Below are 115343 nucleotides of genomic sequence, written 5' to 3'. Positions count from 1 at the left end.
ACTGCACAGAATCCATATACGTTCCTGAATACCAAGGTATCTGTATATTCCTACGAGGAATTGTGTTACTACCTGTATAATAATATGGTGCTGGTTGGGGAAGAAGATGTGACGGCGAGATTGTCGGCATGGATCAGGAGAGAGCTTGCTCTCACAGAACTTGCAGACAAGATTGATACATTACTTGACAAGCATGCATTTGTTCAGGATATCATGGTGGAGATTCTTGTGTATGGCGGATATTACAGCAGTGAAGAAGTACGGCAGTTTATGGCGGAATGTCAGAAGCTTCGTACGTTAAAATCATACGAAGTCGAGAAGCTGCGGGCGGATGGATATCTGCGGTACAAGCATTATATAAAAGCGGGTGCGATCTATGATGAGGTTATCTGCTATCTGGAAAAAGAAAAACAGGAGGATGAATTCCTCGGAAATGTATATCATAATAAAGCAGTTGCTCTGGCCGGAAATCTTCAGCTTGATGAAGCAAAGAGCTATTTTATTAAGGCATATTCGTTAAATAAGAATGAGGAATCCCTAATCGAATATTTCTGTGTGCTGGCAGTTACAGTGGATACTGCGACACTTGAAAAAGAGATTAAGAAACGAGGACTTCCTGCGAACTTTTTAGAGGATCTGATGAGTGAAGTCGGAGATTCTAAAGAAGATGTGCGGGAGCTTCCAATCTACAATAAAGTCCAGAAAGCGGTTTATAACCGGCTGCATGGGCATATTGAAGATTATGACAGACGGATGGATACGATCCTGTCAGAATTAAAAGACGAATTCCGGGATCAGCTTGTCTGATAAATGAAAGGTAAGGTTGTGTATGGAGTATGATGTGATTATTATCGGTGCAGGACCGGGAGGAATCTTTGCGGCATATGAACTGATGAAGAAGAAACCGGAGTGTAAGATCGCTGTATTCGAAGAAGGATATACTTTAAAAAAGAGAAAATGTCCGATTGATGGCGATAAGATCAAGAATTGTATTAACTGTAAGCATTGCTCGATCATGTGTGGATTTGGCGGAGCAGGTGCATTCTCAGATGGAAAATACAATATCACAAATGATTTTGGTGGAACACTGTATGAATATATCGGTAAGCAGAAAGCTGTTGACCTGATGAAGTATGTAGATGAGATTAACATGGAAAATGGTGGCGATGGAACAAAGCTTTATTCAACCGCCGGAACGAAGTTCAAGAAGCTCTGTCTTCAGAACAAGCTGAAGCTTTTAGATGCGTCGGTTCGCCATCTGGGAACTGATATCAACTATGTTGTTCTTCAGAATCTGTATGATCAGATGAAGGATCATATGGACTTTTATTTTGATACACCGGTTGATACAGTACAGGTCATTGATGGTGGTTATCGTATCATCTGTGATAAGGGTGAATTCGACTGTGAGAAATGTATTGTATCCGTTGGACGAAGCGGAAGCAAATGGATGGAAAAGGTATGTAAGGAGCTTGAGATCCCTACAAAATCCAACCGTGTCGATATCGGAGTCCGTGTGGAGCTTCCGGCAGTTATTTTCTCACATCTGACGGATGAATTATATGAAAGCAAGATTGTATATCGTACAGAGAAATTCGAAGATAATGTCAGAACCTTCTGTATGAATCCAAATGGAATTGTGGTAAATGAGAATACGAATGGGATCATCACTGTAAACGGACATAGCTATGAAGGTGATGAGAAGAAGACAGAGAATACAAACTTTGCACTTCTGGTTTCCAAGCATTTCTCAGAGCCATTTAAGGACAGTAACGGATATGGTGAAAGTATCGCAAGATTATCAAACATGCTGGGCGGTGGTGTCATTGTACAGCGGTTTGGCGATCTGGTCCGTGGAAGAAGAAGTACCGTGAAGCGTATTGAAGAAGGGCTGGTAACACCGACCTTAACGGCAACACCGGGTGATCTGAGTCTTGTCCTTCCAAAGCGTATCTTAGATGGAATCATGGAAATGATCTATGCACTGGATAAGGTAGCACCGGGAACAGCCAATGATGATACTTTGTTATATGGTGTAGAGGTCAAGTTCTACAATATGGAAGTGGAGTTGGATGAGAATCTGGAAAGCTGTCATAAGGGTTTATATGTGATCGGAGATGGCAGTGGCGTAACGCATTCGTTGTCCCATGCCTCCGCCAGCGGTGTCTATGTTGCCCGCCATATCATTGGAGAAGAATAGGATTGAATAAAAGCTGGAGCTGTCCTAATGGCATCCGCTAACATATAATACGAATCCCCCTATACATGACATTGACGGATTTTCGTTATGAACTGCACGTTGCCAGTAAATACGAGTGCTTGTCTGAGCCGAAGGCGAGTTAGCACAGGAGTATTTACGAATCAGGCATGTGCAGAGAATAGAAAATCCGGCACGTCATTATAGAGGGGTTCGTATTGTATGTGGACGAAGGCATTAAGACAGCTCCAGCTTTTCAATAATAAATCCAGCATTCTCCATATGATATTCGTTGCCACAGTAAGGGCAGATGCGCTGGCGTACGGAATCGAAGCTTGCGCCACAGGCAGGGCAGTGGACGGAGGTAATGGAGAAACCGGGCGGTTCCATGTAGGCGGTATTACGGCGGAGTGATACGTCGATACAGTCGCCCCGACGGTTTATGGCGCCATCATGTTCACTGTAATTGATCCACCAGGTACGAAGATTCAGGCACAGCTCACTTCCCTCCATGTGGATATCATTGACAGTTAAAGCCTGCATGTAGGTCATCTCGATGATATCCTGAAAATATGGATCAAAAGAAGAACCACGATAGAAAGCAAGGTTTTCCGGGTGGTCTGCCAGAACGGTCATGCGGATCAGGGCGATGATCTGGCCTTCAAATTTCTCAAAAGAAAAAACAGGATCATAAGGCGCAAATGCTCGTGAGATCTTTCCCTTTGCTGTCACATAAGACCAGAATGGAATACGTTTTCGACCGTCACGATTGAACTGCTTAATGATCAAAAGAACGGATGAAAGCATAAGTCCGGTGATGCCGCCGAAGATCAGTGTGACAAAATAGGACATGATCAGGCTGGCAGGAATCGGATTCTCCCGGTCTGAAAGAAAGGAAATAAAAGTAAATAGAAATACAACCAGCATAGTGATCCATATGGTGGAGCCTCGTTTGTTTACATTTTTCATGGAAGCATTATTCCGGATAAAATAGGTATTCGTGACACGCGGGAACAGATCCTTTATCTGGAAAACGGTGCTGCAGTATGGACAGCCCTGTGTCAGAGCAGCAACCGGATTGACAGCGCCACAGTTCGGACAGGTCATGGTCATATGATGAAGCTCTGCTTCATTTGGTGTATGCACAACCACCTCATACATGATGTCATCTGATTTCCGGTCATATATGGTGCCGGAAGCATTTTCAAATCGCAGATGCCGGTTGATCCTTTCGTCCATGGTATCAACGGAATACCAGACCGTGTTTCTTGAAAGATAAGAGGTGCCAGTGGTGTCTTTGGCAGGCGTTGTGTAGTGGATCATTCGGATACCTTTGCGATTCAGACGTTCCTTCTGCAGGTGGAGGGCATAGGCGGTATCACCATCACAGCTTTTCGGTATCAGCCCGGAATTATACCATTGGTTCAATTCGATTGCAAAATCATCATAGATGCTTTTGTGCTTTTCCCACGCAGGTGTGTATTGTTTAAATGTACGTTTCTGGTTCAGATACCGGATCAGTAATATGCCGGCAATTATGATCAATACGATGCCGATCCCAAGAAAAATAAATCTTGGTGTACGATCGATCTCGCAAGTGTATACAGAGGCAGACAGAATTCCTGCTGCCAGAATGCCGATGCTTTTTGGAAACAGAGTGGCATCAGGCAGTGAGACCGGATGGTTTCGTTTTATATTTGATATTGGTGGGAGTATATTCATTCTTTTTCTCCTGATAAAAATATTTTATATATTGGGTAATATGGGGAAAATTATAAGAAAATAAATGCGATGTACGATATAAAACCATTTGTCCCCATGCAGGAAAAGTGTATAATGAAATATAGAAGATGTCCAGCATAAAATAAGAAAGGACCAAAGCATGAAAAAGCAGGAAATGGCAAATACATCGTTAAAAGAGAATAGAACGCATGGAACGGTGCAGTATCCGGTTGCTTTGTACGAATGGAACGGAGAAAATGAGTGGCATGTGGTTCCGCATTGGCATGAGGAAATGGAATGGATCTATTTTCAAAAAGGTGATTTCCCGGTATGGATAAATACAAAAGAGTATCAGGTTCATGCACCGGCATTTATGTGCATCCATCCGGAAGAACTGCATGCACTGATCCTGGAAAAGGATGGTATAGAAAGTGCGGTTGTGTTCCCTGTTGATATCCTGTGCTTTGAACGGTATGATGCGGCGGAGGCGAAGGTGCTTGGCCCACTTGCAGAAGGAAAGCTTCGGATGCCGGTTCTGTGCCAGAGCGGGGATGCGGCATTTGAGGAATTGAGTGCCTGTTATAAAGAGATTGAACAGGTGCTTAGGCAGATGAAAGAACATGATACGAAGAAAGGGCAGCATCTGGATTCTTCAATAACGCGTGAGAACGTGGCAGGAGAACCGAAACAGAATCTACAGAAAAATATGCTCTATTTGAATATCAAGGCAAAGATGTTAGAATTGATCGCAGTTGCATATAAGTATGACCTGTTTACAAGACAGGTCAGGGAAGACAGGGAAGAATCCGGAACGGTAGAGAATCTGAAAAAGGTGCTGCAGTATATCGGGGAGCATTACGGTTCACCGATCCGCCTGTCCGAACTGGCGGAGCTGGTCAATATGAATGAACAGTATTTTTGCCGATATTTTAAGAAGAATATCGGGAAGACGATCACAGAATATATCAATGTGATCCGTGTGGAGAAAGCGGCAACGGCACTTGCAGAGACAGAGGATAAGATCATAGATATTGCATCTGCCTGTGGATTTGACAATATCGGATATTTTATCAGACGCTTTAAAAAGGAGAAGGGCATGACACCTTCCGAATATCGTAAAAAGTCAAAATAGTACAATGAAATAGTCAATTTAAAGATAGAAAACCTCTATGAATTCCGTATACTGTAATTAAAGTGTAAAAAGAACGAGTATCTGTATCCGATGGTGGAACAGATACAGACAGTATAAAAGGAACACAGGAGGTTTTTATAATGAAAAGAAAATGGTGGCATGGTAAAGTAGCATATCAAATATATCCAAAGAGTTTTCAGGATACAAATGGAGATGGAATCGGTGATCTTCGTGGCGTGATCGATCATTTAGATTATCTGAAAAGTCTGGGAATCGATATTATCTGGTTATCTCCGATCTATCAGTCTCCATTTGTCGATCAGGGTTATGATATTTCAGATTATTATAAGATCGATGAGATCTTTGGAACGATGGAAGAATTCGATGAGCTGTTAGCAGAAGCGAAGAAGCGGGATATGTATATCATTATGGATCTTGTTATTAATCACTGTTCTGACCAGCATGAATGGTTCCAGAAAGCATTAAAAGATCCGGAGGGTAAATATGGCGATTATTTTTATTTCCGTAAGGGAAAAGACGGCAATCCGCCAAGCAATTACCGGTCTTATTTTGGTGGAAGCGCATGGGAGAAAGTAGAAGGAACGGACTATTATTATCTTCATATGTTTGCAAAGGAACAGCCGGATCTGAACTGGAACAATCCTGAGGTATTAAATGAATTATATACCATGATCAACTGGTGGCTGGATAAGGGCGTTGCGGGTTTCCGTATCGATGCGATCATCAATATCAAGAAAGATCTGAGTTTTCCGGATTATGAGCCGGACGGACCGGATGGAATGACAGGAATCTTCCATATGGTTGAGGGCGTCGATGGCGTTGGTGAACTGTTAGAGGATCTGAAGAAGCATACATTTGAAAAGTACGATGCGTTTACAGTTGCTGAAGTATTCAATATGAAGAAGGATGAGCTGGAAGAATTTATCGGTGACGACGGACATTTTTCAACGATGTTTGATTTCTCAGCGCATGAGATGACCTTTGGCGATCATGGCTGGTACGATGCGAAGAAGGTCGGATTTGATGATCTGAAAAAGGTGATCTTCCATGCACAGAAGGAATGTGAAGATGTCGGCTTCCTTGCAAATATTATAGAGAATCACGACGAGCCGAGAGGTGCGAGCCGTTATCTGCCGGATTACCTTCAGAATGAAGACGGAATCAAATTACTGGGAACGATCAGTGTTATGCTGCGTGGTATTCCGTTTATTTATCAGGGACAGGAGATCGGTATGCGTAACTGTCATATGGCTTCGATCGATGATTACAATGATATTAGTACAAAGAATGAATATGCAGTTGCAATCGATGCTGGCTGCACGGTAGAAGAAGCGATGGAAGCCTGCTATGAGAACAGCAGGGATAATGCCAGAACACCGATGCAGTGGGATGATTCTGCACAGGCAGGATTTACAACCGGAACACCATGGCTCTTTGTAAATCCAAATTATAAAGAGATCAATGTAAAAGAACAGCTTGGCAGGGAAGATTCAGTATGGTACTATTACCAGAAGCTGATCGCACTTCGTAAGTCCGAGGACTACAAAGAAGTATTTACCTATGGCAAGGTCGTTCCAATGTTTGTGGAGAAGGATGGAATATTTGCATATGCAAGAAAGACGGAAGACCAGATCGTTTATATTATAACGAATTACAGCAGAGAAGATATCACGGTTGATCTGCTGACTACAAATGAGCAGCCGAAGCTTCATGTTTTGTTAGATAATAAGAATGACGTATGCTTAAATGGCAGCTGTATACGGTTAAGCTCCGGGCAGGCAGTGATCTTGGGATAATGCCTTTGAATAATTGATCAACACATAAAACCATTAAAATGATGGCAAAACAGCACTTAAAAACCATCATTTTAATGGTTTTTATTAGTTACAAGGAAATTTATATATGATATTCTGTTAAAAAGTGGAAATAAAATTAGGGGTAGTTAAATTAGGGTATAGAAATGGGGTGCATATATGAGAAAGAATTACAGGAAAGGTATCGGCAGATGGCTGGCAGGAGTGCTGGTTATCAGCATGACACTTGGACAGATAGCAGGCTGTCAGGTGACAGGTGGGGATAAGAATGGGGGAACAACCTCCGGGTATCTGACAGAAGAAAATACTGACAGGGCAGATGGCTCACAGACGACAACCGAAGAAACGACCACAGAAGAAGAGTGGAAATCAATCGTCTCGGGAGAATACTACAAGCAGGCAAAGGTATCCGGATATACGAATCTGTATCAACTGGATATGAAAGTAGAGGAAGATAATATTTATATCAATAAGATGTTTGCTTTTGGGGATGCACTTGGAATCCAGTATGGCGTAGGAGAAGATGGTTATCTGGCACTATATGATCTGGCGGATCTCAGGCAGAAAGTGGTTGTAAGCTGCCCGAAGAATACATATGCGTCAGATGTATTTTCAAATGGAACCGATGAGGTGGTTCTCTATGATAAAGGCAATAAAGAGCTGATCCGGTATGGAGCATTGTTGGATCAGGAGACTGTTATGCCGATCGAAAAGGGGACACCGGACAGTTATCTGATGTCAAAGGATCTTACCGGTTTCTTCTATACAAATGCAGAGGATGGACAGATCTATGAATATGATCTGCGGTCGGGGGAAGAGTCAGAGGTGTGTCCGGCATATTCAGGAGAAGGAAAAGATACAACGCTGCTAGGATATGCGGAAGAACCGGAGTATCTGGTGGTGTCGGCATATGATAATACGGCAGACCGTTTGGAGGTCAGATGTTATAGTGTGACCGGTGAAGATATAAAAGAAACCGGTGATTATGATATCGTGCAATTTGAAGGAAGTGGGGATAAGTACTACGCATCGGTATACGCGGATGGTCAGGCCTATCAGGTGTATGGAGAAACGTCCGGGGAAGAACCGGGTATTTTGTTCCCGGATAATACAGGTGATTTTCAGGTTGGCTGCGATGTAGAACATGGTCTGGCTATGTATGGCAGTGCCAGCCAGTCGCAGGAGACGAATACACAGAAGTTGCAGTTCCGGATCTATAATGTGGATACCGGTAAATGTGAAAGCAGACTTGCAGTAACATTTCCGTTTGATGAAACAAATTATATTTATATCGATCAAGGTACTTATATAGATACATACAACTTCTTTGCATTTTCAACGAGCGGACTCACACCGGAAGTATACATATGGGATCTGAACGATGCGCGCAGCATTTCCGGTGATTCCAGAGTCTACCGTTATCCATGGAGTTATCTGGATCATCCGTCCGATGAGTTGAAGCAGGAGCTGCGGCAGCAGGCAAAGGATATCGGAGATCAAAATGGTGTAGAGGTACATATATTTGATGAAGTGACGGAGTGCAGCAAGGATATCTACCGGTATGAGGCATCAGACAATGCACTTCTGACCGCGCAGTCACTGGAAGTCCTGAAGAATGAGTTGAAGAAATATCCGGATCGGATGTTGAAAAATCTGGATGATGGATATGGAAGCATATTAAAGATCTATCTGGCAGGTGCGATCATAGGAACAGATGAAACGGCACTTACAACAGCTGCCGGAGTTCAGAATACTCTGGAGAATGACACATTTCTGGTTATTGATATCAATGATCAGTCCTCCTATATCAGCACGATCCACCATGAGATCTTTCATGCGATCGAGAACCATATGAATTACACCGGCTGTTGGTTTGATGAAGGAATTTGGTCGGAGTGCAACCCGGCTGGATTCGATTATGATTACGATTATATTGCAAATGAAAATAGCTATGACAATACCTATGTAGCATTTTCATCCGGTGATGCGTCAGAGATTGCATTTATTGACACCTACTCAAAAAGCTTTCCAAATGAAGACTGTGCGAGAGTATTTGAATATGCCATGACGGATCAGCAGAATGATAATGGATTCTTTAGCTATGAAAGAATACGGAAAAAGTTAAAGGTGATATCGGATCAGATGAGTGCATGTTTCCCAGAGGATGATGGAGCGACACTTATGCCGTGGGAAAGAGTATTGATGTATGAAAAATAGCAAGATTACGTTTAAAACCGCTTGACACTGGAAAGACTTCTGTTGTACTATGAGATTTAGTTTAACAGCATAAATGCAAGGAAAAAGAGGAGTACCATAAAGGAACTGCCAGAGAGGAAGATTCACAGGCTGAAAGGTCTTTCGAGGAAATTTGTGGGAAGGTAGCTTTGGAGCAGCACATCCGAAATGTTCAGTAGGATGCGCCGGGTCGTTCCCGTTACAGAATAAGATGAGTGATAAATTAAGGTGGTAACGCGTAAGATACGCCCTTTGGAACAGAGATGTTTCAAAGGGCTTTTTCTATGTAAGAAGATTGATTCTGTAAAGGAAAAACGCTCCACTAAAGATGCTATAAAAACAGAAAGGATGGAACAGATGAAAGAACTGGAAAAGACATACAATCCGGCCGATATAGAAGACAGGCTGTACAGAAAATGGGAAGATAAGAAATATTTTCATGCAGAGGTAGATCGCAGTAAGAAACCATTTACGATCGTTATGCCGCCTCCAAATGTAACCGGACAGCTTCATATGGGTCATGCCCTGGACAATACGATGCAGGATATCCTCATTCGTTTCAAGAGAATGCAGGGCTACAGTGCATTATGGCAGCCGGGTACAGACCATGCAGCGATCGCTACAGAGGTAAAGGTAACAGAGAAATTAAAGGCAGAAGGTATTGATAAGAAGGAGATCGGCAGAGAGGCTTTCTTACAGCATGCTTGGAAATGGAAAGAAGAATACGGCGGAAGAATCGTAAATCAGTTAAAGAAGCTGGGTTCATCTGCTGACTGGGACAGAGAGCGTTTTACAATGGACGAGGGATGTTCAGAAGCAGTTAAGGAAGTATTTGTTAATCTCTATGAAAAGGGATATATCTACAAAGGTTCCAGAATTATCAATTGGTGTCCTGTATGTAAGACATCCATTTCGGACGCAGAGGTAGAGCATGTAGAGCAGGAAGGACATTTCTGGCATATCAATTATCCGATCGTTGGAGAAGAAGGAAGATATGTAGAGATAGCAACGACCAGACCGGAAACCCTGCTTGGTGATACGGCGGTTGCTGTAAATCCAAAGGATGAGCGTTATAAGGATATCATCGGTAAGATGCTGAAGCTTCCTTTAACAGACAGAGAGATCCCTGTTATCGCAGATGAATATGTAGATATGGAATTCGGAACAGGTTGTGTAAAGATTACACCGGCACATGATCCGAACGACTTCGAAGTAGGTAAGAGACACAATCTGGAAGAAATCAATATTTTAAACGATGATGCTACGATCAACGAGAAGGGCGGCAAATACGCAGGCATGGATCGTTATGAAGCAAGAAAAGCAATGGTAGCAGATCTGGAAAAAGAAGGTCTTCTTGTAAAGGTTGTACCACACACACATAACGTAGGAACACATGACAGATGTAAGACGACGGTAGAGCCAATGATCAAGCCACAGTGGTTTGTCCGTATGAAGGAAATGGGCCAGGCAGCTCTTGACCTGATCAAGACAGATGAGCTGGAATTTGTACCGGAGCAGTTTGATAAGACATACATCCACTGGCTTGAAAATATCCGCGACTGGTGTATCTCCCGTCAGCTTTGGTGGGGACACAGAATCCCGGCTTATTACTGTGATGAGTGTCATGAGACAATCGTTTCCAGAGAAGTTCCGACGGTATGTCCGAAATGTGGATGCACACATCTGACACAGGATGAAGATACACTGGATACATGGTTCTCATCCGCACTCTGGCCATTCTCAACACTTGGCTGGCCAAAGAAGACACCGGAATATGAATATTTCTATCCGACTGACGTACTTGTAACCGGATACGATATCATCTTCTTCTGGGTTATCCGTATGGTATTCTCCGCACTGGAGCAGACAGGAAAGAGCCCATTTAAGCATGTTCTGATCCACGGACTGGTTCGTGACGATCAGGGCCGGAAGATGAGTAAGTCTCTTGGAAACGGTATCGATCCGCTTGAGGTTATTGATAAATATGGTGCAGATGCCCTTCGTCTTACACTGATCACAGGTAATGCACCGGGAAATGATATGCGTTTCTATTGGGAGCGTGTAGAGAATTCCAGAAACTTTGCAAATAAGATCTGGAATGCATCCAGATTCATTATGATGAATATGGAAAAGGCTGATTTCTCAAATGTAAAATTATCTGATCTTACGATCGCTGACCGTTGGATCTTATCCAAGGTCAATGATCTGGCAGTTGAGATGACAGATAACATGGAGAAATACGAGTTGGGTATCGCAGTTTCCAAGGTATATGACTTCATATGGGAAGAATTCTGTGACTGGTATATCGAAATGGTTAAGCCAAGACTTTACAATGATGCAGACGAGACAAAGGCAGCAGCTCTCTGGACATTAAAGACCGTTCTGATCCGGGCATTGAAATTATTACATCCATATATGCCGTTTATCACGGAGGAGATCTTCTGTAACATTCAGGATGAGGAAGAATCTATTATGATCTCTGACTGGCCTGTATATAAAGAAGAGTGGAGCTTCAAACAGGATGAAAATGCAGTTGATACGATCAAGGCTGCGGTTCGTGCGATCCGTAATCTGCGTACCGGTATGAATGTACCGCCAAGCAAGAAAGCAACTGTATATGTTGTATCTGCTAAGAGTGAGATCTGTGATATATTTGAAGCATCAAAGAATTTCTTTGCAACACTTGGATATGCAAGTGAGGTATTCATTCAGGATAGCAAGAATGGTATTGATGAGAATGCAGTATCTACCCTGATACATGATGCCGCACTCTATATTCCGCTTGCAGAGCTGGTTGATATCGACAAAGAGATCGAACGTCTGGAGAAAGAATCCGGTCGTCTGGCCGGCGAGATCAAGCGTGCATCCGGTATGCTTGCAAATCCTAAATTTGTAGATAAAGCACCGGCTGCCAAGGTAGAAGAAGAAAAAGCCAAGCTTGCAAAATATACAGAAATGAAAGCCCAGGTTGAAGAACGTCTGGCTCAGTTAAAGAAGTAATAACAGAGACGCAAGGCTGTGTCCATATATGAATCGAAACGACAGTGTCGACAGAAATGATTCATGGTATAAATTCAAAAAGAAAGAAACAGGCTGGCTGATCCGCATATAAAAGCACTGATAATACAGATGTTTTCATATCGTATCAGACAGCCTGTCTGGTATAGGAAGATGATACAGGATATAGAACCAAAACGGTTTCATAATGAATATGCATATCGAAAACCGCCGAAGAATGATGATGTGATCCTTGCGTTTTCCGAGAAAATGATCCTTGCCAAAAAGGTGGAGGATGAGCATGAGCTGGTCTGGCTCACTATCTCGGAATATAAAAGCTATATAGGAATAAATGATACGGTCACGCAGAATGCATCATGGCAGGATAATCTGACCTACCTGTTTGTGATCGATGACAGACAGTATTTTCTGTATCGGCCGCAGGATCTTGTCCGGACAACAGAGCCTTATTATGTTGAAAGATCAGCGAATGGAGCAACTGATGTAAATTGGGGAGAGCGTCTGGAGATTCCGGGTTATGAATACCGGAGCATGTATAAGACCAGAAGCTGCAAGCCAAAGGAAGAAGTGCTTGCGGCGGCAACCGGATGGCATCTGCATCTGTGGTATTCGATGAACCGCTATTGTGGAGCCTGCGGAACGCCTGTGCTCCCGGATGAGAAAGAACGGATGCTCCGTTGTCCGTCCTGCGGACATCTGATCTTCCCAACGATCGCACCGGCAGTAATTGTCGGAGTGACAGATGGCAATCGTATCATTCTTACAACTTACGCTGCAAGAGAGTATAAACGATACGCCCTGATTGCCGGCTTTACGGAAATAGGTGAGACGGTAGAGGAAACGGTTCGGCGTGAGGTGATGGAGGAAGTCGGAATACCGGTTAAGAATATCCGGTATTACAAATCACAGCCGTGGGGATTTGACAGCAATCTGCTGATGGGATTCTTCTGTCAGGCAGACAGAAAAAAGTCAGATGAGCATGAACCGGAACTGACCATCGATCATGAAGAACTTGCAAGCGGCGAATGGGTAGAGCGCGAGCAGATCCCGGACTATGGGGAACATCTGAGCCTGACACATGAGATGATGATGCAGTTTAAACGATATGGACAGGGTGTGTTTGCTCTGAAAACAGACCGATCACAGGATTAAAACAGACCGATTACTATAAAAAAACAAAAATAAAGTTATAGTATTTGATATCTGAATAAAATAAAAAAGATAATAAAAAAAGAAAAGCATAAGGTTGAAAATAATTTCATATATTATAAAACCTGTGTTAAAAAGTAATAAAAAACGATTTGTTTCTGAAAAGCTGTTGGTTGACAAAACAAAAGCGGATGGTATAATGAGCCAAAAACCAGCTGGTAATACCAGTGTACCATACGATTTTGCAATGAGGCATTGAGAATGATCAGTGCCTCATTATTGTATCAGGATGTATTTCTGTTACAGTAAACACTTCAGGAACTGAGTAATCAGAAAAGTGAGGTATTATCAAGATGAAAGAAATCAATGCAGAGGAATTAAAAGGAAATCTGATCGAAATGATCAACAAAAAGTGGGCACTTGTAACTGCAGGAGATCATGAAAAGGCAAATACGATGACAGTAAGCTGGGGTTCCTTTGGTGAGTTCTGGTCAAAGCCTGTTATCACGATTTATATCCGCCCACAGAGATATACAAAGCAGTTTATCGATGAACAGAAGGAATTTTCCGTTTGTGTGCTTCCGGAAGAGTACAGAAAGGCACTGACTTATTGCGGAAGAACATCCGGTAAGGATGTAGCGGATAAATTTGCAGGAGCAGGGATCACTCTTGATTTCTGTGGTGATGTTCCGGTTATCAAAGAGGCAGGCATTACACTCATTTGCAGAAAAATGTGCGAAGGAGATATTGATCCTGCTACCTTTGCTGATCCTGAGGAAGGAGCAAAGGTATATCCGGATAAGGATTATCACAGATACTATATCGCAGAGATTGAAAAGGTACTTGTACCGGATGAATATTAAATTAATACGGGCGTTCGCGTCCGAGAAAGAACAGTCCGGCAGCGCCGGGACCGCAGTGGGATGCGGTAATTGTACCGGCATTTAAGATGCGTACCGGATGAGTGACATTCGGAAATGCCTGTAGGACGGAGTTCTTTAACAGATAAGCAAGCTCGGGGCAGGCAGCATGGGAGATGAAGCATTTTCCATTGTAGTCTGTCCCGTTTTCTGCGTAGTATTCCATCTCAGAGATCACCTCTCTTACGGCGCGCTTCTTGCCACGGACTTTTGTATAGGCATCTGCCATTCCGTTCTGATCCAGCCGGATCAGAGGATGAATGTTCAGGATCGATGCGATATGGGAAGCAGCACCGCTGATCCGTCCGCTATGGTGTAGAAAGGTGAGATCGGTTGTAAAAAACTGGTGATGGATACAGGTACGATGCTTCATGATCCAGTCGGCAGCTGCTGCCAATGAAAGACCTTCATCCCGCATATCAGCAACGTAGTCCGTTAACAATCCATACCCTCCTGCACCGCAGAGAGAATCAATGACCTGCAGCTGCTTTCCCGGATAGTTCTTTTTTATTGCTGCCGCCGCACGATAGGCATTATTTGCCGATCCGCTTAAGGCGGAGCTGAAGGTGATATGAAGCACATCCCCCTTCTGTATCAGTTCTTCAAAGAAATCATAATAGGAAGCTTCGTTGATCTGGGAGGTTGTAGGCAGCAGCCCTTTTTCCAACATCTTATAATACTTCGGCATCAGATCCGGATTTCGTTCCATGTTATCCTCGTATACATGTTCATGAATAACGTAAGTATAAGGAATGACCGCAATTTCCCGTTCATTCAGATAAGAATATGGCAGATCCGTTGTCGATTCACACGATAAGATAAAATGTCTCATGATAAAAACCTCCAATACATTTTCCGATATATTTTCGGTATTAGTATTTCCGGAATTGATGAAAATACTCTTTGAAAAAATTGTTATTATTGTGATTTCCTATAATATTATTTGTGATAACCATTCGCAAGAAAAAAAAACTTTGGCGAATATTGTTTTCGGCAGAACTAATTCCGCTGCTTATATCCATAGGACTGATGATTTACTATAATAATCTTCCTGGATATGGATTTATGCCAGGACTAACTTATTTGGGAGAAGTATTGTTTAGTTTTGGAGCGGTTGTTTTGTACTGTATAAGTTTCCTGATTTCTATATGCAGTTATATTGCAATTTCAAATAAACAAACTTAATTTGAGGTATTCCACTTGTGTGTTTATTTGAGTGTAGGTTTGTCAAACATATGTTACACAGATGCCAAATAATCCTTTAGTACCTGATTTGGAGATTTCCATCCTAATGGACGCATAGGAAAGTTGTTATAATCCCTGCGATTATACACTTTCAACTGTTTGGCAAAGTCCTCAAAAGAATAAAAAGTATGAGTTGCATAAAAACGCTCATTATCCTTTCGGTGGCTTCTTTCAACTTTCCCGTTATGTCGTGGTGTAAAAGGTCGTATAACTTTATGGCGAATCCCATGCTGCTTCAGATGCACCTGAAATAGTGTGGGTTTGTCACGGTGAGTGGTAAAACGATTTGTAAATTTTGCTCCATTATCAGTTTGGATACATTGAATGGGTAACGGAAAGGCTTTCACCAGATGCTCTATAAACATAGCAGAAGAATACGTGTTGTGTTCTTCAAAAGCCTCTACGAAACGCCATCTGGAATACTCGTCAATGGCAGTATACTGAAAGAATTGTTTGCCGATGACCTTGGGGTTTTTGAGGCATGCAGAAGGAACAAATTTTACATCAACCTGTATGCGTTGTCCCGGATAATCCATCTGTTCGTAAGGCTTTGGAATATATTTAGGATTTGGCGGATGAACTGCCATAATTCCCTGCTTACGGAGAAATCTGTATAGTCCAGGGATGGAACGGGAGTAACCACGCTGCTTGAGTTTAACCCAAAAGACAACAAGACCGGCATTGGGATTGCGTCTGCGCATATCAAAGATCAGCTTGATCTCTTCAGGGGTTTGTTGGTTTGGATGATGATGGGGTCTGCGAGAGCGGTCACGAAGGGACTCAATAGAACCGTCATAACGTCGTTTCCAACGATAAATGTATTGACGGTTGGTTTTATATTTGATAGCAGCCTTGGTGACACCAAACCTTTCAGCGTATTTGATTAAGGATAGACGATACCGCATATCTTGTGTTATAGTAGCCATAGCAGAGAACTCCTTTTTTGTTTTTTTTGTTGTGGTGACTAAAATATAACACAAAAGAAGCATCTCTGCTTTTTTTATATTCAGTTGTAACACATGTATTGTAATCCTACATATTCCACTTGTGTGTTTATTTGAGTTCCTTGAATGAGCTTAAATATTATGTTAATCTTTTAAAGAAGTTGGCGTGTAGTTGAGTAGAAAGATAAATCGAAAGTTATAAAGGAGAACTGAAATTTATGGATAATAAATGGGAAGAGTTATACGATGCAGCAAAACAGGTATTAAAACCACGAGATGTTTCGAAAATTATTGAAGCAGGAGGAGTTGCTGCTGCGGTAGAATCTATATCGGGTAAAATTTATGTTGGGGTGTGCGTAGATACAGCGTGTACTTTGGGCATATGTGCCGAAAGAAATGCTATCTTCAATATGATTACAAATGGTGAGGATGCTATTAAACGAGTAATTGCTATTGATGGAGATGGAAAAGCCATTCCACCTTGCGGAGCTTGCAGGGAATTTATGACACAGCTAATGCCAGAAGAATATCGAAAAATTGAGATAATGATGGATTATGAAAATGAGCGAATAGTAACGCTTGGCGATTTAACACCAGAATGGTGGATATAATCTCATTTTATCAAATCGGTATTTGGAGGAGATTCTTATTTATGAAAAAAGGAATAAACAAATCAATCTTATTTTATATTGCATCAGTTCTGTTTTTCATAGCCTCAGCTATTGGCTTTGCGAGTGGAAATGAAAATTCTATGGCTATAGTATGGTTATGTCTTGGTTCCTCATTTCTTTGCTTAGGTTCGACTCATAAGAAAAAGGAAAACAATAAAACAAATACAGATGATAAATAATTTTCTGCTTGTATTGTTGTAAAATTGAAATTTTGGAGGTTATTATGGCTTTTGATTTTAAGAAAGAATTTAAAGAATTTTATATGCCTAAGAATAAACCAGAGATTGTAAATGTACCTAAGGCAAATTATATTGCAGTTAGAGGAAAAGGCAATCCAAATGAAGAAGGTGGGGCATATCAACACGCAATCAGTATTCTATATGCTGTTGCATACACATTAAAAATGAGTTACAAGACCGATTATAAAATTGAAGGCTTTTTTGAATATGTTGTTCCGCCATTGGAAGGTTTTTGGTGGCAGGATGATGTCGTGGGTGTAGATTATACAAATAAATCTGCTTTCAACTGGATTTCTGTTATTCGTTTGCCTGATTTCATTTCTAAAGCTGATTTTAACTGGGCGGTAGAAACAGCAACGAAAAAGAAGAAACTCGATTGTTCGTCAGCAGAGTATCTTACGATTGATGAAGGATTATGTGTTCAAATTATGCATATAGGTTCTTTTGATAATGAGCCAGCAACTGTTGCTCTTATGGATGCTTATTTAGAACAAAATGGGTATGTTAATGATATTAACAAAGATAGATTGCACCACGAGATTTATATGTCTGATGCAAGAAAGGCTGCCCCAGAGAAATGGAAAACTGTAATTAGACATCCGATTAAGAAAGCGTAAAATCGGAATTTGTCGACTTGTTAATTTCCAATTTTTAGTGATAGGGAGATACACAATGAATGGTTTGATTATAAAGGTACTCAGCATAAGTATTGCGGTAGTAACCGTAGTATACTTGATTATTTATAAAGGAAATACCATGATTACAAAGATATTTAGCGTGTGTATTATAGCAGCAATGGTAATATACTGGATTGTTTATGAAAGAAATACAAGAAAGCGAAAAAAACAGGAATTACAGCGTGATGACTATTTATTTGCGAAAGAAAACGATTTGCCGTTACAGATAAATTGGAATGAGATAAATGACTTTTTGTCAGATTCCGGATATGGTGTAAATATGCCAATGGAGAATTGGTTTATGATGGATTGGGCGAGACAGCCCTGTGTGGAGAATGGTATAAAAGAAGGAAAGTTTTCTATGAAAGGGTTTCGAGTGTTACAAGCTTTAAGTAACGATATGAAACACATTTTTTATGATGTGAGGTTTAATTATGACCGTGGTCCGGATATAGAAGATAAAAATAGGAAGTACGAAGCCGTAAAAAAGGTGTTGGATACAAAATACGCCGGTTTGTCAGAAAAAGTACGGAAGAATATATATGACCAATTTGTTAAGATATATGAAAGAAAAATCTAATTACAATACAAAGGAGGAAGCCGTTGGTTTTTTAATGAATGAAACTAATCTTACATATGAAGAATGTTCTAAAGCCAACGATTTCCATATTAGACTAAATAAGAAAAATTAATATACAATTCAAGTTTATAAAATTAAAAAATGGAATTTAAGGAGCTTCCTGTATAATAAAAAACGTGGATGTTGAAAATTGAAAATACCTCAGAGTACAATAAGACTACTGACTGGCAGGTTAGTAAAAATCTTATTGAACAGAGAGGTATCTACAATGAAGTCTAACATACAGAACGCAAAAATTGAAGCTATTACAGAAAAAACTTTGGTACTCGGAATTGATGTCGGAAGTGAGACGCACTACGCCAGAGCTTTTGATTACAGAGGAATTGAGTATTCAAAGAAACCTTTTAAATTTAGTAACACAGAGGCTGGATTTGTGACATTTAAGGAATGGATCTTGGATCTCAAAGAAAGACATGAGAAGGATAAGGTGGTTCCAGGTATGGAACCGACCGGGCATTACTGGTTCAACCTTGGAAAGTTTCTACAGGATAATGAAATGAAACCGGTTCTTGTAAATCCTCACCATGTGAAAAAATCAAAAGAACTCGACGACAATAATCCAACTAAAAATGACCGTAAGGATCCGAAAGTTATAGCAGGATTAGTTAGAGAGGGACGTTACATGATCCCATACCTGCCGGATGGTGTTTACGCTGATCTTAGAACAGCATCAAACATAAGATTCCAGTTACAGGCGGAACTTACAAGAATTCAAAACAGGATCAGTCGTTGGTTCAATATATATTTTCCTGAATATAAGACGGTATACGGAAATCCAGATGCCAAGAGCGGAATGCTAATCCTTAAATCAGCACCACTCCCTGAAGATATCCTGACGTTAGGTATCGATGGAGTGAATCAAATCTGGCGTGAAGCGTAGTTAAGAGCAGTTGGAAAAGCGAGGGCGAAGACCCTGATAGAAGCTGCAGAGCACAGCGTCGGAAGTAAAGAAGGAGCAGTATCTGCAAGAATGGAAATCCGAATGCTTCTGGAGGATTATGAATCCAGAAACATACGTCTTCAGGAAGTTATGACTCTGATTGAAGGGTTGGTAAAGCAGATTCCGATGGCTGAGAAGCTGTTGAAAATCAAAGGTGTGGGAATCAAGACAGTGTCAGGATTCCTTGCTGAAGTAGGTGATATCAGCCGTTTTAACACGCCGAAAGAACTGCAGAAGCTTGCAGGGTTGGCATTGGTTGAAAGTAGCTCGGGAAAGCACAAGGGCGAGACAACAATAAGCAGACGAGGTCGAAAGAGACTCAGATACCTGCTCTTTGAGGTTGCAATGTCGCTTGTGGCGAAGAACCCGGAGTTCAGAGAACTCCATAATTATTATACAACAAGAAGGCTGAATCCGTTGAAGAAAATGCAGTCACTTATGGCGATTGCAGCCAAGCTGATACGAGTCTTTTATGCCATGCTGACAAAAGGTGTGGATTATGATCCGAAAAAGATGGTCAGTGACATCAAGAGACCGGCAGTTTATCTACAGGCTGCGTAAGAAAGACAAGTAACTATAATGGAGGCTGTCATGTGGACAGCCACTGGAACAAGCAGAATGTAACAGATAACGTCCGCTGATCACAGTGCTGGAACAGGAAGCGAGTCAGTAATCAATAATACAAAGAATGAGCCAGTAGTCGGCAGGAATATTTTCCATGGGGCGAGACCCCGTTAGGGAGCATAGCTGACACCCTGGTTATGGGCAGGCAGGACGAAGGAAGTTAGGACCTCTGGAGACAGAGATGATCCTGGTGGATATAGGAGGTTAGCTGCCATAGAGGGATGGGTATACACAAGGCCAGTAAAGCGGAAATCAATGACGTTTTATTTCGTATACCCTCAAACCACTATTTCAGTACCTGATACATCGAAATGCTCATAACTGCGGCTTATTCACTGAGATATGAAAGGTTGAAAACCTTGAATTTTCAATAAAAAACACTTGATTATATGAGGAGGAGTATGTAAATGAAATTAGCAGATTTAGCAACAGGCTCTGATTGGATAGTGTGGATTGTCTTTGCGATATTTGCTGTACTTTCTATTATTTTACTTTCTGGACATGGAAGCTGGTTCATTTCTGGATATAATACAGCTTCAAATGAAGAAAAGGAAAAATATGATGAAAAGAAGTTATGCAGAACAATGGGAATTGGAATGTCTATTATAGCAATTCTTGCATTAACTATGGGCTTGTTTGAAAATATTTTGCCTGCATTTTTTGTATATATTGCATTGGGGATTATTTTGGTTGATGTCGTGGTAATTATCATTTTAGGAAACACACTATGCAGAAAGTAATAACTTCAAGTTTGGAGAATTGAGAAAATCGGAATTTAGAGGAGTAAAATACTATGAATCCTGAAATAGATATAAGTAATGTTATCCTAAAAACAGAGCGTTTGTTGATTCGCCCGTGGCGGCAATCCGACCTTGATGACTTTTATTCCTACGCTTCAGTAGATGGAGTCGGACAAATGGCGGGTTGGAAGCCTCATAAAAGCAAGGAAGAATCTAAGATTATTCTTGATATGTTCATTAGCCATAAGAAAACATTTGCACTCGAATATCAGGGCAAAGTAATAGGTTCTGTTGGGATCGAAAAATACAATGAAACTCACTTCCCGGAATTTGAAAATAAGAAATGCCGTGAGATAGGCTATGTTCTGAGCAAAGAATATTGGGGACAAGGTTTAATGCCGGAAGCGTTGAAAGAAGTAATTCGTTTTCTCTTTGAGAACGCTAATCTTGATGTAATTTTCTGTGGTCACTTCTTGTGGAATGAGCAATCTCATAGAGTTCAGGAAAAAAGTGGTTTCAAACACTATGCATTTGATACCTATGAGACAGCATTCGGTACAACGGAAGAAAATGAGGTAAACATTCTAAAAAGAGAAGATTGGGTATTGCAGTAAATTCCAGTTTGTAACGAAGGTATTTGCGATGAAAGAAATTAAGATTGAGTTATTGGGGATTGCAATAATACCTTTAGGAATTGCTGTGACAACAAATAATTTTTGGGGATATGTCCTAGGTGTTCTTGGATTTGGCGTCGCTGTAGTTGGCTGTTTTCTAAAAGATAATCACTGATAACTTCTTGTTTGAAAAATTGAGAAAACGTAATATTGAACAAAAAGAAATGCACAGTTCTTAGCTTATCGTGAACTGTGCATTTTTGTAAATAAATACTTTTAATTAGCCGATTACGGCATCCTCTGCTGTAAAATGTTCCAGAGAATTTTCTTTTACCTGAATGCAGATATAAGTAATTCCAGAAATATCGGATGCAAAAAACTGACGCTCTGCAGTAGGCACGATTTTTAGCCAGTCTCCAGTTGAAAGGCTAATTTCTTCTCCATCAATTATTGCTTTGCCGTTACCTGAAAGAATTCCATAGATTTCTTCATTTTCTTTATGAGAATGAACAAATGGGACATTTGCTCCTGCAGGTAGTTCGTTTAAACTGATTTCTGCACCTGTTAAAGACAACTTTTCATGCAGCTCAATTCGGTTTTCCTTTCCAATAGTTGTTTTTGTGTAATTTGCCATAATAACCTCCATAGTTAATTTGTAGTTTCTGGTTGCTTGGTATTAGTATAGTGTGAGACACATACAAAAACAAGTACGCACCTTTTTGTAACTGTACACTCAAAAATGAATGTGTTACAATAGACTCGGAGGTGAGAATTATGCGAGCAAAAGAAGAATTACCGGAATGCCCAGTTGCAACAGCAGTATCTCTTATCGGAGGGAAATGGAAACTGCTGATTTTGCGTAACTTGAAAGAGCGTCCATGGAGATTCAATGAGCTACAACGAAGTATAGATGGTATTTCACAAAAGGTTTTGACAGATAGTTTAAGACAAATGATGAGTGATGGGCTGGCATATCGCCACGATTACCATGAGCAGCCACCGAGAGTTGAATACGGCTTAACGGAACTCGGAACAAAAATGCTTCCAATTGTTAATTCACTTGCTGACTTTGGTAACTACTATAAATCAATTATTGAACAGAATTAAGGACGTTAGTATTTGAAAAGCTTGAACAATTCCAGTTTGGAGAATTGAAAAAACGGAATTTACCTATTAGGACATATAAACTGTTGACAATAAAGCTCCTATATAGTATGTTTTTGGTAAACTACTATATAGGAGCTTTTGTATGGAAATGAATGGAGGATTTCTTGTCACCAAAATAAAACAGCTTGGAGACCGGATTTTCGAGAAGATTCTCAGTGAAAAGAATATTGATGCGTTTAATGGAGCCCAGGGGCGTATTCTTTATGTACTGTGGCAGGAGGATGGTATCTCAATCAGGTCACTCTCGACTAAATGCGGATTAGCGATAACATCTCTTACTACGATGCTGGAAAGAATGGAAAATCAAGGGCTGATAAGCCGTGTTCAGTCTGAAACGGACAAAAGGAAAACACTCCTGTTTCTGACTGAGAAAGCACATGCCTTGAAGGGCGAGTACGATTCTGTATCTGATGAGATGGGCAGTATTTACTACAAAGGTTTTTCAGAGGAAGAAATTATCCGGTTTGAGGAATGCCTCGACCGCATCAGAAAGAATCTTGAGGAGTGGCAGAAGTCATGAGTATTTGTATCAAAGATCAGATTCAGAACATGAATATCGTCATTGGCTGCATAGTGGGGTGTACATATTGCTATGCCCGCAACAACGTGAAACGCTGGCATATGATTGATGACTTCGCTGACCCTGAATTCTTTCCAGGTAAGCTCAAGATGATGGAAAAGAAACGTCCGCAGAACTTTCTTCTTACCGGCATGAGCGATCTCTCCGGATGGAAGCCGGAATGGAGAGACGAGGTATTTGCAAAGATCCGTGAAAATCCACAGCATCAGTTCCTGTTCCTTACCAAGCGACCTGATTTGCTGGATTTTGATACCGATCTGGAAAATGCGTGGTTTGGCGTTACGGTGACGAGGAAAGCAGAACTGTGGCGTATCGACGCTCTTCGGAAAAACGTCAGAGCAAAACATTACCATGTTACCTTTGAGCCGTTATTCGATGATCCCGGCACAGTTGACCTTTCCGGAATCAATTGGATCGTTGTCGGCACCATGACCGGAGCTCAGAGCAGGAAGATTCATACGGAACCGGAATGGGCATGGTCTCTGGCGGACCAAGCACATAAGCTCGGCATTCCGGTGTTTATGAAGGAAGACCTTGTCCCTATCATAGGGGATGAAAATATGATTCAGGAAATGCCGGAAGAATTTAATAAAGTGTTAGAGGAACAGAAATCATGGAAGAAGTAATAAATGGAATCCTCATTCGTGAGGTGGAAACAAAGAACATCATGACTAAGTCTAGTCTGCCGGTAGGCGGTTACTCGGTCAATCCCTATGCAGGCTGTACACATGCCTGCAAGTATTGCTATGCTTCTTTTATGAAGCGCTTTACCGGGCACAAGGAGGAATGGGGCACTTTCCTTGATGTGAAGCATTGGCCGGAAATTAAAAATCCGAAGAAATATGCCGGACAGCGGGTGGTCATCGGTTCTGTGACAGATGGCTACAATCCACAAGAGGAGCAATTCGGGAATACCAGAAAACTTCTGGAGCAGCTGATCGGCAGTGACGCAGATATTCTGATCTGCACAAAGTCGGATCTTGTGGTACGGGATATTGATCTGTTGAAGAAGCTTGGACGTGTAACCGTTTCATGGTCGATCAACACACTAGATGAAAATTTCAAGAACGATATGGACTCTGCTTCTAGCATTGAGCGCCGTATCGCTGCTATGAAGCAGGTATATGAAGCAGGTATCCGTACAGTCTGTTTCGTATCTCCGGTATTCCCCGGTATCACGAATTTTGAAGCAATCTTTGAGCGGGTAAAGGATCAGTGCGATCTGTTCTGGCTCGAAAATCTAAATCTTCGAGGCGGTTTCAAAAAGACAATTATGGATTATATCGCCGGAAAATATCTTGATCTTGTACCACTTTACGACGAGATCTATAACAAGCATAACCGCAGCTACTTTGAAGCACTTGAAGTAAAAGCTGAGGAAATGGCTAAGAAGTATGATTGTCCCTTTGTGGATAATGAAATGCCTTATGGCAGAGTCCCGCAGGGACATCCGGTGATTGTAGATTATTTCTATCATGAGGAAATCCGAGGGACAGAGAATACAGGAAAAAGAAATCGCTAAATTCCAGTTTGATGGAGTGACAAATTCCAGTAAGCTGGTGTGTTTAACCGAGAGACGAATTTGATTTTTACTAATTGTTTATGTAAAGGAATGCCTTGTGATTATATCTGCGATAGTTGTGTAATTGGACAAAAGAGAGCAAAATATGTCGGGACAAAAATATGCTTTGGAGATAAGATGTGTTTTGTAGGAAGGAGTAAATAAGCATGAGCTGGTTGGAAGATATCACTTCATCAATCAAATATATTGAAGGACATCTTACAGATGAACTTACTCTGGAAAAAATTGCTGCAAAGATTAATCTTTCGCCATTTTATTTTCAAAAAGGGTTTTCGATTCTTTGTGGAATTACGGTATCCGAATATATAAGAAATAGAAGATTATCACTTGCCGGCAGAGATTTGCAAACAGATGGTGTTAAGGTTATAGATGTAGCAATGAAATATGGCTATGATTCTCCAGACAGCTTTACGAAAGCCTTCACCAGATTTCACGGTATTACGCCTGCACAGGCGAAGTCCGGAGACGGTGAACTCAAAAACTACCTTCCTCTAAAAATACATGTATCTATGAAAGGTGGATTTGAAATGGAATGTAAAATTGTTAAAAAACCGGCATTTACTGTTGTCGGAAGTGCCAAAATTATTAAAAATGAAGAAGGGTATAAAGAATGCCCACAATTTTGGACAGAGCATTATGAAAAGGGAAACGGTAAGTATATTTGTGGTATGTATGGAATCTGTTTAGATGATGGAGCACCGGAAGGATTCTTCAAGTACATGATTGCTGATGATTATATTCCTTCAAAAGACATACCGGAAGAATTTGAAACGGTAGTTATTCCTGAAAATACATGGGCAGTATTTCCATGTAAAGGATCTATGCCGGAAGCGTTACAAAAAGTGAATACAGAGATTTTTAAGGAATGGCTTCCTGGGAATAGTGATTATGAAATTGCAGGAATGTATAATATAGAATACTACACCGCACCTTGTGATTATCCGAAAGGAAATCAGGATGAGAATTATTATTGCGAAATTTGGATGCCGGTGAAATCAAAAGAACAGTAGATTTTAGAATAATTAGTTAAATTCTTGCGAGGATATGATATGAATAAGGCCAAAAGAATAGTAGATAATATGGATTCTGAAAATGCATTTGCGGTTTGTTCGGAGATTGGAATTATTGATGAAAATGCAACACCGCTTAAGCAGGCAAGATATATTAATGAGCTTTTAAATACTACTGAGAGTATGAAGATATATATGACTGATACTATGCGAAAATGTGGTGGGTGCTGCTTGTCAACCAATGCTATAAAAATAGCAAAAAAATTATACGCTAAATCTAACGATATAGCAGAATTTTTGAATCTTCTGAATGAAGCAGATATTGGCGGAAGGAACTTACATATTTTTGAAGGAAAGATTATTGCTGTATACAAAAAATGTTATTGTAATATACCTAAAAAAGTTGAGAATATGAATAAAAAGTATTGTGAATGTTCTGCTGGTTGGTATATGCGATTGTTCTCTGAGGTTTTTGAAAAGAGTGTAACAGTTACTATTGTTGATACAATTGTCAATGGAGCTTCTGAATGTGTATTTGAAATATCAGATTATGTATAGACAGACAAATTCCAGTTTTTGAAACTGAGAAATCGGAATTTAGCGACGAGGTGAATAATATGGAAAAATGGGGAATGTTTGAATTTAATTCGCCTTATTTTGGAGAAATTATAGAGAAAATAAATGACGTGGTATTGCCAAACGATTACATAGAATTGATGAAAAAACATAATGGTGGTGAAGGCGATATTGGTGAAACCTGGCTTATATTATATCCGTTGGAAGAATTGCAAGAAATAAATGATGATTATGAAATTGAAGAAATTTTGCCGGGTCACATTATTATTGGCTCAAATGGTGGTGGTGAACTTTATGGAATTGATAATAAGGGAAACTACTTTAATGTACCAGTGCCAATAGATGAAGATGATGTTGCTTTGCTTGGAACGGAGATAGAATTACTTCCAGATAAAATTAATGCACTATGGGAGTAGATTCTGTTGTTGGTTATATGACGAACAGATCATAAGCTTTGAAGTTGTAGAGAGGATTAAATTATGGGATTACTTGATAAATTTAAAAGAGTTGAAAAGAAAGCGGATAATAGAAAATTTCCGTTTGAAGATAGTCCTGACACTGCCTGCATTACCTGCTACCATGTGTTGGAGGGGTATAAGCCTATATTATACGTTTCTCACGATGAGGACGGGTATTGGCAGTTTTTATGCGGCGAAAACCATAAGGAAGAAGATGCGAGAGTGGTTTCCTTAGGTGAAATTTTAAGCATAGATGAATCGATGAGGGATTTAGCAGTGTTAGATTACGGTCAATATGCAACCTCAGAAAGTGTTGAAGGTAATTGGACGGTAAAATATAAAAATTAGTAAATACCTAAGTTCGTCCAAATAATTTTACCGGGCAAAATGTAACGGAGGGTTACTATTATCTGTTATAAGTGTTATTTTTGTGATAGTAGGAATTATAATAGTTGATAATAAAGATAATTGATATTGAAGACAGATTTCCAGTTGAAAGAGTAAATAAACTGTTGAATGACAGAGAATAAACTTTGAATTTGAAGGTGAGAACATGATGGAGTGGATAAACATTTTTGGGGCAGTATTTATAGCAGTAATCATGGTACCCAATATTATTTTTACATTAAAGTATAAAGATGGTTTTGAAAATAAGTGGAATAATAAAGGTGTTGAAGTTGTAGAACAGATAGGAAGATTTGGGTGTTTCGGATTTATGGTTGTCAATATTCCTGGAACCTGGTTCGGTTGGTGGTCTGATGAAGCTTTTGCGATATATTTAATAGCAAATGTCGTTTTAATTATACTTTATTGTGTGATATGGATTATTTGTTTTAGAAATAATACGATTTTTAAAGCATTGACATTATCTATTATTCCATCCGTAATTTTCATCTTCAGTGGAATTATGAGCAGGTCTGTATTATTGATTGTAGCATCGCTATTATTTGCACCTGCACATATATTGATTTCATATAAAAATGCAAAGTATTAGATGAATTTGAAGATGACGGAGGGAAAGAAAGTGAAAAAAGCATTGTTGGTAATTGATATGCAGAATGTATGTGTTGGAAAAAATCACGCTACATACTTTAAATATGATAATGAAATTCTGATTCAAACTGTAAACGAAGTTATTGACGCAAATGAAAGTAATGTGGTTGTTTATATCAAAAATATCATGAAGAAAAATTTAATAAATAAGCTTGCACCATTTAAGGCTTATGAAGGAACTGAAGAAGTGGAATTAGTTAGCAATCTTCATGTTATATCTGATTATGTTTTCATAAAATATGAGGGAAACGCATTTAGCAATCCTAAACTTAATGAGTTCTTAAAAGCACATAAGATTAAATGTGTGGAAATCGTAGGAGTTGATGGTGGTGGGTGCGTAGCATTGACTGCGTTAGGGGCCATAAAAGAAGGCTATAGTGTAATACTTAATGAATCAGCTATCGGAACAATGTTTAATAAGAATAAAGAAAAATATTTTAAAAAGCTTCGAGAAGCAGATGCAAAAATTATTTAGATAAATATAAGGCACTCAAAACTTTCAGTCATGCGGAGAGATTGAAAGCAACAGAAACTTTGAAGTTTCACATGGGTTATTAGGAGAAAAAATGGAAAATATTTTAAGTGTTGAAGAAACGAAAACAAGATTAATATGTGAGTTGTCAACAGTAACTGGCTTTAAGTATTTAAAAAGTGGTATTTTGAAGAAAACAGTAAAAGACATTGTGTTTGAAATAAACTTTTTCTCGTCAAAATGGAATGCATCTGGGCAGAGTATTGAAGTAAATGCCGATTTGAGGATTATTTATAAAAAATACGGAAAATTACCAGTTGACAATGTAATAGCATCTATGAGTTATAATCCCAAAGATGGGTATTGGTATGATATATCAACGGAAAGTAAATTGCTTGAAACGAAGAATATATTAGAAAAAAGATTTCGAGATACTGCAATGGATTTGGTAAAAAGATTTGATGAAGATTATAATGCAGCTATACGATATCTTTTCTTTGAAGGGTTTGAAAAATATAATGTGTATCTTGACTTTGTGGCAGATAATTTAGGTCAGGAAATAATTAAAGATAAAGCACAACAAATATATGAGGGTTTATCTGACGAATGTAAAGAACAGGTTATTCAATATCAAAATGGGGCAAGGAATAAATCATGGATGTTAAATAGATGTAATTTAAAATATATTGTGGATAATAACTTGTTCCATTAAGAAGAAAGTAAAATCGCAATTTTTATGTATAAAGGAGAAATGAATGAAACTACTTGTGATAGATATACAAAAAGGAATAACAGATAGTAGACTTTTTAATTTTGATGAATTTATTGAAAATATTACAAGAATTATACAAGCAGCTAGAGATAATCAAATAGAGGTTATCTATTTTCAACATGATGATGGACCAGGAACGGGGTTTTCAATCGGTGATGAAGACTTCGAAATTGCAGAACAAGTGATTCCCAAGGAAGGGGAAAAGATATTTATAAAAAATATCAATAGTTGTTTTGGAAATAAAGATTTTACAGATTATGTTAAAGATGATAATACATTAGTGATAGTGGGACTACAGACAAACTTCTGTATAGATGCAACTGTGAAATCTGCTTTTGAAAGAGGATATAAAGTAATTGTTCCACAAGGGGCAAATTCAACATTTGATAACGACTATATGTCTGGAGAAGAAACCTATAAATATTACAATGATATGATGTGGCCAAAGAGATTTGCTACATGTGTATCTGTTGATGACGCAATTAAATTGATGGAAAGTTAAATCGAGATTTGGAGAGGTATTGTTTATGAAGATTGAATATAGAAAAGCAGATATTACGGATGCAGAATTGCTAATAGATATTTATAATTTTGCATTTTATAGTGATTATATTAAATATGGTGAATGTCCGGCGTATGGAAAGACTAAAGAGATGATGGTCGGGGCGTGGTTAATTGGTTTTTGAGCAACTCCATTATATCACAAGCCGTGAAAACAATATGACAGCCAAAGGCATGGTTATGATACAGAACAAGGTAGTAAATACATTTAAAAGACCGGAGTATGCAGCATCTTTGTTATATACCTGAGCCATCTGGGTGATTGTTGAAGCGGATGGTGTGATGGAGGCAAGGAATACTATGAGGAGTAAAGTTCTTCCTTCTGGAATAAGGGCATATACATGACTTACATACATTATAAGCAGTAAAACAGCAGGCCAGATGACGAGCCTGATGGCAGAGAAAATGTATAGTTTTGCGTTTTTCAGGCTGTCGCGGATCGGCGAATCAGCCATCAGCATGCCAGTTACTATCATGCTGAGAGGTGCAAGCATATTTCCTATGTCTTTTACCGGTGTGAGTATGACAGATGGCAGTTTTATATGGCAGAAAAAGAGCAGGAGTCCGGCTATTATGGCTATTACATTTATATTGGTTATTATCTTTTTCCATTCCATATGTGGCTTTTCGGCGAGCATGGTGCTGCAGTGTGTCCAGAGAAATATCAGCTGTACAGACATAAATGCACATGAATACAGTACATAGTTGGTACCCAGCATAGCATTTACAAGTGGGATTATCATATTTCCCGAGTTGGAATACATGACAGTGGCACATTCAACTGTATTCCAATGCCAGAGTTTCCTTCCGATATTTATAAAAATCAATAGAAGAATATGTATAATGGTTGCAAGAACAGCGGAAAATAATAGTCCCTGCAGTTTTTCTTTTGTAAAGCCAATTTCAAATGAATTTATTATGGCGCAGGGCATCACCAGATATACCACAATGATAGACAGGATCCTGCATATTGATTACCTCTTTTCGCTCCTGTATTATAATCCCATTTTACAAAAAAAGGAATATACCACAATGGGTGGCTTGTCAAAAATAAAAGAATGCGATAGAATATGTGCAATTTACAGGAATTTGTTTAGTTGGATTTAGAACAAGGAGAGATGACAAGCTATGCATTCACAGAAAATCCATAACAAAAAACTCATATTGCCGGTTCTCATTTTCCTGGCAGGTTGTCTGGCCTTGGCAGCAGTTTTATATCATTCATACAGAACAAATTTAAAACATATGCGGGCTGTCACAGAACTTAATGCCACAACCTATGCAGAACGGTTGCAGAATGATATGAACCGTGGCGTTGCGATTACAGATACACTTGAGGAAATAGTACTCAGTGAAAATGGAAAAATTGATAATTTTCAAAAAGTTGCAGGAAATCTGATGACAGATTTTGTTCAGAGCATACAGATTGCACCTAATGGTGTTGTTACAGATATATATCCGGAGGCGGGAAATGAAGCGGGAAAGATAGATTTGATCCACGATGAAAGTCGTGGAGAGATATGCCGTTACGGGAGAGATAAAAATATAGTTACTATGCAGGGCCCGTTTGACTTAAAACAAGGAGGCCGGGGCATTGCAATCAGAAATCCCGTATATCTGGAGTGCCCGGATGGAACCTCTGCGTTCTGGGGATTCACTATTGTAATTATCCGTATTCCGGAGGTATTTGAGAAATCGGTTCAGTCACTTACCCAATTTGGTTATGATTACTGTCTGACAAAGACAGTTTCTCCTTTGTCGGATGATACAGAGGTGGTATCGGCATCAGGTAATATTTTGAAGGAGCCGATTACATTTGAGTTTGAATTTTGTGGCAGCACATTTGGCTTAGAGGTAATGCCAACTGATGGTTGGAACCACGGATGGAACATACTTCCGCAGCTCGTTTTTGGAATTTGTATTATTTTGCTTTTAACGGGATTAACGGTGATCGTTCTTGTGGTTGAGAGACATCGTGAGATATTAAAAAAAATGGCGATAACAGATCCGTTAACCGGTCTTTTGAACCGCAAAGGTTTTGATGAGCAGCTTGAAAAGGTGATACAGGACGGTCATTGTATTCATTGTGTGGGCGCACAGATGGATATTGATGATTTTAAATTTATAAATGACATGTATGGACACGTCGTTGGTGATACCGCACTGAAAAGTCTTGCACAGGACATGAAAGATAATTTTGGTGTAAATGCCATTCTATGCAGAAATGGCGGCGATGAGTTTTCTGTTATCTTGATCGGAACAACAGAGGAAGAGGCAAAGAGTATAATAGAGAGTTTTACCCTTAAGCCAAGGTATATAACATATAATGGTGAAGAGCATCCTTTTTATATTTCTCTTGGGTACGCAGAATATCCGAAGGACTGTGACGATGTTTTGGAGCTTATCAGATGCGCAGATATGGCACTTTATGCGGTAAAACTACATGGGAAGCATAGTTGCAGTCCTTATCGCAGTGATTATAAGATACAGCACAGAAGTCAGCTTGGGTTTGCACTTCAGGATGTGTCAAAAAATCTTCCGGGAGCTTTCCTGATATATATAGCTGATCCGGAGGATGATCGTATTTTATTTGCAAATCGTGAATTGATTGAGTTTGCAGGCTGCAAGGATTTCGATGATTTTCTGGATTATACCGGGCAGCGATTCAGGAATCTTATTCACCCGGATGAACGGGATTCTGTGGAGACCAGTATCTGGAAACAGATTGATGCAAAGACCAGTGGAAATAATGATTATGTAAGATTCCATTTTGCAAAAAAAGATGGATCCTACCGCCCTGTTCTTGATCATGGAAGAATTGTAGAAAGCCGTTACTATGGAAATGTGTTCTATGTTCTTATCATGGACTGTGCTTTGATTGAATCTTTTTATGATGGCTTTTCCAGATAGAGTAAGTCATCAGCAGAAACAGTTATTGGAGAACTGATTTTCTCATGAAGATACAGGTATATCCTATGTGATATATGAGATATAGAAAACAATACAATATAAAAATAATTATCAGGCAGGCAGTCTTATAACGAGACTGCCTGTTTTTTCGTGAATTTTACAAAAGAAATATACAACCCTTGCAATCTTTACGGAAGTGTGATAGCAGGCACAGGCAGGCATATTTATAATAAATACAGAAATGAAGTGAGACCACCTCAAGGAGCAGGTGAGTCCGCTTCATATGTATAAGGAGCAGGCAGCCGGAGATGAAAGAGACAGAGAGAAAAGACAAAACGACAGGGAAAACGGATGAAAAAGCAGGTGGGCATCTTGTTTTATTTGTGAGAAGAAATGCAGTATATATCGCGGTTTTCCTGATTGGAGCAGCCTTTCTTCTGGCGGCAGGTTCATTTGACTGGGATCGGATCAACAGCTATACAATGTACAATAACGACAGCAGGACATTCGTAAGAGGGCGGGTAGTATCTGTCGATAATGAACGGCTGGAGACAGATCCATATGATCATTCCAGATATCTTGGGGAACAGGAGCTTACAGTTCTGATTCTGGATGGGGAGCAGAAAGGCGACAAAGTATCGATTGATAATTATTTGTCACAGACACATAACATCTATGTAAACGCGAATCAGAAAATAATCGTATGTGCAGATATGCCGGAGGAAGCAGCTCCCTACTACACAGTATTCAATTATGACAGGTGCCTGCCACTTGGCATCCTTGTGGTGGTATTTGCCGCGGTAATGTTGTTTGTGGGAAAAGGAAAAGGCTTACGGGCATTAGCCGGTGTCGTTTTTACACTTCTTCTGGTAGTACTGTTTATGGTTCAGGCGATCTACCACGGATTTCCTCCTGTGATTGTCTCAATCCTGACTATATTAACAGGAACAGCAGTCAGCCTGTTGTTGTTAAATGGCTGCAGCAGACGGACGGCTGTATCCGCACTTTCTACTGTACTTGGAGTCGCAGTAACAGGAATTATTTTTTACATAAGTTCAAAAACCTTACATCTTACAGGATTTAACAGTGACAATGCGGAAGAACTGCTGGTCATTCAGGGAGCGACAGGACTTTCGGTTCGATCACTTCTGATCGCAGGCGTTCTGGTATCTTCCTTTGGAGCCGGCTGTGTATTTGCAAAGAGCAGAAAGAATAAACAGTAAGTGTCAGTTATACAGAAAAATATAAGAATCCCGTTTGGCGTATGCCAGGCGGGATTCTTGTGGTATAATAAACATAAAATTACTTGCTTGTATATTTTGAGAGGGAGGTATGTATGATGTGTTATACAATTGAAGAAATCAAAGATAAAACAATACCAATTGCAAAGAAACATGGCATGTATTGTAAGAATGGGTGAAATAAGATACAGAAAAAGACTGTTGTTTGAATAATTCAAATAACAGTTTTTTTCGATTTTAAAACAGTCGGGAAAATGATGAGAATGTCGTATTTTTTATATTGTAAAAATAGGATTCATACTATCATACATTCATAAATTGAAGAACGAAATCATAATTTCTGTCAAAAAGAATGAGACAGAAAATACATATGCAGAGAGCCGGAAAACAGCTGCATAAGGAAGATAAAACAAACGGATAAAATCAGGAAAAGGAGTATGATGGATATGAAGAATCAGGTAGTATTGGATTGGAATCAGTATGTAGCACTTGCAAGACAGACAGTAGCAGAAGGCTGTGTTCTGCTTGAGAATAAAGATCAGGCACTTCCGCTTGTAAAAGATGAGAAGGTGGCAGTATTTGGAAGAATCCAGAACCACTATTATAAGAGCGGAACCGGTTCAGGCGGAATGGTAAATGTATCAAAGGTCTATGGAATCGTAGATGGTCTGCGTGAGAGTGGTCAGGTCATTCTGGATGAGGAGCTGATCAAGATCTATCAGGACTGGGAAGAGACACATCCATTTAACGAAGGCGAAGGCTGGGGAAATGAACCATGGTGTCAGGAAGAAATGGAGCTGACCGATGAGGTTGTGGAAGCAGCCGGCAAGCGATCAGAGACAGCTATCGTGATCATCGGACGTACAGCAGGCGAGGATAAAGATGCAAGTGATACCAAGGGTTCTTATCAGCTTACAGATGTGGAAGAAGATCTGCTCACAAAAGTAAGAAAGAACTTTGATAAGATGATCGTTTTATTAAATGTCGGTGGTCTGCTCGATATGAGTTTTACAGACCGTTACCAGCCGGAAGCTGTTATGTATGTATGGCAGGGCGGCATGGTTGGCGGACTTGGAACAGCAGATGTATTAACAGGAGCAGTTTCACCATCCGGTCATCTGACAGACACGATCGCATATAAAGTTGCTGATTATCCTTCTACACCATATTTTGGTGATCCGGATAAGAATTATTACAGTGAAGATATCTATGTCGGATATCGTTATTTTGAGACTTTCGCAAAGGATAGCGTCAGATATCCGTTTGGATATGGCCTGTCCTATACAACATTTGAAAAGTCAGTCGTTGTATTTGCAAATGAGCCGGAGAAACAGCAGTTTACACTTCATGTAACTGTTTCAAATGTCGGTTTAAAGAAAGGAAAAGATGTTGTTCAGATCTATGCGGAAGCTCCGCAGGGTAAGCTTGGAAAAGCAGATAAGGTTCTTGTCGGATTTGCAAAGACAAAGGAGCTTGCACCGGGTGAATCCGAAGAAGTAGAGATCACTGTTCCATACAGCCGCTTTGCATCCTATGACGACTCCGGTATTACAGGACATGCGTATGCATTTGTATTAGAGGCAGGCACATATCATGTATTTGCAGGTGCAGATGTCAGAAGTGCGGAATGTGCAGGCACATTTGAGCTTGCAGGAGATCTTGTGATCAAACAGCTTTGCTCTGCACTTGCTCCGGTAGAAGCATTTGACAGAATGAAGGCAGCAGAGACAGAGAACGGATATCAGGTCATGATGGAAGCAGCACCACATCATGCATCAAACGAGAAGCAGAGAAGACAGGCTCATCTTCCACAGGAGATCCGTCAGACGATGGGGACGCATACATTATCCGATGTGGCAGATGGTTCGATCGGAATGGATAAATTTATATCAGAATTGACAGACGATGACCTTACTTGTATCATTCGAGGAGAAGGCATGGGAAGTTCACTTGTAACACCGGGAACGGCAGCAGCGTTTGGCGGTGTATCCAAGTCACTGATCAACCGTCATGGAATCCCTTCTGTATGCTGCAGTGATGGACCGTCCGGTATGCGGTTAGATTGTGGTGTGAAAGCATTCAGCCTGCCAAATGGAACGATCATCGGATGTACATTTAATACAGAGCTTGTAAAAGAGCTTTACACCTGTACCGGTTATGAGATGATCGCACAGAAGGTGGATTGTTTACTTGGACCTGGTATGAATATTCACCGTCATCCGTTAAATGGAAGAAACTTTGAATATTTCTCAGAAGATCCATATGTGACAGGATGCTTTGCCGGTGCGATGTTAGAAGGTCTGCATGCAGCAGGTGTAACAGGGGCAGCCAAGCATTTCTGTGCAAATAATCAGGAGATGAGACGACATTTTGCAGATCCTATTGTATCAGAACGTGCACTTCGGGAGATCTATCTGAAAGGTTTTGAGATGATCGTAAGAAGCGGTGTCTGCGATGCGATCATGACGACATACGGACCGGTAAATGGAGTATGGACAGCGGGTAATTATGATCTCTGTACGACGATCCTCAGAGAAGAATGGGGATTTAAAGGTATCGTTATGACTGACTGGTGGGCATCCATCAATGAGCGTGGACAGGAGCCGGATAAGATCAATTTTGCTGCGATGGCGCGTGCGCAGAATGATATCTATATGGTATGCCCGGATGGCTCAACAAATGCCAGCGGAGACAATACAGCCGCAGCACTCGTAGACGGACGACTGAAGCGTTCGGAGCTTCAGAGAAATGCAGCCAATATCTGTGGTTTTGTACTTCATACAGAAGCAATGCGCAGAGCAATGGGCTGCCCGACAGAGGTATCGATTATCAATCGTCCGGCAGAACCGGATGATGTCGATCTGTCAGAGGTTGAATTTGTCAGATTAGATGGCGACTATGAATTACGACTTGATACCAAGAAGTCGAAAGCCGGTGTAAATTATGTTCTTCCGTTTGATGTACAGAAAAAAGGAATTTATGAGATTGAACTGATCGGAAGTTCCGATCTCTCAGAACTTGCCCAAATGCCATGTACGTTGTATTATACCAATATACCGATCCTCAGTTTCACATTCCATGGAACAAATGGGGAAGACATGGTTATCAAAAAAGAATTTGATCTGCATACCAGATTTTCAGTTATGCGTCTGAATGTCGGTAAAAATGGTCTTCATTTAAAACAGATCCGATTCAGATATTTAAGGGAGGGCAAAATTTGGAATTAAATATTTTACTGAAGATAGCAATTATCTTTCTGTTTTTTACAGTCGTTGATATATGCGGACATTTCATCTTTAAGACAAAGAGAAATGTCCCGGAATGGCTGCTCACGATAGGGGTAGTTCTGGCTTTTGCCGGGACTACCTTTCTTGGCGTACGCAGTTATTTCGATGATACAGATACAAATGAGCAGGGTATCTATATGGCATATTGCTATATAATGGATGGCAATTCAGACCAGGCAGTCCGGATTCTGAATGATATATCAGGCAGTTCGGAGGAAAAAGAGGTGCTTGGTGCAGCCTGTGATACGATGAATGGCGATTATATCAATGGGTATTTCAAAACCCAGGAGCTATTAGAACGAAAAGGGATCAGCAAGGCTGGCAAAACCTGCCTGACGAAGCTTGATACTTATTGCTCCGAAAAGCTTGGTATGACAGATGGTGGAACAGAGGCATATACGGATTATGAAGCATATCTTTCGGATCTGGAAAAGCAAGGTGCGGTGGAGGAAGCTACATATAAAAGCGGATCCGATGATGTACAGGAAAAGAAGACGGCAGGACAGGAGTTTTTTTCTGCTTTAGAAGAGTATGTGGATGAACGGCATTTCACCAGAAAAGAAAAGCGCAAATATGAAAAGGCGTATGAGCTTGACAACAAGATCCATGGAGTGGCTGTTTCGGAGCTTACAGAGGATGATATCAAGGACCTGAAACATACCTATGGAGAAACAGAGGAGATCCTTCGCAGGGAGGTCAGCTTTTATGTTTATCAACAGGATTATGATAAGGCGAAGGAAAAAGCATCGGAATTGAACCGACAATTTAAAAGTCCGGAGAATACGGTTATTTATACGGATGTGATCGCCGAAGAGGTTTACCGTAACAACATGGATAAAAACTATACAGAGGCTTCCTTTGATATGAAGGATGAGGAGATCAGAAAGCTGGTGAAACAGGCAGAACGTACGAAGGAAAAAGCACAGAAGCTGATTGATGAAGAGGGCTATGAAGGAAAGCATGCGGATGAGATCAATGAATTATTAGAAGAGGCAGATGAAAGTTACAAGGAAGCATGTAATGTTCCGATCAAGCGTGCGGCAAATTATATTCTGGTACAGATACCACGACATGGCGATGATACCGGCTTTTATGAACTGCAGCTGTCGAAGCTGTACCTTGCAATGGATGACCGGGATACTGCAAATGAACATCTGCATCAGATAATTGATAATAGTGCAGCGATCAGCGATCAGTCCTCTTTGAAGGATTCGATCGATGAGGTTGTTACCCAGTATAATCAGATATCCAATGATGCATACAATCCGGAGCTGAATGCAGCTGTGACTGATCTGGTGGACAAACAGAGTGCACAGGTTGTTCCGGTGTCAGAGGATACCATTAATGGTTCATTTAATTCTTATGTATCAACGACTTTGAAATATGACAGGATCAGTATTCATATCAGCCGGATCGATACAACAGATTATCCTGCTATCCGTGCTTACATCAATATTAACGGAACAAAGGATTCCAAGGAAGAGCTGGCAGACCAGTTTACAAAGGAAGACTTTTCAGTGATCGATACACAGTATGAGATAACAGATTTTACCTTACATAGTGGTGCGGAGAGTGAAGGAGCAAGCATCGGTATTGTCATGGATAAGAGTGGAAGCATGGAGGGAGCAGCGCTTGAAAATGCAAAACAGGCAGCGGCAGAAGCAGTCGATCATATAACAGCAGAAAAGATGATGATCATTTCCTATGATAATGAAGCATATCTGGAACAGACCCTGACATCAAAAAGCGGAACCCTGAAGAATTCTATTAATAATATATCAAGTGGTGGTGGAACCAATATTTCGGCTGGTTTAAATCTTGCACTGGATAATCTGGAAAGCGCGAATGGAAGCCGGGCTGTGATCCTGATGTCCGATGGACAGGACGGCGGTTCGGAGGAGGATATGCAGGCGGCAGTTGATCGCGCGGTAGAGCTTGGCATCAGTGTATATACGGTTGGATTTGGTGAGTGTGATGATGCCTATATGCAGGCGATCGCAGAATACACAGGTGGAAAATTTGTAAAGGCAGAGGCATCCACGGAGCTGTCGGATATTTATCTGTATCTGCAGAAATATATTGTCAATAATTACAGCATTGAATATACTGTGACCAGAAATCCGGAAGCAGATCCAAGATTTCTGACGGTTGATATTGCAGAATATAATGCATCAGAGACCAAGGATTATTATATAAATGAAGAAAACAGACCGGAAGATCTGGGGCAGGATGATCTGATCCGGAAGGTAGACGAGAATACACTTGGCATATCATCCGTCACACCGGGGAATGCATCGGAAAAGGATGTAAAGGCAGGTATAACCGTTACCGTAAATGGAGGTGGATTTGCTGATATTGAAAGTGTATTTATCGGAAATACAGCTTTGACGGATATACAGGTAACAGATAGAACAAGTCTGACTGGCGTACTGACCGGAGAACTCACCGCAGGCATTTACGATGTAAAGGTAAGAACAACCGATGGAAGAGTTGTAACCGGAAGTGCTGCTTTCAAGGTATTTAAGGCAGGAACCTCAGAGTCTGTAAGAATAGGAGATATGACGGTCACAGCAGATTCGATCGGACAGGTGGCAGATGACAGGCTGGTAGCCAGTGGTAATGTTATGATCAATGGTTTTATGCATTGCTCAGGTGATATGGAGATGATCGTGGCAGATATGGATCCGGAGCTGGAGCTTGTGTCCGGCAAGACGATAAAGGCAGGAGATTCCGGTACAATTCAGGGTGATGGCAAGCTTTATGTCAGTTATACAGAAATGCAGGAAAAAAGCAGCAGATTTGCGGATCTTGTCATGAATGGCAGGGATTATATTGTTGCAGAGTCAGGCTTTTATGCAACGATAGATGAGGAGAAGACATCCTTTGATCAGAACCTTTCAAACATGAATATATCGATCCCATTTATCATGGATATCAAGGCGGCGGAAGTAAAATTATACAGTAACCGCTTGCAGATCGACATTGATTCGATCCGGGTGGATAAAATGATAAAATCAGGAATTAAGTCACTAAAGCATGAAACCGGTGCCAACAAATACAAAAAGACAGAAAAACCACAGGAAAGAGCCAGCTTAAAGGAATTTGGCGTTTCCGATTTCTTTAAGGGCTTTGATATTTCGGCTTCAGTAGCAGTTACAGCAGATGGACTGGAGTTTGGTGGAGAACTGACTTTGTCTCCGGATGATAAGATCAGCTTTGGAATATTTGGAATAAATGAAATGTCGGTCAAGCTGAATTCGCTGGATCCGGAGCATGAATACTGGAAAATTGGCGGTAAGATTGATTTTTCAACATCAATAGGTGCATTTGGTAATACCGGAATTTCCGGCTTTGATGGATATCTGTCATCCTATTACTGGATTCCGGATACAGTTAAGCTTGATGCAAATCTGCGGCCGGGACCAAGAGTCTGCGAGATAATGGAGATCAATAAGGTAGGCGGAGAATTACAGGGTATGAGCACATTGCTGATCGGACTATATGATTCTCTCGTATCTGAAGAGACAAAGAAGATCCTAAATGCCGGAATCGATCAGACGTTATATGATAAGGATATTAAGCTGATCGGAACTGTTGAGGCAGAGGCGGATCTGTTCGGATGCTTTGGCGACGAGAATACCGGAAATCAGTGGATGAAAAAGTTCAGGCAATGGGGCGAGATCGGAAATGCAAAGGGACAGGTTGAGATCAATTTCAGCGAGCCGGAGTTTGCTGTTTCAGCAGAAATGTCATTGCTTGGTGCTGAAAAAGCAAAGGCAGGAGCCAAGATCAACAAGGATGGACTTGATATATCAGCGGCACTCGAGCTTGGAATTTCCGGTTTTGGCTGCGAGGTAAAAGGAAGTGCAGCAGCAAATCTTGGAGGAAACTTCACTGATCGATATATTAAGATTGGAGTAAATGGAAATGTAGATATGGCGCCGGTGGATGTCCATGCAAAGGGTGACTGCAAGCTCACGATTGATTGGGACAGAGAGTTCAGTAAAGCTAAGGTAACATTAAATTATAAGGCGAATAACGGAAAACAACAGGAAAAATCTATATGGTATGATGAAGATGGAGGTCTGTTCCTGTGGGATAAGATCAGCACATCATCTAATTAAGGGGGCAGTTTAACATGAAGAGAGTAAGGAAAACAATGTGGAAGCTGTGGACAGGCGTATTATTATTTATAGGGATGATCGTCTGGCTTCCGATACAGGTGTGGGCAGCACAGACAGAAGTCGAGATTGATATGCCGGAGGGTTACAGTAAGGCGGTCTTTTATGTAACCTGGGAAAATTATGAACAGCCTGGAACGATTGTGCTGACTTCACCATCCGGTAAAGTATATAGCAAGAAAAAAACGCCGGATCAGGTTTATGAGGCAAATGGCGAAGCAATCATACATGTCGGAAAAGGAGAAGAAGGTACATGGAAGGCTGCGGTAACCGGAGAAAATCTTGGTGTGGTGGACGTAACGATAGGTGAGGTTCCGGATTCGCTGGTCATCAGTAAATTTGAAATATCAGAAAAAGGAACCGGAAGTGTCAAGGTAAACTATAAGATCACAGACTGCCCGGATGAGCTTTATGTGGAGGTGTTTGCAGATACAGATTCAGAGGGCTTTGACGGAACCTGCGTATATAGTGACAATATGGAAAAATCCGGATCGTTTACATTTGATCTGGATCAGCTTCCGAGCGGAGAATATCATTTTTATATCCGTGTATCCGTAGACGGTGTGTATCAGCGTGCCTATAGTGATGCATTTATCAGCTATCAGAATCCGGAGGATGTAGAGAAGGTTTCCGGGGTAAAGGGTGGAACATATAATGATGGATATTATATTTCATGGAAAGCTTCTAATGAGGAAGCTTATACGGTACGGGTTTATGATGAGGCACATAATCTGATCAGAGAAGAGGAGCAGGGAACCACGGATTTCTATTATGATGATTTTACAGGTGATGCTTCTAAGGTTTATCTGGCAGTGATAAGAACAGATGAGAACTGCAGGTATGAGCTTGTGTCGGCAGATGCTGCAGTAAAGGCTGATGCTGATGTAGTCTTTGATACAGATGCAGACAGAACAAAGAGCAGCTTCATTCAGGCAACGGTCACGATGCAGGATAAGAATACATTTGATGCATATCTGGGAGATGAGCGGATACTTACGGATGAAAAAGAAAATGGTATGTATCGGGTGAACTTAAAGGATGGAGATAATACGGTGACCTTTGTTATTACGGATCCGGCAGGCAATACTGTAGAATATTCCAAAGAGATCTATGTGGATACCGTACCACCGCAGTTGTCCATATCCGAGGATGTTGATGGAAAGGTAGTAACCGAAAATACCATTTATCTGAATGGTTATACGGAAGCAGGAGCTTCCCTGACCTTGAATGGCGAACCGGTCGAACTGACACAAAGCTATTTCCATAAAAAAGTGTCACTTGCAAATGGAGAAAATACACTGGAGCTGATCGCAGAGGATGCAGTAGGAAATCAGTCAGTATACAGAGCTGTGGTGACCTATGAAGCTGCAAAAACTGTAAAACGTGTATTTGAATATGTGATACTTGGTGGTCTGGTACTGGTATTATTGATCCTTTATATTATTGTATTTGTCAAGGGGCGAAAAAGGAGGAAGCAGTCATGATCGTATATACAATCATTCAGGTGGTCATTACGCTTGCTGCGGCTGGTGTGATCGGTTACAGTATATTTCTGACTGTACAGGTTTCCGGTGACCGGCTGCTGACCATGGACAGTACATTAGGTTATCGGTACGCGGTTGCTTATCGCCAGTGGCAGTTATATGCAGGCATTGCTATTGCGGTATTGCTGTTTTTGTGGGTGCTGTATATACTGGCTTGGCGTAGATACAGGATGAAACACAGAGAAGAGCGTCTGGCAAAAAAAACAGCGAAAAAAGAGGCAAAAAGGCAGGAAAAACAGAAGAAAAAGACAGATGCAAAGAAGCCTCAGACAGCTGCCGGTGACACAGTATCAGATAATTATGATGTAAGCATGCAAAGCTATTATCCAAATGGATATGATACAGATAACTGGGGCTATTATCCAAATGGATATGCTGCAGAGAATCAGGGCTATTATCCGAATGGATATGCTGCAGAGAATCAGGGCTATTATCCGAATGGATATAGTGCAGAGGATCAGACGTATTATCCGAATAGCTATAATGCAGATATACAGGGAGGTTATCCGGATGAATATGCTGCAAATGCACAGACATATATGCCGGATACATATGGACAATATATATCATCGGACGAAAAGAATGCTCCAGACACAAAAACAGGAATGAAATGAAAAAGAGTCATTTCAGCCGTTAACGAATCTTGTTATTAACAAAAGGGGATGTAAAAAAACTCCCCTAAAAAGAAAAATAGCTATGGGCTTGTGCCTATAGCTATTTTTGGTATAATAAATTATGCAACTAACTCAAAATACCAAGGGTAATTATACACCTCGTTTTCAGGTATTTATCCGATCTCGCCGTGCTTCTCATAGCTTGTGATGCGGGAAATGGAATTATCTTCATTTACAAATACAACAGTCGGACGATAATCTTTGGCCTCTTCCGGTGTCATGGAGGCATAACACATCAGAATGATATGGTCTCCGACCTGAACCTGTCTGGCTGCTGCACCATTTAGGCACATCACACCCGATCCCGGTTCTCCGGCGATGGTATAGGTCTCAAAACGATTTCCGTTTTCGATATCAACGATCTGCACCATTTCATATTCAAGGATCCCGGCTTTCTTCAAAAGCTCTGAATCTACGGTAATACTGCCGACATAATTCAGTTCAGCCTGTGTAACAACGGCTCTGTGGATCTTACTTTTTAACATGGTAATATTCATTAGAATGACACCTCTTTATTCTTTCTCACCGCACATACTATAACATAAAAAGAAAAAATGCAATATAGAAATACAAGAAATTGTAGAAAAAGGATGCAAAAAGGATGCAGATATATTGCATAAATTATGTATTGGTCATGTACATTTAATATGTCGGGAAAATGAGACGAAAGCTTAAGAAAGTTTAATAAAAAAATAGACCCGTATTAATGAACAAAATCGATGGTTTGTGTTAATATTTTTACAGCACTGAAAAAATATACATATTAATTTTGTTTGTTAAAATGTAGGATCACAGCAGGAGGTAATTATTTTGAAGAAAATAAGAAAAGAAACAGCAGGTAATAAGACAACACAGGTAAGCAGAAAAATGCGCTATAAAAAGATGGCAGCACTTGCCATTGCAGGAGTTCTGGCAACAGGAACTGCACTTACAGGCTGTGGAAAGAAGAATATAGATTACAGTGTAGACGGTGAATCAGGAAACGGAGGCAGCTCGGATAGTGGAAGCCTTCAGGGTAAGTACGGAATACCGGAATCCTGTGATACTACACTGGACGCTGGAAGCAGCGGGATCAGCAAACTTGCAATAGAAGCAGATGAGGTAACAGTGCCGGATACGGTAGATCTTCCGACTGTATATGTAAAAAGAAAAGAATCATCAAATGATACTAGAAAACAGATCGTAGAAGCTGTTCTTGAAAAAGACAAAGGTATTTATACATATGATTATAACAATATGACAAAAGCAGATATTCAGGACCAGATCGATGAGTATGAAAAGGAAAAGAAGGATTCTGCAGCAAATGGAGATAATTCCAGTGCATCCTGGTTTGATTCCATGATCTCCGACCTGAAAGATCAGCTTCAGAATGCACCGGATGAATATCCGGCGGCTGATGATTATTCCGGTAGTGCCTTTATCGGAGAGATCAACGGAAGAAAATATATTATGTATATGGATGATCAGGAAGGCGGAAGTGGTTCCGTAGGTCTGAAGGATTCATTGATCACCTACCGTCCAAAAGATGGAATGAACGGAGTATATTATTCAACTCCGGATAGCGGGGATGATCTGTCAGATGCAGATGTGTCAGCCTCAAATGTATGTACATTTACAAAGGAAGAAGCACAGTCCATTGCAGATGATTTTATCAGTAAGGTCGGTATCTCAGATGCTTCCCTGAATGATACACAGGATCTTTACTGGTATTACTATGGAACAGATGGGAATACCGAGGCTGTTGATGTCGATGAGTATGTATTTACATACAGCAGAGCGATCAATAATCAGACTACCGATGTTCCGGAAGCCTGGAATGTTGATAATATTACGCAGGATGATGGATCGGTAAGCATTCCTGCTGAAACCTGTACGGTATATGTTGATTCTAATGGTATTATATCTGCAAGCTGGGTATCCTATCTGGAAACAACCGGAAAAACAGAGTCAAATGAACTCTTATCATTTAAGGAGCTGTTAGAAAAAGCAAATAAGAATATTGCAGAATACTATACCACATATCCAACCAGATATAAAAAAGTAGAGTTTAATTCTATGAAGCTTGGATATTATCTGGAGAAGACAGATGAAGAAGGAACATTCAAATATGTACCTGCATGGATATTGACACAGTATGAGGATATGACCGATTCCACAAATGAGACATATCCAACCCAGATGGTTGTCCTTGATGCTACAGATGGTACGGTGATCGATCTGATGGAACTGTCCAAGGCACTTGGCACATATCAGAGTTATGAAACAGATACGATCGCAAGAGATGTATCTGATGACGGCAGTTCATCGATATCTACTATAGATGATGATACCAACACTTCCGGAGATTCCACAGGTAGTGAAGGAGATTCCACAGAGGGTGATGCAGATACAACCGGTGATACGACTGAAGAGTAATCGGTCGCGGAACATGGCGCAAAATAATATGTCATTTACTGGATTGGATCCAGAAGCTATAATAAATGAGAGAAGAAAAGAGGAGGTTCTTATATGCAGAACAAAACAAAGAGTAAAGAGGGATTTCGTACATATCGTAAGAAGATGGCAGCTATACTGTTGGTTGGTATGCTGGCAGTCAGCACAGCAGTTACCGGCTGTGGCAAGAAGGATATTGATTATGATGTAGAAGGAAATGGTGGTTCCGGAAGCAATGCGGACAGTGGCAGCCTGCAGGGTAAATATGGTATTCCGGAAAGCTGTGATACAGAGATCGCAACAGGAGATTCCGGTATTCAGAAGATTGCGATCGATGCAGAAGAAGTGATCGTTCCGGATACAGGAGATCTCTATGTTGCATCGTTTAAGAAGAAGGAAACAACAAATGATAGTAAAAAAGAAATAGTAGAAGCAGTTCTGGACAAAGATAAGGGTATCTATGAATATGATTACGATAAGCGTACCAAAGAAGATATTCAGACTGAGATCGATATGTATGAAGCCGAAAAGAAAAAAGGTGACAGTGACATGACATCTTATTATGATTCCTGGATCAATGATCTGAAGGATGAGCTTGCGACTGCACCGGATGAATATCCTGCAGCAGGCGATTATACAGGAGATACTTTTATTGGTTCGATCGGAGATGCAAGGTTTACGGTATCCACTCCGAGCGAGGAAAATGGTACAACCGGATATTCCCTGTATCTTGCGGATGATTTCTTAAAATATCGTCCAAAGGATGGGGCAAGCGGATGTTATTCAACTTCCATGGACGATTACATGCAGTATAGTGCAGACGAGTCAGATTCTGTAGATGCAAATACAAATCAGTGTACATTTTCAGAAGATGAAGCAAGGCAGATGGCAGATGATTTCCTTGCAAAAGTCGGATGTACGGATGTAACCTTAAAGAATACATCAGCACTTTGTTGGGTTTATTATGATGATAATGGTGACAACCAGTCAACAGATGTGGATGGATATACATTCACATATTCAAGAGCGATCAATAACCAGCCAACCGCAACAGTAAATGCATGGAATGTCGATAACATCCAGCAGGACAATGCATCCATTGATATTCCAAAGGAGGAATGCTCCATCAGCATTGATTCCAAGGGTATCAATAGTGCAAGCTGGAGCGAATATCTGGAAGCAGATGGAGAACCACAGGCAACACAGATTCTTTCCTATAAGGATCTGTTAGATAAAATGAATGAAACCGTTCCTGAATATTACAGCAAGTACACATCTCATTACAAGAAGATTGAATTTAACGGTATGGAGCTGACCTATTTCCTGAAAGCAGGAGACAAAGAAGGAACCTTTGAATATATTCCGGCATGGATATTATCCCAGTATGAGGAATATCAGGATTATACAGATAAGGACAGCCCGACACAGATGGTTGTAGTCGATGCAAGAGACGGATCAGTGATCGATCTTCTGGAACTGGCCAAGTCACTTGGCACATATTATACATATGATGACAAAGACGATTCCGATACAGAAGACGTAGACGATACGGATACAGACACAGATACATCTTCTGAAGATACATCCGCTGAGGACACTTCTGCCGAAGATACATCTTCTGAAGAATAAAAATATTAATATAAAAGATATGCTCATGTACTGTTTCATGTAATAAGCAGTACATGAGCATTTTTAATTATTCAGAAAATATACAGCTATGATGCGAAAATGATTTTTCCCTGTGTTTTAATTAGAAAGTCGTAAGATAATTTGGAGAAAAAATACAAAAATTGGAGAAGATACGGATACTTCAGATAGTGCAGAGAAGTGACCGGGATTGGGAAAGAAATAAAATATATTTACGATATGAGGAGGAAGGAAGATGAGAAAACAGATCAGGAGAAGAGGAACCGCCTGGCTGATGTTTGGAACAATGATGATGGCGGCGGTATTTACCGGATGCGGGAAAAAAGATATCGACTATGATATCGATGAATCTGGCGGAAAAAAGGACAGCGGAAGTATTCAGGATAAGTACGATATTCCAAAGTCATATGATGACAGTATAGCAGTAGGGGATTCGGGTTTGAGTGAGATCACATTGAAGGTGGATGAGATCTCGGTTCCTGATACATCAATCATGTATACTGAGAAGTTAACAAAGAATGATACCGCAGGAGAGGCACTTAAAAAAATAGCGGAAGCGATATTTGATAAGAGCAAAGGAATCTATGCTTATGATGAGAACAATCAGACAAAGGCAGATATAGAAGAACAGATCGCATCCTATGAACAACTGAAAAAAGAGCTGGGAACCGATGCGGAACGTATTAAGGAGATAAATGATACGCTTACAGAGCTTCAGGATGAGCTGGAAAAAGCACCGGAAGATTATCCGGCTGCCGGAGATTATTCTGCAACAAAGTACCTTGGAACATGTGGTCAATATGAATTTGTTCTGAGGACACCGGATGATATGATTTTAAGCTATGATTTATCATTGAAGGAGGATGCCATGGTATATAGACCTGCAGACGGAACAGAGGATGGAACGGAGATGATCGATCATGGCGGCTATGTGTCATTAAATGACAGTATAAAATATGGTTCCGAAGGTGCAGAGGAGGCACTGAACGATAAAAACCAGTGTAAATATTCAGAAGAGGAAGCATTGGAGATAGCAGAAGAATTTCTGAAGAAGATCGACTGTAATGATATGACACTTGGAGAGTCCTCCGCACTGGCATGGACCTATGATGATGCTTTATCAACGCTTATAGAGCGTGATATTGATGGGTATTATTTTACATTTGACCGGATGATAAAGGATCAGTCTCTTGGAGAGGGCTTACAGGCATTGAATGTTGACAATATGGTGCAGCAGGAAGCAGGTGTGGATATACCTACAGATTACTGTAAGATTGCGGTGGATGATAATGGAGTGATCGGAGCTGTCTGGACGAATAATCTGTCTGTCGAAGGTGAGGCAGAGGAAACAGAACTGCTTTCTTTTAAAGAACTGATGAAGCGGGCGGATTCATCTGTTTCTGAATATTATGCAAAGTATAATACACAGTACAAGTCGATCGAATTTAATCGTATGCAGCTTACCTATTGTCTGAAACCGGGAGCACAGGTCGGTGAATTTGAATATGTGCCGGCATGGATCATATCGCAGGTTGAAGTATATGAATTTGATGAAGTTACATATGAAGATCCTCAACAGATGGTCGTGCTGGATGCAACCGACGGATCCTATATTGATATCCTTGAGGTATCGAAGGCACTGGGAACATGCAGTGTAATACAGGATTAAACGGAGGCGGTATAAGGATAATAAAAGAAGTCATTTTTATCTGATATATGAGGGAAAACGGGAAAATCTTTAAGTAAGAAGGGATACAAATGATGAAAATGGACATTACAAAAAGAAGAAAAATGATGGCACTGTTTCTTGCAGGAACTCTTACAGTATCTGCGGCTGTTACAGGATGCGGAAGGAAAAATGTAGACTACAATGTAGATAATACCCAGCCGAAACAAACAGAGGCGGATCTGGGACAGACGGAGACATCTGCATCCGGAGAAGATCTGGATAGTGGAAGTCTGTGGAGTAAGTATAAGATTCCATTTACCTGTGATACGGAGATTGCGGTTGGAGATACCGGCTTATCAAAGATCCATGTAACGGATGATGATATCAGTGTTCCGGATACCTCTGACCTTCAGATCGCACAGTATAAGAAGAAAGATCCGGAGAGTAATGAAGTGAAGAAGCAGGTGGCAGAGAATCTGTTTGATAAGGATGAGGGAATCTATGTATATGATTCCATGCATCGGATAAAAAAGGACATTCAGGCAGAGATCACACAGTATCAGACAGCAAAGGAGAATTATCCGGATCCTGTATTTGCGGATTCCTATGATTCATGGATCAGCGATCTGGAAACGGAACTGGCAGATGCCCCGGACAGTTATCCGGCTGCCGGAGATTATTCCGCGGATGATTATGTTGGTACTGTGGATGGGAAGGAATATGAATTGTATTACAAAACCGACAGCGTTTATCGTTCCTTTAATATGCGGGAAGATTTTATGATGTATCGTCCGAAAGAAAAGGCAACGTATGTCACGCCATATTCAAAGGCTGACTATGAAAGAGAGACAGGAACAGAAGCGGATCAGGAGAATACAGTTCAGAATGCCTGCAGCTATTCCAAAGAGGAAGCACAGATGAAGGCAGAAGAATTTCTGTCGAAGATCGGTGCGAAGGATGTAGCCTTACAGGACAGTTCTGATCTTTACTGGGTATATACAGATGCGACAAATTCGGTTGTTGCTACGGATGTGGATGGGTATTCGTTCACCTACGTAAGAGCTGTTGATAAGCAGCCGGTGTCAACGATGGCATTTAATCAGGTTGAAAATCTGCAGAAGCAGGTGGAATATTATGATGTGCCGGTTGAACGCTATGAGATCACAATGGATTCCAATGGAATCATCAATGCGAACTGGTGTGATTATCTGGAGTCCACCGGAGAAAGCACAAAGACTGAGATCCTTTCATTTCCGGAGCTGCTTGAAAAGGCAAATGAAACCATACCGGAATATTACAAAACCTATCCATGTAAATATAACGCGATCAATTTTAATGATGTGACCTTGACCTATTACCTGACAGCAGGCGCAGCAGATGGACAATTTGAATATAAACCTGTCTGGATCTTTTCTTCCTGTGATGATAAATCGGATCCGGATTATCCAAGTGAGATGGTGGTATTAGATGCAGCCGATGGGTCTGTGATCGATATGTTGAATGTAGCAATGAAGATATCAACAGATTAAAATTAGACTTGATATTCAATCCCGGTTATGTGAAAATGGTAGCAGGTAAAAATGGTTACATATGTATATTAAGGGATACATTATATGAGTACACAAAACAGTCTTGTTATCATAAAAGAGAAAATTGCAGGTGTCATGCTGGATGATAAGCGCATGAAAGCGGATGATATTGCTAAAAAAGTCCTGAAGGGAAGAAAACGGGAATGCAGCACGCCTCCAAAGTGGATGCAGGATGCATTTCATATTACAAAGGCAGAGTCAGAGAATGGATTATGCTATTATGTGAAACCAAAGAAGAAAGAGGTAAAGAATTTCTTCTTTTATATCCATGGCGGCGGTCATTGTATGGAAATCAACAAAAACCAGTGGGAATTTGTTGCGACTGTGGTCGAGGAAAATGGATATGGTGCGGCTGTTCCGATCTATCCGCTGGCGCCAGAGCATAATGCACAGGATACCTTTGATATGCTGATCGGGACATACAGACATCTGACCAGGCAGGAGACGATCGACCGTCTGGTTGTTGTTGGAGATTCCACAGGCGGTGGACTGGCGTTATCACTGGCAGTTCTGGCATGGAAGGAAGGTGTTCGCAGACCGGATAAGCTGGTGTTGTTATCACCTTCATTAGATACAGAATTTATGGATGGAAATCTCGCCAATCATATGCTTGATCGCAAGAAAGAGGTACGGAAGTATTATTACCGGCTGGGCATTAAGGAATTTCTTAGCAGGTACTGGATTCAGGATCTGTATCATCAGAATGAATATACCTGCCCGATCTATGCGGATCTGACTGATATCTGTGATGAGATCGCCATATTCACAGTAGAAAATGATCTGCTGAACAGCTATGCAAGATTATTATATGATAAGCTTAAGAAAGAGCAGATCCGGATTCACTATTTTGAATATTTTGGAATGCCGCATGACTATATCGAGCATCAGCATGTGCCGGAATGCCGTATGATCATCAATCGTATCAGCGACAGTATCAAGGATGAAGCAAAGCTTGTAAATCCTGAGATCAAGCGTGCAGTATGGGCACGGTCAATGGTAGCGGAACGATATCCGAAGCTGTTTCAGGATGATGAGTCGATTAAGATTGCAGCCAAATTAAATGTGTCACATAAGGATTTCAATGCGATGTATCAGGAATATGATCGCCTTGTTAAGATTGGACGGATCGTAGAGATTGACAAACGGGTAAAACAGTTTATTATGAGGTATGCAGATGGCGTTATTGTAAATGTCGGAGCTGAGTTAGATACCATGTTTTCCCGCATGGATAATGGCAGGATCCGATGGTACAATGTAGATATGCCTGAGACCATGGAACTGCGGCGCAAGATGGTGGAGAGCAGGGACCGGGAGCAGAATATCGGCAAATCAATCCTTGATTTTTCATGGCTTGACAGTGTGAAGAAGAAACCGGGTGAAGCAATCCTATTTGTATGCTGTGATGTAACGAAGTATTTTACGGATAAGAAGCTGCAGGCGTTTCTGAATGCGATATGGGAGCGGTTTCCGGGTGCTGAGGTACTGTTTGATGTCAAGAATTCCGTTGGCAGAAAACGGGCAAATTTGAAAGTATTAACAGGAAAGAAGAAAGGTTCGTTTATAAAAGTAAGTATTGATAACTGTACCAGCCTGATGTATGACTGGAATATCAAGTACAGAGTGTTGTATGACAAGGCGATTCTGAATCAGGAAGATATCACGGAGATGTTTTCTTCTGATATAGCAAAAAAGTATCGTCATGCGATCAGACGAAAATATGATAAGATCATACAGCTTCGGTTAGGTACGGAACGAATTGCAATATAAACGGCTTGTGACTGACATGAGAGAAGCAGACAGAAGAAAACAATTAGCAAAAAGAATGAAATATGCAGTGTGCATCGGTACAGGAATTGTAATTGGAATCATAGCAGGAATCTGTATTGGTATTGATTATAATAAGACAACCAGATCGACACCTGCCTTGTACACGGAAATGGAACATGGTCTAGAACTGACACCGGGAGAACTGGCAAATCTGATCTATGACAATTACTGGAATTATATCAAGAAGAGTTACATCATTGTAGGAGATGATAAAGAAACTGCACAGCTTTATAAGATCAGTAGTAAGGTAGCCAGACATAATTATGATTTGGAACGGTTTCAACTGGATGATAATGGCTATATGAGTTATTCGGATGATAAAATCAAGCATGCAAAGCTTGGAATCGATGTATCCAGTCATCAGGGATCAATCGACTGGGAGACAGTTAAAGAAGCTGGTATTAAGTTTGCAATGATCCGTTTGGGATATCGTGGATATACACAGGGTGGTCTGGCACTGGATGACAGCTATGTGACGAATATAGAAACGGCTCTGGAAGCGGAAATGCCGGTTGGGGTATATTTCTATACACAGGCAGTAAGTTATGATGAAGGAGTAGAAGAAGCACAGTATGTACTTCAGAATATCGCAGATTATAAGATCAGTTATCCGGTTGTAATTGATACGGAGAAGATGGAAGCAGAAGGTGCCCGCGCAAATGATATTTCAAATGAAGAGCGTACCGATGCCATTGTTGGTTTTTGTGAGACGATAAAAGATGCCGGATATACACCGATGATCTATGCAAATAGAAACTGGTATGCGCAGAATCTGGATATGGATCGATTGGGTGATTATCAGCTCTGGCTGGCACAATATTCCAATGTACCCGATTTCCCATATCTGTTTACCGGCTGGCAGTATACCAGTGAGGGAAGTGTGCCGGGAATCTCAGGATCCGTTGATATTGACGTCTGGATGAAATAGAAAACATTAAGAATATGATTATAGTACAGAATCCATCTGCTTTATAACAATACAGAGCAGATGGATTCTTGTCTATGATAAAATTATAAAATTAAAACATCCATATTTTATAATACAGATAAATGCTGTAAATAAAGGTATGGATGTTTTTTATGTGATAAATCGTCTTATTTAATTGTAAAGGTTACGTTCTGAACCTTGCCGTTCTTTGACCAGATGGTCAGGGTATGTGTTCCCTTTTTCTTAACGACTGTGTTCTTCTTAACTACCTTGCCGTCCAGTTTCATCTTTACAAGGCTCTTGCTGTTGGATACTGTGATCTTCTTGCCGGCTTTGTAGGACTTGTTGTTCTTAACGGCTGTTGTCTTTGCTGTTTTTGTAACCTTACTGGTAGATGCGTAGAAGTTTTTCTTCTTGCTGGCATCCCTGATAGTCCATGAAACGGTCTTTGATTTGTTTGAAAGCTTACCGTTTGTGGTCTTAACCTTATTCTTAAATGAAACCTTTACATTCATGTAGAATGACAGGCTGTCAGTAAGATCGTTTTTCTGAAGCTGTGCAGCGTCGGCAAGTTTTGCAATTGTAAGATTACTGCCTGCTGTAGAAGGATCAAGTGTAGCATAGAAGAAATTCTTTGTCAGACATACATTTGTGTAACCTGCAGATGAAAGTAAAGCTTCGATATCACTGAGTTTCTTGTTTTTTACAGTCATGGAGAACATATGGTAGGTAACACCATCGATCTTCTTTTTTGAATATTTGGCACCGGATCCCTTAAGTTCATTAATGAGTTCTTTTTTTGTCATTTCAGACATGCTGGCAAGTCCATCCAACATTTCATCATCATAACCCTGTTCAATCGTACAGGTTGCTTTGGTGGCAGAGGTGAGTTTTACGGTTGTGTTAATAGCAGAACCGCAGCCGGTCATCATCAGACCAAAGATGCAGACACACAATGCCAAAAGTACGTGTTTCATTTTTTTGTTCATAGATACCCTCCTATAATAAAATTTTGTCTACAGACTCAGTCTATCATCCGCGTTTCCTAAAGTAAAGGCAAATACCGGATTTTGTAGCTTAATAAATCTTATCTGTGGTATAATCCTTGAAATGGATAAATAATTTCATATATCAGAAACATGAAAAAGAGATTATTATGAATAAGCCTGCAAAGATACAGAAAATCATATAGTAGGAGGTTGTGAATTCCTTGAAGTTTTTACTGGCAGCATTAAATACAAAATATATTCATTCGAATCCGGGGATTTATTCCCTGTATTCTTATTCGGTAAAGAAACAGCCGTCTCTTGCAGAATATATTGAGATTGCAGAATATACGATCAACAATCAAAAAGGAGAGATTCTTGCGGATATCTATAAGAGAAGGCCGGATGCGGTTGGATTTTCCTGTTATATATGGAATATCGAGATGATCCGTGAGCTCATTACAGAATTAAAGAAGCTCCTTCCGGATACAGATATCTGGGTTGGCGGACCGGAAGTAACCTACGATGCCGATCAGCTTCTTGCGGAGATGCCGGAGCTTACAGGAGTTATGGTTGGAGAAGGAGAGGCAACCTTTTATGATGTGCTGAGAAGATATCTTGATATTGGAAATATTCATAATACTGGGAAGTCCTATGATATTGGGAACGCCTGTAATACTGGGAATTCCTGTGGTATTGAAAATTTCCGTGATACCGGGGGTTTTCGGGATATTGACGGCCTGGTGCTTCGGGAAGGAAAAGATATTCTTTGTACGAAGCCAAGAGGACTTACCGATCTGTCGGAGCTTCCCTTTCTGTATTATGACCTGGACACTTTTAAAAATAAGATCATTTATTATGAGAGCAGCAGAGGCTGTCCGTTCCGGTGCAGTTATTGTCTGTCATCGATTGACAAACGGGTTCGGTTCCGCAATCTTGATCTGGTGAAGAAGGAGCTGCAGTTTTTCCTGGATCATCAAGTAAAACAGGTGAAGTTTGTAGACCGGACATTTAACTGTTCCCATGAACATGCGATGGCAATCTGGAGGTATATTAAAGAACATGACAATGGAATCACGAATTTTCATTTTGAGATTGCTGCAGATATTTTAAATGAGGAAGAATTGGAGTTGGTCAACAGTCTGCGGCCAGGTGCGATACAGATGGAGATCGGAGTGCAGTCGACAAATCTGCAGACGATAGAGGAGATCGATCGTGTAATGGATGTCGATAAGCTTGCAAAGATTGTTGAAAGGATCCATCAGGGACATAATGTGCATGTGCATCTGGATCTGATCGCGGGGCTTCCGTATGAGGACTATGAATCATTTGCACATTCCTTTAATGACGTGTATGCAATGAAGCCGGAGCAGCTTCAGCTAGGGTTTTTAAAGGTGCTAAAGGGTTCGAAGATGCATGATAATGCAGAACGATATGGTTTACAGTATACAAGCTGTCCGCCGTATGAAGTATTATTTACAAAGTGGATATCTTATGATGAGATCCTGCGGTTAAAGCAGATCGAAGAAATGGTAGAGATTTATTATAACAGCTGTCAGTTTGAGAACACGCTGCCATTCCTGGTGGAAGAATTTGATTCGCCGTTTGATTTTTATGCGAGCCTTGCTTCTTATTATGACAAAAAGGGATATTTTATCCAGACACCGGCGAGAATCTACCGGTATCATGTACTGCTTCATTTTGCAGAAGAACACTTCCCTAAGAAGACAGAATTGATTCGGCAAATGCTGGTATTTGATTTATATCTTCGTGAGAATATGAAGACCCGACCGGATTTCGCCCCGGAACAGGAGGGTGTGAGAGATTTGTTCCGGGACTTCTACATCCGTGAGGCCAACGACCACAGATACCTTCGGGAAGAAGACTATCATGGCTGTGACTGGAAATCTATGTCCAGAATGACACACATAGAAAAGATTTATTACAACAGAGAGACGGGAAATCGTCTGTCTGAAGTATGCTATATATTATTCGATTACAAACGCCGTGATCCGCTGACCGGGGATGCAAGGTATATGATAGTAACACCTGTCGCATCCATGTGATATAAAATTTGGCTGTCTCATGTTGCCCGGGATACTGCTATTTTACGGATGTGTATGTGTTCGGCCTCATGTTGTCCGGGATACTGCCGGTATACTTTGTATGTCTTGTTTTTTTCTATTCGTTGCAAATGTCTGATTCGCTCATGCTCCTGTACCAACTCGCCTTTCAGGCTCAAACAGGCACCCGCATTCGCTGACAATTTGCATCTCATAACGAAAAAAAGCAAACGATAGTACAAAGTGTACCGGCAGTATCCCGGACAACATGAGGCAGGATACATATACACAACAGTAGTTCAGACAACACGAGACAGGTTACATATATACCCGCGGAACAGCGCTGTTGACGAAAATCGGGTTGATCGGAAATGTAACCATATCGCCTACCGAGATATTACATCCGGTTGTATCCACGATCACGGAGTTCATACTGATCTGACCTAACACCGGAAGCCGGCAGTCTTTAAAGCTGGCAGCCGGTGATTTTTTATGGAAAGTGCCTTTTAATTTATAATAAATACGGATCGGAGAGAAGAAATTTGTCCGGAAATCGGTGTGGCGTTCTATCCCAAGTCCATGATAATATCCGACGGAGATAACGGCTGTTTTTGTATTGTGTGACAGTTTAAAGCTGTGACCATAGCCGATGTTGTGACCGACCGGCAGCTCATAGATATCGTCCACACAGGCAGACAGATTGCAGACCTCATGAAAACCATAATCATTTGGAACCGCAAGTCTGCCAAGAAAGGCAGAGCCGATGCGGATGGCATCTAAATTCATGGATGGATATTTTATCATCGAGGTTGAAGATGAGATATGACGGATGCCTACCGGAATACCGTCTTTCTGGAGTGTGTCACAGAGGTGAGTGAAATCCTGAAACTGTTTCTTCACATAGTATTCATTTCTGCATGCAGCTGCATGGAAATGAGAGAAGATACCGGTGATCCGCACATGTCTTAGCGACTGTACGGTATCGGCAATCTGTTTTTCTTCGGAACATAAGAAGCCGTATCTACCAAATCCGGTGTCAATGCAGAGATGTGCATGGACTGTCGGATGGTTCATGTAGGCGGCTGTTTCATCGATCACATGCGCACAGTCGGTACTGGTGATGCTGAGCGTGATATCGTGATCAATCGCAGTCGTGATATCTTCTGAGTTATATAAAGGCGTCATCAGCAGGATATTTCCCTTGATGCCGTTTCTGCGTAAGGTGACAGCATCTGACAGTTCGGTTACACCATAGTTATCAATACCCTTTGATTGTAAGAACGATGCAAATTTTGTAAGCCCAAGCCCATAAGCGTTCCCCTTTAATACTGCTATGACCTTTGCGCCATTTGCCAGACGTTTGATGATCCGTATATTGTTATCCAGTGCATTTGTTTTGATTGTAAGAGTTGTCATGTCCTCAAGTTCCTCCGGTTTCATGTAAGTATTTATCTCATTGTTTATCTACAGACATATGGTCTGTTGTCGAAACTCGCTGCCCGGGCATGAGCGGTTGTTCATTTATTTGATGAATCTAGCATATATTCGAAATGCATCATTTTTGTATAAAAACCGACACAGAAATGCAATATCTTTGAACTTTTTTTGCATCGTTTGTATGCAATCCGGAAAAGTGGATGTTGTATAAGAGTAAAATGTGATAAACTATTTGTAAATAAAAACAGGATGGAAACCGTTTATGCATACACTGATAACAGAGATTCGCGATAAACAGAATATTACAAAGGAACAGCTTCAGCTTCTGCTGGAAACAGACGATCAGGAAATGATTGAAGAATTGATGGTATGTGCCGGAACGGAAGCACAGAAGGTATACGGAAATAAAGTCTATATGCGTGGACTGATCGAGTTCACAAACTATTGTAAAAATAACTGTATTTATTGTGGGATAAGAAGAGATAACTGTTATGTTGACCGGTACCGGCTGACCAAAGATCAGATCCTTGACTGTTGTCAGAGTGGATACCGGCTCGGTTTCCGGACGTTTGTGTTACAGGGAGGCGAAGATCCGTTTTATACAGATGACCTAATCTGTGAGATAGTATCAGAGATCAAACATCAGCATCCGGACTGTGCGATCACATTGTCAATCGGAGAGAAAAGCAGAGAAGCCTATGAGCGGTATTTTGCTGCCGGGGCGGAACGTTATCTGCTTCGTCACGAGACTGCGGATAAGGCACATTATGAGAAGCTTCATCCGAAAGAAATGTCATTTGACAACCGGATCCGGTGCCTGCATGACCTGAAAGAGATCGGTTATCAAACCGGGTGCGGCTTTATGGTCGGTTCACCATATCAGACGGTCGATACGTTATATGAGGATTTCTGCCTGATCAAAGAACTGGAACCGGAAATGTGTGGAATCGGGCCATTTATCCCGCAGGCAGACACACCATTTGGAAAAGAGCCTGCCGGAACACTTGAGATGACCTTACGTCTGCTGTCAATTATCCGGCTGATTCATCCGACAGTTCTGCTTCCTGCGACAACAGCACTTGGCACGATCCATCCGCTTGGCAGGGAGAAGGGGATTCTTGCCGGGGCAAATGTTGTGATGCCGAATCTGTCCCCGGTCGGTGTCAGGAAAAAATATCTGTTATATGACAATAAGATCTGCACCGGGGAAGAAGCCTCGGAGTGTTGTGGTTGTATGATGCGGAGAATGCAGGGAATCGGATACGAGGTTGTGGTTGATCGCGGCGACCATCCATTGTATGACAAGAAAAGATGAATGCATATATTGGAGAAATGCAAACATGGGAGAGGCTTTTTAGCTGAAGGTGAAAATATCTTTGTTATTGCAGATTTTATGAAAGAAAGATGTTGGAAAACATTCTGATTATATTAAGAACTGCATGTTTTACATTCTGCAATACGACAGCAAATAAAATGGGCGGTTTTCTGTCACTGACGAACTATATATTGACATTAGCAAAGATTTCGTCATGCGATGCACATTGCCAGTAAATACGGGTGCCTGTCTGAGCCGAAGGCGAGTTGGCACAGGAGTATTTACGAATCAGGCATGTGCATCAAATAGAAATCATAGCGAGTCAATTATAGATAGTCAGTGGCAGAGAACCGCCCATTATATTATGCATTCGTACTACAGAATGTCGATGTACTCATCGGCGAGAGCCTTGTTCATACTGCGGACAGCACAGAACTTGCCGCACATACTACAGGTGTCGGAGTGGTCATCCTCCGGCATACGACTGTCGCGGATCGCTTTGGCTGTAGCAGGATCAAGTGCGCAGGCATACTGTGCATCCCAGTCAAGGACACGTCTGGCATCCGCCATCTTATCATCGATATCTCTGGCACCCGGAATACCCTTTGCAATGTCGGCTGCATGAGCAGCGATCTTCGATGCGATGATACCCTGTTTTACATCATCTACATTTGGAAGTGCAAGATGCTCGGCTGGGGTAACGTAGCATAAGAAAGCAGCTCCGTTCATGGCAGCAACAGCACCACCGATCGCGCTGGTGATATGATCGTAACCGGGAGCAATATCTGTAACCAGAGGCCCGAGAACATAGAATGGTGCGCCCATGCATAAGGTCTTCTGAACTTCCATATTTGCAGCGATCTGGTTAAGTGGTACATGACCGGGACCTTCCACCATAACCTGTACATTGTGTGCCCAGGCACGCTTTGTCAGCTCGCCCAGACGTACCAGTTCTTCAATCTGGCATACGTCAGTCGCATCTGCCAGACAGCCCGGACGACATGCATCTCCGAGGGAGATCGTAACATCATATTCCTCGCAGATATCTAAGATCTCATCGAAATATTCATAGAACGGGTTTTCCTGACCGGTCATACTCATCCATGCAAATACAAGGCTTCCGCCCCGGCTTACGATGTTCATTTTACGTTTATGTTTTTTGATCTGATCAATCGTTTTTCTTGTGATTCCACAGTGCAAGGTTACAAAGTCAACACCATCTTCTGCATGAAGACGGACAACATCGATGAAATCCTTTGCTGTCAGCTCTGCAAGATCACGCTGATAGTGGATGACACTGTCATAGATCGGAACCGTACCGATCATGGCAGGACATTCGCTTGTCAGCTTCTGACGGAATGGCTGTGTATTTCCATGACTGGACAGATCCATGATCGCCTCAGCGCCCATATTAACTGCACTCATTACTTTTTCCATCTCAATGTTATAGTCCTTGCAGTCTCTGGATACTCCAAGGTTTACGTTAATTTTGGTACGCAGCATACTGCCGACACCTTCAGGATTCAGACAGGTGTGTTTCTTATTAGCACAGATGGCAACCTGTCCCTTTGCAACTAAATCCCTGAGCGCCTCGACAGCCATATGTTCTTTTTCCGCTACGATCTTCATCTGCGGAGTGATGATCCCTTTTCTGGCTGCGTCCATTTGTGTTGTGTAATTTTCCATATTATCCTCCTACTACAACCAATGTTATTTTACGTGGTAGAAAGTGGTGCTCCCGATCTGCCACAGAGCAATAAAAAAGATGCCGCAGGGCACCTCTAATACACATCCCTACGTTAGCATTACCTAAATCAGGTTCACAGGTCGAGAACTTCATTCTCCTCTCAGCCGGCTAATTTGTCAGCTCCCTGAATATATAAATATCTGGAAATATTATATGCCAGAATACGACATAATTCAATGATAATTTTTCAACATAAAAGATAAATAAGGACTTGCGCCCGATACATGAATCAGGAGCAGTACCGGAAAGTACGATCTGTCAGGATCCTTGCAAATATCAGACCGAGGGGCAGGGTAACAATGATCATGATCGCAGATGAAAACCATAAAACAGCCTCTGTTAGGGACATGATACCAAGATTATAGAAAGCACGATAAAGGTAAAGTCCCGGAACCATGATAACGATGGACGGAACGGTCAGAGAGATTCTTGGATATCCGTTATTCCTTTTTATAATGGAGGCAAGAATACCTGCGGTTAATGCGCCTGCGAATGCGGCAGCAGCCGGAGGCGTGCTTGTGTAATCGACAAGCTCCAGCCGGAGAGTATTTGCAACTGCTCCGATACAGGCAGCAGTTGCAGCCATCGGAATCGAGCTGTTAAACATAATGGAGAAACCGAAGACTCCGCAGAAGCTTGTAATGATCCGCAGGATAAGCTTTGTACCTACAGCCAGATTCAAAGCGGAGAAATCCTGAGGATGAAAATGTAACAGCAATGCCATGATCCAGGCGAACATAGTGGCTACTAAAACTATGATGACAGAGTAGCTCAGACGTTCAAGCCCGGACCGAAGATCCAGTTTAGCCAGGTCAATGCCGCTTGTTATGAATGGAAATCCGGGAATGATAAACAGCATTGAGCAGATATAGCCAGCTTCATGGAGTGCAGATACGTGGAAGAAGATTTCTGCAAGGTGAAAGCAGATGGCATATGTCATGCATGCGGCTGATATGGATACTGCTATGTTAAAGAAAAGGGTAAAATGGTGCTTGATCATTTTGGTACGGATGACATTTCCAACACCGGCTGCAATAAAAGCAAGGATCATTTCAACAGGACCGCCGCCTAATAGGAAGGTAAATGCACAGCAGGCGAGGGCTGAAGCCAGACCCAGTTTTGCAGGTGAATAAAGTGTATGGATCTTCTCAATCTGATCAAGACGCCGGTGAATCTCTTCGCCCGTCAGATGGGCTTCTTCTTTTGGGAAATTGTCAACGAATTGTTCCATCCGATAGAGCTTCGAGGTGTTTACACCGGTATTCGCAATGCTCAGAGACTGTGAAACGCAGTCGGTTCCATCAAAACAGTTGAATTCAATGGACATCAATCCGACATCAACGGTGCAGGTTACGCCCAGTTCTTTGGACAGACGGTTCATGGAAGTACGAACACGCCAGGCACCTGTTCCACAGGAGAGCATAATTAACCCGACCCTTCCAATAACAGAGGCTTTTTCTATCAGCCCCGCCTTGGCGATCAGGACATTGCTATCGTTTTTTACATAATCATGCCATGGAATTTCCATATGGTTTTTTTCCATGATATCTGTATAATTACTGTTCTTTGGCATAGATGATCTCCTCCGCTTTTTCAATATGATGTTCCAGATTCGTCAGGAATAATGAATTTGGAAGGAATATGCCGATTTCATCATATCGGGAATTATTTTTCACCAGAGAATCCTGCCCGTAGAAAATGTAGGACATAGGAAGCTCCTTTTCCAGTGCGATCATAAGATTCCATACAGCAGAATATGCTTCTGCCTCTGTCTCCTTTTGCTTTACAGTATCGGGAAGCTCGCGGATCAACAGTACACCGTCACTTTTTTCCAGAATCTTCTGTTCCGGTTTCATGTCATTTGCGGCATAATCGTGACTGTATCTGTATGCGCGGGCGAGATAGATATTTTTGTTGTTTCCAAGTGTCTGATAGATCTTATGAAAATGACGATATTCTTTTTCCCAGATCGAAGTTTCGTATTCAGGAAGCAACTGACCATTATCATCTGTCATAATGACAGGATTTGTTTTGCCATCTGCGTTGAATCGATATGGGATCAGAAAGGAATTACGCAGAAGATCAAACAGGGTATTGTTGCAGATTGCCATAAGAAATGCAGACAGATCCCGGTTATGATAGGAATTGAATAGTGCCTGTGCAAATTCTTCTGCCGGAAGTGGTGCATCGTAAGCATCCTCGTTATAGCACAGGTAATTTGCAAATGTTTCCTGTAATTTCTCACATGCCCATGGATCATTCAGGATTTTTTCAAATAAGAAATCTGCTCTTTTTTCTCGTGGGAAAATTGTAGTTTCGTTCATGCTTAACCGACTTCCTTTCTTTTTCTGTTCTGCATAATTATACTATTGGCAGGATGATAAGTAAAAGATATAATTGATATGACAGATATAATCATTTGATATGATAAAAGAAATGGAGCAGACAGATGAATATTAACTTTGAATATTATAAAATTTTCTATTATGTGGCAAAATATCATAATTTTACAAAGGCTGCGCAGGTTCTGGAAAGCAGCCAGCCCAATGTTACGAGAGCAATGAACTGTCTGGAACAGCAGATGCACAGTACCTTATTTGTAAGAACCAACCGGGGCGTTCAGCTTACACCTGAGGGAGAAAAACTATATATGTATGTGTCGGCAGCTATGCATCAGTTATTAACGGCAGAGGAAGAACTGGCGGACTATTCGGGCATGGTACATGGAAGTATATCGATCGGAGCCAGCGAGACAGCGTTAAATATATATTTGTTTGATAAATTAAGGTCATTTCATACTGCATATCCGGGAATTCGACTGAGAATCTATAATCATTCCACGCCGGAGGCAGTAGATGCAGTAAAGAGCGGTAAGATTGATTTTGCTGTCGTATCGACACCGATGAAAATAGACTCGTCCCTTGAAAGCAGAATGTTAAAACCTTTTCGGGAGATACTGATCGGTGGGGCATCATTTAAAGAGCTACAGGGGAAGGCTTTATCTTTAAAAGAATTGAAGAAATATCCGCTGATCAGTCTTGGACGGGAAACGATGACATTTCGATTTTATGAGCGGCTGTTTTTATCGCACGGGATAGAATTTGCACCGGATACAGAGGCTGCGACAACAGACCAGATCCTGCCGCTTGTCCGTTGTGAGCTGGGACTGGCATTTATACCGGAATCCATGGCAGGTGAGGCGCTCGAACGCGGAGAGGTAATACAGGCAGTCCTAAAGGAGAAAATTCCTGACCGGCATATCTGCATGATATATGACAGCCAGCATCCGCTGAATACAGCCGCAAGATCATTTCGCAGATTATTGGAAGAAGACTGCGAAAAGGTAAACACCCTCAATCGGGGCATCGATTGAGAACAGAAAACGTCTGGTATGCAGTTATCAAGTTCAACATTCATACATTAAATATCCCCCAGGCATATTTGCAGAAAATGTATGACTGTTTTGTGAGGAGGACAGTTTGACTGTAGTCATTTTATAAGAACATATAAAAGATGGTGTGGAATCACACCAAAACAGGATAGAATGTTAAACAAAGAATCAATATAGTGGAAAAGAGGAATAAGAAATATGAAGATCAAAAGAATTGCATTGATTGGACTTGGCGCGATGGGTGTATTTTTTGCGCCAAGATTATATGAAGCATTTGGAGAGAATTTTTATATTATTGCAGGTGGTGAACGTAAAAAACGCCTGGAAAGTAAAGGAGTTACGATCAATGGCGTCAACTACAGATTCCCGATCGTGACACCCGAAGAACAGGGTGAGCCGGCGGATCTGATACTGATCGGTGTAAAAGGCTATGGATTTGCACAGGCAATAGAAGATATCCGCCATCAGGTAGGCGAACATACATTGATCCTGTCTTTGCTAAATGGTGTAGACAGTGAGGAACAGTTGATTCAGGCATTTGGCGAAGAACATGTATTGTATGCATATATGAGAATGTCCATTGTTATGAAAGACGGAAAAGCAGACTTTGATCCGTACTGGGGCAAGATCCACTTCGGAGAGAATAAAAATGATGTTCTGTCAGATCGTGTACTTGCTGTAAAAGAAGTATTTGATCATGCCGATATTCCATATGAGATCGATCCGGATATGTTAAAGGGACTCTGGTTTAAATACATGTGCAATATTGGGGAAAATATGACTTGTGCGTTGCTCGGTATCCCATTTGGATTTTTTCGTATCAGCGACAGTGCGAATTGGATCCGTGACAATGCCATGCGGGAAGTGGCTGCGATCGCGCAGAAGAAGGGAATCGATATAGGTGAAAAAGAAATAGCGGAGCAGGATGTTACAGTAAAGACAATTCCACCCGAGAACAAACCATCAACCCTGCAGGATCTGGAAGCGGAGAAGCTGACCGAGGTAGAGATGTTTGCCGGCAATGTCATAAAGATGGGAAAAGAGCTTGGCGTGCCCACTCCGATTAATGAGATGTTCTATCATGGTATCCGGGTACTGGAGGAGAAGTTTACAAAAAGATAATATTTGAATTAGCACTCATCTATTTACAGTGCTAACAAAACGTGCTATAAATAATGGTATGAAATAACTGCATATAATAGAGAAAGCTGTGTGAGTCTAATAAAATGCAGAAAAATGACAGTAATATATGACTGATGAAAGAGAATCAGAAATATAGATAGAAATGGGGTAATTAGGATGGATAGACCAAGTATTTTTTCAGATAATTTTGAGATGATGAATGGCTTCTTTGATGATTCCTTCTGGGGCAGCCATTCCGGACTTCGTACCATGACTACAATGGCAACTGATATATTCGAAACAAAGGACGGATATGAGATAGAGATGGATCTGCCGGGATTTCCAAAGGAAAGCATCAAGGCAGAATTAAAAGGTGGTTACCTGACAATTCTTGCCAGCTATACTGGACAGGATCGTGAAGACAGGGAAGGAAGCTATATCAAAAAGGAACGGTATTCCGGTCATTATAAGAGAAGCTTCTATGTCGGCGACAAAGTCAGTGAACAGGATATTAAAGCAAGATTTGCAAATGGTGTTCTGTATGTCTATGTACCAAAATTCGACGACCAACCGGAAGTAGAAGAAAAGAAGATTATCTCGATAGAAGGATAACGGACAAATTTTAGGGGCTGTTTATTATAATGTAGCAAGCCTGTCCGAGCGCCGGTACTTAGGTTGCGTATTTTGCAACCTTATGTACCGTTGCGTTGAGGATAGAACGAAAGTGTCTTGCACAATAATAATAAACAACCCCTGAAATTTGTCTGTTTTCTAAAATCCCAGATCTTCATTTACAAGGATGACCTTGATACGTCCTTTGTGCTTGGAATAGCGGGTGGTTAAGAACTGGCAGCAGACTGTTTCCGGTGACAGACAGTTTGCGCATTCGCCGGTTGTACTGCAAGGGGTTGAAAGTCCGAAGCGCTGTGCATTGATCGGAGCTGCTTCATTTCTTGCACGGCTTAAAGCATCTTCTTCTGTCCGTACTACCTTGTTCATTCCTGTGATCACGATAACATGGGAAGGACCATAGACGATGGCAGCTACACGATTTCCATTGCCATCGATATTTACCATAATGCCGTCTTCGGTGATCGCATTACAGCTTGTTAAGAAGTAGTCAGCGAAGAAACATTCTTTGGAGATCCGGTCTTTTTCCTCCGGTGTTTTTGCTGCATCACGGTTCAGCTCTTTGTAGTTTCCCTCGATAAGAGCATCTAAAAGTCCGGTTGCTTTTACGGTCATGGAACCGCCCCAGCCGACAGAGCTTCCTTCCGGGATCAGACTCAGTGCAAGCTCCTTAGCTTCTTCCTTTGTCTGGACATAGAAGCCTTCCATATTTCTGGCAGCCAGCTTGTTTATCATGGCTTTCGCCAGTTTGTCGTTTCTCATGTTTCTAAAAGTGTCCATTTGATATACCTCCGTTTATTCAGGGAAATCCAGATTATTTTCCGCAAAGAAATTCATCACTTCAAATGCAGAAGTACAGTTCTGATTGATACATACGATCAGGGCAGCATCCTGTGAAAATTTGGGATACAACACGGCATTTCCGGAGATTGTAAGTGCACGTTGGATCTCTTTCAAATTCATTCCGGCGCATAATGCCAGAAGAACCAGCTTGTATTTTCCGGGATGTGGTTTCCTGCCGTTTAAGATCTGATAAGCATAGCCGCGGTCCAGATTGCTTCGTTTTATGACATCGGCGGTCAGAAGCTCCGGGTGATCTTTAAAGTAAAGATTAAAATAATCCTGCAGATTGTCACAGGACATATCATCTGCATGAGATGTTATATATGATTTAAAATGTATATTTGAATCATCGGTTGATAATTCATTCAGCAGATCTGTTGTTCTGGTCGTTTTCATGATTAATCCTGCATTCTTTCCCTTGATAATTTTTATCAGTACCATATAATATTTATTATACTTGTCGATAAAGCAATTTCAAGATAAACAATAGGAAAATGATATGAATTTAGAAATACAAAGTCGTCTGTCCTTTTATCGCAGACTGGAAGAAGTAGAGCATAAAAAGGGAATTTCTCTGGTGCGGCATATAGAGACCGGACAGATTTATGTAGAAAAAGTGCTGACGCAATATGATAAATCTATATATGATTGGCTGCAACAATCAAAACTCCCTTACGTTCCGCAGATTTATGAATGTATGGAAGAGGATGGTACGTTATATCTGATCGAAGAATACATACAGGGGATCACGCTGGAAACATATATTGAACAGTTTGGATGTCTGGATTTGGATGCTGCCGGAAGAGTGATCGAATATCTTTGCCGGACATTGGAAAAACTGCACAGACATATACCGCCGATCGTACACCGGGATATCAAGCCGACAAATATAATGCTTCAGGGGGATTTCAAAAAGGGACATGGTATTGTATCTGTATATCTGATCGATTTCAATACTGCAAGAGTTTTTGACGCAGAAAGGAATCGGGATACCGAGTTGATCGGTACAAGAGGATTTGCAGCTCCGGAGCAATACGGTTTTTCGCAGTCAGATGCGCGGACGGATATCTACGGACTTGGCGTGTTATTAAATTATATGTTGTGTGGAAAATTGATCCGGGATGGAATCTACGCAGATCATCAGGAAGTGTCACAGATCATCCGGAAAGCAACCCGGATCGATCCGGAGAAACGATATCAGACAGCAGAGGAAATGCTCGATGCGATGCAACAGAGCATGATTTTAGATGAAGCTACAGATAAAGTATCCTTGAATGATAAATCCCGCCCGGCATGGACTCGTTTCCTGCCACCGGGATTTCGGGAAGGAAAAATCCTGAATATGGTTGTTGCAGCCATTTATTATATATTTTGGATGTATTTCTGTCTGACAGTAGAAGTAAAAGATCATGGAGAACCGCTCTCCGGAACTTGGTTATATGTAAATCGCTTTGTATATTTTATGATGTTTATCATTACTCCGTTTTTTTGGAATAATTATCTGGACGTCTGGAATTATTTCCCGCTTGTGCGCTCACCGAAGAAGATATGGAAGCTGGTTGGATTGTTTTTATATACGGTGGCATGGTTTTTTTTAGTGATGTTTGTATTCGTTATAGTAGAGGATATATTCCGATAGTGTGCTGTCAGCACACCAGCTCTTTCTGAAAATTTTATAAGATAGAATATGCAGTGGTTGTAATTATATCAAAATACCCTGAATGATGACTGATACAGGGGGATTTTAATATAATAGCAAGAACACTTATAACAGCAGAAAGAGGAGAGAATTTATTATGGAAAAGACAAAGCAACCTTTATCAACATTCAGACTCGTAGCAGGGATCATAACGATCGTGTTATCAGTCTTAGTAACATTTCAGTCCTGTGCGGCAGGATTATCAAATGCACTGGAAGAAAACGGGGAATCCGGAGGCTCTGCAGGTGTATTACTTGCAGTTTGTTTCCTTGTTGCAGGAATTGTTGGAATTGTAACCAGAAAGTCAACCGGAGCAGGCGGTGCATTCACAAGTGCAGGCTTCTACATAGTCGGTGGTCTGATCGGCCTTATATGTGCAGGTTCCTATGCTGATTTAGTAATCTGGGGCGTTATCTCCGTAGCATTCGGCGTTATATTCATAATCGCAGGCGTATTAACAAAGAAGAGAAATTCTTAATTTATATAAAACGTCTATAAAAAATAAGTCCATCCGGTTGTGTGTGGGGGAATATAGTCATCCCCCCACACAACCGGATGGACTTATTTTTGATTATAGGAAGAAAAACCACGCATACTTCCGCCGAGAACCGGAAAAAATACTAAAAGAATATTGGAATATAGGGGATTTTAGGATATACTATAAAACAGTGTGTTTAAAAAATACAAACAGCGATGGAGGAACTATGTTAGAGTTAAAAAACATCTCATATATTGTAAATGAGGATGGAAAAGAGAAAGCAATATTAAAAGACATTAACCTTACAGTAAACGAACATTTCGTAGCAATTACCGGACCTAACGGTGGCGGTAAATCAACACTTGCGAAGATCATAGCCGGAATTATCAAGCCAACAACCGGACAGATTCTTTTAGATGGAGAAGATATCTCGGAATTGAATATAACAGAACGTGCAAAGAAAGGAATCAGCTATGCATTTCAGCAGCCGGTTCATTTTAAAGGGCTTACTGTAAAAGATCTGGTATCTATAGCATCCGGCAAAACACTGAATGTTTCACAGATCTGCGAGATCCTTTCCGAAGTTGGTTTATGTGCAAGAGATTATGTGAACCGTGAAGTAAATGCAAGTCTTTCCGGTGGTGAGTTAAAACGTATTGAGATCGCCATGATCATTGCAAGAGGTACGAAGCTGTCATTATTTGATGAGCCGGAGGCAGGCATCGACCTGTGGAGCTTCAACAGTCTGATCAAGGTATTTGAAAAGATGCGTGAAGAGATCAACGGAACGATCCTGATCATTTCCCATCAGGAGCGGATCCTTAATATAGCAGATAAGATCGTTGTGATCGCAAATGGTCATGTTGATGCAATCGGAAGCAGAGATGTGATCATGCCAAGACTGACTGGTGAATCAGCCACTTGCAAGGTGCTGGAAGAAAAACAGAAATAAGTTGTGAGGTAACAGAACATGGATTTAATTCAGAAGAGTTTATTGCAGCAGGTAGCAGGACTTCATGATGTACCGGAGGGCGCATATAACATTCGTGTCAACGGACAGCTTGACAGCAGAAATACAACTGCAAATATAGATATTGTAACAAAAGAGGATAAGCCGGGAATCGATATCATCATTAAACCGGGAACAAAAAATGAGAGTGTGCATATTCCGGTTCTTTTGAGTAAGAGCGGTCTGCAGGATATGGTATACAATGATTTCTATATCGGAGAGGACTGCGATGTTACGATCGTAGCCGGATGTGGTATCCATAACTGTGGTGTGGACACCTCCAAGCATGACGGCATCCATACTTTTTATATTGGTAAAAATGCAAAAGTAAAATACATCGAACGACACTATGGTGAGGGAGATGGAAATGGCGAGAATATCATGAATCCGGAAACCATCGTGCACTTGGAAGAAGGTGCCTCGATGGAGATGGAGACGACTCAGATCAAGGGAATTGATTCGACTGTCAGAAAGACCGGCGGTGATCTGAAGGATAACGCATCATTAGAGATCAGGGAGAAGATCATGACACATGGCAAACAGTATGCAAAGACTGATTTTGTTGTGGATTTGAATGGAAAAGGCTGCAGTGCAAATGTAGTATCCAGATCCGTTGCAAGAGATCAGTCCAGACAGGAATTTTTCTCCACGATCAATGGCAATAATGAATGTAAGGGTCACAGTGAATGTGATGCGATCATTATGGATAGCGCAAGTGTATCAGCAAGTCCGAAGCTGACGGCAAATAACATTGATGCAAACCTGATCCATGAAGCAGCGATCGGAAAGATTGCAGGCGAGCAGCTGATCAAGCTGATGACGCTTGGGCTGACAGAGGCAGAAGCGGAAGAGCAGATCATCAATGGATTTTTAAAATAAAAGCGTTTACAATAAATCATATAACCTATTTGACATTAAAGGTAGATAGTGATAGTTTGTAAGAGTAAAAAATACAAATCATAAAATCATAGCGAGGTATCAAAAATGCAGGAAATGAAACCGATTAAAGAGGGTAAAGTACGTGAGATTTATGATAATGGTGACAGCCTTATCATGGTAGCAACAGACCGTATCAGTTGTTTTGATGTCATTTTAAAGAACATCGTTACAAAGAAGGGTACAGTCCTGACACAGATGTCCAAATTCTGGTTTGATATGACAGAAGATATTCTTCCAAACCATATGATTTCGGTTGACGTAAAGGATATGCCTGAATTTTTCCAGCAGGAGAAATTTGACGGAAACAGTATGATGTGCAAGAAACTGGAAATGCTCCCTGTTGAGTGTATCGTTCGTGGTTATATCACAGGAAGTGGCTGGGCAAGCTACAAAGAAAACGGTACAGTATGTGGTATCAAGCTTCCGGAAGGATTAAAAGAATCCGATAAGCTTCCGGAACCGATCTACACACCTTCCACAAAGGCAGAGATCGGAGATCATGATGAGAATATCTCATACGAGCAGAGTGTTGAATATCTGGAAAAGAGATTTCCTGGCAAGGGCGAAGAATATGGCGCAAAGCTTCGTGACTATACGATCGCTTTATATAAGAAGTGTGCAGAATATGCATTATCAAGAGGTATCATCATAGCAGATACCAAGTTCGAGTTTGGTCTGGATGAGAATGGCAATATCGTTCTCGGTGATGAGATGCTCACACCGGACAGCTCCCGTTTCTGGCCTGCAGAAGGATATGAACCGGGTCATGGTCAGCCATCCTTTGATAAGCAGTTTGCCCGTGACTGGTTAAAGGCAAATCCGGATAACAACTGGGAGCTTCCTGACGAGATTGTTCAGAAAACAATTGACAAATATCTTCAGGCATATGAGCTTCTCACAGGCAAGCCTTTAAAGTAATAAGTAATAGAAAAATAATAGAATAGTACTTAATTTTATTAGGCGGTATAGGTACGCAGGATTGTATTTATACCGCCTGAATTAATTTTCTGAATATTCAACAAAATGTCTGTAAAATCTGACAATTATGGGTTGACGCTTGAAAAATGGCATGCTATAGTCAGCTCATAAGAAATACAACAGATAAAAAATTACCAGGGGTTTTATGGTGATTATAATAAAAAGATGGAATCTTATTACAATGGGGTAGTAAGATTCCATCTTATTTTTTGCGTTGTCAGGGAGATTCTCATTATAAGAAATCCCATTCTGTAAAGCGGAAATATGTGTGGGAGCCTGTTTCAGGACAAGATTCCTGTGTATTATCTGAATGAATTATAGGACTGCCCGGCTTCCATTGTTACACCACGAAGCTCAGCCATTTCGCTGACAGTTACAAGCTGATAACCATTTTCAATCAGCTTCGGAATGAATGTCTGTGAGGCAATAGCGGTTGACTGGTGAAGGTCATGTATCAGAATGATCGCTCCGTCATAAGCACCATCCACAACTCGTGTGATCGTAGTAGGAGTGCTTCTGGTTTCCCAGTCTCTGGTATCCACAGACCACATGATCATTGGAAGACCTACATTCTCACGTACAGTATCATTGACGCAGCCACCAGGCGGACGCATCAGAGTAGGAGCAACTCCGATCTCACGGATGATCGCATCTGATCCCTTTTTGATCTCTTCTTTGACTCCGTCTGCGGATAATCTGTTTAACCATGCGTGATCATAGGTATGTGTACCGATCTCGCAGCCGAGTGCATATTCCCGTTTCAGGTAAGAACTGTATGTGGAGCAGCGGTTTCCAACAACAAAGAAGGTTGCAACTGCATTATATTTTTCCAGTGTGTCCAATACCAGTGGTGTGTATGGAGAAGGACCATCATCGAAGGTCAAGGCAACCATTTTCTTATTTCCATCTACCGTTCTGTAGATAACACCCTTGTCATTTGCGACATACAGGCAGTTGCCGATCTTAACTCTGCCGGTCAGTAATGTACCATCTGATTTAAAATAATATCTGTCTTTTCCAATCGTCTGCATCCCATATGCCATGGTTCCGTTTTCTTTGTAATAATAGGTTTTGCCGTTTATCTTCTGAAAACCGGTTGCCATGGTTCCGTTTGCCTTAAAATAATAATTGCTGCTGCCAACTTTCTGGACACCGACAGCCATAGTTCCATTATCATGGAAGTAATAAGTTTGGCCATTCAGTTTTTTAAATCCTTTTGCCATGACACCCCGTTTGGTAAAATAATAGGTATGACCGTTTAATTTCTGGAAGCCGGTTAACATACAACCATTTTCTTTGAAGTAGAATGTTTTATTGTTTAAGGTCTGAAAACCGGTCTGCATGATACCATTCTGGTTGAAATAATACATGTTCCCTTTTATTCTGAGAAATCCGGTTGCCATAGCCCCGCCTTTTTTACGGAAATAATAGGTATGCCCGTTTAATTTCTGGAAGCCTTTTTTCATGGCACCTTTGTCTGAGAACAGATAGGTATGTTTTCCAATCGTATGCTTTCCGGTGTAGGCAGCACCGCTGGAACCGAAATACATTTTATTTCCTTTTTTTGTTGTAAACCAGGAATTGGTAAGTAATACACCTGTCTTTGGATTTAGGTAATATTTTTTTCCGGTATAAGGACTTTTGTACATGCCTTTTCGCATACGTCCGATTTTGGAAAAAATATAAGTCTTACCTTTGATCGTCTGTTTGCCCTTCACGGCTGTACCATTTTTCCGGAGATAATAGGTATTTCCCCTTTTGGTCGTATACCAGCCTTTTTTCTGCATGACACCCTTACTGTTAAAAATGTAGGTGTGCCCGTTGATCGTTACCCGGCCTTTCGCCTGCTTCCCATTTTTATAGTAATAATGGGTTCCGTTCTTTTCTTTGACAAAACCGGATGATTGTTTTTTCCCGGCTGCCTGACTGGTAAATCCGGCACTCAGGAGTGTCGGGATCAGGATCAGAGCGGCAAAAATCAGTAAAATTTTTCTTTTCATAGATATGTTCTCCTTCCTGTTGCTGTAATCGTATTTTTCTATGAATACAACCCATACTAGCATAAAAAAATCAGGCAGGCTACCCAAAATTATCTTAACAATCGGTAATAAGTGCATAACATTTTTTTGTAATAATTTTCAAATAAAACAGTAACAGGATATCTACAGAAAAGTATATTTTTCAGAATCTGGCGTAGAAATTTGTAACAAGGCAGTACTTAAATAATAAAAAAGACGGATGAAAGAGAAAAGAGCACGATGGAAAAGGATATGGCTTGCAAGTAAATTCTGGGATGAGTATAATGCAGTATTGGTGTGTTGCGTCCGGAACATGACAGACAGAAATGAAAGGACGGAAATACACATGCAAATGAAATTACAGTGCAGATAGAAAATGAAAGCAGGAAGCGTATGGTTATGCATAGAAGGAAACGGAATACAAGTACATATTTATTTTCAAATAAAGATCTGGTCGCTCTGTATGTGCCATTGATCATTGAACAGATGCTTGCGATGTTGGTCGGACTTGCAGATTCGATCATGGTATCTTCTGTAGGAGAAGCAGCAGTATCCGGTGTATCACTGGTGGACAGCTGTTTCCAGCTGATCATCAATCTGTTTGCGGCACTTGCGACCGGGGGTGCGGTTACTGTCGGACAATATCTCGGACAGAAGAATAAAGAAAAGGCGGGAGAGGCAGCTACCCAGCTTGTGTGGTTTTCGATGATCCTGTCGCTCGGAGTCATGGCGCTAATGTATGCGGGCAAGGGACTGATCCTAAATCATGTGTTTGGTCAGATCGAAGCAGACGTATATGGTCATGCAGATACTTATATGATGATCGTAAATGCATCGATTCCGTTTCTGGCACTTTATAATGCCGGTGCGGCTATTTTCCGTTCCATCGGTAATTCCAATATATCCATGCGGGTATCTCTGATCATGAACGGGATCAATGTAGTGGGAAATGCCATTTTGATCTATGTATGCAAATGCGGAACGGAAGGCGTTGCGATTCCTACTCTGGTTTCCAGACTGGCAGCAGCGGTTATCATGATCATATTGCTGATCCCGAAGAAAAGTGCACAGGCGAAGCAGGACAGTACACGTATTTATATAAAGAAAAGTCTGCATTATCGGGCGAACTGGCATATGTTGAAAAGCATTCTGTTGGTAGGTATTCCAAACGGACTGGAAAACAGTATGTTCCAGCTTGGTAAGATCCTTGTGCTCAGCCTGGTCTCAACATTTGGCACATATGCGATCGCTGCAAATGCAGTCGGTAATGTGATTGCCGGATTCCAGTTGATGGCTGGTATGGCGGCTTCCCTTGCCATGGTCACAGTAGTATCAAGATGCGTGGGAGCAGGAGATTACGAGCAGGCAAAATATTATACGATCAAAGTTCTGGTCATGGCATATATGTGTATCATAGTTACGGTATTGTTTACATTTGCGGTTCTTCCTCTGGTCATGAAAGCGTATGGACTATCTTACGAAGCGCAGTCTGCTGCCGAGAAGATCCTGATGCTTCATGGTATCGCGGCATCTACGATCTGGCCGGTAGCATTTACGCTTCCATGTACATTCCGTGCAGCCGGTGATGTTAAGTATAGCATGATCGTATCCATCTGTACGATGTGGATCTGCCGTATCGTGTTCAGTTATGTGCTCGGCAAATATATGGGTATGGGTGTATTTGGTGTCTGGGTCGCTATGATCATGGATCAGTTCGTACGTGGCGTGCTGTTCATCCGGCGGTACCTAAGCGGCAGATGGATCGGCAAAAAGGTAATCTGACCGTATGCGGCACAATATGAGTAAGTTCGTAAAAAAAGTAGAATTTTTCAGATGACAGAAGATTGTTTGGTATGCTATATTAAAAAGGTGTTTGTTCTATGAGAGAATTTGGAGAAGCTTCCATAGAATCTAAGAGGATAACAAATAAATTAGAAAGAGTCTGTGATATACAGACAGGGGTAAACAAAATATGGAAAAGAAACGTAATACTTTTTCAGGCTCGCTTGGATTTGTCCTTGCGGCCGCGGGAAGCGCAGTAGGACTTGGAAATATCTGGCGTTTTCCATATCTTGCAGCAAAGGATGGCGGTGGACTGTTCCTGGTCATATACCTGATCCTTGCACTGACATTTGGATATACACTTTTGGTGACAGAAGTATCAATCGGTCGGAAGACCAAGCAGAGTCCGCTTACCGCTTATAAGAAGCTGAATAAGAAATGGGGATTCCTTGGAATCATTGCAAGTCTGGTTCCGGTTATTATTTTCCCATATTACATAACGATCGGTGGCTGGGTTGTCAAATACTTCCTCGCATTTTTAACCGGTAAGGGTACAGAGGCAGCGCAGGACGGTTATTTTACAGGTTTTATTACATCAGATATCGAACCGGTCATTTTGATGTTGATATTTCTTGCTGTTACGGCATTTATCGTATTTCGTGGTGTTAATAAAGGAATTGAATCTTTTTCCAAGATCATCATGCCGTTGCTGATCCTTCTGGTTATAGGAATCGCGATCTTCTCCATAACGATCAAAAAGACCGGAGATGATGGAATTGTCAGAACCGGTGTAGAAGGTTTGAAATTATATCTGATTCCGAATCTGGACGGACTTACTGTGAAAAGCTTCTTTACGGTATTATTGGATGCAATGGGACAGTTATTCTTCAGTCTGTCTGTTGCCATGGGTATTATGATCGCTTACGGTTCTTATGTAAAAGATGATGCAGCTCTGAATAAATCAGTTGGACAGATTGAGATTTTTGATACGGTTGTAGCATTTCTTGCAGGCGTTATGATCATTCCTGCTGTATATGTATTCTCAGGAACAGAGGGAATGGCACAGGGTCCAAGTTTGATGTTCGTATCACTTCCGAAAGTATTTGCCCAGATGGGTAAGGTGGGAAATGTGATCGGTTGTCTGTTCTTCGCAATGGTATTATTTGCGGCATTTACCAGTGCAGTGTCTGTCATGGAAGCAATCGTGGCAAGTATCATGGATGAATTCCATACAAGCAGAGCAAAGGCCGGTATTATTGAGTTGATTATCGCGATCATTGTTGGAACGATCGTATGTCTTGGATATAACAAGCTGTACTTTGAAGTAAAGCTTCCAAACGGATCGATCGCACAGATCCTTGATATCATGGATTACATCAGTAATAACATTATGATGCCGATCGTAGCAATCGGAACCTGTATCCTGATCGGATGGATTTCCAAACCGCAGACGGTTATCGAAGAAGTGCAGAAGAACGGAGAAAAATTCAGCAGAAAAGGTATGTATGTGGTTATGGTGAAATTCATAACACCGATCCTGTTGTTTATCCTGTTCTTAAAGTCGATAGGCTTATTGACATTTATTTAAAGCTGTAAAATATAAATAATTTGTCAGCAATATTAAGTTTTCAAATGAATATTATCTAATATAGACCGATCGTCGGAAGCCGGATATTAAATCTTGCATCGACGGTCGGTTTTGTAATATGAAATATATTGAAGAATCTGTGGCAGACAGACCTCAAATGATAGAAAAATACAGATAAGAAAAAAACAGGTCATGGCATAATTAACAGTATTCCGCTATAATAAGGAAACAGAGGAGAGATGATTCATATAATAAATGGAAATAATTTATGGAGCGTGAATATATATGATATTAAGTTTAATTGTTGGTCTGGGACTGCCGCTTCTTGGAACGACGGCAGGAGCAGCCTGTGTATTTTTTATGAAGAAACAGATGAATTTGTTATTGCAGAAAGCATTGTCCGGATTTGCGGCGGGTGTTATGGTGGCTGCATCTATCTGGAGCCTGCTGATTCCGGCGATGGAGCAGTCGGAAGCAATGGGGAAGCTTGCATTTCTTCCGGCAACTATCGGTTTCTGGCTGGGAATTATATTTTTATTACTGATCGATACTCTGATGCCACATTTACATATTGACAGTAAGGAGGCAGAGGGGGTCAAGAGCAATTTCAAACGTACGACTATGATGGTATTTGCGATCATCATACATAATATTCCAGAAGGAATGGCAGTCGGTGTTGTCTATGCCGGATGGATCAGTGGCAGCACGAACATTACGTTGGCAGCAGCACTTGCATTATCCATCGGTATTGCGATCCAGAATCTTCCGGAGGGAGCGATCGTGTCAATGCCGCTTTGCTCGGAAGGATGCAGTAAAACGAAAGCATTTGGCTATGGATTCTTTTCCGGTATCGTAGAGCCGATCGCAGCGCTGATTACGATCGCACTTTCTTCGATCATGGTACCGGTGCTTCCGTATTTTCTGGGATTTGCGGCAGGAGCTATGCTATATGTTGTAGTTGAGGAATTGATACCGGAGATGGCAGAGGGCGAACATACGAATCTTGGTACGATCATGTTTGCGGTAGGATTTTCAATGATGATGGTGCTTGATGTAGCACTTGGATAAGAGAACAGTCAGAACGTGAAAATGCAGGTTATGGTTATTGTAAAAGGATAACTATATGCTGCATTTTTATGATTTGTATAACTATATAACTGCATTTTTATGGCAGTTGATATTTTCGGAGTGTTCCACTATACTGTTATTAGGTATAGCTTGAAGCATAACAAAGGTCTGCTCACAGATATATTGATTTTATAGAACGCGCGAGGCAGACCGGATGATTATACAGGAAGAATTATATAGCAGAAGAAAAGAGGCAGATACAAGTGTATGATGTAAAATCATTAAAAGCAGAAGAATTTATTTCAGATGAAGAGATCAGAGAGACATTGGCATATGCCGATGCGAATAAAGATAACGTACAGATGGTTAATGAGATCCTTGCAAAAGCCAGATTAAAAAAGGGCTTGACGCACAGAGAAGCGTCTGTGCTGCTGGCCTGTGAGATGCCGGATAAGATCCGGGAGATGTATGATCTGGCAAGGGAGATCAAGGAAGATTATTACGGAAATCGTATCGTGTTATTTGCGCCGCTGTATCTGTCTAATTATTGTGTGAATGGATGTGTCTATTGTCCATATCACAGCAAGAATAAACATATTGCAAGAAAGAAGCTGACACAGGAGGATATCGTAAGAGAGGTTACCGCACTTCAGGATATGGGACACAAGCGTCTGGCGATCGAAGCCGGTGAAGATCCTGTGAATAATCCAATCGAATATATTCTGGAATGTATTAATACAATCTACAGTATCAAACATAAGAACGGTGCAATCCGCCGTGTCAATGTCAATATAGCAGCGACAACAGTTGAGAATTATACGAAGTTAAAGGATGCAGGCATCGGAACCTATATCCTGTTTCAGGAGACTTATCATAAGGAAAGCTATTTGAAATTACATCCGACAGGTCCGAAGCATGATTACGATTACCACACCGAAGCCATGGATCGTGCCATGGAAGGTGGTATCGATGATGTAGGACTTGGTGTACTGTTCGGATTGGAAATGTACCGGTATGAATTTGCAGGGTTACTGATGCATGCAGAGCATCTGGAAGCGGTTCATGGGGTAGGCCCGCATACGATCAGTGTTCCGAGGATCAAACGTGCAGATGATATCGACCCGGATGTATTCGATAACGGAATCAGTGACGATACATTTGCAAAGATCTGCGCACTGATCCGTATTGCAGTACCATATACGGGAATGATCATATCAACCAGAGAGAGTCAGGCAGTTCGTGAGAAAGTGTTGCCACTTGGTGTTTCACAGATCAGTGGAGGTTCGAGAACAAGTGTAGGTGGATATGATATCCCGGAGACATCAGAAGATATCACATCGGCTCAGTTCGATGTCAGCGATACCAGAACGCTGGATCAGGTTGTGAACTGGCTGATGAAGATGGATTATATACCAAGCTTCTGTACAGCATGTTACAGAGCAGGAAGAACTGGAGACCGGTTTATGGCACTCTGTAAGAGTATGCAGATCTTAAACTGCTGTCATCCAAATGCTCTTATGACGCTGAAGGAATATCTGGAAGATTATGCAAGCCCTGAGACGAAGCAGATCGGTCTGGAGCTGATCGAACGTGAGCTTGCCCGGATCCCGAATGAGAAGGTCAGACAGATCACGGCAGATCATATACATGATATTGCAGAAGGACAGAGAGACTTCCGGTTCTAACAGATGATAGGAAGAAGCGATCTTAACAGATGAATGGATTGCAGATAACAGAGATCGCAGATAAATGCTGAAGCAGACAGCGTATAACAACAGGGAGGGCAGCACATGGCAGGGTTAAATGAGACACCATCGGGCAATCGACTTCATATCGGAGTATTTGGAAAGACAAACAGCGGAAAATCTTCTTTTATCAACCGATTTTCCGGTCAGAATATATCAATCGTAGCGAATGTTGCAGGGACAACCACTGATCCTGTGTACAAAGCAATGGAAGTTTATCCGCTTGGCCCTTGTACCCTGATCGATACAGCGGGCTTTGACGATGCGACAGAGCTTGGGGAGGAACGCTTGGAAAAGACAAGGCTTGCAGCCGAGAAAACAGATATAGCGATCATTCTGCTTGTAGATACTGACATGGACGAGGAACTTCACTGGTATGAACAGTTTAAGGAAAAGAAGACACCTGTCATATGGGTGATCGGTAAGGCAGATATCCGGAATGATACAGAAAAGATAAATGAAACGTTGTATCAACAGACAGGACAGCGTGCGATTGTTATCAGTGCCGCGACTGGAGACGGTATGGATCAGGTAAGAAAAGAGCTTGTACGGAACCTGCCGGAGCAATATGGTGCTTCTTCGATCCTTAGAGAGCTGGTAACAAAGGGAGATCTGGTCATGCTTGTTATGCCGCAGGATATTCAGGCACCGAAGGGCAGACTGATCCTGCCACAGGTGCAGACACTGAGAGAATTGTTAGATAAAAAATGCCTTGTTATGAGCGTGACGACAGATCAGTATGTGGAAGCCTTATCCCATCTGACAGAGGCACCGAAGCTGATCATAACGGATTCACAGGTATTTGCCTATGTCTATGAGCATAAGCCTAAGAAATCTATGTTGACTTCCTTTTCTGTGTTATTTGCCGCACATAAGGGAGATATCGAATATTATATAGAGGGAGCAAATGCGATAGGAAAGCTGAATGGGGAATCCCATGTGCTGATTGCAGAGTGCTGTACACATGCACCGTTAAAAGAAGATATCGGACGGGAAAAGATTCCTAAGATGCTGCGGAAACGGTATGGAGAAAATATGACGATCGATATAGTCAGTGGAACGGATTTCCCGGATGATCTGCAGGGGTATGATCTTGTCATACAGTGTGGGGGCTGTATGTTTAACCGCAAATATATTATGTCAAGGATCGATCATGCAAAGGAGCAACAGATCCCGATGACCAATTATGGTGTGGTGATCGCGTATCTGACCGGGATATTAGATAAGGTTGTAATACCTGTCTAAAAAGCCGGAAAAGACAGAAGTCACTGATCATATTAATGGGCTTTAGGAAAAGGTAACAACAAATGCTACAGAAAGTAAGTAATATAATATATAATATAAAACAAAATCAGGAGGCAAAGTTTATGAAGAAATACGAAACGCCACAGATGAATATTGTAGAATTTGAAACAGAGGATATCATTTGTACGAGTGGAGACGTTATAACCGGAGATAATGAAACGCCTATTATTCCCGGAAAATAGGGAAATTAGGCTATAAGCCGGTAAACAGATGATGCCGGATATCAAAGAACAAATGATACGAAAATATACAGATAATTCAGGAGAACGATGATGAAACATTTAGTAAGAATCGCGTCCGTATCACCAAGAGTACATCTTGGTAATGTAACAAAGAACTGTAAGGAGCTTGAAACAGTTTATAGAACCTATGCAGAACAGGTAGACGTTATTGTGACGCCGGAACTGTCACTGACCGGATACACCTGCGGGGATCTGTTTGTGAACCGTCATCTGATCGACAGGGCAGAAGAAGGACTGTTACAATTGGCGGAAATGACAGCAGAATATGGCAAAAAGGGCGCAGCACTTGTTGTCGGTGTGCCATATGAAGTAGACGGAGAATTATTTAACTGTGGAGCTTTTTTATGGAACGGAATGGTGCTCGCACTCGTTCCGAAGATCTACCTGCCGAATTACGGAGAGTTTTATGAGAAACGGTGGTTTAGTGGAAGATGTGTAGAGAACCGGACAGTTGAACTGGCAGATGGATCGGAAACTTTATTTGGCAATTCCATCCTGATCGAGATGACGGATCCGAATCAGCAGGAGGAGCATGTTACATTTGGCATGGAGATCTGCGAGGATCTCTGGACACCGATCGCACCGGGAAGACTGCTGACACTTCAGGGAGCAGAGATCCTGCTCAATCTGTCGGCATCCAATGAAGTGATCGGAAAGGAACAGTACAGAAGAACACTGACAGGAAGTATGTCATCCTCCTGTATCTGTGGATATGTCTATACATCAGCCGGAGCCTATGAATCAACCTCGGATATGGTATTTTCCGGACATAATCTGATGTATGAAAACGGAAAATTATTAGGCGAGATCAAGCCATTTGAAGATGGTATCCTGATCCGTGATTTTAATATGACAAAGATCCGCCATGATCGTCTGGCAAATAAATCCTTTGCGGAGTGTAAACGGAATTTTGAAGCCGGAGAATACATGACAGTAAACTGCGAGAAGGTATTTGCAGAGAAAAAAGAAGTATGCGCAAAGGTTTCCATGACACCATTTGTTCCATCAAAGAACAGACTGGAACGATGCCGGTCGATCTTTGCAATGCAGGTTGCAGGCCTGCAAAGAAGAATCGAAGCCACACATGCGTCATGTATCGTTGTTGGCGTATCCGGTGGACTGGATTCTACGCTGGCACTTCTGGTATCTGCACAGGCAGTAAAGAATCTCGGACTGCCACCGGAGACAGTAACTGGTATCACGATGCCGGGATTTGGAACGACGAAACGCACAAAAAGCAATTCAACAACGCTTATGGAACTGCTTGGATGTGACATCCGGGAAATCAGCATCGTAGATTCTGTCCGTCAGCATTTTGCAGATATCGGGCAGGATGAAACAGTACATGATATTACATATGAGAACTGTCAGGCGAGAGAGCGGACACAGATCTTGATGGATGTAGCCAATAAAGAGGGCGGATTTGTGATCGGAACCGGTGATTTGTCAGAACTTGCACTTGGATGGTGTACCTATAACGGAGACCACATGAGCATGTATGCGGTGAATACCAGCATCCCGAAGACTCTGGTTCGGACTCTGGTAGATGAAGTTGGACATGATATGGATCGAAATGGATTTCCGGGAATTAAAGACGTGATAGAGGATATCATTGATACGCCGGTAAGCCCTGAACTGCTTCCGCCGAATGCGGATGGAACGATCGCGCAGAAGACAGAGGATACTGTTGGATCCTATATCCTGCATGATTTCTTCTTGTATTACACACTGCGTTATGGTATGGAGCCGGAAGATGTCTATGACCTTTGTAAAGAAGCGGTAAGACAGAGTGTAGAAGCTTCGGAAGATGGGGAAATAGAAGCATATACATTTACAGATGAAGAGATAAAGAAATGGCAGAAGGTATTCTATACCAGATTTTTCCGTCAGCAGTTTAAACGTAACTGTATGCCGGATGGCGTAAAGGTCGGTACGGTATCGGTAAGCCCAAGAGGGGATCTGAGACTGCCATCCGAGATAGAATTTGAGGATTTTCTTACTTTCGAATAGAACCGGAATAGAGGAAAATATGAACCGTTACAAACGATAATTAAGCTTATTAAAGATTGTTTCAGAGTTGAATTATGATATAGTAGATGGAAATTGCAACCTGAAACTGATCGTACATTCATAACAGGGATATGAATGTCGGTTCATAAAAAGGAGAGAGATATGAAATTAGAATTACAGGGCATCAAAAAGAGCTTTGATGGCACAGAGATCCTGCACGGGATCAATTTCTCGGTAGAGGGTGGAAGCGCACTCGGACTGTTGGGAAGAAATGGCGCAGGAAAGACCACAACGATTCGGATCATCATGGATGTTTTCCATGCAGATGAAGGTCAGGTCTTATTAGATGGAGCCCCCTTTGTCTATCAGCCGGGGCAGGTCGGATACCTGCCGGAGGAACGTGGCTTATATCCGAAACGTCTGATTAGTGAGCAGTTAGTATATCTGGCAAAGCTTCGTGGGATGAATAAGAAGCAGGCGGAAGAGAATATGCGGAAGTGGCTGACCCGTCTGGATGTGATCCAGTACGAGAACCGGAAACTGGATACGTTATCGAAGGGTAATCAGCAGAAGGTACAGCTTGCAGCAACATTAGTAGCAGATCCTGACATCGTGATCTTAGATGAGCCGTTTTCCGGTTTAGATCCTGTGAATTCCCAGATCTTAAAGGATGTTATAAATGAACTGATCGCAGACGGAAAGATCGTTATCTTCTCCAGCCACCAGATGAGCTATGTGGAAGAATTCTGTGAAGATATCGTAGTGATCAATCATGGTGAAGTGGCACTGGCAGGCAACCTTGACAAGATCAAGGAAGAATACGGAAAAGGACATAAAGCAGTTGCGGCTGTTGGAATGGAGTCGGAAGAACTGGAACAGATTCTTCGTGATAAGTTTGCAGATCAGGTGCAGGTGATCAGCCATAACAAGCATCATGTTGTGACACAGATTCTGCCGGAACAGGATGAATGGCAGGTGCTTTCCCGTTTTAAAGAGTTGGGAATCAGGCTTAGGAGCTATGGAGTTTATGAGCCTTCCCTGAATGATATATTTGTATCGGCAGTCGGAGATGAGGAGACACCGGAAGATATAAAAGAAAAAAATAATATCGGAACTTCTTTTTCTGAATTTGAACCAAAGCAGAAAAAGGGTCTGTTTGGAAAGAGAGGTTAAGATATATGAAAAAGATTGGTACAATATTAAGGTTTGAACTCGGTAATTATTTTGGCAGTAAATCCTATCTGATTTCAACGATCTTACTGGCACTTCTTTGCGTAGGCATCATGTTCGCACCGAGAATTAAGGAATCGTTTACAAGTGGAAGTCCTTCGTCTGATAAAGAGACAGATGCAGAGGATGAATCGGATCAGGAGAATGAATCCGTATATGCATATTATGATGCATCCGGTATTATGGATGAAGGTTTGCTGGCGCAGGTATATCCGGATGTCAAGCTGCAGAAATGTAAGGATGCAGCAGAAGTAGAGTCGCTGGTTAAAAGTGAAGATGCGGAACTTGGTTATGTAGTTTATAGTACGTCAGAATATACCTATTATGTTTATAATAAAGGCATGTTTGATGATTACACCAGTACCTTTGACAGTTACCTGTCCATGTTGTCCAAGAAACAGTACAGTGAAGCACATGATTTGGATTTTGATGAACTTATGAGTCTTGATTATGCAGATATTCAGGCAAAAGAAGTTATCCTCGGTAAGGACAGCACAAGCAATTACTGGTATTGTTATATTCTGGTTATCGTGATCTTCATGCTGATCGTTATGTATGGAATGTCGATCGCAACCGGTGTGGCAAATGAAAAGAGCAACCGCTCGATCGAGATTCTGGTAACAACAACGAACTCCAGAGATATTTTATTTGGAAAGGTATTTGCCGGAACAGTTGCTACGTTCTTTCAGGTCGGATTGATCATGGCAGCCCTGTTGATCTCATACAACTTTAATAAAGACTACTGGGGCGGCTTTATGGGTTCTGTATTAAATATCCCATCTGATGTTCTGATCGCATTTGCGGTATTCGGCCTTGGTGGATTCCTGTTCTATGCATTTATGTATGGAGCACTTGGGGCACTGGTATCTAAGATCGAGGATTTGAACAAATCAGCCGGTACGGCGCAGATGATCGTAATGATCGTGTATTTTGTCGTACTGATGAACCTGACAAATGTAGACGGACTGGTCATCAGGATCTGTTCATATCTACCGATCAGTTCTTACAGTGCAATGTTTGCAAGAGTTGCGATGGGAGATGTAGCAACATGGGAAGTTGTTATATCAGCAATAATTTTATATATATCGGTGATCGGTATGGGTGTTCTGGGAGGTAAGATCTTCCGTAATTCAACACTTCGGTATGGCAATCCAATCAGGTTATCCAGAGCATTAAAAGAATTAAAAAGAGAAAAATAAAATATAAAAATAAGACAATAAAAAGGCCACATGCGTGCTGTGTTGATGTAAAAATGTAGAAAATAATCCTGATACCTTTACATTAAAAGGCGGATGTGGCATAATTTCATGTGAAATTATTGAACGCACTTGGTGCGGGTATACAGGGGAGACAGGGTAAAATAAAATAGAAATGAAAGCAATTTCTAAATTCGCAGTGCAAAAAGAGTGGCTGTGATATCTGTTCGCTTCTGGAATATAATTTCAATGGCTTAAAAAGAAAGGTTACAGTAAAATATGGAAGTAATCGATTTCCATTCACATGTTCTTCCGGGAATTGACGATGGAAGCAGAAATATAGAAACATCCATAGAGATGCTTCGGCTCAGTCGGAATGCCGGTGTAGACAGAATGATCGCGACACCGCACTTTTATGCGGACGAGGATCGAATTGAACATTTTCTTGAAAAACGGGAACATGCATATCAAAGCCTGATAGAGGCAGTAACGACTGAAAACATATCGGATACCCCACAGCTTCTGCTTGGAGCGGAAGTTGCTTTTTTTGATGGGATCGGAGATGCAGATAAGGTTGACCGGCTGACAATCCAGGGAACAGAGCTTCTGCTGCTTGAGATGCCGTTCCGGACGTGGACGGATGAAGATCTTTTACAGGTAAAAAAGCTGATCCATGAGAGACAGCTCCGGATCATTATCGCTCATCTGGAACGCTTTATGAAGATTTCAGGGAATAAGCCGTACATAAAAAAGCTGATGGAGCTTCCGGTTACCATACAGATCAATGCAGAAAGTTTGTCAGACTGGAAACAGGGCGGGATGTTGATCCGCATGTTTCAAAAGAGGCAGGCACATATTCTGGGAAGTGACTGTCATGGCGTTCATCACCGCCCTCCGAATCTGATAGAGGGACGACAGAGACTGGAAAAGAAAGCAGGCGCAGACATTCTTGCAGAGATAGATGCATATGGATGTCAGCTTCTTGGTTTGAGATAAAAGGTTGGAGGATAGACAGATGTCAAAAAAAGTAGCGATCATAATCAGTGTTATACTGTTTATTATATTGACAGCACTTATCATATGTGAGAAAACATGGCCGACAGGAGGATCTGATCTGATAGGGAACCTGTTCTGATCAGAGAAAGAAAGATGGCACACAGGATACATTCCAGACAGGAAAAACTGAAATTATATAAAAAACTGACAATTACCATTGCAGCAGTTATCATATTTTGTTTAGCGGCAGTTATTGTGTTCCGGGCAATTGACCGGCAGAAGCTCCGGAAGCAGGAGGCATATGAGGCAGAGCAGGGAGTTGTCCGTATAAATGGCAAGAAATATCTTCCGAAGAAGAATATAGAGACCTATCTGTTCATGGGTATCGATTCACTGGATAAAGTAAAAAAAGCAGAGGACTATGGAGAATCCGGGCAGAGTGATGTGCTTATGCTGATGGTCAGAGATATCAGTGAAGGGACATTTAAGACTCTGGCGATCAACAGAAATACACTGACAAATGTAAAATCCCTGGATCTCGACAATTCTTATCTGGGCGATTCTGTTGTACAGATTGCACTTGCACATGCAAGCGGAGATGGACTGGAAGCCAGTTGCGAGAATACCGTGGATGCTGTATCAGAGCTGCTTGGTGGTCAGAAGATTGACGGATATGCTGCTGTAAATATGGGAGCAATTTCTATCATCAATCATATGGCAGGAGGAGTAACAGTTACGATTGAGGATGATTTTTCCAAAGTGGATCCATCCCTTAAGATTGGAGATACGGTTCGGCTCAGTGATGAGCAGGCGGTACATTATGTACATGACCGTTGGGATGTCGCTGATGAAACAAATGAAAACAGAATGAAACGTCAGTCCGTATATATGGAAGGGCTTAAGAAAAATATAAAAGAGAAATGTCAGACAGACAGTACCTATCCGTTGGATCTGTACAATGCACTGGGAGATTATATGGTGACGAATATATCGGCAAATAAATTCAGCAAGCTGGCACTTCTTGTTGTGAAAGAGAAGGATGAGGGCGAGGTATCTATTTCCGGAACAGAAGGGCTGGATGAACTTGATTTCGCTACCTTTGAGGCAGATGAGGAAAGTCTGAATGCAGCGATCGCAGAGCTGTTTTATAAAGAATATACAGAATAGAGATACTTTGGATGGAGGAGAACATGAGCGCAGAAAATAAAAAAGTACCGATGTCGGACAATGGAAAAGAAGAAAAGATCAATAAGGTGACGATGGTGACCGTTGATGATGACGATAAAGAGATAGATCTGGTCGATCTGGGATATGCACTGATGGATAAGTTACATTTTATCATACTTGCATTTTTGCTTGGTGCAGTCTTGTTAAATGCATATGCATATTTTATGATCAAACCGACGTACCAGTCGACCGCAAAACTGTATGTCGTATCTGCATCGGAGGATTCCGTTGTAAATCTGTCCGATCTGAATATTGGTATGTCGCTGACAAAGGATTATGAGGAACTGATGCTCAGTTATCCGGTACTGGATCAGGTAATCTCCAAACTGAATCTGTCAATGGATTCGGCAGAGCTTGCACAGATGATCGTACTTGAGAATCCGGCGGATACAAGAGTACTGAAGATAACAGTTACAAGCACAGATCCGGAGCAGGCAAAAGACATAGCAAACACACTGGCTGAGATTGCGGTAGAATATCTTCCGGATACAATGAGTACCAATGCACCGAATATTGCTCAGGTTGCAAGAATACCGGATCAGAAGGCAGGACCAAGTTATCTGAAATATACACTGATCGGAGCATTGGCGGGCGCATTTATTTACTGTCTGATCCTGATCATACGATATCTCCTGGATGATACGATCCATACAGCATCCGATATGGAAAAATACTTTGGAATTGTTCCGCTTACTTCAATTCCAGACAGTGAGTCACTGGAACAGAATGAGGACGGCGCTGAATATGGAGAAACAAAATCTGGATTGAAAGGGAGACGAAGCAAATGAAAAAGATAAATATTGATTTTAAAGAAATGCCGTATGCTGTCGAAGAAGCAATGAACAGGCTTCGTATAAATATCAAGTTTTGTGGGAAAAATACAAAGAAGTTGTTGATCACAAGTAGTCTGCCAAATGAAGGCAAAAGTACCATTTCCATGAATCTGTGGAAGATGATGGCAGAAGCCGGATTTCCGACTGTATTTCTTGATGTGGATTTGAGAAAATCAGTGATCAAGAGCAGACATAATATCCAGACAGAAGGCGAGATCAAGGATCTGGGCTATTATCTGTCCGGGCAGGCAGAATATGAGGATGTTGTATATGAAACAAATATCCCAAATGGTTATATCGTGCCATGTTGCAATCTGTTAGAGAATCCATCTGCATTATTGGAGGATGATCGTTTTGCAGAACTGCTTAATAAACTGGCAGAGCAGTATAGATATGTGATCATAGATTCGCCGCCACTTGGCAGTGTCGCAGATGCTGCACAGGTTGCTTCCTTATGTGATGGTGCAGTACTTGTTGTCCGTAGTGGTGAAACGTCCAGGAACGTGATAAAACAATCCATGCAGCAGTTGGAACAGGTTCGCTGTAAACTGCTGGGTGTGATCCTGAACCGGGTAGAAGTGTCCGGACGTGCATACAAGAGTTATTATGGAAAATATAAATCCTATGGCTATGGATACGGCTATGGAAAAGACCAGAAAAGTGGAAAATAGAACAGATCCAGATAGATAGCGGATCCGTTCAACAGGATCTGGCAGATGGATTCAGGTTGGATGATTCGGCCGATACGTGGCAGACGGCTGTTTTATCATAGATGTTCTGGTTAAAGTGGTGAGAGAACTTCAGTTTTCAAAATGATCAGAACGATTTTTATCCGAAAATGTGCTAGGAAGGAGAAAACTCAATATGAAGAATTTAAAGAAGCTGATTGCTATTATCATGGTTATCGCTCTTATGATTCCATGTACAGCAATGGCTGCAACAGAGTCAGTTACTTCACAGGAGTTAACAAAGAAGAACACAACAATTACATGTTCTACACTTACTTATACAGGTAAGAAACAGACTCCTAAGACGATCAAGGTTCAGTATAAAACCAAGAGCGGCAAGAAAGTAACATTAAAGGCCGGTACAGACTATACTGTTAAAGTTACAAGCGGCAAAAATGCTGGTACTTACTCAGTAAAGATCACTGGTAAGGGCAAGTATGCCGGAAAAGTGTCATCTTCATACACAATTAAGAAGGCAACTCAGAAGAAGCTGACAGTTAAAAACGGTTATAAGACCAAGAAAGCTTCAACATTTAAGAAGAAAGCTAAATCTTATACATTCAAGGTTTCTGGTGTAAAGGATAAGGCTAAAGTAACTTATCAGAGAAGCTCAAAGAAGATTGTTGTAAAGAAAGGCAAGATCACTCTGGCTAAGGGTATCAAGAAAGGTACTTACAGAGTAACTGTTAAGGTTGCTGCAACAAAGAACTACAAAGCAACAACAAAGACAATCAAGATCAAAGTTAAATAATATTTAACACAATACATTAAATTGCTATAGCATTGAAGGCACCCTGGCCACGAGGGTGTCTTTTTTCTTATTGCACGTCATCCTTACTGTGTGGTAAACTAAGGCAGGATTTTAAATGATGGTGGTATATGGAACATGAAGAATGAAAAGATGGGATTTGGGAATGAAAAATTTATATTCTGGATCCGGCTTGCAGATGTAACGATAAAGATCTATGCGAATTACAGAAGTACAAGAGAATATTGTCGGGACTACCTGACAACGGGACCGGAGGCATTTTCGGTGATGATCACACAGAGGGATATCGCAGCGGAACGGGATTGGTCGGAGAAGCAGGAACAGGTCGGTGGAAGGAAAGGACCGGGAAGATCGTGGTTTGGATACTACAGTGATGCATATCTGGAAACGCTGGCGTTATACCGGAAGATCGCAGATCAGATGATCGCATACAATACCTTGTTATTTCATGGTTCGGTGATAGCGGTGGATGGAGAAGCGTATCTGTTCACGGCGAAGAGTGGAACCGGAAAATCTACGCATACCAAGCTGTGGCGCAAATATTTTGGAAATCGTGCTGTGATGGTAAATGACGATAAGCCATTGTTGAAAGTAACCGGCAAAGGCGTGCTGGCATGCGGAACCCCATGGGCGGGCAAGGATCATCTGCAGAACAACATCATGGTTCCATTAAAGGCAGTATGTATTCTGGAACGGGATACGGTCAATCATATCGAACAGATCAGGAAGCGGGATGCATGGAAGATGATATTACAGCAGAGTTATCGTTCAGATCAGCCGGCGGTATTATCATCGACAATCCGTCTGGCGGAGCAGATCATGGATAAAACAAAGCTGTACCGGCTGGGCTGCAATATGTCCATGCAGGCAGTGGAGACTTCCTACAATGGAATGAATACAGATATAGATTATGCAGATTAAAAACATATAAAACAACAAAACGAAAATATACAGAAATAATGGAGCGGTAAATGAAATTAAAAGATGAATTTATTACATATGAAACAGATGGAGAACAGATCATGGTAGCTGCCGGAACCGACAGCTTTTCCGGTCTGGTCAGAAGCAATGAGACAGCGGGCTTTATCGTAGAATGTCTGAAAAAAACTGTGACAGAGGATGATATCGTTCATGCAATGACAGATGCATATGATGCACCGGAGGCTGTTGTCCGCAGGGATGTGAAGGGAATATTGAAGAAGCTGGATTCCATTGGTGCGATCGAATATTGAGAAGCCGGAACAGCAAAAAGAGAGAAAATGAAAACGGAGAAACAGGGATATGATAGCTGTTCTACTTATGAGGAACAGTTAAACAAATATGGAACTATTATATATACCAATGTAGGACGCAGTATGATGCCTCTCCTTCGGGAACATCGTGATATTATGATCATAAAGGCCAGACCGGAAGGACGGCTTAAAAAGTATGATGCGGTGCTTTATAAAAGGGGAGATCATTATATCCTGCACAGGATACTTTCTGTAAGAAATGATGGTTATGTGATCTGTGGGGATCACAATTACAGGAGAGAATATGATATTACAGATCCGGATATTATCGGAGTGCTTACCGGGGTGATACGGGATGGAAAAGAGATTCCGGTTACGGATAAGCGATACAGATGGTATGTGCATATATGGTGTGATCTTTTTTATATCCGGGCAGGTATTTTATTTGTAAAGGCAAGAGCTGCTCGGCTGCGCAGGAAAATGGGTAAGAGCAGATGAAGAAACAAAGCAGGATGATGCAGGGTGAACAGAACAGGAAAACATTTGTATGGATGTGGCAGGGTATAGCAGGAAAGCGGTATTATATCGTTTTCCTGCTTATAATATCTGTCCTTCTTGGTATGTCCGGCGGCCTGCTCGCATTACTGCTCCGGAATCTGATCGATCATGCGGTGGAAGGAGAACGTTCCGGTTTTGTGGCAGCGGGAACAGGACTTGTACTGCTTGTGATCCTGCAGATCACGTTCCGGGCGGTTGACCGTTATCTGGAAGAAAAAACACGGTCAACTTATGAAAATATCTGGAAGAAACGATTGTTTTCGGAACTTATGGGAAGAAGTTACCGCGAAGTCACACAGATCCATTCCGGAGAATGGATGAACCGCCTGACTTCAGATACTGTGATCGTGGCGGATGGACTGGCGCAGATCGTTCCCGGTGTATGCGGGATGCTGACACGGATCCTGATCGCGGTTGTTCTGCTGATCGGTATTATGCCGGAACTTGCTTATGTATTGATACCGGGAGGTCTTCTGCTTGTCTTTCTGACCTGGATATTCCGGCGGGTGTTGAAACGTCTGCATAAAAAAGTGCAGGAGGCAGATGGCAGATTACGGATTTTTTTATCGGAACGGTTATCCGGTCTGGTGATCCTTCACACATTCGTAAAAGAACAGGAAACGGCAGATGAAGCAGACCGGTATATGAATGCACATCAGGGCAGCCGGATGAAGAAAAACAGATTTTCCAATATCTGTAATATCGGGTTCGGTGCAGCAATGAATGGAGCTTATATTCTGGGAGCCATATATTGTGGGTATGGAATATTGAAAGGACAGGTTTCCTATGGAACCTTTATAGCAGTGCTTCAGCTTGTCGCACAGATCCAGACACCGTTTGCGAATCTGTCTGGGTATTTCCCAAAATATTTTGCCTGCCTTGCCAGTGCAGAACGGCTGATGCAGGCAGAAACCTTTGAACCGGACAGAACGGGATCAGAGATACTCCCTTCCGATTTCCGGGAACAGTTTATGGCTCTTGAGATTGTGAATGGCTCCTTTGCCTATCGGAGAGATACGGATCTGCTGGGTGTTCAGGCACAGACAGATACAGACTACTGTGAAAGAAAGGTTCTGGAGCATTTTAATATGCATATTGCAAGAGGAGAATTCCTGGCACTGACCGGACCATCCGGGTGTGGAAAGAGTACAGTGCTTAAAATATTAATGAGTCTGTATGCACTGGATTCCGGGGATTGTAACGTAATATTTGGCGGTGAAAGGCATAAGATGCATGCAGGCTTCCGGTCTTTGTTTGCTTATGTACCGCAGGGAAATCATCTGATGAGTGGAACAATAAAGGAAGCGGTGGCATTTGGTGAGCATGTCGACACGGAGAAACTGACACAGGCACTCAAAGCTGCCTGCGCAGAATTTGTTTATCAGCTTCCGGAACAGATGGAAACTCCACTTGGAGAACAGGGACATGGATTATCGGAGGGACAGATCCAGCGTCTGGCAGTTGCAAGGGCGGTTTATTCCGGACACCCGGTTCTGATCCTTGATGAAGCGACAAGTGCACTGGATGAACAGACAGAGAAACGGCTGCTTTCCAATCTCCGTGCAATGACAGATCGGACTGTCCTGATCGTTACCCACCGGCCGGCAGCTTTGCAGGTGTGTGACCGTACGATAGCAATGATGACGGACAGGGAAGAATGAGGAATGAGATAATATGATTCAGTATAACATCAGGACACTTGGAAAAAATGAATGGGATTTTCTGGAGTTAGTGGCGTGTGGACTTCATATGAAACCGGTATCAACGGAACGGTTGCATCAGATGGATCTGCAGGCTGTCTGGAAGTGGAGCAAATATCATATGTTAGGCGCTCTGGTTTATGACGCCATTGAACCTGCGTTAAAGGTGGACCAGACATTTGCGGCAGAGTATCCGCAGCTTCTTGCGGCATGGCGGGAGAAAAGGGATAAGGCGTTGCGTAAGAATATGCTGTTAGATGCTGCAAGAAAGCAGTTATTTAGATATATGGAAGCCGAAGGTATCTGGTATATGCCATTAAAGGGGAGCATCATAAAGGATCTGTATAAGACGCCCGGAATGAGGGAAATGTCAGATAATGATATCTTGTTTGATCCTGTATACAGTCAGAAGATCCGGTCGTATATGGAAGAACACGGATATCAGACGGAAGCTTATGGCGTTGGAGCACATGATACTTATCTGAAAGAACCGGTCTATAATTTCGAGATGCACCGGGTATTGTTTTCAGAGAAGCCGGGAGCAGAATGGAATCAATATTATCAGGATGTGAAGGACAGACTGATAAAAGATGAAAGCAATTCCTTTGGTTATCATTTTGAAGAAAATGATCTGTATATTTATGTGATCGCCCATGCTTATAAGCATCATAAAGGTTCAGGAACCGGAATACGGACACTTACAGATTGCTATATTCTGAATGAAGCATATGTCGATCATTTTGATTATGAATACATCGGGCAGGAGTTAGCTGTATTTGGAGCAGCGGAATTTGAGCAGACGCTGCGGAGTCTTGCACATAAGATATTTGCATCGGAGGATATGGGGCAAAAGAACCGGCTTACAGAACAGGAGCGGGAGCTTCTTGCCGAACTGATGTATTCTGGCACATACGGAACGGTCGCCGGCATGGTGGAACGGGCGCTGAAAGAACTTCAGGCAGATGGAGACACAATCACAACCGGAACAAAATGGCGGTATATGTGGCGGAGACTTTTCCCGGATATGGGATTTTATAAAGAGAATGTACCGATGGTATACCGTCATAAGATTCTGTTGCCGTTTTATACTGTTTTCCGTTGGGTGCGTGGATTGATAAAGAACCGAAAAAAGATTACGGAAGAGATTAAAGCAATAAGAAAAAAATAAACACAAAACAAATATAAATGAAAGAGAATAACAGTATCGGAATGAAACAGATCTGAATATAAAAACAGAAAGGCAGACATGGATATGAGTAAATACAAGTTGATTGCTTTTGATATGGATGGAACCTTATTAAATTCCGAAAAGCGGATATCAGAGCAGACACTGGAAGCTGTGAACCGCGCATTTGATGCAGGAAAGGAAGTGATCCTTTCGACCGGAAGATGTGTGGCAGAGCTTCGGGAATATTTTAAGCGGATACCGGGACTGCGTTATGTTGTCTGCTCCAGCGGCGCGATTCTGTATGATGTGAAAGAGGAGAAGATCCTGTATTCGAATGCAATCTCTATTGAACTGGCAGAAAAGATTCTGGCAGAAAGTAAAAAAGAAGATCTAATGGTGCATCTGCTTGCAATCGAATCCATAGTGCAGAAAAAGGACATACCCCAGATGGAACGCTTTGGGATGGGCGTCTATCGGCCAATGTATGAGAAGGTTACAACACAGGTCGATGATATCTATGAATATTATAAGGAACATCCATTTGAGGTCCCGAAGCTGAACCTGTATCATGCGACAGCAGAAGGCAGAGAGAGAACCAGAAAGAGACTTGCCGGACTGAATCTTGTTCTTGCGGATGCGGAGAAGACCGCTTTGGAATGTTCGGCGGCAGGAGTTACCAAAGGAACCGGGCTGCTCCGGCTGTGTGAGCACCTGGGTATTGAATCTGAAGAGACGATTGCGGTCGGTGATGCAGATAACGATCTGAATATATTGGAAACTGCAGGATTAGCGATTGCGGTCGGAAATGCAAATGAACATGTAAAAGCAGTTGCTGCGGTTGTTGTCAATGACTGCGACCATGATGGATGTGCAGAAGCAATTGATAAATATTTATTATAAAGAGTTAAGAGGCGATACAAATGACAATCAAAGATTTGAAAGAGGGACAGTCCGCAACTATCTGTACAGTTGGCGGTGATGGAGCACTGAGACAGCATTTCCTTGACATGGGCGTGATACCCGGTATTGAGGTTAAACTGATCAAATATGCACCAATGGGCGATCCTCTTGAAATCCGTATTCATGATTATGAACTGACGCTCCGACTGGCGGATGCTGAGCAGATCGAGGTATCAGATAAAAAATCAGATGAAGACGAACATAGGAAAGATAACAAAAAGGATAAAGCTTTAGTAGAACATCCGGGACTTGGTGAAGGCGGAAAATATCATGTGAAAGCAGATGAACATCCGCTGCCGAAGGATGAGATCCTGACCTTTGCTCTGGTTGGTAACCAGAACTGCGGCAAGACGACATTATTTAACCAGTTGACAGGCTCGAATCAGCATGTAGGTAATTTCCCCGGAGTAACGGTTGATCGGAAAGAGGGAATGATCAAAGGATATCCGGACACAAGAGTAACCGACCTTCCGGGTGTATATTCTCTTTCACCGTACAGCAGCGAAGAAATTGTAACCAGACAGTTTGTATTCGATGAAAAACCAAAGGGCATAATCAATATCGTGGATGCGACCAATATTGAGAGAAATCTCTATCTGACGATGCAACTGATGGAGCTTGATATACCGATGGTGTTGGCACTGAATATGATGGATGAAGTTCGTGAGAACGGAGGATCAATCCGTATTAACCAGCTGGAAAGTATGCTTGGAATTCCGGTTATTCCAATCTCTGCGATCAAGAATCAGGGTGTAGATGAATTGATCGAACATGCAGTTCATGTCGCCAGATATCAGGAGAGACCGGGCAGACAGGATTTCTGTGATCCGGAAGATCATGGTGGTTCGGTGCACCGGTGCTTGCATGGAATCATGCATCTGATCGAAGACCATGCAGAGAATGCGGGAATCCCGGTTCGTTTTGCTGCGGCGAAGGTGGCAGAAGGGGATGCAGAGATGGAAAAATCTCTGCATCTTGAACAGAATGAGACAGAGATGATAGAACACATTGTAAGCCAGATGGAAGAAGAACGTGGAATTGATCGTGCAGCAGCAATTGCAGACATGCGGTTCGATTTTATACAGCGGATCTGCAGACAAACGGTTGTCAAACCGGCAGAGAGTAAGGAACGTATCAGAAGCCGGAGGATCGATGCGGTTCTTACGGGAAAGTATACCGCCATACCGACCTTTATATTGATCATGGGAGCGGTCTTCTTTCTGACCTTTAATGTGATTGGAGCGGTACTTCAGAATCTGCTGGGGAAAGGGATTGATTATCTGACAGCGCAGATGGATCAGCTTCTGACTGCATGGTCGGTGAACACGGTGCTTCATTCACTTGTAATCGATGGTATCTTTAAGGGGGTTGGAAGTGTGCTGAGTTTTCTTCCGATCATAGTGGTGCTGTTTTTATTTCTTTCGTTATTGGAAGACAGTGGATATATGGCTCGTGTTGCTTTCGTCATGGACAAACCACTCAGAAAGATTGGGTTATCCGGAAGAAGTATTGTGCCGATGCTGGTTGGCTTCGGCTGTACGGTTCCCGGCATTATGGCGAGCCGTACCCTTCCGTCGGAGCGTGATCGTAAGATGACGATCCTGTTGACCCCGTTTATGAGCTGTTCTGCAAAGCTTCCGATCTATGCATTCTTTGCAACAGCGTTTTTCCCAAAGTATAAAGCACTTGTTATGGTCGGGTTGTATGTTGTGGGAATACTGATAGGAATCCTTGTGGCGCTTATTATCAGAAAGACATTATTCAAGGGTGAGGCAGTTCCGTTTGTTATGGAGCTTCCAAACTACAGAATGCCGGCATTGAAAAATGTATTGCAGTTATTATGGGAAAAGGCAAAGGATTTCTTACAGCGGGCATTTACGGTTATCTTTGTGGCAACGATCGTGATCTGGTTCTTACAGAGCTTTGATCTGCACTTTAACCTGACGGCAGATTCACAGAACAGTATCCTTGCAGTTGTCGCAGGATTGATCGCACCGGTATTTGCACCGCTTGGTTTCGGAGACTGGCGGATATCGACGGCACTGATATCCGGATTTATGGCCAAGGAGAGTGTAGTATCAACATTGTCTGTGCTGACCGGAAGCATGGATGTTATCCATAAGATCCTGACACCGGCATCCGCTCTGTCATTGTTGATATTCTGTCTGCTGTATACTCCATGTGTAGCAGCCGTTTCTTCCGTAAAACGGGAACTTGGAAGCAAATGGGCACTGGTAGTTGTGGTCGGACAGTGTGTTGTTGCATGGATCATGGCGGCACTTGTCTATGCAATCTGTCTGTGTTTCTAAAACAAATATAAATTATAAAATACAGGCGTGATGATTATAAAAAAATTGTAAAAAAGTCATATCCGGTAAAGATTTTCTTTACTTTTTGATTAGGGATGGCTATAATACAAATTGGCTGTGGAAGTTGGTAGTACAAACTAACCTCCATAGAATAATACTTAGAAAGAAAAGAGGATTTGTGTACAATGAAAAATATTGATTTAAGCAAGTATGGCATTACCGGAACTACAGAGATCGTTTACAACCCTTCATATGAAACACTTTTCGAGGAAGAGACTAAATCTACTCTTGAAGGATATGAAAAAGGACAGGAAACAGAGCTTGGCGCTGTTAATGTAATGACAGGTATTTATACAGGACGTTCACCTAAAGATAAGTATATTGTTGTTGATGAGAATTCAAAGGGCACTGTATGGTGGACAACAGATGGTTACAAGAACGACAATCATCCAATGACAGAAGAGACATGGGCATCCGTTAAGGATATTGCAAAGAAGGAACTTTCAAATAAGAAATTATTTGTAGTTGATGCTTTCTGTGGAGCAAACGCTGATACTCGTATGGCTATCCGTTTTATCGTAGAAGTAGCTTGGCAGGCACATTTCGTAACAAATATGTTCATCAAGCCAACTGCTGAAGAACTTGAGAACTTCGAGCCAGATTTCGTTGTTTACAACGCATCAAAGGCTAAAGTAGAAAACTATAAAGAACTTGGTCTTAACTCAGAGACATGTGTAGCATTCAACATCACAAGCCATGAGCAGGTTATCATCAATACATGGTACGGCGGAGAGATGAAGAAGGGTATGTTCTCAATGATGAACTACTACCTTCCACTTAAGGGAATGGCAGCTATGCACTGTTCAGCAAACACAGATATGAACGGTGAGAACACAGCTATCTTCTTCGGCCTTTCAGGAACAGGTAAGACAACACTTTCAACAGATCCTAAGCGTCTCCTGATCGGTGATGATGAGCACGGCTGGGATGACAACGGCGTATTCAACTTCGAAGGTGGCTGCTACGCAAAGGTTATCGACCTTGATAAGGATTCAGAGCCAGATATCTATAATGCGATCAGAAGAGATGCTCTTCTTGAGAACGTAACAGTAGATGCAAATGGTAAGATCGACTTCACAGATAAGAGCGTTACAGAGAATACTCGTGTATCTTATCCAATTGATCATATTAAGAACATCGTTCGTCCTATTTCATCAGCTCCTGCAGCAAAGAATGTTATCTTCCTTTCAGCAGATGCATTCGGAGTACTTCCTCCGGTATCTATTCTGACACCAGAGCAGACACAGTACTACTTCCTGTCAGGCTTCACAGCTAAGCTTGCCGGTACAGAGCGTGGAATCACAGAGCCGACACCTACATTCTCAGCATGTTTCGGACAGGCATTCCTTGAGTTACATCCTACAAAGTATGCTGAAGAGCTTGTTAAGAAGATGGAGAAGAGCGGAGCTAAGGCTTATCTTGTAAATACAGGATGGAACGGAACAGGCAAGCGTATCTCAATCAAGGATACAAGAGGTATCATCGATGCTATCCTTAGCGGTGCTATCCTTTCAGCTCCTACAAAGAAGATCCCTTACTTCAACTTTGAAGTACCTACAGAGCTTCCGGGTGTTGATCCGGCAATCCTTGATCCTCGTGACACTTATGCAGATGCTTCTGCATGGGAGACAAAGGCATTAGATCTTGCTGACAGATTCATCAAGAACTTTGCTAAGTACGAGAGCAACGAAGCCGGTAAGGCATTAGTTGCAGCAGGTCCTCAGAAATAATATCTGAATGATCAGAATACAATATATGTTCGTGAGATACACCTGAGACACTATAACGTCAGGATATACTTCGGACAAAGAAGAACCGGGTGTGGGTTTCACATCCGGTTTTTCTTTGTAGCAGAGCATATCGTTCTTGCTAACTATATTGTGTCTGATATTATTTGAAGAAGAACGGAGAGTTGATTGAGATGAAAGTTAGGCAGAACAGACAGGCAGAACGGCAGATGTCGGAAGCATTTATTACCAGTGTGTTTCTGGCGTTATCCGGTGGATTTCAGGATGCTTATACATATTTTACAAGAGATGAAGTGTTTTCAAATGCGCAGACAGGAAATGTAGTGCTGATGAGTCAGCATTTTATGATGGGTGAATGGCAGGCAGGACTTCGTTATCTGTATCCATTGTTTGCATTTGCATTTGGGGTGTTCTTTGCAGAACAGGTACAGGGACGGTTCAAATACGCAAAGAAGCTTCATTGGAGACAATCCATTTTATTGATGGAGATTTTAATTTTGTTTTTTGTTGGATTTTTAACAGAAGGATGGAACATGCTGGCAACGGTATTGGTATCTTTTTCCTGTGCAATGCAGGTTCAGACATTCCGGAAAGTCAACGGACATTCTTATGCGAGTACGATGTGTATCGGAAATCTCAGAAGTGGTACAGCAGCCTTATCTGTATATTTAAGAGAAAAGAAGCCGGAGCAGTTAGAAATGTCACTATATTATTTCGGTGTGATCCTGTTCTTTGCGGTCGGAGCCGGAATCGGAGGTGTTTTGTCGGTACATCTGGGCTTCCATGCTATCTGGGTATCCAGCGGATTGCTTCTTATCAGTTTCCTTCTGATGTTTAAGGATCGTCTTGAAAAAGATGTGCATGAGCTGGAGGGTGATCTGGAAGAAGATATTCAGAAACTTGGAACACAGCTCCGCGAAGAAATTAAGAAATAGATAAGAATAAAATAAAGAATATTCATTTTGTTATATTTATGAGATAATGAACGCAGAATTATTCGTTCTCAAGTGTGTTGATTATGTGGCATGCAGTAAGTATAGGATATGCAGAAAGAAATCTACAGAAAGTGAGGTGGCAACTATGCTTCAACAACAGAAGAAACAAATATGTGTGATATATTGTATCATATTGATATTAGCTGCCACCGTTTTTGGCATAGGTGATATAGAAAGTTCCAGAATGGAGCGGGGGCTTGAACAGAATAAATCTGTGCTTCGTGAAGTCCGGACGACATCAATTAATGAAATAGGGATACTTCCGACAGGAAGCGTTCTTCGTACAGTGTTTGAAACGCAGAGCCTGAAATCGTTTCAATCGGAGAAAACAGTTGATCTGTGGATCCTGGTTTTACCGTTTCTGTTTACCTTATCCGGGTTCGTTTGTGATACCAGAAAATGGTGGGTGAAGATCGGCACACTGGTGCATGCATCTCAATGGTATCGAAGGCTTGAGTATATACATAAAAAGGACGGAAAGAAACTCCTGACTTCTTACATTTGAAAACTGAATATGTAAGAAGAAAAGGAGAATAATAAAATGGGTATGGATATATTTGCTATTGTTTTTGGCGTTGTTGCAATCGGTCTCGGAGGATTCTTTTTCATTAATGAGACATTTATTAAAAAAGAATCGGATAGCGATAAGATATCTGCAGATGCAGAGAAGAACAGCAGAGAATCATAAGCAGTATACTATTATATGGGATATTATAAGAAACAATAGCTGAGACAAAAAGCTGTCGGAATTGGTCATTTATTAACCGGTTTTGCCTGATATAATGCAGGTGAAAAGGGAGATATATGATGGATTCCGGCAGCTTTTTTCACGTATGCGGTTATTTGCCGTAATTAACGCATTCCTGATATAAAATACTGGATTTTCTGTTTACAATATGTTAAAATATTCATTACATATACTTAAAAATCGACAAAAATCAGGATGGGAGATAAAGTATAGATTCGTCTGTTCAGAATGAACGATATATAAAGAAGAAAGTAAGGGATAAAATGGCAGGAACGATAGATATAAAGCCGGCGACCAAGCTGCGGTTGGCACTGGATGTGCCGGCAGGAAAACAACCGGTATTCAATATGATAAGCACACGTTGGCATTTTCAACGATTCGATATGGTGTTACTGATTTTGCCGGATTTATACAAATCTGTCATGGCGTTCCATGTATCGCAATTCCACTTTCGGAAATCCCTTTGCCAACGCTGATTTCATTTCCATATCTGATGCATGGAATTGATACTCTATTTTTCAGTTCAAATGTGTCTGATAATTTATTCATTTGACGATCCTTCTTGTCTTTGATAATTAAATGATAGTCCTTGGAGTTCACTCTGTGTCAAGCTTTTTTCAGAGATTAAAAAAATTTGTAAAAATTATGCGAATGTACGAAAAGAAATACAATAAAAATGATAAGGATTGTTGAATTATAAAAAAAGATTCTGTATAATACCATTAGAGTGTTTTATATATTCACATAATATAAAATTGAAAGGAGAAAAAATTATTATGTTACAGAACCAGGAATGGGATTCATTCACAGGTAGACTCTGGAAAGAAGAATGTAATGTCAGAGACTTCATCCAGAACAACTACACAATGTACGACGGAGACGAGAGCTTCCTTGCTGGACCAACAGATGCTACTAACAAGCTCTGGGACAAGCTTCAGGCTCTTCAGAAAGCAGAAAGAGATAACGGCGGTGTATTAAAGGAGGATGCTGATGTTGTATCAAGCATCACAGCATACGGCCCTGGATATATTGATCCTGAGACAAAGGACCTTGAGCAGGTTGTTGGTCTTCAGACAGATGAACCACTTAAGAGAGCATTCATGCCTTATGGTGGTATTAAGATGGCTGAGGAAGCTCTTGAGATGTATGGTTACAAGCCAAACGAGAACTTCCATAAGATCTTTACAGAGTATCACAAGACACATAACCAGGCAGTATTTGATGCCTATACACCAGAGATGAAAGCTGCACGTCATACACATATCGTAACAGGTCTTCCTGATACTTATGGACGTGGACGTATCGTAGGTGACTACAGAAGAGTTGCTCTTTACGGTATCGATCAGCTGATCGCTTGGAAAGAGGAAGATAAGGCAAACTGTGGCGATGGTAATATGTTTGATGATGTTATCCGTCAGAGAGAAGAGCTTGCAGAGCAGATCAGACGTCTGCAGGAGATGAAGGTTATGGCTCAGTCATATGGTTATGATATTTCTAAGCCTGCTTCAAACGCTAAGGAAGCTGTTCAGTGGTTATACTTCGGATACCTTTCAGCTATCAAGACTCAGAATGGTGCTGCTATGTCAGTAGGACGTGTATCAACATTCCTTGATATTTATATTGAGAGAGATATTAAGGCCGGAAAGCTTACAGAGGCTGAGGCTCAGGAGCTTATCGATCATTTCACAATGAAGCTTCGTATGGTTAAGTTCGCAAGAATTAAGTCATACAACGAACTGTTCTCAGGTGACCCTGTATGGGCTACACTTGAAGTTGGTGGTATCGGTGTTGACGGACGTTCAATGGTTACAAAGAACGACTACAGATTCCTTCATACTCTTGAGAACATGGGACCGGCTCCAGAACCAAACCTTACAGTTCTTTATTCTTCAGCTCTTCAGGATACATTCAAGAAGTATGCTGCTAAGATCTCAGTAAGAACAAGCTCAATCCAGTACGAGAATGATGATGTTATGAAGCCTATCTGGGGTGATGACTATTCAATTTGCTGCTGTGTATCAGCTACACAGACAGGTAAAGAGATGCAGTTCTTCGGAGCTCGTGCAAACCTTGCTAAGTGTCTCCTTTACGCTATCAACGGTGGTAAAGATGAGAAGTTCTTAGACAAGAAGACAGGTAAGCCAATGCAGGTTGGTCCTGAGTATGCTCCAATTACTGCAGAGTATCTTGACTATGATGAAGTTCTTGCTAAGTACAAGAAGATGCTTGATTGGTTAGCAGGACTTTATGTAAATATCCTGAACCTGATTCAGTACATGCATGATAAGTATTACTATGAGTCAGCAGAGATGGCACTTATCGATACAGATGTACGTCGTACATTTGCAACAGGTATTGCCGGATTCTCACACGTAATCGACTCACTGTCAGCTATCAAGTATGCTAAGGTTAAGGTTATTCGTAACGCAGAAACAGGTCTTGCAGAAGACTTTGAGATCGAGGGAGAATTCCCTAAATATGGTAATGATGATGACAGAGCTGATAACATCGGTGTATGGCTTCTTCATGAGTTCCTTACAGACATCAAGAAGAGACACACATATCGTAATTCAGAGCCTACAACATCTATCCTGACAATTACATCAAACGTAGTATATGGTAAGTACACAGGTAACCTTCCGGATGGAAGACGTGCTTGGACACCATTCGCACCAGGTGCTAACCCAAGTTACGGTGCAGAGACATCAGGACTTCTTGCTTCACTGAACTCAGTAGCTAAGATTCCTTATGAGTGGTCATTAGATGGTATCTCAAATACTCAGACAATGAACCCATCAGCACTCGGACATGACGAGGAAGAAAGAGCTGAGAAGCTTGTAAGCGCTATGGACGGATACTTCGATCAGGGTGCTCACCACTTAAATGTAAACGTATTCGGTAAGGATAAGCTCCTTGATGCAATGGAGAATCCGGATAAGCCAGAGTACGCTAACTTCACAATCCGTGTATCAGGATATGCTGTTAAGTTTATCTCACTTACACGTGAGCAGCAGCTCGACGTTATCAACAGAACATTCCATGACTCACTGTAAATCTTACACAGTCTGAATGTTTTAACAGATAAGTAAAAGATTGGAGTCCCGGGGAGTCTATCTCCGGGACTTTTTTACAGCATAAGGCAGACGGATTTTTATCCGTATATCATGTGCTTCGCACATTCTATGCATTTCGCAAAATCAGCATTCTTGCGAGCAAATAATTTTGCGTTCATTATATCATGTGCTTCGCACATTCTATGCATTTCGCAAAATCAGCATCCTTGCGAGCAAATAATTTTGCGTTCATTATATCATGTATGAAAATTGTGTATCAGAGAGAAAATAGAAAGAGGCTATGAAGCTGTGAGTGGTGGAAACAGATGCATAGTCGTGGTTGTTTAATGTGTAATTGTGTAAAATAATAGAAAGAACTTAGAGGTGGAACATGCCGGAAAAGAAACAGATTTTAGGATATATTCATTCAACAGAAAGCTTTGGAGCAGTCGATGGTCCGGGAATTCGATTTGTTGTATTTTTACAGGGATGCAAGATGAGATGCAAATATTGTCATAACCCAGAGACATGGAATCTTGTAACAGATTACAGCAGACTGTATGCTGACGATGTCAGCGATGATGAAAGAGAAGCACTTGAGAAAAAAATTGAAGAGAATACAAAACTGCTCAAAGATAAAGGTGTTAAGATCGAGGCCAGAACTCCGGAAGATCTGTTAAAGCAGGCACTTCGTTATAAGCCATACTGGAAAGGTCAGGGTGGTATCACTGTAAGCGGTGGTGAAGCTTTACTTCAGATGGATTTCCTGATCGAATTTTTTAAGCTTGCGAAGGCGCAGGGTATCCATACTACGATCGATACGGCCGGAAATCCATTTACCAGAGAAGAACCGTTCTTCTCAAAGTTCAATGAACTGATGAGCCTTACAGATCTTTTTCTGCTTGATATTAAGCAGATTCATGATGATAAGCATCGTGAATTAACAGGGTTCTCAAATCAGAATATTCTGGAGCTTGCACAGTATCTGTCCGATCATGGCAAGCATATGTGGATCAGACATGTACTTGTTCCGGGAATTACGACAGATGAGGATGATCTGAAGAAGACAAAAGAATTTATAGATACTCTTAAAACAGTGGATAAGGTAGAGGTACTTCCATATCATAAGCTGGGTATTCAGGAGTGGGAGAGACTTGGAATCCCTTATAAATTAGAGGGAATCGATCCTCCAACAGAGGAGCAGCAGAAGCTGGCAAAGAGCATTCTTGAAAAATAGGAAATGAACAAAAACATCACACGGACGGTATATATATTTTATGAAGCAGACCTGTCCGAATGTCGGTCCTTAGCGATCCGCTATTAAGCGGGAGCTTAGTACCGTTACATGAGGATAGAACGAAAGTGTTCTGCGCAATAAAGATATATATACCGTCCGTGTGATGTTTTATGTCACGAACTTATATAATAAGAATGCTCTTTGCAAGCATGTTTTTAGAGTAGGCGGAAGGTCGACTTTTGAGTGTCGATGATTCCGTCTTTTTTTAGTTTGCTGATTTCAGCGGACATGGCGGAGCGTTCTACACCGAGATAGTCTGCGAGTGCCTGACGATTGAAAGGAATCGTGAAGGTATCCGAATGATTCTGTTTTGCCTGATCGGAGAGGTATGCCATTAATTTATCACGGGTTGTTTTCTCTGACATATAGCGTATTTTTTGATTTAACGCAAGGTTTTTCCAGGCAATTTCATGCAGCAGATTCCGGATCAGGGTATTGTGAAAATCACAGGAATTCGAACATGAGGTCAGAAGATGATGGCAGTCCAGAAGCAGAATATCACTGTCAGTCATGGCAAAGACGCTGACTGGTACAGTAGAAAGACCTGCGCAGGAGAAGGCTTCTGCAAACAGATCACTGGGTTGTAAATTTGTCATAACGCTTCGGTTTCCATAATAATCTTCTCGGATCACCTGCGCTGTTCCGGTAAGGATGATTCCGATAAAGCGAGCTGGATCGCCCTCTACGAATATGGGATTCCCTTTTTTTACATGAATATGGTTTCCATCCAGACATGTAAGCATGGCCGGCAGATTCTGTTCATCGATGCCGGTAAACAGGCGACAGGCTGACAGGGTATCAATATAGGATGTAAGATCAGATTTGTTCATAAAATTTCCATTTCCTTAAATGTTATTTTGTTGGAAATCCAACATACATTTTGAAATAAGTATATTAGAATAAGCACATAAAATCAAGAACCTGATTGACAGTTAAGTGATGAAAGAAAGCTATGATGTATATTGTCCATCAATGAAGCGACAAATATAACAGCAAATATCATAGAATGATCAGGTATCGGGTATTCAGGAGGAAAAATGATGATTCGCAGGATTATAGAAATTAATGAAGAAAAGTGTAACGGCTGTGGGGCATGTGCATCGGCATGCCATGAGGGCGCGATCGGGATGGTGAATGGTAAGGCAAAGCTGCTTCGGGATGACTATTGTGACGGACTGGGAGACTGTCTTCCAACCTGCCCGACCGGGGCTATTACATTTGTTGAGCGTGAAGCAGCAGACTATGATGAGGCGGCGGTATTGGCGGCAAAAGCTGAGAAGATGGCAAATGAAGCAGGCAATCCATCAGGAGAACCTCTGCCATGTGGTTGTCCGGGTACGGCTATGAAAACATTTAACAGAGACCAGTATGACAAAAAGACAAGAGCTGTTGAAGCTGGGAGTAAGACTGCGCAGAATGGTGCAATATCACCTGAGCTTGCACAGCAGTTAGCATCGATGATGGGACAGCAGGAGTCAGAGCTGCGCCAGTGGCCGGTACAGATTAAGCTTGTTCCGGTGACAGCCCCTTGGTTTGATGGAGCAAAGCTGCTTGTTGCGGCGGATTGTACAGCGTATGCATATGCGAATTTCCACCGGGATTTTATTAAGGGACATATCACTTTGGTGGGCTGCCCGAAGCTTGACATGATAGATTATTCTGCAAAGCTGACAGAGATCATCCGGAATAATAATATCCGGAGCATTACGGTTGTGAGAATGGAGGTCCCGTGTTGTGGTGGTATTGAGATGGCTGTAAAAAATGCTCTTCAGAACAGCGGCAAATTCCTTCCATGGAATGTGGTTACAATTTCAACGGATGGAAAGATTATGTAAGTAAAATAAATGTATATTGTATTACTGTTGTTCCTATAAGATCATGTGGGATAGAGGACACAGATTATGCAGGAAAATATGTCGGGTGATAGAAAAATAAAAGAGAAGAAGACTTCGGGTGTCAGAAATTATAAGGTAAAGAGCGTGACCGGAAAATAATACTTGACATTTTGGTTAGAAACGTCTAACATAACATGTGTTATGATGAATGATCAGGAAAACACAATAGAGAAAATCAAACAGACAGCATTAGACGAATTCTTCATGCATGGCTATAATAAAGCAAGTCTTCGAATGATCTGCAGCCGGGCAGGAGTTACAACCGGTGCAATGTATTTTTATTTTAAGAATAAAGAAGCGTTGTTCCGGGAGATTTTTGAACCACTGGTTGTGCAGTATGAAGAATTGCTTGTCAGATGTATGGAGTTAGAGCTTGCAGAGCCGGAGCTTGGTAAGCAGTTAGATGTTCAGATGATGCGATTTATTCTGGAACACCGAAAAGAAGCGGTGGTCATTCTGGAGAAGGCACAAGGAAGCTGTTATGAAATGTACCGTTCCAAGGCAGAAGAACTGATGGAGCAGTCGATATATACATTTTATAAGAGCCGGATGGATTGCGAGCCGGATGAGAAGCTTGTAAAGATACTGGCAAAGATCCGTTTGGATGGATGTCTGGAGATTATTAAAGGAAATTATAGTATGGAAGATAGTTTGTATCTGGTTGAGAAGATCGGGATCTACTCAATGGGTGGAACAGACAAATTAATACAGAATCTAAGAGAGCCTCACAGCATGTAGCTGTGGGGCTCTTTTTATACAACATAACAAAAAATAACGTTTGTTATGTAAATATAGAAAAGGAGAATTAGCTATGAGTGAAGGAAAAGTAATGCAGACAGGAACAACAGGAGAACAGGCTAAAACAAAGGTAGGAGTACAGGGAGTACCGGAGACGATGCTTCAGACTTTATTTGCAAGAGCGGTAGAATCCGAAAAAGAGAATCACCATATCTATGATAAGAAAGCAATCGAGATTGTATCCCGGTTAGATTATGATTTCTCAAAGGCGGAATCCGATAAGCTGATGAGCAGCGGTGTAATTGCAAGAACGATCGTACTGGATCGTCTGGTAAATGATTATCTGACCAAGCATCCGGATGCCATTGTTGTAAATATTGCCTGTGGACTGGATACCCGGTGTTACCGGATGAAGGGAAAATATCAACGTTGGTACAATATTGATCTTCCGGAGACCATGGATATCCGAAGTCGTTTTCTTGAGGAGAATGGCCCTGTTTACCAGATCGCTAAGTCTGCAACAGATCCATCTTATACGTTGGATATCGAGTATCATGGAGAACCGGTTTTGGTGGTCATAGAAGGGCTTACGATGTATTTAACGGAGCAGGATGTGCGTAAGATGTTTGGGATTATTGATCAGACATTTACACAGGCAAAGGTTCTGGTTGAGGTAATGGCACCATTTGTTGTGAAGCATATGAAAGAGAAGTCCATAGAGGGAAGCCAGGCGAAATTCATCTGGGGCGTGAAAAGCGGAAAAGCATTTCAGAGTGTGGCACCTTCTTTCCGGAGCGAGAAAGATATCAGTCTGGTAGAGGGGATGAAAGAATTCGTTCCTGTATATAAGGTGCTTGGAAAGATTCCGGCTGTAAGGAATTTTTCAAACAAGATTCTGGTACTGAATAAACGATAATTTATAAACAATAGGAGCTTGGAAAAAACTTGACAATATCTTTTTTGTTGATGTATTTTTGAAAAAAGCGAGACATCTCTCTTTTTTTAAATAAAAAGACAGAAGGCAGTTATGAGATTTGACGAAAAAGGGCTTGAGATCGGTAAGACTTTGATGTTGTTGCCGGGACCTTGTTGTAATCGATGAATGGATGGAGCAGCCGGTTTAATCGCAATACGAAGCGGAACCGGCTGCTTTGATTGCATTTATGGAGTGCTGGAAAATTCGGTGGGGGAGAGATAAAGAATATTGTAAGATTTTTGTTGAAAAGTCGTGTATATAGATAGAAGGAGGTATTTGAATGGATGACAAGGTGATTGTTCAGATGTATCTGGATAGAGATGAAAATGCGATTTTGAAAACAAAGGAAAAATATGAGGCGTACTGTTATGCAATATCAAATAATATTCTGGGAAATTATGAGGATGCACAGGAATGTGTAAATGATACTTATTTACGGGTATGGAATTCAATACCACCGCAAAAACCGGTTAGGTTGTCAACTTATCTAGGGAAAATTGTAAGAAATCTTTCATTTGACAGATATAAGAAAAACACGGCGACCAAAAGGGGTGGAGGACAAACGAAATTGATCTTAGATGAATTAGAAGATATCATTTCAGAGAGAAATACTCCTGTGGATGAAGTAGAACGGAAAGAATTAATTAGAACTATAAATGAGTATCTGGCAAATGTATCCCAAAGAAAGAGGCAATTATTTGTATGCAGATACTGGTATGCGGATAGCATTAGAAATATTGCTGACAGGTATAATATGACGGAGAATTATGTATCGGTGATATTAAATCGAATGCGGGCAGAATTACGCATATATTTGTCAGAAAGGGGGTTCGAATTATGAACAGAGAAGATATGTTTGAGCTGTTGCAGGATTTGGATGGCCGATATATAACTGAAGTAGATAGAAAGAAAAAACATGGCTGGATTAAGTGGTTATCGGTTGCGGCAGTAATAGTTATATTTATTTTTGCCGGATGTTTTATATTGATAAGCAATCGAAAAGAAAATGCGTATAAGGTGATCGCATCTGAAGTGGGAAAAGAATATATGCAGCTCGGGGCAACGATGCCACAGATCCTATATTGTAATGACAAGAAAATAATTATGTATGACTACATAGGAATATGGGTATATGATTTTTCAAAAAATAACTTGGTTGGATATTGTGATTTTCGTCCGCTTGATATGACACAGATTCAGGGATATCCATATGTTTGTGTGAAAGCTGTAGAAAATGGAAAATTTGTCGAATTTTATATGTCAGATAACAGTAAAAGATATCTTTATGATGTAAATAAGGATGAATTTAAAGAAGTAGCAACATATGATGAAATGCAGAAGGCATCAGATACGATGCCGGATGTATCGGCAGACCACTCTCTTTCAGAGTATGCATCTACCTATCAGATAGCAGATAAGACTTATATTTCTTATACATTAAATATAGAAGATAGTGCAAATGAGGTGCAGTATAAGGATCTGATAATCTTAAAAGAAACAAATGGGAAACTGGAAAAATTTTTGCCATTTGCGACAGGTGGCGAAAAGTGATAGCCGACAAGAATTTTTACATTTCAACTAAACTGCCGGCGCTTGTGATACGCATAGGTGTTGCCATACTGCCTCAAAAATAGTAAAATAAACTCAGATTTTGCCTGAATATGGGAGGTTTTCTATGAATGAGACAGTTATGATCAATGCATATATAGTCATATCAATTATTATTGCTGCTACAGATATACTATTAGCGGTAAAATCCTTTGAAAAGAATAAAACAACAGGTAGATTTCTGGGGTTTGCCTGTATGGGTGCGGCTATTGTAGATATTAGTTATCTGATCAGTATCATAAGTGATTCCTATATGTGCATGGCGATTATGTCGAGCATATATTTTATAAGTATAGATTTTATGCTTGTCTCTCTTTTAATTTTCACAGTTTATTTCACAAAAGGAAAGTTTTCCGGATATGGGAAATGGATAGTAGCATTCTGCTTTTTATATTGTATATATGAATTGATCGTGTTTGCAGTTAATCCATTTATGGAAATTGCAATTGAATATAAACCACGGGATACGTTGATTGCAAAGTATAGCTATTACATGAAGCCTTTGTATGAGCTCCATCTGATATTTTCGTATGTAATGGTGTTATTGGTGGTAGGTTTATTGATTCGGAAGATCTGTAAGATTCCGCATGAGTATCGTTGGCAGTATTTAAGTGTTATCATAGGAATTCTTATTATTGTAGGGATAAATGCAATCTTTTTATTTTTACCGGGCGAATCCGTAGTGAATTTACTGGACTACTCGATCGGAGGGTACAGTATAGTATCATTTATCATTTATTGGAGCTGCTTTGATTATTCCACACATGGGATGTTGAATAAATTGAAGACAAGTATATTTGAAAATATAGGGCAGGGCATCGTTTTGTTTGATGATGACGAGCGCCTGATTCTGCATAATGAAAGAGCTGATTTTTTCCTGGGAGAAGAACTGTTGACCAAATGTAAAGATCTTCAGAGTTTCCTGAATGTATATGGATTGTCGTTTGATCCGGAATCAGATGACGACAGCTTTTCCCTGCAATGCTATATTAAGTCGGAAACGGAAGAAAAGACATTGCGATGCGATGTAAAGAAGCTTGAAAATAAAAAAGGCCATAAGATTGGTCAGATGTTCGTGTTTACAGATACCGCACTTGAGACGGATATGCTTACGGGATTTCAGAAATGGGAAAATTTCAAACAGCTTGCATTGGAAAAAAATGATCATTTTACGTTCCCGGTAGGAGTTGCTGTATGTGATATTAACAGTTTGTCTGTTATCAACAGCACACTTGGAAAAAAAGCAGGTGATCAGAAAATCCGCTTGTTGTCAGAAAATATGAGAACCTGTTTTCCTGAAAGGGCATATTATGTCAGAGGAACCGAGGCACATCTTATAGCATTGTGTAGCCGAAGCAGTGAAGATGAGATGGCAGTATGTGCCGGAAAACTTAAGGAGAAGTTCGACGGAAGTATTCAGTATGCAGTCAGTGTGGTAGAAGATGAGACACACAGTATAGTTGAAAGCATTCGAAATACAACTAAAGCTATGCGTACAAAGAAATTAGTAGACAGCAAATCCATTCATTCGGATATGCTGGTATCTCTGATACGGGCACTTGAGGAATGTGACAGTGATACGGAGCATCACGTTCGCCGTACACAGATTATGGGTGCAGAGCTTGGTAAACGTATAGAGTTATCCGATATACAGCAAAGCCGCTTGTCCCTTCTCTGTCTGCTTCATGATATCGGAAAGATCGGTGTTCCGATGGAGATATTGAACAAACCGGGAAAACTTACCGATGAAGAATGGAAGATCATGCGTTCACATGTTGAAAAGGGCTACGATATTGCAAACAGTAATGTAGAATTGAAGCAGATCGCAGAGGAAATCAGACATCATCATGAAAGATGGGATGGAAAAGGCTATCCGGACGGACTGAGCAGGGAGAGTATACCGGTACTGTCACGTGTAATTGCTGTTGTTGATGCATTTGATGCGATGGTAAGTGACCGTCCATATAGAAATGGAATGCCTGTATCCGATGCACTTGAAGAATTAAAAAATTGCGCCGGAACACAATTTGATCCGTTTATTGTTTCCGAGTTTATTCAAATGATATCAGAGAATTATTCTGATACCGTAAAGGGAGTTCATAAGTTCAGGCAGGAGAAGGAAAAACCTCAACACAGACAAGTGGCAAAACCGGAGGATAACAGTACACTTCAGGAAGCATTCTGTGTACATACAGTGCAATGCAGCAGATATTTGCTGGATGGTTCATGGAATATTTTGTCTGTGGATGATAATTTCGAGAAGCTGACAGGTTATTCCGGTGAGGATGTAGAAAAAAATTCCATGAATCAGATGGACCTGATCCCTGAAGCTGATCGGACAGAATATTTGTGTCGGACAAATGCCAATCTAGCTAAGAGTACATATGTATTGCAGGAACACAGACTCCATCGAAAGGATGGAAAGGATATTTATGTCTTTTGCTATGGACGTGTCTTTTACGATTCGGCAGTTAAACAGGATCGTGCAGAGATTATTATTTCAGATGTATCGAGTACTTATTCCATGAAGATCCTGACAGATGCAGAGCAGAATAAGGCGGAAGTCAGATTGCGGAATTGGGAGAATACATATCGTACAGATTCCCTGACGGGCCTTTTGAATCATGCGGCTTTTCGGAATGATATGGAGATGAAGCTGTTATCAGGTGATTTTAATGCAATGATGATCATGATAGATGTTGATAAATTTAAGCAATATAATGATACCTATGGTCATCATAATGGTGATAAATATCTGATCTTAGTCGCCCAGACATTGCTTGCGTCTTTACGAAATGAAGATTTTGCCAGTCGTATGGGTGGGGACGAATTTGCGGTAATGATGTTCTTCAATAAGAGTGTGCCGGAGAAGGCGATCAAAGAACATGCCCAGCAGATATTTGACAAAGTAAATCTGACAGTAAAATCTACAGAGGGAGGTACCGGCATCTCTATGGGCGCAGTTATTGCTAAGTCGGAAGCAACCTTTAACCGGTTATATGAGGAAGCAGACAATGCATTATACGAGGCGAAGGAAAGCGGAAGAGGCAGACTGGTCGTGAAGGAGCATGGGGGAAAATAATATAGTATTTATGGTTATAGATGGCATTCTAACAGGAAGTGTTAGGATGCCATAAGAAGTTTGGAGAATTTTGATGACAAAAGAGGAATGGTATAAGCAGCTATTTGAGAGACTTGGTAATTCCAAGTTCCGAAGCAGC

Annotated in this window: 99 protein-coding genes, 1 pseudogene, 1 riboswitch and 1 other annotated feature (2 of these 102 only partly in view); of the genes and pseudogenes, 84 read left to right on the top strand and 16 right to left on the bottom strand. The window is 41.4% G+C overall.

The features are described from left to right. A protein-coding gene (locus tag DWY07_RS01760; RefSeq protein ID WP_117822052.1) for a hypothetical protein crosses the window boundary here: on the top strand, positions 1 to 807 show its 3' portion. Its footprint begins 30 nt before the window's first position; only the last 807 of its 837 coding nucleotides appear in the window; its start codon lies off the left edge, out of view; it ends in the stop codon at positions 805 to 807. Between the two features lie 22 nt (positions 808 to 829). After that, entirely contained in the window at positions 830 to 2200 is a 1371-nt protein-coding gene (locus DWY07_RS01755; protein ID WP_117822051.1) for an FAD-dependent protein, read from the top strand. A 234-nt stretch (positions 2201 to 2434) separates the two neighbouring features. On the opposite strand, the gene DWY07_RS01750 is transcribed toward DWY07_RS01755, so the two are convergent. After that, positions 2435 to 3919: a zinc ribbon domain-containing protein gene (locus tag DWY07_RS01750; protein WP_117822050.1), complete on the bottom strand. Its 1485-nt coding sequence runs from the start codon at positions 3917 to 3919 to the stop codon at positions 2435 to 2437. A 160-nt stretch (positions 3920 to 4079) separates the two neighbouring features. Here DWY07_RS01750 and DWY07_RS01745 point away from each other — a divergent pair, with 160 nt between their 5' ends. The 6 genes from DWY07_RS01745 (at position 4080) to DWY07_RS01720 (ending at position 14151) form a co-directional block, all read left to right on the top strand. Then, positions 4080 to 5051, top strand: a complete 972-nt coding sequence (locus DWY07_RS01745) for an AraC family transcriptional regulator (RefSeq protein ID WP_117822049.1) — start codon at positions 4080 to 4082, stop codon at positions 5049 to 5051. Positions 5052 to 5191: 140 nt separating this feature from the next. Continuing rightward, the gene (locus DWY07_RS01740) at positions 5192 to 6868 is read left to right on the top strand and encodes an alpha-glucosidase (protein WP_117822048.1); all 1677 of its coding nucleotides are present in this window, start codon (positions 5192 to 5194) and stop codon (positions 6866 to 6868) included. A gap of 177 nt (positions 6869 to 7045) precedes the next feature. Beyond that, on the top strand, positions 7046 to 9103 hold the full coding sequence (locus DWY07_RS01735) for a hypothetical protein (RefSeq protein WP_117822047.1): 2058 nt from the start codon (positions 7046 to 7048) through the stop codon (positions 9101 to 9103). Between the two features lie 69 nt (positions 9104 to 9172). Next, positions 9173 to 9377, top strand: a binding site (T-box leader). 101 nt (positions 9378 to 9478) lie between these two features. Then, positions 9479 to 12121 (top strand): valine--tRNA ligase, encoded by a 2643-nt coding sequence (locus tag DWY07_RS01730; protein WP_117822046.1) that lies wholly within the window; start codon positions 9479 to 9481, stop codon positions 12119 to 12121. 171 nt (positions 12122 to 12292) lie between these two features. Beyond that, positions 12293 to 13291 carry an NAD(+) diphosphatase gene (gene nudC, locus DWY07_RS01725; RefSeq protein ID WP_117822045.1) on the top strand — a complete coding sequence of 333 codons (999 nt, stop codon included), beginning with the start codon at positions 12293 to 12295 and terminating at the stop codon, positions 13289 to 13291. Between the two features lie 350 nt (positions 13292 to 13641). Continuing rightward, a complete protein-coding gene (locus DWY07_RS01720; protein ID WP_021944623.1) occupies positions 13642 to 14151 on the top strand; it encodes a flavin reductase family protein in 510 nt (169 codons plus the stop codon). A gap of 1 nt (position 14152) precedes the next feature. On the opposite strand, the gene DWY07_RS01715 is transcribed toward DWY07_RS01720, so the two are convergent. Together DWY07_RS01715 and DWY07_RS01705 are read right to left on the bottom strand one after the other, a co-directional pair. Continuing rightward, on the bottom strand, positions 14153 to 15040 hold the full coding sequence (locus DWY07_RS01715; RefSeq protein ID WP_117822044.1) for a DegV family protein: 888 nt from the start codon (positions 15038 to 15040) through the stop codon (positions 14153 to 14155). Between the two features lie 406 nt (positions 15041 to 15446). After that, positions 15447 to 16379 (bottom strand): DDE-type integrase/transposase/recombinase, encoded by a 933-nt coding sequence (locus DWY07_RS01705; RefSeq protein ID WP_117822042.1) that lies wholly within the window; start codon positions 16377 to 16379, stop codon positions 15447 to 15449. A 236-nt stretch (positions 16380 to 16615) separates the two neighbouring features. Between DWY07_RS01705 and DWY07_RS01700 the strand changes: the two genes are divergently transcribed. The 8 genes and pseudogenes from DWY07_RS01700 to DWY07_RS13150 all read left to right on the top strand — a co-directional run bounded on the left by DWY07_RS01700 (position 16616) and on the right by DWY07_RS13150 (position 21717). Next, the gene (locus DWY07_RS01700; protein WP_117822041.1) at positions 16616 to 17008 is read left to right on the top strand and encodes a cytidine deaminase; all 393 of its coding nucleotides are present in this window, start codon (positions 16616 to 16618) and stop codon (positions 17006 to 17008) included. Between the two features lie 41 nt (positions 17009 to 17049). Beyond that, the gene (locus DWY07_RS01695; protein WP_117822040.1) at positions 17050 to 17247 is read left to right on the top strand and encodes a hypothetical protein; all 198 of its coding nucleotides are present in this window, start codon (positions 17050 to 17052) and stop codon (positions 17245 to 17247) included. 44 nt (positions 17248 to 17291) lie between these two features. Then, positions 17292 to 17924, top strand: a complete 633-nt coding sequence (locus tag DWY07_RS01690; RefSeq protein WP_117822039.1) for a GyrI-like domain-containing protein — start codon at positions 17292 to 17294, stop codon at positions 17922 to 17924. A gap of 55 nt (positions 17925 to 17979) precedes the next feature. Continuing rightward, positions 17980 to 18564, top strand: coding sequence for a hypothetical protein (locus DWY07_RS01685; protein ID WP_117822038.1), 585 nt, complete (start codon positions 17980 to 17982; stop codon positions 18562 to 18564). Between the two features lie 268 nt (positions 18565 to 18832). Then, positions 18833 to 20125, top strand: a pseudogene (locus DWY07_RS01680) (IS110 family transposase). 470 nt (positions 20126 to 20595) lie between these two features. Continuing rightward, entirely contained in the window at positions 20596 to 20928 is a 333-nt protein-coding gene (locus DWY07_RS01675; RefSeq protein ID WP_004074378.1) for a DUF3784 domain-containing protein, read from the top strand. A gap of 53 nt (positions 20929 to 20981) precedes the next feature. Then, positions 20982 to 21542 (top strand): GNAT family protein, encoded by a 561-nt coding sequence (locus tag DWY07_RS01670; RefSeq protein WP_055942783.1) that lies wholly within the window; start codon positions 20982 to 20984, stop codon positions 21540 to 21542. A gap of 28 nt (positions 21543 to 21570) precedes the next feature. Next, complete coding sequence (locus tag DWY07_RS13150; RefSeq protein ID WP_173784189.1) at positions 21571 to 21717, top strand: hypothetical protein; 147 nt, start codon at positions 21571 to 21573, stop codon at positions 21715 to 21717. Between the two features lie 105 nt (positions 21718 to 21822). Here DWY07_RS13150 and DWY07_RS01665 read toward each other — a convergent pair whose 3' ends face one another. After that, positions 21823 to 22176, bottom strand: a complete 354-nt coding sequence (locus DWY07_RS01665; protein ID WP_117822037.1) for a cupin domain-containing protein — start codon at positions 22174 to 22176, stop codon at positions 21823 to 21825. Positions 22177 to 22316: 140 nt separating this feature from the next. Here DWY07_RS01665 and DWY07_RS01660 point away from each other — a divergent pair, with 140 nt between their 5' ends. From DWY07_RS01660 to DWY07_RS01595, 13 genes are all read left to right on the top strand, one after another. Then, on the top strand, positions 22317 to 22649 hold the full coding sequence (locus DWY07_RS01660) for a helix-turn-helix domain-containing protein (protein WP_008373705.1): 333 nt from the start codon (positions 22317 to 22319) through the stop codon (positions 22647 to 22649). Positions 22650 to 22791: 142 nt separating this feature from the next. Continuing rightward, positions 22792 to 23229 carry a radical SAM mobile pair system MarR family transcriptional regulator gene (locus DWY07_RS01655; RefSeq protein WP_007884694.1) on the top strand — a complete coding sequence of 146 codons (438 nt, stop codon included), beginning with the start codon at positions 22792 to 22794 and terminating at the stop codon, positions 23227 to 23229. After that, positions 23226 to 23915 carry a radical SAM mobile pair protein A gene (locus DWY07_RS01650; protein WP_117822036.1) on the top strand — a complete coding sequence of 230 codons (690 nt, stop codon included), beginning with the start codon at positions 23226 to 23228 and terminating at the stop codon, positions 23913 to 23915. The genes DWY07_RS01655 and DWY07_RS01650 overlap by 4 nt, the downstream gene beginning before the upstream one ends. Then, a complete protein-coding gene (locus DWY07_RS01645) occupies positions 23903 to 24811 on the top strand; it encodes a radical SAM mobile pair protein B (RefSeq protein WP_117822035.1) in 909 nt (302 codons plus the stop codon). The genes DWY07_RS01650 and DWY07_RS01645 overlap by 13 nt, the downstream gene beginning before the upstream one ends. Before the next feature lie 206 nt (positions 24812 to 25017). Beyond that, a complete protein-coding gene (locus tag DWY07_RS01640; RefSeq protein ID WP_117551434.1) occupies positions 25018 to 25881 on the top strand; it encodes an AraC family transcriptional regulator in 864 nt (287 codons plus the stop codon). A gap of 39 nt (positions 25882 to 25920) precedes the next feature. Continuing rightward, positions 25921 to 26439, top strand: coding sequence for a DUF6144 family protein (locus DWY07_RS01635; protein ID WP_117822034.1), 519 nt, complete (start codon positions 25921 to 25923; stop codon positions 26437 to 26439). A 59-nt stretch (positions 26440 to 26498) separates the two neighbouring features. Then, positions 26499 to 26873 carry an SMI1/KNR4 family protein gene (locus tag DWY07_RS01630; RefSeq protein WP_015534763.1) on the top strand — a complete coding sequence of 125 codons (375 nt, stop codon included), beginning with the start codon at positions 26499 to 26501 and terminating at the stop codon, positions 26871 to 26873. Positions 26874 to 26936: 63 nt separating this feature from the next. Further along, positions 26937 to 27263 (top strand): hypothetical protein, encoded by a 327-nt coding sequence (locus tag DWY07_RS01625; RefSeq protein WP_117807256.1) that lies wholly within the window; start codon positions 26937 to 26939, stop codon positions 27261 to 27263. 205 nt (positions 27264 to 27468) lie between these two features. After that, entirely contained in the window at positions 27469 to 27909 is a 441-nt protein-coding gene (locus DWY07_RS01615) for a hypothetical protein (RefSeq protein WP_022004536.1), read from the top strand. Positions 27910 to 27939: 30 nt separating this feature from the next. Then, a complete protein-coding gene (locus DWY07_RS01610) occupies positions 27940 to 28443 on the top strand; it encodes an isochorismatase family protein (protein ID WP_226800971.1) in 504 nt (167 codons plus the stop codon). A 91-nt stretch (positions 28444 to 28534) separates the two neighbouring features. Beyond that, on the top strand, positions 28535 to 29152 hold the full coding sequence (locus DWY07_RS01605) for a hypothetical protein (RefSeq protein ID WP_117822033.1): 618 nt from the start codon (positions 28535 to 28537) through the stop codon (positions 29150 to 29152). 43 nt (positions 29153 to 29195) lie between these two features. Beyond that, complete coding sequence (locus DWY07_RS01600) at positions 29196 to 29714, top strand: cysteine hydrolase family protein (protein WP_117822032.1); 519 nt, start codon at positions 29196 to 29198, stop codon at positions 29712 to 29714. Positions 29715 to 29739: 25 nt separating this feature from the next. Then, entirely contained in the window at positions 29740 to 29898 is a 159-nt protein-coding gene (locus tag DWY07_RS01595) for a hypothetical protein (RefSeq protein ID WP_309295067.1), read from the top strand. 9 nt (positions 29899 to 29907) lie between these two features. Here DWY07_RS01595 and DWY07_RS01590 read toward each other — a convergent pair whose 3' ends face one another. Then, on the bottom strand, positions 29908 to 30732 hold the full coding sequence (locus DWY07_RS01590; RefSeq protein WP_264293235.1) for an AEC family transporter: 825 nt from the start codon (positions 30730 to 30732) through the stop codon (positions 29908 to 29910). Between the two features lie 241 nt (positions 30733 to 30973). Here DWY07_RS01590 and DWY07_RS01585 point away from each other — a divergent pair, with 241 nt between their 5' ends. The 6 genes from DWY07_RS01585 to DWY07_RS01560 all read left to right on the top strand — a co-directional run bounded on the left by DWY07_RS01585 (position 30974) and on the right by DWY07_RS01560 (position 43550). Continuing rightward, positions 30974 to 32683 carry a diguanylate cyclase gene (locus DWY07_RS01585; protein ID WP_226800972.1) on the top strand — a complete coding sequence of 570 codons (1710 nt, stop codon included), beginning with the start codon at positions 30974 to 30976 and terminating at the stop codon, positions 32681 to 32683. Between the two features lie 308 nt (positions 32684 to 32991). Further along, positions 32992 to 33906 carry a YibE/F family protein gene (locus DWY07_RS01580; protein WP_117822030.1) on the top strand — a complete coding sequence of 305 codons (915 nt, stop codon included), beginning with the start codon at positions 32992 to 32994 and terminating at the stop codon, positions 33904 to 33906. Between the two features lie 464 nt (positions 33907 to 34370). Then, the gene (locus DWY07_RS01575) at positions 34371 to 37151 is read left to right on the top strand and encodes a glycoside hydrolase family 3 C-terminal domain-containing protein (RefSeq protein ID WP_347465071.1); all 2781 of its coding nucleotides are present in this window, start codon (positions 34371 to 34373) and stop codon (positions 37149 to 37151) included. Continuing rightward, on the top strand, positions 37142 to 41335 hold the full coding sequence (locus DWY07_RS01570; RefSeq protein WP_117822028.1) for a VWA domain-containing protein: 4194 nt from the start codon (positions 37142 to 37144) through the stop codon (positions 41333 to 41335). Before DWY07_RS01575 ends, DWY07_RS01570 begins: the two co-directional genes overlap by 10 nt. Positions 41336 to 41349: 14 nt before the next feature. After that, positions 41350 to 42876: a hypothetical protein gene (locus tag DWY07_RS01565; RefSeq protein ID WP_117822027.1), complete on the top strand. Its 1527-nt coding sequence runs from the start codon at positions 41350 to 41352 to the stop codon at positions 42874 to 42876. Next, positions 42873 to 43550 carry a hypothetical protein gene (locus tag DWY07_RS01560; protein WP_117822026.1) on the top strand — a complete coding sequence of 226 codons (678 nt, stop codon included), beginning with the start codon at positions 42873 to 42875 and terminating at the stop codon, positions 43548 to 43550. Before DWY07_RS01565 ends, DWY07_RS01560 begins: the two co-directional genes overlap by 4 nt. Before the next feature lie 173 nt (positions 43551 to 43723). Here the strand turns inward: DWY07_RS01560 and panD are convergent, their stop codons facing one another. Beyond that, a complete protein-coding gene (gene panD, locus DWY07_RS01555; RefSeq protein WP_117822025.1) occupies positions 43724 to 44107 on the bottom strand; it encodes an aspartate 1-decarboxylase in 384 nt (127 codons plus the stop codon). A gap of 313 nt (positions 44108 to 44420) precedes the next feature. Here panD and DWY07_RS01550 point away from each other — a divergent pair, with 313 nt between their 5' ends. The 6 genes from DWY07_RS01550 to DWY07_RS01525 all read left to right on the top strand — a co-directional run bounded on the left by DWY07_RS01550 (position 44421) and on the right by DWY07_RS01525 (position 53703). Beyond that, the gene (locus tag DWY07_RS01550; protein WP_117822024.1) at positions 44421 to 46025 is read left to right on the top strand and encodes a DUF6034 family protein; all 1605 of its coding nucleotides are present in this window, start codon (positions 44421 to 44423) and stop codon (positions 46023 to 46025) included. Positions 46026 to 46118: 93 nt separating this feature from the next. Next, positions 46119 to 47672, top strand: a complete 1554-nt coding sequence (locus DWY07_RS01545; protein ID WP_117822023.1) for a DUF6034 family protein — start codon at positions 46119 to 46121, stop codon at positions 47670 to 47672. A gap of 253 nt (positions 47673 to 47925) precedes the next feature. Further along, positions 47926 to 49359 carry a hypothetical protein gene (locus tag DWY07_RS01540; RefSeq protein ID WP_117822022.1) on the top strand — a complete coding sequence of 478 codons (1434 nt, stop codon included), beginning with the start codon at positions 47926 to 47928 and terminating at the stop codon, positions 49357 to 49359. 89 nt (positions 49360 to 49448) lie between these two features. Then, a complete protein-coding gene (locus DWY07_RS01535) occupies positions 49449 to 50888 on the top strand; it encodes a DUF6034 family protein (protein WP_117822021.1) in 1440 nt (479 codons plus the stop codon). 84 nt (positions 50889 to 50972) lie between these two features. Beyond that, the gene (locus DWY07_RS01530) at positions 50973 to 52715 is read left to right on the top strand and encodes an alpha/beta hydrolase fold domain-containing protein (RefSeq protein WP_117822020.1); all 1743 of its coding nucleotides are present in this window, start codon (positions 50973 to 50975) and stop codon (positions 52713 to 52715) included. A gap of 16 nt (positions 52716 to 52731) precedes the next feature. Further along, on the top strand, positions 52732 to 53703 hold the full coding sequence (locus DWY07_RS01525) for a glycoside hydrolase family 25 protein (RefSeq protein ID WP_117822019.1): 972 nt from the start codon (positions 52732 to 52734) through the stop codon (positions 53701 to 53703). 167 nt (positions 53704 to 53870) lie between these two features. On the opposite strand, the gene DWY07_RS01520 is transcribed toward DWY07_RS01525, so the two are convergent. Beyond that, positions 53871 to 54692, bottom strand: a complete 822-nt coding sequence (locus DWY07_RS01520; RefSeq protein ID WP_117822018.1) for a hypothetical protein — start codon at positions 54690 to 54692, stop codon at positions 53871 to 53873. A 212-nt stretch (positions 54693 to 54904) separates the two neighbouring features. On the opposite strand from DWY07_RS01520, the gene DWY07_RS01515 reads away from it, so the two are divergent. Next, positions 54905 to 56755 (top strand): B12-binding domain-containing radical SAM protein, encoded by a 1851-nt coding sequence (locus DWY07_RS01515; RefSeq protein WP_347465067.1) that lies wholly within the window; start codon positions 54905 to 54907, stop codon positions 56753 to 56755. Positions 56756 to 57070: 315 nt separating this feature from the next. On the opposite strand, the gene alr is transcribed toward DWY07_RS01515, so the two are convergent. After that, on the bottom strand, positions 57071 to 58168 hold the full coding sequence (alr, locus tag DWY07_RS01510) for an alanine racemase (RefSeq protein ID WP_173783324.1): 1098 nt from the start codon (positions 58166 to 58168) through the stop codon (positions 57071 to 57073). Between the two features lie 283 nt (positions 58169 to 58451). Between alr and hydE the strand changes: the two genes are divergently transcribed. Beyond that, on the top strand, positions 58452 to 59504 hold the full coding sequence (gene hydE / locus DWY07_RS01505) for a [FeFe] hydrogenase H-cluster radical SAM maturase HydE (RefSeq protein WP_117822015.1): 1053 nt from the start codon (positions 58452 to 58454) through the stop codon (positions 59502 to 59504). Positions 59505 to 59879: 375 nt separating this feature from the next. On the opposite strand, the gene thiC is transcribed toward hydE, so the two are convergent. The 3 genes from thiC to DWY07_RS01490 form a co-directional block, all read right to left on the bottom strand. Next, entirely contained in the window at positions 59880 to 61190 is a 1311-nt protein-coding gene (gene thiC, locus DWY07_RS01500; RefSeq protein ID WP_117822014.1) for a phosphomethylpyrimidine synthase ThiC, read from the bottom strand. Between the two features lie 88 nt (positions 61191 to 61278). Continuing rightward, positions 61279 to 61388, bottom strand: a riboswitch (TPP riboswitch). Positions 61389 to 61480: 92 nt separating this feature from the next. Then, positions 61481 to 62824, bottom strand: coding sequence for a threonine/serine exporter family protein (locus DWY07_RS01495; protein WP_117807278.1), 1344 nt, complete (start codon positions 62822 to 62824; stop codon positions 61481 to 61483). Continuing rightward, entirely contained in the window at positions 62808 to 63575 is a 768-nt protein-coding gene (locus DWY07_RS01490) for a DUF4866 domain-containing protein (RefSeq protein ID WP_117807279.1), read from the bottom strand. The genes DWY07_RS01495 and DWY07_RS01490 overlap by 17 nt, the downstream gene beginning before the upstream one ends. 125 nt (positions 63576 to 63700) lie before the next feature. On the opposite strand from DWY07_RS01490, the gene DWY07_RS01485 reads away from it, so the two are divergent. The 3 genes from DWY07_RS01485 (at position 63701) to DWY07_RS01470 (ending at position 66376) form a co-directional block, all read left to right on the top strand. Beyond that, positions 63701 to 64624: a LysR family transcriptional regulator gene (locus tag DWY07_RS01485; protein WP_117822013.1), complete on the top strand. Its 924-nt coding sequence runs from the start codon at positions 63701 to 63703 to the stop codon at positions 64622 to 64624. Positions 64625 to 64840: 216 nt separating this feature from the next. Then, the gene (locus DWY07_RS01475) at positions 64841 to 65764 is read left to right on the top strand and encodes a ketopantoate reductase family protein (RefSeq protein ID WP_117822012.1); all 924 of its coding nucleotides are present in this window, start codon (positions 64841 to 64843) and stop codon (positions 65762 to 65764) included. A 177-nt stretch (positions 65765 to 65941) separates the two neighbouring features. After that, positions 65942 to 66376, top strand: a complete 435-nt coding sequence (locus DWY07_RS01470) for an Hsp20/alpha crystallin family protein (RefSeq protein WP_117822011.1) — start codon at positions 65942 to 65944, stop codon at positions 66374 to 66376. Between the two features lie 159 nt (positions 66377 to 66535). Here DWY07_RS01470 and DWY07_RS01465 read toward each other — a convergent pair whose 3' ends face one another. Both DWY07_RS01465 and DWY07_RS01460 read right to left on the bottom strand, forming a co-directional pair. Beyond that, positions 66536 to 67174, bottom strand: coding sequence for a lactate utilization protein (locus DWY07_RS01465; protein ID WP_117807283.1), 639 nt, complete (start codon positions 67172 to 67174; stop codon positions 66536 to 66538). Between the two features lie 15 nt (positions 67175 to 67189). After that, the gene (locus tag DWY07_RS01460) at positions 67190 to 67633 is read right to left on the bottom strand and encodes a hypothetical protein (RefSeq protein ID WP_117822010.1); all 444 of its coding nucleotides are present in this window, start codon (positions 67631 to 67633) and stop codon (positions 67190 to 67192) included. Between the two features lie 103 nt (positions 67634 to 67736). Here DWY07_RS01460 and DWY07_RS01455 point away from each other — a divergent pair, with 103 nt between their 5' ends. The 5 genes from DWY07_RS01455 to DWY07_RS01435 all read left to right on the top strand — a co-directional run bounded on the left by DWY07_RS01455 (position 67737) and on the right by DWY07_RS01435 (position 72280). Beyond that, on the top strand, positions 67737 to 68876 hold the full coding sequence (locus DWY07_RS01455; RefSeq protein ID WP_117822009.1) for a serine/threonine-protein kinase: 1140 nt from the start codon (positions 67737 to 67739) through the stop codon (positions 68874 to 68876). Positions 68877 to 69033: 157 nt separating this feature from the next. Then, positions 69034 to 69414, top strand: coding sequence for a hypothetical protein (locus tag DWY07_RS01450; protein WP_008401935.1), 381 nt, complete (start codon positions 69034 to 69036; stop codon positions 69412 to 69414). A 226-nt stretch (positions 69415 to 69640) separates the two neighbouring features. Further along, positions 69641 to 70366, top strand: coding sequence for an ATP-binding cassette domain-containing protein (locus tag DWY07_RS01445; RefSeq protein WP_117785816.1), 726 nt, complete (start codon positions 69641 to 69643; stop codon positions 70364 to 70366). 18 nt (positions 70367 to 70384) lie between these two features. Continuing rightward, entirely contained in the window at positions 70385 to 71302 is a 918-nt protein-coding gene (locus DWY07_RS01440; protein ID WP_117822008.1) for a SufD family Fe-S cluster assembly protein, read from the top strand. Positions 71303 to 71407: 105 nt separating this feature from the next. Continuing rightward, positions 71408 to 72280, top strand: coding sequence for a phosphoribosylaminoimidazolesuccinocarboxamide synthase (locus tag DWY07_RS01435; protein WP_021944088.1), 873 nt, complete (start codon positions 71408 to 71410; stop codon positions 72278 to 72280). A 362-nt stretch (positions 72281 to 72642) separates the two neighbouring features. Here DWY07_RS01435 and DWY07_RS01430 read toward each other — a convergent pair whose 3' ends face one another. After that, positions 72643 to 74340, bottom strand: coding sequence for a polysaccharide deacetylase family protein (locus DWY07_RS01430; protein WP_181983868.1), 1698 nt, complete (start codon positions 74338 to 74340; stop codon positions 72643 to 72645). 417 nt (positions 74341 to 74757) lie between these two features. Here DWY07_RS01430 and DWY07_RS01425 point away from each other — a divergent pair, with 417 nt between their 5' ends. From DWY07_RS01425 to DWY07_RS13145, 24 genes are all read left to right on the top strand, one after another. Beyond that, positions 74758 to 76140 carry an MATE family efflux transporter gene (locus DWY07_RS01425; RefSeq protein WP_173783328.1) on the top strand — a complete coding sequence of 461 codons (1383 nt, stop codon included), beginning with the start codon at positions 74758 to 74760 and terminating at the stop codon, positions 76138 to 76140. A 190-nt stretch (positions 76141 to 76330) separates the two neighbouring features. Beyond that, positions 76331 to 77728: a sodium-dependent transporter gene (locus tag DWY07_RS01420; protein WP_117807290.1), complete on the top strand. Its 1398-nt coding sequence runs from the start codon at positions 76331 to 76333 to the stop codon at positions 77726 to 77728. Positions 77729 to 78013: 285 nt separating this feature from the next. Next, on the top strand, positions 78014 to 78796 hold the full coding sequence (locus DWY07_RS01415; protein WP_117822006.1) for a ZIP family metal transporter: 783 nt from the start codon (positions 78014 to 78016) through the stop codon (positions 78794 to 78796). Between the two features lie 263 nt (positions 78797 to 79059). After that, positions 79060 to 80481 carry a [FeFe] hydrogenase H-cluster radical SAM maturase HydG gene (gene hydG / locus DWY07_RS01410; RefSeq protein ID WP_117807292.1) on the top strand — a complete coding sequence of 474 codons (1422 nt, stop codon included), beginning with the start codon at positions 79060 to 79062 and terminating at the stop codon, positions 80479 to 80481. Between the two features lie 105 nt (positions 80482 to 80586). Further along, positions 80587 to 81786 carry a [FeFe] hydrogenase H-cluster maturation GTPase HydF gene (gene hydF, locus DWY07_RS01405; RefSeq protein ID WP_117807293.1) on the top strand — a complete coding sequence of 400 codons (1200 nt, stop codon included), beginning with the start codon at positions 80587 to 80589 and terminating at the stop codon, positions 81784 to 81786. 332 nt (positions 81787 to 82118) lie between these two features. Next, positions 82119 to 84098: an NAD(+) synthase gene (locus DWY07_RS01400; protein WP_117807294.1), complete on the top strand. Its 1980-nt coding sequence runs from the start codon at positions 82119 to 82121 to the stop codon at positions 84096 to 84098. Positions 84099 to 84260: 162 nt separating this feature from the next. Continuing rightward, positions 84261 to 85271, top strand: coding sequence for an ATP-binding cassette domain-containing protein (locus DWY07_RS01395; protein WP_021944097.1), 1011 nt, complete (start codon positions 84261 to 84263; stop codon positions 85269 to 85271). Between the two features lie 5 nt (positions 85272 to 85276). After that, the gene (locus DWY07_RS01390) at positions 85277 to 86527 is read left to right on the top strand and encodes an ABC transporter permease (RefSeq protein WP_021944098.1); all 1251 of its coding nucleotides are present in this window, start codon (positions 85277 to 85279) and stop codon (positions 86525 to 86527) included. 276 nt (positions 86528 to 86803) lie between these two features. After that, entirely contained in the window at positions 86804 to 87520 is a 717-nt protein-coding gene (locus DWY07_RS01385; protein WP_117822005.1) for a CpsB/CapC family capsule biosynthesis tyrosine phosphatase, read from the top strand. 153 nt (positions 87521 to 87673) lie between these two features. Continuing rightward, positions 87674 to 88687 carry an LCP family protein gene (locus DWY07_RS01380; RefSeq protein WP_117822004.1) on the top strand — a complete coding sequence of 338 codons (1014 nt, stop codon included), beginning with the start codon at positions 87674 to 87676 and terminating at the stop codon, positions 88685 to 88687. 23 nt (positions 88688 to 88710) lie between these two features. After that, on the top strand, positions 88711 to 89535 hold the full coding sequence (locus DWY07_RS01375; protein ID WP_117822003.1) for a Wzz/FepE/Etk N-terminal domain-containing protein: 825 nt from the start codon (positions 88711 to 88713) through the stop codon (positions 89533 to 89535). Next, positions 89532 to 90251 carry a CpsD/CapB family tyrosine-protein kinase gene (locus DWY07_RS01370; protein WP_021944103.1) on the top strand — a complete coding sequence of 240 codons (720 nt, stop codon included), beginning with the start codon at positions 89532 to 89534 and terminating at the stop codon, positions 90249 to 90251. Before DWY07_RS01375 ends, DWY07_RS01370 begins: the two co-directional genes overlap by 4 nt. Positions 90252 to 90444: 193 nt before the next feature. Continuing rightward, positions 90445 to 91059, top strand: a complete 615-nt coding sequence (locus DWY07_RS01365) for a hypothetical protein (protein WP_021944104.1) — start codon at positions 90445 to 90447, stop codon at positions 91057 to 91059. 135 nt (positions 91060 to 91194) lie between these two features. Next, positions 91195 to 91998, top strand: a complete 804-nt coding sequence (locus DWY07_RS01360; protein WP_226800973.1) for a hypothetical protein — start codon at positions 91195 to 91197, stop codon at positions 91996 to 91998. Between the two features lie 50 nt (positions 91999 to 92048). Further along, a complete protein-coding gene (locus DWY07_RS01355; protein WP_117807299.1) occupies positions 92049 to 92309 on the top strand; it encodes a PqqD family protein in 261 nt (86 codons plus the stop codon). Between the two features lie 27 nt (positions 92310 to 92336). Beyond that, the gene (locus DWY07_RS01350; protein ID WP_117822002.1) at positions 92337 to 92807 is read left to right on the top strand and encodes a hypothetical protein; all 471 of its coding nucleotides are present in this window, start codon (positions 92337 to 92339) and stop codon (positions 92805 to 92807) included. Continuing rightward, the gene (locus DWY07_RS01345; protein ID WP_117822001.1) at positions 92804 to 94528 is read left to right on the top strand and encodes an ABC transporter ATP-binding protein; all 1725 of its coding nucleotides are present in this window, start codon (positions 92804 to 92806) and stop codon (positions 94526 to 94528) included. Before DWY07_RS01350 ends, DWY07_RS01345 begins: the two co-directional genes overlap by 4 nt. Positions 94529 to 94541: 13 nt before the next feature. Next, positions 94542 to 95735: a nucleotidyltransferase family protein gene (locus tag DWY07_RS01340; RefSeq protein WP_117822000.1), complete on the top strand. Its 1194-nt coding sequence runs from the start codon at positions 94542 to 94544 to the stop codon at positions 95733 to 95735. Between the two features lie 84 nt (positions 95736 to 95819). Next, positions 95820 to 96635 carry an HAD family hydrolase gene (locus DWY07_RS01335; RefSeq protein WP_117821999.1) on the top strand — a complete coding sequence of 272 codons (816 nt, stop codon included), beginning with the start codon at positions 95820 to 95822 and terminating at the stop codon, positions 96633 to 96635. Positions 96636 to 96655: 20 nt separating this feature from the next. After that, positions 96656 to 99004, top strand: coding sequence for a ferrous iron transport protein B (feoB, locus tag DWY07_RS01330; RefSeq protein ID WP_117821998.1), 2349 nt, complete (start codon positions 96656 to 96658; stop codon positions 99002 to 99004). Positions 99005 to 99189: 185 nt separating this feature from the next. Then, positions 99190 to 100794: a phosphoenolpyruvate carboxykinase (ATP) gene (gene pckA / locus DWY07_RS01325; RefSeq protein ID WP_008401912.1), complete on the top strand. Its 1605-nt coding sequence runs from the start codon at positions 99190 to 99192 to the stop codon at positions 100792 to 100794. Between the two features lie 191 nt (positions 100795 to 100985). After that, a complete protein-coding gene (locus DWY07_RS01320; RefSeq protein WP_021944112.1) occupies positions 100986 to 101747 on the top strand; it encodes a YoaK family protein in 762 nt (253 codons plus the stop codon). A gap of 145 nt (positions 101748 to 101892) precedes the next feature. Then, the gene (locus DWY07_RS01315) at positions 101893 to 102312 is read left to right on the top strand and encodes a hypothetical protein (RefSeq protein ID WP_021944113.1); all 420 of its coding nucleotides are present in this window, start codon (positions 101893 to 101895) and stop codon (positions 102310 to 102312) included. Between the two features lie 36 nt (positions 102313 to 102348). Then, positions 102349 to 102495 (top strand): hypothetical protein, encoded by a 147-nt coding sequence (locus DWY07_RS13145; protein WP_008401909.1) that lies wholly within the window; start codon positions 102349 to 102351, stop codon positions 102493 to 102495. A 480-nt stretch (positions 102496 to 102975) separates the two neighbouring features. Here the strand turns inward: DWY07_RS13145 and DWY07_RS13500 are convergent, their stop codons facing one another. Beyond that, the gene (locus DWY07_RS13500) at positions 102976 to 103104 is read right to left on the bottom strand and encodes a hypothetical protein (protein ID WP_021944114.1); all 129 of its coding nucleotides are present in this window, start codon (positions 103102 to 103104) and stop codon (positions 102976 to 102978) included. A gap of 227 nt (positions 103105 to 103331) precedes the next feature. Between DWY07_RS13500 and pflB the strand changes: the two genes are divergently transcribed. Together pflB and DWY07_RS01305 are read left to right on the top strand one after the other, a co-directional pair. Continuing rightward, the gene (gene pflB / locus DWY07_RS01310) at positions 103332 to 105608 is read left to right on the top strand and encodes a formate C-acetyltransferase (protein ID WP_021944115.1); all 2277 of its coding nucleotides are present in this window, start codon (positions 103332 to 103334) and stop codon (positions 105606 to 105608) included. A 391-nt stretch (positions 105609 to 105999) separates the two neighbouring features. After that, positions 106000 to 106845, top strand: coding sequence for a radical SAM protein (locus DWY07_RS01305; RefSeq protein ID WP_021944116.1), 846 nt, complete (start codon positions 106000 to 106002; stop codon positions 106843 to 106845). 215 nt (positions 106846 to 107060) lie between these two features. On the opposite strand, the gene DWY07_RS01300 is transcribed toward DWY07_RS01305, so the two are convergent. Continuing rightward, the gene (locus DWY07_RS01300) at positions 107061 to 107735 is read right to left on the bottom strand and encodes a Crp/Fnr family transcriptional regulator (protein ID WP_117821997.1); all 675 of its coding nucleotides are present in this window, start codon (positions 107733 to 107735) and stop codon (positions 107061 to 107063) included. 210 nt (positions 107736 to 107945) lie between these two features. On the opposite strand from DWY07_RS01300, the gene DWY07_RS01295 reads away from it, so the two are divergent. From DWY07_RS01295 to DWY07_RS01265, 7 genes are all read left to right on the top strand, one after another. Continuing rightward, positions 107946 to 108740: a 4Fe-4S binding protein gene (locus DWY07_RS01295; RefSeq protein WP_021944117.1), complete on the top strand. Its 795-nt coding sequence runs from the start codon at positions 107946 to 107948 to the stop codon at positions 108738 to 108740. Positions 108741 to 108941: 201 nt separating this feature from the next. Then, positions 108942 to 109538: a TetR/AcrR family transcriptional regulator gene (locus DWY07_RS01290; protein ID WP_117821996.1), complete on the top strand. Its 597-nt coding sequence runs from the start codon at positions 108942 to 108944 to the stop codon at positions 109536 to 109538. A gap of 73 nt (positions 109539 to 109611) precedes the next feature. Beyond that, positions 109612 to 110454, top strand: coding sequence for a class I SAM-dependent methyltransferase (locus tag DWY07_RS01285; RefSeq protein ID WP_021944120.1), 843 nt, complete (start codon positions 109612 to 109614; stop codon positions 110452 to 110454). 340 nt (positions 110455 to 110794) lie between these two features. After that, positions 110795 to 111355: a sigma-70 family RNA polymerase sigma factor gene (locus DWY07_RS01280; protein ID WP_021944121.1), complete on the top strand. Its 561-nt coding sequence runs from the start codon at positions 110795 to 110797 to the stop codon at positions 111353 to 111355. After that, complete coding sequence (locus DWY07_RS01275) at positions 111352 to 112065, top strand: hypothetical protein (protein WP_021944122.1); 714 nt, start codon at positions 111352 to 111354, stop codon at positions 112063 to 112065. Before DWY07_RS01280 ends, DWY07_RS01275 begins: the two co-directional genes overlap by 4 nt. A gap of 124 nt (positions 112066 to 112189) precedes the next feature. Next, on the top strand, positions 112190 to 115204 hold the full coding sequence (locus DWY07_RS01270) for a diguanylate cyclase (RefSeq protein ID WP_117821995.1): 3015 nt from the start codon (positions 112190 to 112192) through the stop codon (positions 115202 to 115204). A 73-nt stretch (positions 115205 to 115277) separates the two neighbouring features. Beyond that, a protein-coding gene (locus DWY07_RS01265; RefSeq protein WP_117821994.1) for a DUF4186 domain-containing protein crosses the window boundary here: on the top strand, positions 115278 to 115343 show its 5' end (the start). 309 nt of this gene lie beyond the right edge of the window; 66 of the gene's 375 nt are visible here — the first part of the coding sequence; its start codon is at positions 115278 to 115280; the stop codon falls past the right edge of the window.

The organism is Clostridium sp. AF23-6LB (assembly GCF_003461085.1).
Classification (GTDB): domain Bacteria; phylum Bacillota; class Clostridia; order Lachnospirales; family Lachnospiraceae; genus Coprococcus; species Coprococcus ammoniilyticus.
Note: the sequence above shows the minus strand (reverse complement) of the source record. Positions and strands in the feature narration are given on the sequence as shown.

Bases quoted from the DNA above. Each gene is read 5' to 3' on its own strand.
- DWY07_RS01755 (WP_117822051.1), top strand. From the start codon at position 830: ATGGAGTATGATGTGATTATTATCGGTGCAGGACCGGGAGGAATCTTT.
- DWY07_RS01750 (WP_117822050.1), bottom strand. From the start codon at position 3,919: ATGAATATACTCCCACCAATATCAAATATAAAACGAAACCATCCGGTC.
- DWY07_RS01745 (WP_117822049.1), top strand. From the start codon at position 4,080: ATGAAAAAGCAGGAAATGGCAAATACATCGTTAAAAGAGAATAGAACG.
- DWY07_RS01740 (WP_117822048.1), top strand. From the start codon at position 5,192: ATGAAAAGAAAATGGTGGCATGGTAAAGTAGCATATCAAATATATCCA.
- DWY07_RS01735 (WP_117822047.1), top strand. From the start codon at position 7,046: ATGAGAAAGAATTACAGGAAAGGTATCGGCAGATGGCTGGCAGGAGTG.
- DWY07_RS01730 (WP_117822046.1), top strand. From the start codon at position 9,479: ATGAAAGAACTGGAAAAGACATACAATCCGGCCGATATAGAAGACAGG.
- nudC (WP_117822045.1), top strand. From the start codon at position 12,293: ATGATACAGGATATAGAACCAAAACGGTTTCATAATGAATATGCATAT.
- DWY07_RS01720 (WP_021944623.1), top strand. From the start codon at position 13,642: ATGAAAGAAATCAATGCAGAGGAATTAAAAGGAAATCTGATCGAAATG.
- DWY07_RS01715 (WP_117822044.1), bottom strand. From the start codon at position 15,040: ATGAGACATTTTATCTTATCGTGTGAATCGACAACGGATCTGCCATAT.
- DWY07_RS01705 (WP_117822042.1), bottom strand. From the start codon at position 16,379: ATGGCTACTATAACACAAGATATGCGGTATCGTCTATCCTTAATCAAA.
- DWY07_RS01700 (WP_117822041.1), top strand. From the start codon at position 16,616: ATGGATAATAAATGGGAAGAGTTATACGATGCAGCAAAACAGGTATTA.
- DWY07_RS01695 (WP_117822040.1), top strand. From the start codon at position 17,050: ATGAAAAAAGGAATAAACAAATCAATCTTATTTTATATTGCATCAGTT.
- DWY07_RS01690 (WP_117822039.1), top strand. From the start codon at position 17,292: ATGGCTTTTGATTTTAAGAAAGAATTTAAAGAATTTTATATGCCTAAG.
- DWY07_RS01685 (WP_117822038.1), top strand. From the start codon at position 17,980: ATGAATGGTTTGATTATAAAGGTACTCAGCATAAGTATTGCGGTAGTA.
- DWY07_RS01675 (WP_004074378.1), top strand. From the start codon at position 20,596: ATGAAATTAGCAGATTTAGCAACAGGCTCTGATTGGATAGTGTGGATT.
- DWY07_RS01670 (WP_055942783.1), top strand. From the start codon at position 20,982: ATGAATCCTGAAATAGATATAAGTAATGTTATCCTAAAAACAGAGCGT.
- DWY07_RS13150 (WP_173784189.1), top strand. From the start codon at position 21,571: ATGAAAGAAATTAAGATTGAGTTATTGGGGATTGCAATAATACCTTTA.
- DWY07_RS01665 (WP_117822037.1), bottom strand. From the start codon at position 22,176: ATGGCAAATTACACAAAAACAACTATTGGAAAGGAAAACCGAATTGAG.
- DWY07_RS01660 (WP_008373705.1), top strand. From the start codon at position 22,317: ATGCGAGCAAAAGAAGAATTACCGGAATGCCCAGTTGCAACAGCAGTA.
- DWY07_RS01655 (WP_007884694.1), top strand. From the start codon at position 22,792: ATGGAAATGAATGGAGGATTTCTTGTCACCAAAATAAAACAGCTTGGA.
- DWY07_RS01650 (WP_117822036.1), top strand. From the start codon at position 23,226: ATGAGTATTTGTATCAAAGATCAGATTCAGAACATGAATATCGTCATT.
- DWY07_RS01645 (WP_117822035.1), top strand. From the start codon at position 23,903: ATGGAAGAAGTAATAAATGGAATCCTCATTCGTGAGGTGGAAACAAAG.
- DWY07_RS01640 (WP_117551434.1), top strand. From the start codon at position 25,018: ATGAGCTGGTTGGAAGATATCACTTCATCAATCAAATATATTGAAGGA.
- DWY07_RS01635 (WP_117822034.1), top strand. From the start codon at position 25,921: ATGAATAAGGCCAAAAGAATAGTAGATAATATGGATTCTGAAAATGCA.
- DWY07_RS01630 (WP_015534763.1), top strand. From the start codon at position 26,499: ATGGAAAAATGGGGAATGTTTGAATTTAATTCGCCTTATTTTGGAGAA.
- DWY07_RS01625 (WP_117807256.1), top strand. From the start codon at position 26,937: ATGGGATTACTTGATAAATTTAAAAGAGTTGAAAAGAAAGCGGATAAT.
- DWY07_RS01615 (WP_022004536.1), top strand. From the start codon at position 27,469: ATGATGGAGTGGATAAACATTTTTGGGGCAGTATTTATAGCAGTAATC.
- DWY07_RS01605 (WP_117822033.1), top strand. From the start codon at position 28,535: ATGGAAAATATTTTAAGTGTTGAAGAAACGAAAACAAGATTAATATGT.
- DWY07_RS01600 (WP_117822032.1), top strand. From the start codon at position 29,196: ATGAAACTACTTGTGATAGATATACAAAAAGGAATAACAGATAGTAGA.
- DWY07_RS01595 (WP_309295067.1), top strand. From the start codon at position 29,740: ATGAAGATTGAATATAGAAAAGCAGATATTACGGATGCAGAATTGCTA.
- DWY07_RS01580 (WP_117822030.1), top strand. From the start codon at position 32,992: ATGAAAGAGACAGAGAGAAAAGACAAAACGACAGGGAAAACGGATGAA.
- DWY07_RS01575 (WP_347465071.1), top strand. From the start codon at position 34,371: ATGAAGAATCAGGTAGTATTGGATTGGAATCAGTATGTAGCACTTGCA.
- DWY07_RS01565 (WP_117822027.1), top strand. From the start codon at position 41,350: ATGAAGAGAGTAAGGAAAACAATGTGGAAGCTGTGGACAGGCGTATTA.
- DWY07_RS01560 (WP_117822026.1), top strand. From the start codon at position 42,873: ATGATCGTATATACAATCATTCAGGTGGTCATTACGCTTGCTGCGGCT.
- panD (WP_117822025.1), bottom strand. From the start codon at position 44,107: ATGAATATTACCATGTTAAAAAGTAAGATCCACAGAGCCGTTGTTACA.
- DWY07_RS01545 (WP_117822023.1), top strand. From the start codon at position 46,119: ATGCAGAACAAAACAAAGAGTAAAGAGGGATTTCGTACATATCGTAAG.
- DWY07_RS01540 (WP_117822022.1), top strand. From the start codon at position 47,926: ATGAGAAAACAGATCAGGAGAAGAGGAACCGCCTGGCTGATGTTTGGA.
- DWY07_RS01535 (WP_117822021.1), top strand. From the start codon at position 49,449: ATGATGAAAATGGACATTACAAAAAGAAGAAAAATGATGGCACTGTTT.
- DWY07_RS01530 (WP_117822020.1), top strand. From the start codon at position 50,973: ATGAGTACACAAAACAGTCTTGTTATCATAAAAGAGAAAATTGCAGGT.
- DWY07_RS01525 (WP_117822019.1), top strand. From the start codon at position 52,732: ATGAGAGAAGCAGACAGAAGAAAACAATTAGCAAAAAGAATGAAATAT.
- DWY07_RS01520 (WP_117822018.1), bottom strand. From the start codon at position 54,692: ATGAACAAAAAAATGAAACACGTACTTTTGGCATTGTGTGTCTGCATC.
- alr (WP_173783324.1), bottom strand. From the start codon at position 58,168: ATGACAACTCTTACAATCAAAACAAATGCACTGGATAACAATATACGG.
- hydE (WP_117822015.1), top strand. From the start codon at position 58,452: ATGCATACACTGATAACAGAGATTCGCGATAAACAGAATATTACAAAG.
- thiC (WP_117822014.1), bottom strand. From the start codon at position 61,190: ATGGAAAATTACACAACACAAATGGACGCAGCCAGAAAAGGGATCATC.
- DWY07_RS01495 (WP_117807278.1), bottom strand. From the start codon at position 62,824: ATGCCAAAGAACAGTAATTATACAGATATCATGGAAAAAAACCATATG.
- DWY07_RS01490 (WP_117807279.1), bottom strand. From the start codon at position 63,575: ATGAACGAAACTACAATTTTCCCACGAGAAAAAAGAGCAGATTTCTTA.
- DWY07_RS01485 (WP_117822013.1), top strand. From the start codon at position 63,701: ATGAATATTAACTTTGAATATTATAAAATTTTCTATTATGTGGCAAAA.
- DWY07_RS01475 (WP_117822012.1), top strand. From the start codon at position 64,841: ATGAAGATCAAAAGAATTGCATTGATTGGACTTGGCGCGATGGGTGTA.
- DWY07_RS01470 (WP_117822011.1), top strand. From the start codon at position 65,942: ATGGATAGACCAAGTATTTTTTCAGATAATTTTGAGATGATGAATGGC.
- DWY07_RS01465 (WP_117807283.1), bottom strand. From the start codon at position 67,174: ATGGACACTTTTAGAAACATGAGAAACGACAAACTGGCGAAAGCCATG.
- DWY07_RS01460 (WP_117822010.1), bottom strand. From the start codon at position 67,633: ATGAAAACGACCAGAACAACAGATCTGCTGAATGAATTATCAACCGAT.
- DWY07_RS01455 (WP_117822009.1), top strand. From the start codon at position 67,737: ATGAATTTAGAAATACAAAGTCGTCTGTCCTTTTATCGCAGACTGGAA.
- DWY07_RS01450 (WP_008401935.1), top strand. From the start codon at position 69,034: ATGGAAAAGACAAAGCAACCTTTATCAACATTCAGACTCGTAGCAGGG.
- DWY07_RS01445 (WP_117785816.1), top strand. From the start codon at position 69,641: ATGTTAGAGTTAAAAAACATCTCATATATTGTAAATGAGGATGGAAAA.
- DWY07_RS01440 (WP_117822008.1), top strand. From the start codon at position 70,385: ATGGATTTAATTCAGAAGAGTTTATTGCAGCAGGTAGCAGGACTTCAT.
- DWY07_RS01435 (WP_021944088.1), top strand. From the start codon at position 71,408: ATGCAGGAAATGAAACCGATTAAAGAGGGTAAAGTACGTGAGATTTAT.
- DWY07_RS01430 (WP_181983868.1), bottom strand. From the start codon at position 74,340: ATGAAAAGAAAAATTTTACTGATTTTTGCCGCTCTGATCCTGATCCCG.
- DWY07_RS01425 (WP_173783328.1), top strand. From the start codon at position 74,758: ATGCATAGAAGGAAACGGAATACAAGTACATATTTATTTTCAAATAAA.
- DWY07_RS01420 (WP_117807290.1), top strand. From the start codon at position 76,331: ATGGAAAAGAAACGTAATACTTTTTCAGGCTCGCTTGGATTTGTCCTT.
- DWY07_RS01415 (WP_117822006.1), top strand. From the start codon at position 78,014: ATGATATTAAGTTTAATTGTTGGTCTGGGACTGCCGCTTCTTGGAACG.
- hydF (WP_117807293.1), top strand. From the start codon at position 80,587: ATGGCAGGGTTAAATGAGACACCATCGGGCAATCGACTTCATATCGGA.
- DWY07_RS01400 (WP_117807294.1), top strand. From the start codon at position 82,119: ATGAAACATTTAGTAAGAATCGCGTCCGTATCACCAAGAGTACATCTT.
- DWY07_RS01395 (WP_021944097.1), top strand. From the start codon at position 84,261: ATGAAATTAGAATTACAGGGCATCAAAAAGAGCTTTGATGGCACAGAG.
- DWY07_RS01390 (WP_021944098.1), top strand. From the start codon at position 85,277: ATGAAAAAGATTGGTACAATATTAAGGTTTGAACTCGGTAATTATTTT.
- DWY07_RS01385 (WP_117822005.1), top strand. From the start codon at position 86,804: ATGGAAGTAATCGATTTCCATTCACATGTTCTTCCGGGAATTGACGAT.
- DWY07_RS01380 (WP_117822004.1), top strand. From the start codon at position 87,674: ATGGCACACAGGATACATTCCAGACAGGAAAAACTGAAATTATATAAA.
- DWY07_RS01375 (WP_117822003.1), top strand. From the start codon at position 88,711: ATGAGCGCAGAAAATAAAAAAGTACCGATGTCGGACAATGGAAAAGAA.
- DWY07_RS01370 (WP_021944103.1), top strand. From the start codon at position 89,532: ATGAAAAAGATAAATATTGATTTTAAAGAAATGCCGTATGCTGTCGAA.
- DWY07_RS01365 (WP_021944104.1), top strand. From the start codon at position 90,445: ATGAAGAATTTAAAGAAGCTGATTGCTATTATCATGGTTATCGCTCTT.
- DWY07_RS01360 (WP_226800973.1), top strand. From the start codon at position 91,195: ATGAAGAATGAAAAGATGGGATTTGGGAATGAAAAATTTATATTCTGG.
- DWY07_RS01355 (WP_117807299.1), top strand. From the start codon at position 92,049: ATGAAATTAAAAGATGAATTTATTACATATGAAACAGATGGAGAACAG.
- DWY07_RS01350 (WP_117822002.1), top strand. From the start codon at position 92,337: ATGAAAACGGAGAAACAGGGATATGATAGCTGTTCTACTTATGAGGAA.
- DWY07_RS01345 (WP_117822001.1), top strand. From the start codon at position 92,804: ATGAAGAAACAAAGCAGGATGATGCAGGGTGAACAGAACAGGAAAACA.
- DWY07_RS01340 (WP_117822000.1), top strand. From the start codon at position 94,542: ATGATTCAGTATAACATCAGGACACTTGGAAAAAATGAATGGGATTTT.
- DWY07_RS01335 (WP_117821999.1), top strand. From the start codon at position 95,820: ATGAGTAAATACAAGTTGATTGCTTTTGATATGGATGGAACCTTATTA.
- feoB (WP_117821998.1), top strand. From the start codon at position 96,656: ATGACAATCAAAGATTTGAAAGAGGGACAGTCCGCAACTATCTGTACA.
- pckA (WP_008401912.1), top strand. From the start codon at position 99,190: ATGAAAAATATTGATTTAAGCAAGTATGGCATTACCGGAACTACAGAG.
- DWY07_RS01320 (WP_021944112.1), top strand. From the start codon at position 100,986: ATGAAAGTTAGGCAGAACAGACAGGCAGAACGGCAGATGTCGGAAGCA.
- DWY07_RS01315 (WP_021944113.1), top strand. From the start codon at position 101,893: ATGCTTCAACAACAGAAGAAACAAATATGTGTGATATATTGTATCATA.
- DWY07_RS13145 (WP_008401909.1), top strand. From the start codon at position 102,349: ATGGGTATGGATATATTTGCTATTGTTTTTGGCGTTGTTGCAATCGGT.
- DWY07_RS13500 (WP_021944114.1), bottom strand. From the start codon at position 103,104: ATGAATAAATTATCAGACACATTTGAACTGAAAAATAGAGTATCAATT.
- pflB (WP_021944115.1), top strand. From the start codon at position 103,332: ATGTTACAGAACCAGGAATGGGATTCATTCACAGGTAGACTCTGGAAA.
- DWY07_RS01305 (WP_021944116.1), top strand. From the start codon at position 106,000: ATGCCGGAAAAGAAACAGATTTTAGGATATATTCATTCAACAGAAAGC.
- DWY07_RS01300 (WP_117821997.1), bottom strand. From the start codon at position 107,735: ATGAACAAATCTGATCTTACATCCTATATTGATACCCTGTCAGCCTGT.
- DWY07_RS01295 (WP_021944117.1), top strand. From the start codon at position 107,946: ATGATTCGCAGGATTATAGAAATTAATGAAGAAAAGTGTAACGGCTGT.
- DWY07_RS01290 (WP_117821996.1), top strand. From the start codon at position 108,942: ATGATGAATGATCAGGAAAACACAATAGAGAAAATCAAACAGACAGCA.
- DWY07_RS01285 (WP_021944120.1), top strand. From the start codon at position 109,612: ATGAGTGAAGGAAAAGTAATGCAGACAGGAACAACAGGAGAACAGGCT.
- DWY07_RS01280 (WP_021944121.1), top strand. From the start codon at position 110,795: ATGGATGACAAGGTGATTGTTCAGATGTATCTGGATAGAGATGAAAAT.
- DWY07_RS01275 (WP_021944122.1), top strand. From the start codon at position 111,352: ATGAACAGAGAAGATATGTTTGAGCTGTTGCAGGATTTGGATGGCCGA.
- DWY07_RS01270 (WP_117821995.1), top strand. From the start codon at position 112,190: ATGAATGAGACAGTTATGATCAATGCATATATAGTCATATCAATTATT.